82 protein-coding genes, 5 tRNA genes and 2 pseudogenes are annotated in these 90218 nt (G+C 53.4%); 68 read left to right on the forward strand and 21 right to left on the reverse strand.

The genetic code is table 11. The features are described from left to right. The first annotated feature begins 84 nt into the window (after window positions 1-84). Window positions 85-160 (forward strand) — tRNA-Trp (locus NAZ64_RS19955). A gap of 100 nt (window positions 161-260) precedes the next feature. Here NAZ64_RS19955 and hdfR read toward each other — a convergent pair. Further along, a complete protein-coding gene (hdfR, locus tag NAZ64_RS19960; protein ID WP_115400789.1) occupies window positions 261-1109 on the reverse strand; it encodes an HTH-type transcriptional regulator HdfR in 849 nt (282 codons plus the stop codon). Between the two features lie 106 nt (window positions 1110-1215). On the opposite strand from hdfR, the gene maoP reads away from it, so the two are divergent. Continuing rightward, a complete protein-coding gene (gene maoP, locus NAZ64_RS19965; RefSeq protein WP_000840996.1) occupies window positions 1216-1554 on the forward strand; it encodes a macrodomain Ori organization protein MaoP in 339 nt (112 codons plus the stop codon). Between the two features lie 24 nt (window positions 1555-1578). Here maoP and NAZ64_RS19970 read toward each other — a convergent pair whose 3' ends face one another. Beyond that, window positions 1579-3099: a YifB family Mg chelatase-like AAA ATPase gene (locus tag NAZ64_RS19970; protein ID WP_000050215.1), complete on the reverse strand. Its 1521-nt coding sequence runs from the start codon at window positions 3097-3099 to the stop codon at window positions 1579-1581. Between the two features lie 351 nt (window positions 3100-3450). Here NAZ64_RS19970 and ilvL point away from each other — a divergent pair, with 351 nt between their 5' ends. The 9 genes from ilvL to NAZ64_RS20015 all read left to right on the forward strand — a co-directional run bounded on the left by ilvL (window position 3451) and on the right by NAZ64_RS20015 (window position 11037). Next, window positions 3451-3549, forward strand: a complete 99-nt coding sequence (gene ilvL / locus NAZ64_RS19975; RefSeq protein ID WP_001311244.1) for an ilv operon leader peptide — start codon at window positions 3451-3453, stop codon at window positions 3547-3549. A gap of 86 nt (window positions 3550-3635) precedes the next feature. Continuing rightward, on the forward strand, window positions 3636-3686 hold the full coding sequence (gene ilvX, locus NAZ64_RS19980) for a peptide IlvX (RefSeq protein WP_192930503.1): 51 nt from the start codon (window positions 3636-3638) through the stop codon (window positions 3684-3686). A 2-nt stretch (window positions 3687-3688) separates the two neighbouring features. After that, complete coding sequence (ilvG, locus tag NAZ64_RS19985; protein ID WP_220569527.1) at window positions 3689-5335, forward strand: acetolactate synthase 2 catalytic subunit; 1647 nt, start codon at window positions 3689-3691, stop codon at window positions 5333-5335. Continuing rightward, the gene (gene ilvM / locus NAZ64_RS19990; RefSeq protein ID WP_000983260.1) at window positions 5332-5595 is read left to right on the forward strand and encodes an acetolactate synthase 2 small subunit; all 264 of its coding nucleotides are present in this window, start codon (window positions 5332-5334) and stop codon (window positions 5593-5595) included. Before ilvG ends, ilvM begins: the two co-directional genes overlap by 4 nt. Before the next feature lie 17 nt (window positions 5596-5612). Beyond that, a complete protein-coding gene (gene ilvE, locus NAZ64_RS19995) occupies window positions 5613-6542 on the forward strand; it encodes a branched-chain-amino-acid transaminase (protein WP_220569526.1) in 930 nt (309 codons plus the stop codon). A gap of 159 nt (window positions 6543-6701) precedes the next feature. Beyond that, on the forward strand, window positions 6702-8552 hold the full coding sequence (gene ilvD / locus NAZ64_RS20000; protein WP_220569525.1) for a dihydroxy-acid dehydratase: 1851 nt from the start codon (window positions 6702-6704) through the stop codon (window positions 8550-8552). A 2-nt stretch (window positions 8553-8554) separates the two neighbouring features. Next, the gene (gene ilvA, locus NAZ64_RS20005) at window positions 8555-10099 is read left to right on the forward strand and encodes a threonine ammonia-lyase, biosynthetic (protein ID WP_220569926.1); all 1545 of its coding nucleotides are present in this window, start codon (window positions 8555-8557) and stop codon (window positions 10097-10099) included. A 282-nt stretch (window positions 10100-10381) separates the two neighbouring features. Next, window positions 10382-10699 carry a type II toxin-antitoxin system RelE/ParE family toxin gene (locus NAZ64_RS20010; protein ID WP_220569524.1) on the forward strand — a complete coding sequence of 106 codons (318 nt, stop codon included), beginning with the start codon at window positions 10382-10384 and terminating at the stop codon, window positions 10697-10699. Beyond that, complete coding sequence (locus NAZ64_RS20015; RefSeq protein WP_220569523.1) at window positions 10696-11037, forward strand: helix-turn-helix domain-containing protein; 342 nt, start codon at window positions 10696-10698, stop codon at window positions 11035-11037. The genes NAZ64_RS20010 and NAZ64_RS20015 overlap by 4 nt, the downstream gene beginning before the upstream one ends. Window positions 11038-11039: 2 nt before the next feature. Here the strand turns inward: NAZ64_RS20015 and ilvY are convergent, their stop codons facing one another. After that, on the reverse strand, window positions 11040-11927 hold the full coding sequence (gene ilvY / locus NAZ64_RS20020) for an HTH-type transcriptional activator IlvY (RefSeq protein ID WP_000365798.1): 888 nt from the start codon (window positions 11925-11927) through the stop codon (window positions 11040-11042). A 164-nt stretch (window positions 11928-12091) separates the two neighbouring features. Here ilvY and ilvC point away from each other — a divergent pair, with 164 nt between their 5' ends. Then, window positions 12092-13567, forward strand: coding sequence for a ketol-acid reductoisomerase (ilvC, locus tag NAZ64_RS20025; protein ID WP_000024943.1), 1476 nt, complete (start codon window positions 12092-12094; stop codon window positions 13565-13567). 91 nt (window positions 13568-13658) lie between these two features. Here the strand turns inward: ilvC and ppiC are convergent, their stop codons facing one another. Continuing rightward, window positions 13659-13940: a peptidylprolyl isomerase PpiC gene (gene ppiC / locus NAZ64_RS20030; RefSeq protein WP_001096806.1), complete on the reverse strand. Its 282-nt coding sequence runs from the start codon at window positions 13938-13940 to the stop codon at window positions 13659-13661. 192 nt (window positions 13941-14132) lie between these two features. On the opposite strand from ppiC, the pseudogene NAZ64_RS20035 reads away from it, so the two are divergent. The 3 genes and pseudogenes from NAZ64_RS20035 to rep form a co-directional block, all read left to right on the forward strand. Then, window positions 14133-14288, forward strand: a pseudogene (locus NAZ64_RS20035) (Crp/Fnr family transcriptional regulator); the annotation flags it as partial. Next, window positions 14240-14364 (forward strand): annotated as a pseudogene (locus tag NAZ64_RS20040) (nicotinamide riboside transporter PnuC); the annotation flags it as partial. The pseudogenes NAZ64_RS20035 and NAZ64_RS20040, both read left to right, overlap by 49 nt. A gap of 99 nt (window positions 14365-14463) precedes the next feature. After that, complete coding sequence (rep, locus tag NAZ64_RS20045; protein WP_001238842.1) at window positions 14464-16488, forward strand: DNA helicase Rep; 2025 nt, start codon at window positions 14464-14466, stop codon at window positions 16486-16488. 39 nt (window positions 16489-16527) lie between these two features. Here the strand turns inward: rep and gppA are convergent, their stop codons facing one another. Further along, window positions 16528-18009 (reverse strand): guanosine-5'-triphosphate,3'-diphosphate diphosphatase, encoded by a 1482-nt coding sequence (gene gppA / locus NAZ64_RS20050; RefSeq protein WP_001089447.1) that lies wholly within the window; start codon window positions 18007-18009, stop codon window positions 16528-16530. 118 nt (window positions 18010-18127) lie between these two features. After that, window positions 18128-19393, reverse strand: a complete 1266-nt coding sequence (gene rhlB / locus NAZ64_RS20055; RefSeq protein WP_000047525.1) for an ATP-dependent RNA helicase RhlB — start codon at window positions 19391-19393, stop codon at window positions 18128-18130. A 143-nt stretch (window positions 19394-19536) separates the two neighbouring features. Between rhlB and trxA the strand changes: the two genes are divergently transcribed. The 20 genes from trxA (at window position 19537) to NAZ64_RS20155 (ending at window position 36707) form a co-directional block, all read left to right on the forward strand. Next, on the forward strand, window positions 19537-19866 hold the full coding sequence (trxA, locus tag NAZ64_RS20060) for a thioredoxin TrxA (RefSeq protein WP_001280776.1): 330 nt from the start codon (window positions 19537-19539) through the stop codon (window positions 19864-19866). Between the two features lie 247 nt (window positions 19867-20113). Beyond that, window positions 20114-20197: a rho operon leader peptide gene (locus NAZ64_RS20065; protein WP_134820045.1), complete on the forward strand. Its 84-nt coding sequence runs from the start codon at window positions 20114-20116 to the stop codon at window positions 20195-20197. An 87-nt stretch (window positions 20198-20284) separates the two neighbouring features. After that, a complete protein-coding gene (rho, locus tag NAZ64_RS20070) occupies window positions 20285-21544 on the forward strand; it encodes a transcription termination factor Rho (protein ID WP_001054532.1) in 1260 nt (419 codons plus the stop codon). A gap of 239 nt (window positions 21545-21783) precedes the next feature. After that, entirely contained in the window at window positions 21784-22887 is a 1104-nt protein-coding gene (gene wecA, locus NAZ64_RS20075; RefSeq protein ID WP_076935969.1) for a UDP-N-acetylglucosamine--undecaprenyl-phosphate N-acetylglucosaminephosphotransferase, read from the forward strand. 11 nt (window positions 22888-22898) lie between these two features. Continuing rightward, on the forward strand, window positions 22899-23945 hold the full coding sequence (wzzE, locus tag NAZ64_RS20080) for an ECA polysaccharide chain length modulation protein (protein WP_000193413.1): 1047 nt from the start codon (window positions 22899-22901) through the stop codon (window positions 23943-23945). A gap of 55 nt (window positions 23946-24000) precedes the next feature. Next, a complete protein-coding gene (gene wecB, locus NAZ64_RS20085) occupies window positions 24001-25131 on the forward strand; it encodes a non-hydrolyzing UDP-N-acetylglucosamine 2-epimerase (protein WP_000866682.1) in 1131 nt (376 codons plus the stop codon). Beyond that, window positions 25128-26390, forward strand: a complete 1263-nt coding sequence (gene wecC, locus NAZ64_RS20090; RefSeq protein ID WP_220569522.1) for a UDP-N-acetyl-D-mannosamine dehydrogenase — start codon at window positions 25128-25130, stop codon at window positions 26388-26390. Before wecB ends, wecC begins: the two co-directional genes overlap by 4 nt. Beyond that, entirely contained in the window at window positions 26390-27457 is a 1068-nt protein-coding gene (gene rffG / locus NAZ64_RS20095) for a dTDP-glucose 4,6-dehydratase (protein WP_000822143.1), read from the forward strand. The genes wecC and rffG overlap by 1 nt, the downstream gene beginning before the upstream one ends. Before the next feature lie 32 nt (window positions 27458-27489). After that, entirely contained in the window at window positions 27490-28371 is an 882-nt protein-coding gene (gene rfbA / locus NAZ64_RS20100) for a glucose-1-phosphate thymidylyltransferase RfbA (RefSeq protein ID WP_000676077.1), read from the forward strand. Beyond that, a complete protein-coding gene (gene rffC, locus NAZ64_RS20105) occupies window positions 28349-29026 on the forward strand; it encodes a dTDP-4-amino-4,6-dideoxy-D-galactose acyltransferase (protein WP_001145154.1) in 678 nt (225 codons plus the stop codon). Before rfbA ends, rffC begins: the two co-directional genes overlap by 23 nt. A gap of 4 nt (window positions 29027-29030) precedes the next feature. Further along, on the forward strand, window positions 29031-30161 hold the full coding sequence (rffA, locus tag NAZ64_RS20110; protein ID WP_000612080.1) for a dTDP-4-amino-4,6-dideoxygalactose transaminase: 1131 nt from the start codon (window positions 29031-29033) through the stop codon (window positions 30159-30161). 1 nt (window position 30162) lies between these two features. Further along, entirely contained in the window at window positions 30163-31413 is a 1251-nt protein-coding gene (gene wzxE, locus NAZ64_RS20115) for a lipid III flippase WzxE (RefSeq protein ID WP_000050299.1), read from the forward strand. After that, on the forward strand, window positions 31410-32489 hold the full coding sequence (locus NAZ64_RS20120; RefSeq protein WP_483641020.1) for a TDP-N-acetylfucosamine:lipid II N-acetylfucosaminyltransferase: 1080 nt from the start codon (window positions 31410-31412) through the stop codon (window positions 32487-32489). Before wzxE ends, NAZ64_RS20120 begins: the two co-directional genes overlap by 4 nt. Then, window positions 32486-33844, forward strand: coding sequence for an ECA oligosaccharide polymerase (wzyE, locus tag NAZ64_RS20125; protein WP_000055605.1), 1359 nt, complete (start codon window positions 32486-32488; stop codon window positions 33842-33844). The genes NAZ64_RS20120 and wzyE overlap by 4 nt, the downstream gene beginning before the upstream one ends. Next, window positions 33841-34581, forward strand: a complete 741-nt coding sequence (wecG, locus tag NAZ64_RS20130) for a lipopolysaccharide N-acetylmannosaminouronosyltransferase (RefSeq protein WP_000183621.1) — start codon at window positions 33841-33843, stop codon at window positions 34579-34581. The genes wzyE and wecG overlap by 4 nt, the downstream gene beginning before the upstream one ends. 205 nt (window positions 34582-34786) lie before the next feature. After that, entirely contained in the window at window positions 34787-36172 is a 1386-nt protein-coding gene (gene thrP / locus NAZ64_RS20135) for a bifunctional threonine/serine APC transporter ThrP (protein ID WP_000818378.1), read from the forward strand. A 102-nt stretch (window positions 36173-36274) separates the two neighbouring features. Further along, window positions 36275-36351: transfer RNA gene (locus NAZ64_RS20140), tRNA-Arg, on the forward strand. 54 nt (window positions 36352-36405) lie between these two features. Beyond that, window positions 36406-36481, forward strand: a tRNA-His gene (locus tag NAZ64_RS20145). Between the two features lie 20 nt (window positions 36482-36501). After that, window positions 36502-36588, forward strand: a tRNA-Leu gene (locus NAZ64_RS20150). A 42-nt stretch (window positions 36589-36630) separates the two neighbouring features. Continuing rightward, a tRNA-Pro gene (locus NAZ64_RS20155) sits at window positions 36631-36707 on the forward strand. A 581-nt stretch (window positions 36708-37288) separates the two neighbouring features. On the opposite strand, the gene hemY is transcribed toward NAZ64_RS20155, so the two are convergent. The 4 genes from hemY to hemC are packed head-to-tail and all read right to left on the reverse strand — an operon-like array spanning window position 37289 to window position 41357. Further along, window positions 37289-38485: a protoheme IX biogenesis protein HemY gene (gene hemY, locus NAZ64_RS20160; RefSeq protein ID WP_483641022.1), complete on the reverse strand. Its 1197-nt coding sequence runs from the start codon at window positions 38483-38485 to the stop codon at window positions 37289-37291. A gap of 2 nt (window positions 38486-38487) precedes the next feature. Then, entirely contained in the window at window positions 38488-39657 is a 1170-nt protein-coding gene (hemX, locus tag NAZ64_RS20165) for a uroporphyrinogen-III C-methyltransferase (RefSeq protein ID WP_000138961.1), read from the reverse strand. 21 nt (window positions 39658-39678) lie between these two features. Then, window positions 39679-40419 carry a uroporphyrinogen-III synthase gene (gene hemD, locus NAZ64_RS20170; RefSeq protein ID WP_000025494.1) on the reverse strand — a complete coding sequence of 247 codons (741 nt, stop codon included), beginning with the start codon at window positions 40417-40419 and terminating at the stop codon, window positions 39679-39681. Further along, entirely contained in the window at window positions 40416-41357 is a 942-nt protein-coding gene (gene hemC, locus NAZ64_RS20175; protein ID WP_001521319.1) for a hydroxymethylbilane synthase, read from the reverse strand. Before hemC ends, hemD begins: the two co-directional genes overlap by 4 nt. A gap of 376 nt (window positions 41358-41733) precedes the next feature. Between hemC and cyaA the strand changes: the two genes are divergently transcribed. Then, a complete protein-coding gene (cyaA, locus tag NAZ64_RS20180) occupies window positions 41734-44280 on the forward strand; it encodes a class I adenylate cyclase (RefSeq protein WP_000281719.1) in 2547 nt (848 codons plus the stop codon). A gap of 77 nt (window positions 44281-44357) precedes the next feature. Here the strand turns inward: cyaA and cyaY are convergent, their stop codons facing one another. The 3 genes from cyaY to NAZ64_RS20195 form a co-directional block, all read right to left on the reverse strand. Then, the gene (cyaY, locus tag NAZ64_RS20185) at window positions 44358-44678 is read right to left on the reverse strand and encodes an iron donor protein CyaY (protein WP_076935981.1); all 321 of its coding nucleotides are present in this window, start codon (window positions 44676-44678) and stop codon (window positions 44358-44360) included. Window positions 44679-44747: 69 nt separating this feature from the next. After that, window positions 44748-45137, reverse strand: a complete 390-nt coding sequence (locus NAZ64_RS20190) for a DUF3021 family protein (protein ID WP_111769644.1) — start codon at window positions 45135-45137, stop codon at window positions 44748-44750. Further along, window positions 45116-47128, reverse strand: a complete 2013-nt coding sequence (locus NAZ64_RS20195; RefSeq protein WP_220569521.1) for a hypothetical protein — start codon at window positions 47126-47128, stop codon at window positions 45116-45118. Before NAZ64_RS20195 ends, NAZ64_RS20190 begins: the two co-directional genes overlap by 22 nt. Before the next feature lie 185 nt (window positions 47129-47313). On the opposite strand from NAZ64_RS20195, the gene lptM reads away from it, so the two are divergent. From lptM to corA, 8 genes are all read left to right on the forward strand, one after another. Beyond that, window positions 47314-47517 (forward strand): LPS translocon maturation chaperone LptM, encoded by a 204-nt coding sequence (lptM, locus tag NAZ64_RS20200; RefSeq protein ID WP_000799903.1) that lies wholly within the window; start codon window positions 47314-47316, stop codon window positions 47515-47517. 36 nt (window positions 47518-47553) lie between these two features. Beyond that, window positions 47554-48378, forward strand: coding sequence for a diaminopimelate epimerase (dapF, locus tag NAZ64_RS20205; protein ID WP_001160671.1), 825 nt, complete (start codon window positions 47554-47556; stop codon window positions 48376-48378). Then, complete coding sequence (locus NAZ64_RS20210) at window positions 48375-49082, forward strand: DUF484 domain-containing protein (protein WP_061376690.1); 708 nt, start codon at window positions 48375-48377, stop codon at window positions 49080-49082. Before dapF ends, NAZ64_RS20210 begins: the two co-directional genes overlap by 4 nt. Continuing rightward, window positions 49079-49981 (forward strand): tyrosine recombinase XerC, encoded by a 903-nt coding sequence (gene xerC / locus NAZ64_RS20215; RefSeq protein ID WP_000132877.1) that lies wholly within the window; start codon window positions 49079-49081, stop codon window positions 49979-49981. The genes NAZ64_RS20210 and xerC overlap by 4 nt, the downstream gene beginning before the upstream one ends. Further along, a complete protein-coding gene (gene yigB / locus NAZ64_RS20220; protein ID WP_483641021.1) occupies window positions 49981-50697 on the forward strand; it encodes a 5-amino-6-(5-phospho-D-ribitylamino)uracil phosphatase YigB in 717 nt (238 codons plus the stop codon). The genes xerC and yigB overlap by 1 nt, the downstream gene beginning before the upstream one ends. A 135-nt stretch (window positions 50698-50832) precedes the next feature. Beyond that, the gene (uvrD, locus tag NAZ64_RS20225) at window positions 50833-52995 is read left to right on the forward strand and encodes a DNA helicase II (protein WP_000383436.1); all 2163 of its coding nucleotides are present in this window, start codon (window positions 50833-50835) and stop codon (window positions 52993-52995) included. Between the two features lie 259 nt (window positions 52996-53254). Next, complete coding sequence (ysgD, locus tag NAZ64_RS20230; RefSeq protein ID WP_213083418.1) at window positions 53255-53311, forward strand: YsgD/CorL family protein; 57 nt, start codon at window positions 53255-53257, stop codon at window positions 53309-53311. A gap of 155 nt (window positions 53312-53466) precedes the next feature. Further along, window positions 53467-54417 carry a magnesium/cobalt transporter CorA gene (gene corA, locus NAZ64_RS20235; protein WP_000947139.1) on the forward strand — a complete coding sequence of 317 codons (951 nt, stop codon included), beginning with the start codon at window positions 53467-53469 and terminating at the stop codon, window positions 54415-54417. A 73-nt stretch (window positions 54418-54490) separates the two neighbouring features. On the opposite strand, the gene rarD is transcribed toward corA, so the two are convergent. After that, a complete protein-coding gene (rarD, locus tag NAZ64_RS20240; RefSeq protein ID WP_000339079.1) occupies window positions 54491-55387 on the reverse strand; it encodes an EamA family transporter RarD in 897 nt (298 codons plus the stop codon). 43 nt (window positions 55388-55430) lie between these two features. Continuing rightward, a complete protein-coding gene (gene yigI, locus NAZ64_RS20245; RefSeq protein ID WP_001277136.1) occupies window positions 55431-55898 on the reverse strand; it encodes an acyl-CoA thioesterase YigI in 468 nt (155 codons plus the stop codon). Window positions 55899-56062: 164 nt separating this feature from the next. On the opposite strand from yigI, the gene pldA reads away from it, so the two are divergent. The 3 genes from pldA to rhtC all read left to right on the forward strand — a co-directional run bounded on the left by pldA (window position 56063) and on the right by rhtC (window position 59529). Continuing rightward, window positions 56063-56932, forward strand: a complete 870-nt coding sequence (gene pldA / locus NAZ64_RS20250) for a phospholipase A (protein ID WP_001201692.1) — start codon at window positions 56063-56065, stop codon at window positions 56930-56932. Window positions 56933-57015: 83 nt separating this feature from the next. Then, window positions 57016-58845: an ATP-dependent DNA helicase RecQ gene (gene recQ / locus NAZ64_RS20255; RefSeq protein ID WP_001518200.1), complete on the forward strand. Its 1830-nt coding sequence runs from the start codon at window positions 57016-57018 to the stop codon at window positions 58843-58845. A 63-nt stretch (window positions 58846-58908) separates the two neighbouring features. Then, window positions 58909-59529: a threonine export protein RhtC gene (gene rhtC / locus NAZ64_RS20260; RefSeq protein WP_000928812.1), complete on the forward strand. Its 621-nt coding sequence runs from the start codon at window positions 58909-58911 to the stop codon at window positions 59527-59529. A 39-nt stretch (window positions 59530-59568) separates the two neighbouring features. On the opposite strand, the gene rhtB is transcribed toward rhtC, so the two are convergent. Further along, on the reverse strand, window positions 59569-60189 hold the full coding sequence (rhtB, locus tag NAZ64_RS20265; RefSeq protein ID WP_000142520.1) for a homoserine/homoserine lactone efflux protein: 621 nt from the start codon (window positions 60187-60189) through the stop codon (window positions 59569-59571). Window positions 60190-60299: 110 nt separating this feature from the next. Between rhtB and pldB the strand changes: the two genes are divergently transcribed. The 3 genes from pldB (at window position 60300) to NAZ64_RS20280 (ending at window position 63112) form a co-directional block, all read left to right on the forward strand. Beyond that, entirely contained in the window at window positions 60300-61316 is a 1017-nt protein-coding gene (gene pldB / locus NAZ64_RS20270; protein WP_000487685.1) for a lysophospholipase L2, read from the forward strand. A 15-nt stretch (window positions 61317-61331) separates the two neighbouring features. Further along, the gene (gene yigL / locus NAZ64_RS20275) at window positions 61332-62132 is read left to right on the forward strand and encodes a sugar/pyridoxal phosphate phosphatase YigL (protein WP_023233069.1); all 801 of its coding nucleotides are present in this window, start codon (window positions 61332-61334) and stop codon (window positions 62130-62132) included. A gap of 80 nt (window positions 62133-62212) precedes the next feature. Continuing rightward, a complete protein-coding gene (locus tag NAZ64_RS20280) occupies window positions 62213-63112 on the forward strand; it encodes a carboxylate/amino acid/amine transporter (RefSeq protein WP_001196257.1) in 900 nt (299 codons plus the stop codon). Here the strand turns inward: NAZ64_RS20280 and metR are convergent. Beyond that, entirely contained in the window at window positions 63000-63953 is a 954-nt protein-coding gene (gene metR, locus NAZ64_RS20285; RefSeq protein WP_000569786.1) for an HTH-type transcriptional regulator MetR, read from the reverse strand. The genes NAZ64_RS20280 and metR overlap by 113 nt on opposite strands. Before the next feature lie 248 nt (window positions 63954-64201). On the opposite strand from metR, the gene metE reads away from it, so the two are divergent. Both metE and NAZ64_RS20295 read left to right on the forward strand, forming a co-directional pair. Then, window positions 64202-66466, forward strand: a complete 2265-nt coding sequence (gene metE, locus NAZ64_RS20290; protein WP_220569518.1) for a 5-methyltetrahydropteroyltriglutamate--homocysteine S-methyltransferase — start codon at window positions 64202-64204, stop codon at window positions 66464-66466. 334 nt (window positions 66467-66800) lie between these two features. Beyond that, complete coding sequence (locus tag NAZ64_RS20295) at window positions 66801-68144, forward strand: anaerobic sulfatase maturase (RefSeq protein ID WP_220569517.1); 1344 nt, start codon at window positions 66801-66803, stop codon at window positions 68142-68144. Window positions 68145-68223: 79 nt separating this feature from the next. Here the strand turns inward: NAZ64_RS20295 and NAZ64_RS20300 are convergent, their stop codons facing one another. After that, complete coding sequence (locus NAZ64_RS20300; RefSeq protein WP_000213959.1) at window positions 68224-69036, reverse strand: dienelactone hydrolase family protein; 813 nt, start codon at window positions 69034-69036, stop codon at window positions 68224-68226. Window positions 69037-69294: 258 nt separating this feature from the next. Here NAZ64_RS20300 and udp point away from each other — a divergent pair, with 258 nt between their 5' ends. The 9 genes from udp to tatD all read left to right on the forward strand — a co-directional run bounded on the left by udp (window position 69295) and on the right by tatD (window position 77347). Beyond that, on the forward strand, window positions 69295-70056 hold the full coding sequence (gene udp / locus NAZ64_RS20305; protein WP_000045169.1) for a uridine phosphorylase: 762 nt from the start codon (window positions 69295-69297) through the stop codon (window positions 70054-70056). Window positions 70057-70195: 139 nt separating this feature from the next. Further along, complete coding sequence (gene rmuC / locus NAZ64_RS20310; RefSeq protein WP_000355562.1) at window positions 70196-71626, forward strand: DNA recombination protein RmuC; 1431 nt, start codon at window positions 70196-70198, stop codon at window positions 71624-71626. A gap of 95 nt (window positions 71627-71721) precedes the next feature. Beyond that, on the forward strand, window positions 71722-72477 hold the full coding sequence (ubiE, locus tag NAZ64_RS20315; RefSeq protein ID WP_000229009.1) for a bifunctional demethylmenaquinone methyltransferase/2-methoxy-6-polyprenyl-1,4-benzoquinol methylase UbiE: 756 nt from the start codon (window positions 71722-71724) through the stop codon (window positions 72475-72477). Between the two features lie 9 nt (window positions 72478-72486). Next, window positions 72487-73092, forward strand: a complete 606-nt coding sequence (gene ubiJ, locus NAZ64_RS20320; protein WP_001116093.1) for a ubiquinone biosynthesis protein UbiJ — start codon at window positions 72487-72489, stop codon at window positions 73090-73092. Continuing rightward, window positions 73089-74729, forward strand: coding sequence for a ubiquinone biosynthesis regulatory protein kinase UbiB (ubiB, locus tag NAZ64_RS20325; RefSeq protein ID WP_000187559.1), 1641 nt, complete (start codon window positions 73089-73091; stop codon window positions 74727-74729). Before ubiJ ends, ubiB begins: the two co-directional genes overlap by 4 nt. Window positions 74730-74934: 205 nt before the next feature. After that, window positions 74935-75189 carry a Sec-independent protein translocase subunit TatA gene (gene tatA, locus NAZ64_RS20330; RefSeq protein WP_000508972.1) on the forward strand — a complete coding sequence of 85 codons (255 nt, stop codon included), beginning with the start codon at window positions 74935-74937 and terminating at the stop codon, window positions 75187-75189. 3 nt (window positions 75190-75192) lie between these two features. Next, window positions 75193-75741, forward strand: coding sequence for a Sec-independent protein translocase protein TatB (tatB, locus tag NAZ64_RS20335; protein WP_000459612.1), 549 nt, complete (start codon window positions 75193-75195; stop codon window positions 75739-75741). Window positions 75742-75743: 2 nt separating this feature from the next. After that, a complete protein-coding gene (tatC, locus tag NAZ64_RS20340) occupies window positions 75744-76523 on the forward strand; it encodes a Sec-independent protein translocase subunit TatC (RefSeq protein WP_000257554.1) in 780 nt (259 codons plus the stop codon). 41 nt (window positions 76524-76564) lie between these two features. Then, window positions 76565-77347 (forward strand): 3'-5' ssDNA/RNA exonuclease TatD, encoded by a 783-nt coding sequence (tatD, locus tag NAZ64_RS20345; RefSeq protein ID WP_000459642.1) that lies wholly within the window; start codon window positions 76565-76567, stop codon window positions 77345-77347. 7 nt (window positions 77348-77354) lie between these two features. Here tatD and rfaH read toward each other — a convergent pair whose 3' ends face one another. Beyond that, a complete protein-coding gene (gene rfaH, locus NAZ64_RS20350) occupies window positions 77355-77843 on the reverse strand; it encodes a transcription/translation regulatory transformer protein RfaH (RefSeq protein WP_001192410.1) in 489 nt (162 codons plus the stop codon). A gap of 185 nt (window positions 77844-78028) precedes the next feature. Between rfaH and ubiD the strand changes: the two genes are divergently transcribed. The 3 genes from ubiD (at window position 78029) to NAZ64_RS20365 (ending at window position 82371) form a co-directional block, all read left to right on the forward strand. Further along, window positions 78029-79507 (forward strand): 4-hydroxy-3-polyprenylbenzoate decarboxylase, encoded by a 1479-nt coding sequence (ubiD, locus tag NAZ64_RS20355; protein WP_000339764.1) that lies wholly within the window; start codon window positions 78029-78031, stop codon window positions 79505-79507. Window positions 79508-79592: 85 nt separating this feature from the next. Beyond that, window positions 79593-80294 carry an NAD(P)H-flavin reductase gene (fre, locus tag NAZ64_RS20360; protein ID WP_000209832.1) on the forward strand — a complete coding sequence of 234 codons (702 nt, stop codon included), beginning with the start codon at window positions 79593-79595 and terminating at the stop codon, window positions 80292-80294. A gap of 253 nt (window positions 80295-80547) precedes the next feature. Beyond that, entirely contained in the window at window positions 80548-82371 is a 1824-nt protein-coding gene (locus tag NAZ64_RS20365) for an aryl-sulfate sulfotransferase (protein WP_109390797.1), read from the forward strand. A 196-nt stretch (window positions 82372-82567) separates the two neighbouring features. Here NAZ64_RS20365 and fadA read toward each other — a convergent pair whose 3' ends face one another. Together fadA and fadB are read right to left on the reverse strand one after the other, a co-directional pair. After that, on the reverse strand, window positions 82568-83731 hold the full coding sequence (gene fadA / locus NAZ64_RS20370; protein WP_023205642.1) for an acetyl-CoA C-acyltransferase FadA: 1164 nt from the start codon (window positions 83729-83731) through the stop codon (window positions 82568-82570). A gap of 9 nt (window positions 83732-83740) precedes the next feature. Further along, window positions 83741-85930, reverse strand: a complete 2190-nt coding sequence (gene fadB / locus NAZ64_RS20375; RefSeq protein WP_023212420.1) for a fatty acid oxidation complex subunit alpha FadB — start codon at window positions 85928-85930, stop codon at window positions 83741-83743. Window positions 85931-86119: 189 nt separating this feature from the next. On the opposite strand from fadB, the gene pepQ reads away from it, so the two are divergent. From pepQ to hemG, 4 genes are read left to right on the forward strand one after another with little or no spacing between them, the layout of a single operon-like run. Next, window positions 86120-87451, forward strand: a complete 1332-nt coding sequence (gene pepQ / locus NAZ64_RS20380) for a Xaa-Pro dipeptidase (protein ID WP_000444529.1) — start codon at window positions 86120-86122, stop codon at window positions 87449-87451. Next, complete coding sequence (locus NAZ64_RS20385; protein ID WP_000378897.1) at window positions 87451-88065, forward strand: IMPACT family protein; 615 nt, start codon at window positions 87451-87453, stop codon at window positions 88063-88065. Before pepQ ends, NAZ64_RS20385 begins: the two co-directional genes overlap by 1 nt. A gap of 38 nt (window positions 88066-88103) precedes the next feature. Beyond that, a complete protein-coding gene (gene trkH, locus NAZ64_RS20390) occupies window positions 88104-89555 on the forward strand; it encodes a Trk system potassium transporter TrkH (RefSeq protein WP_000545688.1) in 1452 nt (483 codons plus the stop codon). A gap of 11 nt (window positions 89556-89566) precedes the next feature. Next, window positions 89567-90112 carry a menaquinone-dependent protoporphyrinogen IX dehydrogenase gene (gene hemG / locus NAZ64_RS20395; protein ID WP_000853983.1) on the forward strand — a complete coding sequence of 182 codons (546 nt, stop codon included), beginning with the start codon at window positions 89567-89569 and terminating at the stop codon, window positions 90110-90112. Window positions 90113-90218 lie beyond the last annotated feature (106 nt).

Below are 90218 nucleotides of genomic sequence, written 5' to 3' on the forward strand. Positions count from 1 at the left end.
GAGCGGTAGTTCAGTTGGTTAGAATACCTGCCTGTCACGCAGGGGGTCGCGGGTTCGAGTCCCGTCCGTTCCGCCACCCTAATTAGGGGCGTAGTTCAATTGGTAGAGCACCGGTCTCCAAAACCGGGTGTTGGGAGTTCGAGTCTCTCCGCCCCTGCCAGAAATAATCCTTAGCATCTGCTAAGGATTTTTTTTGCCTGAAATTACCTGATTATCTGATCAGGTAATCGTAAGTTCCCTTCTTTTTCTTTTCATCATTTTCATTGTTCATCCAGCACATCCGTTTTTAACAGATCGCAGATCAGCGAGTATTTATCGCTGTTTTGCAGCCAAATGGCGTATAGCGGCCGTGAAAGCGTTGCGCTGTCGGCAACGGTATGTAATCCGCCCTTTTCATTTGCCCAGTTTACAGGAAGCCAGCTACAGCCATTTAATGCGCTAAGCTGCTGCCGGGCGAGTTCGGCTGAGCTGGTTGTTAATACCGGCACTTCATCTGCTGCGATCAGCCCTGTTTCATGCTGTTGGAAGTCTGGTCCCCACTCCAGCCGCAGATAATTGAGTTCTGATTTCTTACGGACAGGGCTGCTGCAATATAACGCCAAAGTGAAGTGCCCTAACAGCTGACTGCTGAACTCATCCATTTTGGGCGCTTCGGTAGTAATGAGGAGATCAAGCTGGCGTTCATGAAGTTGCTTCACAAGCGATTGCCGTTGAGCGATTCTGGCTTCGAATTGCAGGCCGCTTTGCGGCTCCTGTAGTTGGTACAGTCGACCCAGCCAGGCGTTAAGCATACACTCCCATAAAGACGCGCTGGCGCCGATGGAAAACTCGTTATGACGTGAGGTATGCGCCACCTCTTTACGTGCCGCCTGCCACGTATTCATCAGCGTTTCCGCATACGGTAAAAGTTTTTCGCCAGCTGTGGTTAAACGGATATTGTTTCTGTGCCGCGTAAAAAGGTTTACGCCCAGTTGATTCTCCAGTTGCCTGATACGAAAGCTCACCGCGGATTGCGTCAGGTAAAGTGCTTCTGCGGCCCGCCCGAAATGGCGTGTCCGGCTAACTTCCAGGAAAGTTTTTAACAATTCCGTATCCACTGTGCTCTCCACAAAATTATTTGTCGTTATGATTTAAATGTTTTGTTTTACACTCTGTCAAGCGTAACTAATACTCCGCGCCATAAATAGCTCAGACAAAGAATTAGGAGCGTGCAGGATGGCGGAAAGCTTTACGACGACTAATCGATATTTTGACAATAAACATTATCCACGTGGATTCTCTCGTCACGGTGATTTCACGATTAAAGAGGCACAACTGCTTGAGCGTCATGGTCATGCCTTTAATGATCTGGATCTTGGCAAGCGTGAGCCTGTGACTGAAGAAGAGAAGCTATTTGTAGCGGTATGTCGCGGTGAACGCGAGCCGGTAACGGATGCAGAACGCGTCTGGTCCAAGTATATGACGCGTATCAAGCGTCCAAAACGCTTCCACACCTTGTCTGGCGGCAAGCCGCAAGTTGAAGGCGCGGAAGACTACACCGAAGCTGATGATTAATAAAAAGGGCGTAATGCCCTTTTTTTACGCCAGCAGCTTTTGCAAATGAATTAACAACCTGTCTATCGCCCGATAGCTTACCGCCTCCTGCAAATGCTGGCGCGAGATCTGGTCAGCCAGTTCTATGTCGGCAATGGTTCTGGCCACTTTTAGTAAACGCTGCCAGGCGCGAATGGATAACCCAAGATGCACCAGCGTGTCTTCAAGCCAGCGAGCGTCATCGTGATGCAAAACACAATATTTTTGGATTTCGCGACCCTCCAGACGCGCGTTTAACTTCTTCTGGCGTCGGTACTGCCGTTCATGGGCGGCGATGACCCGCTTTTTTACCGTAGCGCTGCTCTCACCCTTTGAGGCGTGTTGGCTAAGAATCCCGGGCGGAGGAAGCGGTATCTCAAGCGAAAGGTCAAAACGATCAAGAAACGGGCCTGACAACCGATTAAGGTAACGTAGTGTCTGTTCTGGCGTGCAGCGATTATGGTTTCCCTGATAATGTCCGGTCGGGCTGGGATTCATTGCGGCGATTAACTGGAACCTGGCAGGGTACGTTATTTTCGCTCTGGTACGGGATAAATGAATTTGACCGGATTCTATAGGTTCACGTAGCGCATCCAGTGTGCGTCGTTCAAATTCAGGCAATTCATCAAGGAACAAAATTCCATTGTGCGCCAGCGATATCTCTCCCGGTGCGGGTATTGCGCCGCCGCCGACCATAGCAGTAAGTGAGGCGCTATGATGAGGTGAGCGAAAGGGACGTTGCTGCCATCGTTTTTGTACCGTATCGGCATTAACCAGACTGAGGATCGCGGCGCTTTCCAACGCCTCTTCATTGCTTAATGGTGGAAGAATCCCGCTTAGTCGACTGGCCAGCATGGTTTTACCCGTACCCGGCGGGCCGATCAATAGCAGATTATGTCCCCCTGCCGCTGTAATCTCCAGGCCGCGTTTACCCTGCTCCTGACCGATCACATCGCGAAGATCGGCAGTTGCGGTAGGCGATGCCATATCCTGAGCTAAAGGTCTTTCCAGGGCGTGTTTCCCTTCCAGAAAGGCGCAGACGGTTTGTAGATGATCGGCGATAAAACATCCTTCTTTGCTGATAAGCCCAACCTCCGCCGCGTTCTCTGTTGCGACGATAATATTTCTGCCGGCCCTGATGGCTTCCGTTGCACTTGATATTGCGCCAGGAACGCCGCGTAATGCGCCTGTAAGCGCTAACTCACCCACCAGCTCATATGCCTCAAGATTCGACGCTGTAAGCTGCTCAGACGCGGCCAGAAGCGCAACAGCAATAGGCAGGTCATACCTTCCGCCCTCTTTCGGTAGATCGGCTGGAGCAAGGTTAATGGTTATTTTTTTAGCCGGAAATTCATATCCGCTATTAATAATCGCACTACGTACCCGGTCACGCGCCTCTTTTACCGTGGTTTCCGGTAGGCCAACCATGGTTAATCCCGGTAATCCATTACTGATATGCACCTCTATAGTGATAGGCGGCGCATTGACGCCAAGTGCGGCGCGAGTATGAACAATCGCCAGTGACATAATCCCTCCTGTTACGTGGATTATGCGGAATAGAAGAGAAAATCGAATTACTGACTTTTTGTTTTTTAGCGGCTGCTTCCTGAATTTTGGCGTCATTTTCAGGTAAAAAACATCAAACTGGAAGAGCGCTCGCAGAAGCGAAAAGAAGGAAAACAGGGTGTAGAGTGCGCCAAAAGGGGGAGGAAAACGTGAAAATTTTTCAGTTGCTAATTTTTCTTATAAAAAACAAAGCACTTTTAGGCATTCACCTGCATTATCTGAAACGTGGTTAAAAAAATATCTTGTGCTATTGGCAAAACCTATGGTAACTCTTTAGGTATTCCTTCGAACAAGATGCAAGAATAGACAAAAATGACAGCCCTTCTACGAGTGATTAGCCTGGTCGTGATTAGCGTGGTGGTGATTATTATCCCACCGTGCGGGGCTGCACTTGGACGAGGAAAGGCTTAGAAATCAAGCCTTAACGAACTAAGACCCCCGCACCGAAAGGTCCGGGGGTTTTTTTTGGCCTGAAAAACTTAAGCGAGGAGCAGAGCGTGAATAACAGCATAAAATTCTGTTTCTCAAGATTTACGACGGGGATGTAACTATGAACGGGGCACAGTGGGTGGTACATGCTTTGCGAGCGCAGGGGGTGAAAACCGTATTTGGTTATCCTGGCGGCGCAATTATGCCGGTTTACGACGCGTTGTATGACGGTGGTGTGGAGCATTTGTTGTGTCGACACGAGCAGGGTGCCGCAATGGCGGCAATCGGTTTTGCCCGTTCTACCGGCAAAACCGGTGTTTGTATCGCCACTTCCGGCCCTGGCGCCACTAACCTGATCACTGGCCTGGCGGATGCGTTGTTAGATTCGGTCCCCGTCGTCGCGATCACGGGTCAGGTTTCCGCCCCGTTCATCGGCACCGATGCGTTCCAGGAGGTGGATGTGTTAGGCCTGTCGCTGGCTTGTACCAAACACAGCTTCCTGGTGCAGTCGCTGGAAGAGTTGCCGCGCATCATGGCGGAGGCTTTTGAAGTCGCCAACGCTGGCCGTCCTGGCCCGGTTCTGGTGGATATCCCGAAAGATATCCAGTTAGCCAGCGGAGCGCTGGAGCCCTGGTTCACTACCGTTGCTAACGAAGCGACATTCCCGCAGGCTGATGTGGAACAGGCGCGCCAGATGCTGGAACAGGCGAAAAAACCCATGCTGTACGTCGGCGGTGGTGTTGGTATGGCGCAGGCGGTTCCGGCGCTGCGTAAATTTATCGCGGTAACGCAAATGCCAGTTACCTGCACGCTGAAAGGGCTGGGGGCTGTTGAAGCTGATTATCCGTACTATCTGGGCATGCTGGGAATGCACGGTACTAAAGCGGCTAATTTCGCGGTGCAAGAGTGTGATTTACTGATCGCCGTTGGTGCACGTTTTGATGACCGGGTGACCGGTAAGCTGAATACGTTTGCGCCGAACGCCAGCGTAATCCATATGGATATCGACCCGGCGGAAATGAACAAACTGCGTCAGGCACACGTCGCGTTGCAGGGCGATTTAAATTCGCTGTTGCCGGCATTACAGCAACCGCTGAAGATCGACGCATGGCGTCAGTCCTGTGCAGAGCTGCGCGCAGAACACGCCTGGCGCTATGACCATCCTGGCGAGACTATCTATGCGCCGTTGTTGTTGAAGCAATTGTCGGAACGCAAACCCGCAGACAGCGTGGTGACGACGGATGTGGGGCAGCATCAGATGTGGTCAGCCCAGCATATGACTTACACCCGCCCGGAGAACTTTATCACTTCCAGTGGTCTGGGGACGATGGGATTCGGCTTACCGGCGGCCGTTGGCGCGCAGGTAGCGCGACCGAATGATACCGTTATCTGTATCTCCGGTGACGGCTCTTTCATGATGAATGTTCAGGAGTTGGGCACCGTAAAACGCAAGCAGTTACCGTTGAAGATAGTCTTACTCGACAACCAGCGGTTAGGGATGGTTCGACAATGGCAGCAACTGTTTTTCCAGGAGCGATATAGCGAAACCACCCTGACCGATAACCCCGATTTCCTCATGCTGGCCAGCGCCTTCGGCATTCCAGGCCAGCACATTACTCGTAAAGACCAGGTTGAAGCGGCACTCGACACGATGTTGGCAAGCGAAGGGCCGTACCTGCTTCACGTCTCAATCGACGAACTTGAAAATGTCTGGCCGTTGGTGCCGCCTGGCGCCAGTAACTCTGAAATGCTGGAGAAATTATCATGATGCAACATCAGGTCAATGTATCGGCACGCTTTAATCCAGAAACCTTAGAACGTGTTTTACGCGTGGTACGCCATCGTGGTTTTCAGGTGTGCTCCATGAATATGGAAGCCGCGACCGATGCGCAGAATATAAATATTGAATTGACCGTTGCCAGTCCCCGGTCGGTCGACTTACTGTTTAGTCAGTTAAGTAAACTGGTAGATGTTGCGCATGTCGCAATCTGCCAGAGCGCTGCCACATCACAACAAATCCGCGCCTGAGCGCAAAAGGAAGAAAAATGACGACGAAAAAAGCTGATTACATTTGGTTCAATGGCGAGATGGTGCGCTGGGAAGACGCGAAGGTTCACGTAATGTCTCACGCGCTGCACTACGGTACGTCGGTATTTGAAGGGATTCGGTGCTACGACTCTCACAAAGGCCCGGTAGTGTTTCGTCATCGTGAACATATGCAGCGCCTGCGCGACTCAGCAAAAATTTATCGTTTTCCGGTTTCCCAGAGCATTGATGAGCTGATGGAAGCCTGCCGCGACGTAATTCGTAAAAATAATCTGACCAGCGCCTATATCCGTCCGTTGGTATTTGTCGGCGATGTCGGTATGGGCGTTAACCCGCCCCCGGGATACACCACTGACGTCATCATCGCCGCGTTCCCGTGGGGGGCATACCTGGGCGCCGAAGCGCTGGATCAGGGGATCGATGCGATGGTTTCTTCCTGGAATCGCGCTGCGCCGAACACCATTCCAACCGCCGCGAAAGCGGGCGGTAACTATCTTTCCTCACTGCTGGTGGGTAGCGAAGCGCGCCGCCACGGCTATCAGGAAGGCATCGCCCTGGATGTAAACGGCTATATCTCCGAAGGCGCAGGCGAAAACCTGTTTGAGGTAAAAGATGGCGTGCTGTTTACTCCGCCGTTTACCTCTTCCGCGCTGCCAGGCATTACTCGCGACGCGATCATCAAACTGGCGAAAGAGCTGGGTATTGAAGTGCGCGAGCAGGTGCTGTCCCGTGAATCGCTGTATCTGGCCGACGAAGTGTTTATGTCCGGAACCGCGGCAGAAATTACTCCGGTACGCAGCATTGATGGTATCCAGGTAGGTGAAGGCCGTTGCGGCCCTGTTACCAAGCGTATTCAACAAGCCTTCTTTGGTCTCTTCACTGGAGAAACCGAGGATAAATGGGGCTGGTTGGATCCGGTAAATTCATAATAAATAAAATTAATATTTTCCCAAAATAATTTGCGTCACAGGAAGGCGGCAACGCAGCGAATCCCCAAGGCTTACTGTAGTAAGTGACTGGGGTGAGTGAGGCAGCCAACGCACCTGTGGCGTGAAGTATGAAGGGAAAAGATGGGGAGTAAATAAAGCATGCCTAAGTACCGTTCCGCCACCACCACCCATGGTCGTAATATGGCGGGTGCCCGCGCGCTGTGGCGCGCCACCGGAATGACCGACAGTGATTTTGGCAAACCGATTATCGCCGTGGTGAACTCATTCACTCAATTTGTGCCGGGTCACGTTCATCTGCGCGATCTCGGTAAGCTGGTCGCCGAACAGATTGAAGCTTCCGGCGGTGTGGCGAAAGAGTTCAACACTATTGCCGTGGATGACGGGATCGCCATGGGGCACGGGGGTATGCTCTATTCACTGCCGTCGCGCGAGCTGATCGCCGACTCCGTGGAGTACATGGTGAACGCTCACTGCGCTGACGCGATGGTGTGTATCTCCAACTGCGACAAAATCACCCCAGGGATGCTCATGGCCTCGCTGCGCCTGAATATTCCGGTGATCTTTGTTTCCGGCGGACCGATGGAAGCCGGGAAAACCAAGCTTTCAGACAAAATTATCAAGCTGGATCTGGTTGATGCCATGATTCAGGGAGCGGACCCGAAAGTCTCTGACGATCAAAGTAACCAGGTGGAGCGCTCCGCCTGTCCAACCTGCGGCTCCTGCTCCGGCATGTTTACCGCTAACTCCATGAATTGCCTGACCGAAGCGCTGGGCCTGTCGCAGCCGGGCAACGGTTCGCTGCTGGCGACCCATGCTGACCGGAAGCAGTTGTTCCTCAATGCCGGTAAGCGGATTGTTGAACTGACTAAACGCTATTACGAGCAGGATGACGAAAGCGCACTGCCACGAAGCATTGCCAACAAGGCGGCGTTTGAGAATGCGATGACGCTGGATATTGCGATGGGCGGTTCGACCAATACCGTTCTGCATCTACTGGCGGCGGCGCAAGAAGCGGAAATCGACTTCACCATGAGTGATATCGACAAGCTGTCCCGCAAGGTGCCGCAGTTGTGTAAAGTGGCGCCAAGTACCCAGAAATACCATATGGAAGACGTTCACCGTGCCGGCGGTGTGCTGGGCATTTTAGGCGAGCTGGATCGCGCCGGGCTGCTGAACCGCAACGTGAAAAACGTATTAGGCCTGACGCTGCCACAAACGCTGGAACAGTACGACATCACGATTACGCAGGACGAAGCGGTTAAAAAAATGTTCCGTGCTGGCCCTGCCGGTATCCGTACTACCCAGGCGTTCTCGCAGGATTGTCGCTGGGATTCGCTGGATGACGACCGCGCAGCGGGTTGCATCCGCTCGCTGGAATATGCCTATAGCAAAGACGGCGGTTTGGCGGTGCTGTATGGCAACTTCGCCGAAAACGGCTGCATTGTGAAAACCGCAGGCGTGGATGACAGCATCCTTAAATTTACCGGCCCGGCTAAAGTGTATGAAAGCCAGGACGACGCGGTAGAGGCGATTCTCGGCGGCAAAGTAGTGGAAGGCGATGTAGTCGTGATCCGCTACGAAGGGCCGAAAGGCGGGCCGGGAATGCAGGAAATGCTCTATCCGACCAGTTTCCTGAAGTCGATGGGGCTGGGCAAAGCCTGCGCGCTCATCACTGATGGGCGTTTCTCCGGCGGGACTTCCGGTCTTTCCATCGGCCACGTCTCGCCGGAAGCGGCCAGCGGCGGCACTATTGCGTTGATTGAAGATGGCGACACTATTGCGATTGATATCCCAAACCGCAGCATTCAATTGCAGTTGAGCGAGGCTGAAATCGCCGCACGCCGCGAGGCGCAGGAAGCTCGCGGCGATAAAGCCTGGACGCCGAAAAATCGTCAGCGTCAGGTTTCGTTTGCCCTGCGTGCCTACGCCAGCCTGGCGACCAGCGCCGATAAAGGCGCGGTGCGCGATAAATCGAAACTGGGAGGTTGATGATGGCGGAATCTCAACCACTGTCAGTCGCGCCGGAAGGGGCGGAGTATCTGCGCGCGGTGCTACGCGCGCCAGTATACGAAGCGGCGCAGGTGACGCCGCTGCAAAAAATGGAAAAGCTCTCGTCACGTCTGGATAACGTTATTCTCGTCAAACGCGAAGACCGGCAGCCGGTACATAGCTTTAAGCTGCGCGGCGCTTACGCGATGATGGCCGGATTGACCGAAGAACAAAAAGCCCACGGCGTGATTACTGCGTCGGCGGGGAATCATGCACAGGGCGTGGCGTTCTCCTCCGCGCGGCTTGGCGTGAAGTCGCTGATTGTCATGCCAAAAGCAACGGCGGATATTAAAGTCGATGCGGTACGCGGTTTTGGCGGCGAAGTGCTGTTGCACGGCGCTAATTTTGATGAAGCGAAAGCGAAAGCTATTGAGCTGGCGCAGCAGCAGGGTTTTACCTGGGTGCCGCCGTTTGATCACCCAATGGTGATCGCCGGGCAGGGCACGCTGGCGCTGGAACTACTTCAGCAGGATTCGCATCTCGATCGTGTCTTTGTGCCGGTTGGCGGCGGCGGCCTGGCGGCGGGCGTAGCGGTACTGATCAAACAATTGATGCCGCAAATCAAAGTGATTGCCGTCGAAGCGGAGGATTCCGCCTGCCTGAAAGCGGCGTTGGAAGCCGGTCATCCAGTGGATCTCCCGCGCATTGGGTTATTTGCTGAAGGCGTGGCGGTAAAACGCATCGGCGACGAAACCTTCCGCCTGTGCCAGGAATATCTCGACGACATTATTACAGTCGATAGCGACGCTATCTGCGCGGCGATGAAAGATCTGTTTGAAGATGTGCGTGCGGTGGCGGAGCCGTCCGGCGCGCTGGCGCTGGCGGGGATGAAAAAATATATCGCCCAGCACAATATTCGCGGCGAACGCCTGGCGCACGTCCTTTCCGGCGCCAACGTCAACTTCCACGGCTTGCGCTATGTGTCTGAACGCTGCGAGCTGGGGGAACAGCGCGAAGCGCTACTGGCGGTGACCATTCCGGAAGAAAAAGGGAGCTTCCTCAAATTCTGCCAGTTGCTTGGCGGGCGTATGGTCACCGAATTTAACTACCGTTTTGCCGACGCGAAAAATGCCTGTATTTTTGTCGGCGTCCGCGTCAGTCAGGGGCTGGAGGAGCGAAAAGAGATTATCACCCAACTGTGCGACGGCGGTTATAGCGTAGTGGATCTCTCCGACGATGAAATGGCGAAGCTGCATGTGCGCTATATGGTCGGCGGACGCCCCTCCAAGCCATTACAGGAGCGTTTGTATAGTTTCGAATTTCCGGAGTCGCCCGGCGCGTTGCTCAAATTCCTGCATACGCTTGGCACGCACTGGAATATTTCGCTATTCCATTACCGCAGCCACGGTACCGATTATGGCCGCGTGCTGGCGGCGTTCGAGTTAGGCGATCATGAGCCGGATTTCGAAACCCGGCTGCATGAACTGGGCTATGAATGCCATGATGAGAGCAATAACCCGGCGTTCCGGTTCTTTCTGGCGGGTTAATTCAGCGTTTAGTTTTTCAGGCCCACAAAGTAAAGTGGGCCTGATATCCAGATATGATCTTCCCTCAGTTATTGGGCTTTTCTGCCAGTCCGGAGCATCCACTCATTTAATTTTGCGAGACGTTTTCCAGAAGGCGCCCAATCTGCTTGTGGTGAAACTCGGCTCACCATATCGTTAGTATCGCCATCACTCGCACCTGTTAAAAACAAAGTATAAAATTTTATACACAAGGATGTTATGTTACTCACCCGAGCTCTCTCCAATGAAAAAGAAATTCGATGAGTGGGATCTTCTCTGGAGGATCTCCTGGCTTTTCCCATAACGGTACGTAAAGCAGTCGGTTATCAGTTTCATAAAATTCAATATGGAATTGAACCGGATGACTGGAAACCGTTTTCAGAAATTGGGACTGGGGTAAATGAAATTCGGATTCGTGACAACAATGGTATCTATCGCGTTATGTATGTCGCTAAGTTTGAAGAAGCACTCTACGTTTTGCATAGTTTCCAAAAACAGACGCAACAAACCAGTCAGCACGATAAAAACATCGCCAGAACGCGTTATAACCGGCTGGTGCAACAACGGAGAAACAGCTTGTGATTGCCAAAACTGATAGTGATATTCGCCATGTGACGCCATCTGGCGGTAATGTTTTTGCTGATTTGGGGTTTGATAAGCAGGACGCAGAAAAGTTTTACGCTGATTCCCTGAGTGAAATCGAAAACACGTTAGCCATTAAAGAACAGCTCATGGAAGGAATTACCCTCTGGATTACGCGAAACCAGATGAAGCAAGCCGAGGTTGCTACAGTTTTGCATATATCCCGACCGCGCGTTTCTGATGTCGTCAACAAGAAATGCAGCAAATTCACCATTGATGCTCTGGTGAATATGCTTAGCCGTATTGGGAAGCCTGTTCGGGTAATGGTAGGGCCGTAAAACTAATTCGGTAAAATCTTCCAGAACGCATCAATTAGCGGCTCATGCAGCCGCTTTTTTTGCGCGCAGACGCCCAGTTCAAACGGCGTTTTTTCGTCGCTGCGCTCTAAAATCATCACCCGATTGCGCACCGGTTCCGGGCTGTTTTCCAGCACCACTTCCGGCAGCAGCGCCACGCCGCAGCCCAGCGCCACCATTGAGACCATCGCTTCATGACCGCCGACGGTGGCGTAAATCTGCGGATTGCTGATTTTATGGCGGCGAAACCACAGCTCAATGCGGCGGCGTACCGGCCCCTGATCGGCCATGATAAACGGCACCGTCGACCAGTCGGGCTTATCAACCGAAACCTGATTACGCACCGGGCAGGGCAGCGCCGGGGCGATCAGCACCACCGCCAGATTTTCCAGCATCGAAAACGCCACCGCGCCGGGCAGCGTTTCTGGTTTGCCGGCGATTGCCAGGTCCGCTTCTCCCGTTACCACCTTTTCCATCGCATCGGCAGCGTCTCCGGTCGTCAATTTGATTTCAACAGAAGGGTGTTCGGCGCGAAAACGGTCGAGGATCGGCGGCAGATGACTGTATGCCGCGGTCACTGAACAGAAGATATGGAGTTCGCCGGAAAGGGACGGCCCCTGCTGATCGAGGGTATGGCGCAACTGCTGATATTGCAAAAGTGTCTGTTGGGCAAACACTCGCAGCTCTTCACCCGCTTCGGTCAGCGTGACCGTGCGGTTATCACGCACAAACAGCGGCTGGCCGAGATCTTCTTCCAGCCGCTGAATCTGCCGGGAGAGCGTGGAGGGGCTGACGTGCATCGCCCGCGCGCTGCGGCCAAAGTGGCGGCTTTCCGCCAGATGCAGGAAGGTTTTTAGATCGCGTAAATCCACAGACAGACCTCCGGTTTTTGACGTTGCATAAACCGCAACATAACGTTGTGAATATATCAATTTCCGCAATAAATTTCCTGTTGTAATGTGGGTTCATTCGCACAGATAGCAATCTGTAAACCGAACAATAAGCGCGACAACACAACATCACGGAGTACACCATCATGGCTAACTACTTTAATACACTGAATCTGCGCCAGCAGCTGGCGCAGCTGGGTAAATGCCGCTTTATGGGCCGCGACGAATTCGCCGACGGCGCGAGCTACCTGCAGGGTAAAAAAGTGGTTATCGTCGGCTGTGGCGCTCAGGGTCTGAACCAGGGCCTGAACATGCGTGACTCCGGTCTGGATATTTCCTACGCCCTGCGTAAAGAAGCGATTGCTGAGAAGCGTGCTTCCTGGCGTAAAGCGACCGAAAACGGCTTCAAAGTAGGCACCTACGAAGAGCTGATCCCGCAGGCGGATCTGGTGGTTAACCTGACGCCGGACAAACAGCACTCCGACGTGGTGCGCTCCGTACAGCCGCTGATGAAAGACGGCGCGGCGCTGGGCTACTCCCACGGCTTCAATATCGTGGAAGTGGGCGAGCAGATCCGTAAAGACATCACCGTGGTGATGGTGGCGCCGAAGTGTCCGGGCACCGAAGTGCGCGAAGAGTACAAACGTGGTTTCGGCGTGCCGACGCTGATCGCGGTACACCCGGAAAACGACCCGAAAGGCGAAGGTATGGCGATTGCTAAAGCCTGGGCGGCGGCCACCGGTGGTCACCGTGCGGGCGTACTGGAATCTTCTTTCGTGGCAGAAGTGAAATCTGACCTGATGGGCGAGCAGACCATCCTGTGCGGTATGCTGCAGGCCGGTTCTCTGCTGTGCTTCGACAAGCTGGTGGCAGAAGGCACCGACCCGGCATACGCCGAAAAACTGATTCAGTTTGGCTGGGAAACCATCACCGAAGCGCTGAAGCAGGGCGGCATCACCCTGATGATGGACCGTCTGTCTAACCCGGCGAAACTGCGTGCTTACGCGCTGTCCGAACAGCTGAAAGAGATCATGGCGCCGTTGTTCCAGAAACACATGGATGACATCATCTCCGGCGAATTCTCTTCCGGCATGATGGCTGACTGGGCCAACGACGATAAGAAACTGCTGACCTGGCGTGAAGAGACCGGTAAAACCGCGTTCGAAACCGCGCCGCAGTTTGAGGGTAAAATCGGCGAGCAGGAGTACTTCGATAAAGGCGTGCTGATGATTGCGATGGTGAAAGCGGGCGTTGAGCTGGCGTTCGAAACCATGGTCGATTCCGGCATCATCGAAGAATCCGCTTACTACGAATCACTGCACGAACTGCCGCTGATCGCCAACACCATCGCCCGTAAGCGTCTGTACGAAATGAACGTGGTTATTTCCGATACCGCAGAATACGGTAACTACCTGTTCTCTTACGCTTGCGTACCGCTGCTGAAACCGTTTATGGCGGAATTGCAACCGGGCGATCTGGGTAGTGCTATCCCGGAAGGCGCGGTAGACAACGCACAGCTTCGCGACGTGAACGACGCGATTCGTAGTCATGCGATTGAGCAGGTAGGTAAGAAACTGCGCGGCTATATGACGGATATGAAGCGTATTGCGGTAGCGGGTTGATATACCTTGTCGGGTGGCGCTAGCGCTTACCCGACCTACAAAATCAAGCAGACGATGTAGGCCGGGTAAGGCGTAGCCGCTACCCGGCTTTTTATTTGCGATACAATACTTTAATGATGTGGTAACCGAACTGGGTATGCAGCGGGCCGGTTGGCTCCAGTACCGGGCAGGAAAAGACTACTTTATCGAATGCCGGAACCATCTGGCCCTGACGAAATTCGCCTAAATGACCGCCTTTTTTACCGGATGGGCAGATAGAATGCTTCTTCGCCAGCTTCTCAAAATCGCCGCCGTTTTTAATTTGCTCCAGAAGATCTAAAGCCAGTTTCTCTTCTTTTACAAGAATATGCAGTGCTGCTGCCATTTTTGCCATTATTGTGTTCTCACGTCGCAAAGATTGGCCGTCACTTTATCACTCCTGGACCGTCAGACATATACTCTTCGCCATTACAGGACAGATGTCCCGCCTGATTTAATGAACCGGGAGATAAGCGGCATTTTTAGCGAGCGTATTTCGGATGTGCGGGACGGCGGTCCTGTCCTTTCTGACAAGGGGCGAGATACCATGAACATAATGAAAAACGCAGAATTTCCAGACGACTGGCTTTTAGGGCTACGCCAGGTCGTACGCGACCCAGTGCTCTATGAATTACTCAAATACTGCCCGTTGGAAATCATGCAGTACAGGGCGTTTATGCGATGTCGCTTGAGTATGTTCTGCTGACGGGGATTCTTACAGTTGGATCAAGAGCGCACAGCGTAATGGCTATACGCCGCTTGCCGCCAGAGCCTGCTGATTGACCTTTTCCAGGCTGCCTGAAAAAGCAGCCTGGTCTTCTCTGGGCCTCGCTTTCTGCTACAATCCCTCCCCCGTTCGAAGATTGAGCACTATTCCCATGCGTTTAAATCCCGGCCAACAACACGCTGTCGAATTCGTCACCGGACCCTGCCTGGTGCTGGCAGGAGCGGGTTCAGGTAAAACTCGCGTAATTACCAATAAAATCGCCCACCTGATCCGCGGATGCGGCTATCAGGCCCGGCATATTGCGGCGGTGACGTTTACCAATAAAGCGGCGCGCGAAATGAAAGAACGCGTCGGGCAGACGCTCGGCCGTAAGGAAGCGCGCGGTTTGATGATCTCCACTTTTCATACGCTAGGGCTGGATATTATTAAGCGCGAGTACGCTGCGCTGGGGATGAAATCGAACTTTTCATTGTTTGACGATACCGACCAGGTCGCCTTGCTCAAAGAGCTGACCGAAGGCCTGATCGAAGACGACAAGGTTCTGTTGCAACAGCTGATCTCCACGATCTCCAACTGGAAAAACGATCTCAAAACGCCTGCGCAGGCAGCGGCCGGGGCGAAAGGTGAACGCGATCGTATTTTTGCCCACTGCTACGGGCTTTACGACGCCCATATGAAGGCATGTAACGTTCTCGATTTTGATGATTTGATTTTGCTGCCGACGCTGCTGCTGCAACGCAATGATGAGGTGCGCGAGCGCTGGCAGAATAAAATTCGTTATCTACTGGTGGATGAATATCAGGATACTAACACCAGCCAGTATGAGTTGGTTAAGCTGCTGGTCGGGCAACGCGCGCGTTTTACGGTCGTAGGCGATGACGATCAGTCTATCTACTCCTGGCGCGGGGCGCGTCCGCAAAACCTGGTGTTACTGAGCCAGGATTTTCCGGCGCTGCAGGTGATTAAGCTGGAGCAAAACTATCGTTCTTCGGGCCGCATCCTGAAAGCGGCGAATATTCTCATCGCCAATAATCCGCACGTCTTTGAAAAGCGCCTCTTTTCCGAGCTCGGTTACGGCGCGGAACTCAAAGTGTTAAGCGCAAACAATGAAGAGCATGAAGCTGAGCGCGTTACCGGCGAACTGATTGCCCATCACTTTGTGAACAAGACCCAGTACAAGGATTACGCCATTCTGTATCGCGGGAATCATCAGTCGCGGGTATTTGAAAAATTCCTCATGCAGAACCGCATTCCGTACAAAATTTCCGGCGGCACCTCATTCTTCTCCCGTCCGGAGATTAAAGACCTGCTGGCCTACCTGCGGGTGTTGACCAACCCGGATGATGACAGCGCTTTCCTGCGCATCGTGAATACGCCAAAACGCGAAATCGGTCCGGCCACTCTGCAAAAACTGGGTGAATGGGCAATGACGCGTAATAAAAGCCTGTTTACCGCCAGCTTTGATATGGGGCTTAGCCAAAAGCTGACCGGACGTGGTTACGATTCATTGACGCGTTTTACCCACTGGCTGGGGGAAATCCAGCGTCTGGCCGAACGCGAGCCTGTCGCCGCCGTGCGCGATCTCATCCACGGTATTGACTATGAATCCTGGTTGTACGAAACCTCGCCGAGCCCCAAAGCGGCGGAAATGCGTATGAAAAACGTTAACCAGCTCTTTAGCTGGATGACTGAGATGCTGGAAGGCAACGAACTCGATGAGCCGATGACGCTGACCCAGGTGGTTACACGCTTTACGCTGCGCGATATGATGGAGCGCGGCGAGAGCGAAGAAGAGCTGGATCAGGTACAGTTGATGACGCTTCATGCATCTAAAGGACTGGAGTTCCCGTATGTCTATATGGTGGGAATGGAAGAAGGATTTTTGCCGCATCAAAGCAGCATTGACGAAGATAACATTGAGGAAGAGCGTCGGCTGGCCTATGTCGGGATCACTCGCGCGCAGAAAGAGCTCACCTTTACATTATGTAAAGAGCGCCGTCAGTATGGGGAACTGGTGCGCCCGGAACCCAGTCGCTTCCTGTTAGAACTGCCGCAGGATGATTTAATCTGGGAGCAGGAGCGCAAAGTGGTAAGCGCTGAGGAGCGAATGCAAAAAGGGCAAAGTCACCTGGCTAATCTGAAAGCCATGATGGCGGCAAAGCGAGCGAAATCGTAGGCCGGATAAGCGAAGCGCCATCCGGCAATCAGACCACGGTTAGCGAACGTCCAGCGGCCAGTGTACATAGCTTTGCCACTGGCTTTCCTGATCAATCAACTCTTTACCCAGCGGGTGATGCGCCAGCCAGTCGCCAGGCAAGGTTAACGTCAGATTTTCATTTAGCGCCTGTAGCGTAATTTCTGGTACCAGATCGTCACGACGGCGACCGGCAAAAAGAATCGCCAGGCGCAGCAAACGGCATAGCTGTTCCGCAACACGGGGCGGTACCGCATTTTGCTGATGAAGCGAAGAGAGATCGACCGGATTGGTCTGATTCAGTAAGAGGGTGGCGAGCAACTTTTTCTGCGCGGGCGTATAGCCAGGCAGATCCAAATGGCGTACTAAATAGGCGGCATGATAGGGCGCCTGTTTAAAATCAACGCTCAGACCGATCTCATGCAACTGGCAAGCGCTAAGCAACAGTTCACGACTGATAGGCTCAATATGCCAGGCATTTTCTACCTGTTTGAGGAAGTTATCTGCCAGCTTCGCTACGCGGTTCGCCTGATCGGTATCGACGATAAACCGACGCTGAATGTTTCGCAGCGTGCGGCTGCGGATATCCTGATCTACCGCCAGATGCAACATCCCATACACCAGCCCTTCGCGTAACGCGCCGCCTGCCAGCGTCATGCTCTGGATGTTCAGCTCGGTAAATATCGCGATCAGAATAGCCAGCCCACTTGGGAAAACCAGCGCGCGTTCCAGCGTCAGGCCTTCGATTTCCAGTTCTTCCAGACGCCCGCACTGTATCGCGCGTTGTTTTAGCTGCTGCAGTTTGGCGAGCGTAATGCGCTCGTCCATCCCCTGCGCCATCATGATTTCCTGCAATGCCTGTACGGTGCCGGAGGCACCCACGCAGACCTTCCAGCCATGAAAACGCAGTTCATCGGCAACCGGACGCAGTACATCGCGCGCGGCCTTCTCCGCATCATCAAAGTTTTCTTGCGCCAGATTACGATCGCTAAAATAGCGTTCAAGCCACGTTACGCAGCCCATCGACAGGCTAAACAGCGACGTGGTTTGCGCGCCAGTGCCGGTAACCAGTTCAGTGCTGGCGCCGCCGATATCCACCACCAGCCGCTGATCTGCGCCGCCGGTGGTATGAGCGACCCCCTGATAAATCAGCCGCGCCTCTTCTTCGCCGCTGATAACCTGCACCGGACAACCAAGGATAGTCTGCGCTTTCGCGATAAATTCACCCGCATTGACGGCGAGACGCAATGTTGCGGTGGCAACCACGCGGATTTGCGGCTGCGGAATATCCTGCAAACGTTCAGCAAACAGGCGCAGACATTGCCAGCCGCGTTCCATCGCTTCAGCTGAAAGGTGGTTGTCGTTGTTCAGACCTGCGGCCAGACGCACCTTGCGTTTTATTCGGGTCAGCGTCTGGATGCTTCCCGCCGCCTCGCGCACGACCAGCATATGAAAACTATTGGAACCGAGATCAATAGCGGCATACAACGAGGTGGAATTCATACACTTCATCCTTCAACCTGTATCCGTGTTGGCTGCGTACTCTTCCTAAGCTCATCGGGATTTGTTTTCTTGCCGCCTTGATACAGGCTAAATGATTTTGTGTATGGCATAACTTTTCTTAACCTGAACGACGACGATTACGCGGAGCACCAGCGCGGCGCGGACCATTGCCAGGACGCGAACGCGTCAGACGCAACGGCTTGGGCAGATCGTTCATGAGCGCTTCTGGATTGTATTTGCTGACCGGAATCGAGTGGCCGATATAGCTCTCAATGGCGGGCAGATTCAGCGCATACTCTTCGCAAGCCAGGCTGATGGAATGACCGCTGGCGCCAGCGCGACCGGTACGACCGATACGGTGAACATAGTCTTCACAATCGTCTGGCAGATCGTAGTTAAAGACGTGCGTTACGGCGGGGATATGCAACCCGCGCGCCGCGACATCGGTCGCCACAAGAATATCCAGATCGCCGCGGGTGAACTCATCCAGAATCCGCAGGCGCTTTTTCTGCGCGACGTCACCGGTCAGCAGACCAACACGATGGCCATCTGCCGCCAGATGTCCCCAGATATCTTCGCAACGATGCTTGGTGTTGGCGAAAATAATGGCGCGATCCGGCCACTCTTCTTCGATCAGCGTTTGCAGTAAACGCATTTTCTCTTCATTAGAGGGGTAGAAAAGCTCTTCTTTAATGCGGTGGCCGGTCTTTTGCTCCGGTTCCACTTCAACATATTCGGCGTTGTTCATCTGTTCAAACGCCAGCTCGCGAACCCGATAAGACAGGGTGGCGGAGAACAACATGTTCAGACGCTGCGCAGCCGGCGGCATACGACGGAACAGCCAGCGGATATCTTTAATAAAGCCCAAATCGTACATGCGATCGGCTTCATCGAGTACGACGACCTGAATGGCGCCGAGGTTAATGTGATTTTGTTTGGCGTAGTCGATCAGTCGGCCCGTCGTACCAATAAGAATATCAACGCCGCTTTCCAGCACTTTAAGCTGCTTGTCGTAACCATCGCCGCCGTAAGCCAGGCCTAATTTTAAGCCTGTCGCTTGCGCCAACGGCTCCGCGTCTGCGTGAATTTGTACGGCTAATTCACGCGTCGGCGCCATGATCAGCGCGCGCGGCTGGTTCACCTTGCGATCGTCGATCGCGGGATGAGAAAGTAAATAATGAAACGTTGACGTCAGAAACGCCATCGTTTTCCCGGTACCGGTTTGCGCCTGCCCTGCAACGTCACGACCCGCCAGCGTTAGCGGAAGGGCCAGTGCCTGAATGGGCGTACAATTATAAAACCCTTTTTTTTCAAGGGCTTCAACCACCTGTGGGTGCAGGGCGAAGTCGGAAAACTTCTGTTCTGTTAAATGTGTTTTGCTCATAGTGTGGTAGAATATCAGCTTACTATTGCTTTACGAAAGCGTATCCGGTGAAATAAAGTCAACCTTTGTTGGCGAAGTTAACATCAGCACCTCGTTGGTTAATGCTACACCAACACGCCAGGCTTATTCCTGTGGAGTTATATATGAGCGATAAAATTATTCACCTGACTGACGACAGTTTTGACACGGATGTACTCAAAGCGGACGGGGCTATCCTCGTTGATTTCTGGGCAGAGTGGTGCGGGCCGTGTAAAATGATCGCTCCGATTCTGGATGAAATCGCTGACGAATATCAGGGCAAATTGACCGTTGCCAAACTGAACATTGACCAGAACCCAGGTACTGCGCCTAAATATGGCATCCGCGGTATTCCGACTCTGCTGCTGTTTAAAAACGGCGAAGTGGCGGCAACCAAAGTAGGCGCACTGTCTAAAGGTCAGTTGAAAGAGTTTCTCGACGCCAATCTGGCGTAATACCTTTTATACGTCGAATGACAAAGGCGCTGTATGGTCAGGCGTCTGTCATTCGACGAATGATTAAGGTATCAGGCAGTTTCGTGGCGTCTGTTGTCCTTACGTTATTCTTAAATTGTCAGGATCTCTGGACGCCCGGTCTGAGTCGTGCTAAGTTAGTATTGACTTCGAATTAAACATACCTTATTAAGTTTGAATCTGGTTTTATCCGTCACTTCCCGTTTTTTCTCGCACGAGAAGTGGAAAGATTCCTGGCTCTTCGCTCATTCCGTCTTGTCGTTTCAGTTCTGCGTACTTTCCTGTGACCAGACAGCGAACAGACATGAGTTGATAGCCGTAAACAGGCATGGATGACCCTGCCATACCATTCACAACATTAAGTTCGAGATTTACCCCAAGTTTAAGAACTCACACCATTATGAATCTTACCGAATTAAAGAATACGCCGGTTTCTGAGCTGATCACTCTCGGCGAAAGTATGGGGCTGGAAAACCTGGCCCGTATGCGCAAGCAGGACATTATTTTTGCCATCCTGAAGCAGCACGCAAAGAGTGGCGAAGATATCTTTGGCGACGGTGTGCTGGAGATATTGCAGGATGGATTTGGTTTCCTCCGTTCTGCAGACAGCTCCTACCTCGCCGGTCCTGATGATATCTACGTTTCCCCCAGCCAAATCCGCCGTTTCAACCTCCGCACTGGTGATACCATTTCTGGTAAGATTCGCCCGCCGAAAGAAGGTGAACGCTATTTTGCGCTGTTGAAAGTTAACGAAGTTAACTACGACAAACCGGAAAACGCCCGTAACAAAATCCTCTTTGAGAACTTAACCCCGCTGCACGCAAACTCTCGTCTGCGTATGGAGCGTGGTAACGGTTCTACCGAAGACTTAACGGCACGCGTTCTGGATCTGGCTTCGCCGATCGGTCGCGGCCAGCGCGGTCTGATTGTCGCGCCGCCGAAGGCGGGTAAAACCATGCTGCTGCAGAACATCGCGCAGAGCATCGCGTATAACCACCCGGACTGCGTGCTGATGGTGCTGCTGATTGACGAACGTCCGGAAGAAGTGACCGAGATGCAGCGTCTGGTGAAAGGCGAAGTGGTTGCGTCTACCTTTGACGAACCGGCATCCCGCCACGTTCAGGTTGCCGAAATGGTTATCGAGAAGGCGAAACGTCTGGTTGAACACAAGAAAGACGTTATCATCCTGCTCGACTCCATCACCCGTCTGGCGCGTGCCTACAACACCGTGGTGCCGGCGTCCGGTAAAGTACTGACCGGTGGTGTGGACGCTAACGCCCTGCATCGTCCGAAGCGTTTCTTCGGCGCGGCGCGTAACGTGGAAGAGGGCGGCAGCCTGACCATCATCGCGACGGCGCTGATCGATACCGGTTCCAAGATGGACGAAGTTATCTACGAAGAGTTTAAAGGCACCGGTAACATGGAGCTGCATCTCTCGCGTAAGATCGCTGAAAAACGTGTCTTCCCGGCTATCGACTACAACCGTTCCGGTACCCGTAAAGAAGAGCTGCTCACCACTCAGGAAGAGCTGCAGAAAATGTGGATCCTGCGTAAAATCATCCATCCGATGGGTGAAATTGACGCGATGGAATTCCTCATTAACAAACTGGCGATGACCAAAACTAATGACGACTTTTTCGAGATGATGAAGCGCTCATAACCTGGTCTTTACCTGAAAACGCCACGTTTTTACGTGGCGTTTTTGTTTTATATCTGTAATCTTAACGACACATTTACAAAACGATGATAAACCGGGTCGGGGCTTCGCCATCCATTCGTTATCGGTATCGTGTGGTTGATATTTAAACAATTCTGCCTGATTCAGAGCAGGGTTTCCCTTCTGAATAAAGGTCTTCATGGTTATACTTCTGGTACTAATTTTATCTGAGAGCACGCATTGTGAATTTACTGACCTTGAGTACTGATCTCATCAGTATTTTTTTATTCACGACACTGTTCCTGTTTTTTGCGCGTAAAGTCGCAAAAAAAATCGGTTTAGTGGATAAACCCAACTTTCGTAAACGCCACCAGGGGCTGATACCGTTGGTTGGAGGGATTTCGGTTTACGCAGGGATTTGCTTCACATTCGGAATCGTTGACCACTATATTCCTCATGCGTCGCTTTATCTTTCTTGTGCGGGCGTACTGGTTCTTATCGGTGCGCTGGACGACCGTTTTGATATCAGCGTGAAGATCCGTGCGACCATACAGGCCGCGATCGGTATCATTATGATGGTATTCGGTAAGCTCTATCTTAGCAGCCTCGGCTATATCTTTGGCTCCTGGGAGATGGTGCTCGGTCCCTTCGGCTATTTCCTTACTCTGTTTGCCGTATGGGCGGCGATCAACGCTTTCAATATGGTGGACGGTATTGACGGCCTGTTGGGCGGGCTATCCAGCGTCTCATTCGCGGCGATGGGGCTGATTTTATGGTTTGACGGTCAAACCAGCCTGGCAATATGGTGCTTCGCCATGATTGCCGCGATTCTGCCTTACATTATGCTTAATCTCGGTATTTTGGGGCGGCGTTATAAAGTCTTTATGGGCGATGCCGGTAGTACTCTGATTGGTTTTACCGTTATCTGGATCTTACTGGAAACGACGCAGGGGAAAACTCACCCTATCAGTCCGGTTACCGCGCTATGGATTATCGCTATCCCGCTGATGGATATGGTGGCGATTATGTATCGCCGTCTGCGTAAAGGAATGAGTCCCTTCTCACCTGATCGTCAGCATATTCACCATCTTATCATGCGCGCCGGATTTACCTCTCGTCAGGCGTTTGTACTGATTACGCTTGCCGCCGCCATTCTGGCGGGAGTCGGCGTAGCGGCAGAATATTCTCATTTTGTTCCTGAATGGGTTATGTTGGTGCTCTTTTTGCTAGCATTCTTCCTCTATGGCTACTGCATTAAGCGGGCCTGGAAGGTGGCGAGATTTATTAAGCGTGTGAAGCGTCGCCTGCGCAGACACCGTAAGAACCGGCCAAACTTAACCAAGTAAATGAGGATACGATGACACAACCATTACCGGGGGCACGCGCGGTGAGCGCTGAAAATGAACTGGATATTCGCGGGTTGTTTCGTACTTTATGGGCTGGCAAATTCTGGATTATCGGCATTGGCCTGCTATTTGCCCTTATCGCGTTAGCCTATACCTTTTTTGCTCGTCAGGAGTGGAGTGCGACGGCGATCACCGATCGCCCAACCGTAAATATGTTGGGCGGTTATTACTCCCAGCAGCAGTTTCTGCGCAACCTGGATATTAAGACCGATCCTGCTTCTTCCGATAAGCCCTCGGTGATGGATGAAGCGTATAAAGAGTTCATCATGCAACTTGCCTCCTGGGATACGCGTCGCGATTTCTGGTTACAGACGGACTATTACAAGCAGCGAATGGTCGGGAATAGCAAAGCTGATGCGGCGATGCTTGATGAACTTATCAATAACATACAGTTTACGCCCGGCGATTTTACACGCGCCATCAACGACAACGTGAAGCTGATTGCTGAAACTGCGCCGGACGCCAATAATCTGCTGCGTCAGTATGTCGCATTCGCCAGCCAGCGGGCGGCGAGCCATCTGAATGATGAATTAAAAGGCGCCTGGGCTGCGCGTACCGTGCAGATGAAAGCGCAGGTCAAACGGCAGGAAGAGGTTGCGAAAGCGATCTATTCACGTCGTGTAAACAGTATTGAGCAGGCGCTCAAAATTGCGGAACAACATAATATTTCTCGTAGCGCGACGGATGTCCCGGCGGATGAATTACCGGACTCAGAGCTTTTTTTACTCGGTCGCCCTATGTTGCAGGCGCGTCTTGAAAATCTGCAAGCGGTTGGCCCTGCGTTCGATTTGGACTACTTTCAAAATCGGGCAATGTTGAATACGCTTAATGTGGGGCCGACCCTGGACCCTCGTTTTCAGACCTATCGTTATTTGCGTACGCCGGAAGAACCGGTAAAACGTGATAGCCCACGCCGAGCCTTCCTGATGATTATGTGGGGTATCGTTGGGGCGCTAATCGGTGCGGGCGTTGCCTTAACCCGTCGCCGCACGATTTAGCAACACCTCTGCAGTAGGGGGCTGGGCCCCTACTGTCTATTCGAAGAGAATCGATGTGAAAGTACTGACTGTATTTGGTACACGACCGGAGGCCATTAAGATGGCGCCTCTGGTCCATGCGCTGGAAAAAGATCCTCATTTCGAGGCTAAAGTATGCGTTACTGCGCAGCATCGGGAGATGCTTGATCAGGTATTAACTCTTTTTTCTATTGTGCCTGATTACGATCTCAACATTATGCAGCCGGGACAGGGGTTGACGGAAATTACCTGCCGAATTCTGGAGGGATTAAAGCCGATCCTGGCAGATTTTAAACCTGATGTGGTGCTGGTTCATGGCGATACCACCACTACGATTGCTACCAGCCTGGCGGCTTTCTATCAACGAATTCCGGTAGGGCACGTAGAAGCCGGGTTGCGAACCGGCGATCTCTATTCCCCCTGGCCGGAAGAGGCAAACCGCACGCTGACCGGACATCTGGCGATGTACCACTTTGCGCCGACGGAAAACTCGCGGCAGAATCTGTTGCGGGAGAACATTCCGGATGAGCGCATTTTTGTCACTGGCAATACCGTTATTGACGCGCTGATCTGGGTACGCGATCGCGTTCTGGCGAGCGATACATTACAGGCTGAACTGGCCGAGCAGTATCCTTTCCTCAATGTGAATAAGAAGATGATTTTGGTGACCGGTCATCGGCGTGAAAGCTTTGGTCAGGGCTTTGAGCATATCTGCCAGGCGCTGGCAGAAATCGCCGCCGCGAACCAGAATGTGCAAATTGTCTATCCGGTGCATCTCAATCCCAACGTCAGCGAACCTGTCAACCGTATCCTCGGCCATGTTGAAAACGTGGTACTGATTGAGCCGCAGGACTACTTACCTTTTGTCTGGCTGATGAATCACGCCTGGCTCATTCTGACCGATTCCGGCGGTATTCAGGAAGAAGCGCCGTCATTAGGTAAGCCGGTATTGGTCATGCGTGAAACCACAGAGCGTCCGGAAGCCATTACCGCTGGTACGGTAAGACTGATCGGCACGGACTCCCGGCGCATTGTGGCGGAAGTTATGCGTCTGCTGCACGACGAAAATGAATATCAAACTATGAGCCGCGCCCATAATCCTTATGGTGACGGGCAATCATGCGCGCGCATTTTACAGGCGTTAAAAAGTTATCGGGTATCGTTATGAGTTTTACGACCATTTCTGTTATTGGGCTGGGGTATATCGGATTACCGACTGCGGCCGCTTTTGCTTCCCGCCAGAAGCAGGTTATCGGCGTGGATATCAACCAACATGCGGTAGACACCATAAATCGCGGTGAAATTCACATCGTGGAGCCGGCGTTGGGCAATGTGGTGAAGATGGCGGTGGAAGGCGGCTTTCTGCGTGCGACGACGACACCTGTCGAGGCCGATGCGTACCTGATTGCCGTGCCGACGCCATTCAAAGGCGATCACGACCCTGACATGGCCTATGTGGAAGCCGCGGCGAAATCCATTGCGCCGGTATTAAAAAAAGGGGCACTGGTGATTCTGGAATCAACATCGCCGGTCGGCGCAACGGAGCAAATGGCCGGCTGGCTGGCCGGGATGCGTCCGGATCTGACCTTTCCCCAGCAGACGGGCGAGCAGGCCGACGTGAATATCGCCTATTGTCCGGAGCGTGTGCTGCCGGGTCAGGTGATGGTGGAACTCATTAAAAATGACCGCGTGATTGGCGGTATGACGCCAGTATGTTCGGCTCGCGCCAGCGCGCTGTACAAAATTTTCCTTGAGGGCGAATGCGTTGTCACCAACTCGCGCACCGCAGAGATGTGCAAGCTGACGGAAAATAGCTTCCGTGATGTGAATATCGCCTTTGCGAATGAATTGTCGCTGATTTGCGCCGAACAGGGGATTAACGTCTGGGAATTGATCCGCCTGGCGAACCGCCATCCGCGCGTCAATATTTTGCAGCCGGGCCCAGGCGTTGGCGGGCACTGCATTGCGGTCGATCCGTGGTTTATTGTGGCGCAAAATCCGCAGCAGGCGAGACTGATTCGCACCGCGCGTGAAGTGAACGACGGCAAACCGCACTGGGTAGTCGATCAGGTAAAAGCCGCGGTCGCAGATTGCCTGGCGGCCACCGATAAACGCGCCAGCGAAGTGAAAATCGCCTGTTTTGGGCTGGCCTTTAAGCCGAATATCGACGATCTGCGCGAAAGCCCGGCGATGGGGATCGCGCAAAGTATCGCCCGCTGGCACAGCGGCGAAACCCTGGTCGTCGAACCGAATATCCATCAGTTGCCGAAAAAATTGGACGGACTTTGCACGCTGGCGAAACTGGACGCGGCGCTGGCCGCCGCCGATGTGCTGGTGATGCTGGTCGATCATGACGAATTTAAAGCGATTCCCGGCGATGCGGTTCATCAACGTTATGTGGTTGATACCAAAGGAGTCTGGCGCTGATGAAACGGATTCTGGTGACCGGCGGCGCAGGCTTTATCGGATCTGCGGTGGTGCGGCATATCATCCATGAAACGGCAGACGCGGTGGTGGTGGTGGATAAACTCACCTATGCGGGCAACCTGATGTCTCTGGCGTCGGTGGCGCAAAGCGACCGTTTCGCCTTTGAGAAGGTGGATATCTGCGATCGGGCATCACTGGAGCGAGTTTTCCAGCAGTACCAGCCCGATAGCGTGATGCACCTGGCGGCGGAAAGCCATGTAGACCGTTCCATCGACGGCCCGGCGGCGTTTATTGAAACGAATATCGTTGGTACTTACACCTTGCTGGAAGCCGCTCGCGCTTACTGGTCCGCGCTTGACGCGGACGCTAAAGCGGCGTTCCGCTTCCACCATATCTCCACCGATGAAGTGTATGGCGATCTGCATACTGCAGACGATTTCTTCACCGAAACCACGCCATATGCGCCAAGCAGTCCTTATTCCGCCTCCAAAGCCAGCAGCGACCATCTGGTACGCGCCTGGTTACGTACCTACGGTTTGCCTACGCTTGTCACCAACTGCTCTAATAACTACGGGCCCTACCATTTCCCGGAAAAACTGATCCCGCTGATGATTCTGAACGCGCTGGCGGGTAAACCATTGCCGGTCTATGGCAACGGCCAGCAAATTCGCGACTGGCTGTATGTGGAAGATCATGCCCGTGCGTTGTATCACGTGGTGACGAACGGCGCGGTGGGCGAAACGTATAATATCGGCGGTCATAACGAACGTAAAAATCTGGATGTGGTCAGGACGATTTGCGCTCTGCTGGAGGAACTGGCCCCGCAAAAACCGCAGGGTGTGGCGAATTATCACGATCTGATTACCTTCGTCGACGATCGACCCGGCCATGACTTACGTTATGCCATCGACGCGTCGAAAATCGCCCGCGAGCTGGGCTGGACGCCGCAGGAAACCTTCGAAAGCGGGATGCGAAAAACCGTTCAGTGGTATCTCGCCAATGAGGCCTGGTGGAAACCCGTGCAGGATGGCAGTTATCAGGGCGAACGCTTAGGACTGAAACGCTAAACGGCAGGTTCTTACTCCTGGAGGAGAAACGAATGAAAGGCATCATTCTGGCGGGAGGTTCCGGTACCCGGTTGCATCCCATTACGCGCGGCGTATCAAAGCAGCTTCTGCCCGTCTACGATAAACCGATGATTTACTATCCGTTATCGGTGCTAATGCTGGCGGGCATTCGTGAGATCTTGATCATCACCACGCCGGAGGATAAACGCGACTTTCAGCGTTTGCTGGGTGACGGCGCAGCGTTCGGTATCGATTTACACTATGCCGAACAGCCCAGTCCGGACGGGCTGGCGCAGGCCTTTATCATTGGCGAAACGTTCCTCAACGGTGAACCCTCATGCCTGGTATTGGGCGACAATATCTTTTTTGGTCAGGGTTTTAGCCCCAAACTCCGTCAGGTCGCGGCGCGTACCGAAGGCGCTACAGTATTTGGCTATCAGGTCATGGACCCGGAACGCTTTGGCGTCGTGGAGTTTGACGATGATTTTCGCGCGCTCTCGCTGGAAGAAAAGCCGAAACAGCCTAAATCTAACTGGGCGGTCACCGGCCTCTATTTCTATGACAGCAAGGTCGTCGAGTATGCGAAGCGCGTGAAACCGTCCGGGCGTGGCGAGCTGGAGATCACTTCTATCAACCAGATGTATCTGGAGGAAGGTAAGCTGACCGTTGAACTGCTGGGCCGCGGCTTCGCCTGGCTGGATACGGGCACCCACGACAGTCTGATTGAGGCGAGCACTTTTGTGCAGACGGTGGAAAAGCGCCAGGGCTTCAAAATTGCCTGTCTGGAGGAGATTGCCTGGCGCAACGGCTGGCTGGATGATGATGGTTTGAAACGCGCCGCCAGTCAGCTTGAAAAAACCGGCTATGGCCAATATTTACTGGAGTTGCTCCGTGCCCGTCCGCGCCAGTATTGAACCGTTACTCTGGGAAAATACGTTCTTTGGCGTGAATAGCGGCATTGTGCGTATCGATGCTTCAGCGCCCGAATTAACGCCAGAAGCGCTGCAGGCGTGGCAACGCGTGCAGGTAAAAGTGCCGGCTGAAAACATCGCCTGGCTGTCGGCGTTGCAATCGCTGGGATTCTCTTTGGTTGAAGGCGAAGTGGATTTTGCGTTGCCGGTAAAAGGGCATCGCGACCAGCATGGCGCGGAAATTGCACACCTTAAAGACATTCCTGCTTTGCGTCAGTTGGCCGGAGAGGCGTTTACGCAGAGTCGTTTTCGCGCGCCGTGGTATGCGCCCGACGCCAGCGCCCGTTTTTACGCCCAGTGGATTGAGAATGCGGTACGCGGCACGTTTGATCACCAATGCCTGGTGCTTCGCACAGAGACAGGCGCTATCCGCGGTTACGTCTCGCTGCGGGAATTGAATGATACCGACGCGCGCATTGGCCTGTTGGCCGGACGCGGCGCGGGAGCGGAACTTATGCAGGCGGCGATCTGTTGGGCGCAGAGTCGCGGCAAAGCAACATTGCGGGTGGCGACCCAGTTGGGCAACACCGCCGCGCTTAAACGTTACATACAAAGCGGTGCCAACATCGAAAGCACTGCGTACTGGTTATACAGGTGACAACATGATTCCTTTTAATGCGCCGCCGGTGGTGGGAACCGAACTCGAATACATGCAGTCTGCAATGAGCAGCGGCAAACTGTGCGGCGACGGCGGCTTTACGCGTCGTTGCCAGCAGTGGCTGGAGCAACATTTCGGCAGCGCGAAGGTGTTGCTGACGCCTTCCTGTACCGCGTCGCTGGAGATGGCGGCTCTGTTGTTGGATATTCAGCCCGGCGATGAAGTGATCATGCCGAGCTTTACGTTTGTCTCCACCGCTAACGCTTTTGTCCTGCGCGGCGCGAAAATTGTGTTTGTCGATATTCGTCCGGATACGATGAATATTGACGAAACGCTGATTGAGGCGGCAATTACTGATAAAACCCGCGCTATCGTGCCGGTACACTACGCTGGCGTCGCTTGTGAAATGGACGTCATCATGGCGCTGGCGGATAAGTATAATCTGTTCGTTGTCGAGGATGCCGCCCAGGGCGTGATGTCCACGTACAAAGGGCGCGCGTTAGGAACGATCGGTCACATCGGCTGTTTTAGCTTCCATGAAACCAAAAATTACACCGCTGGCGGCGAAGGCGGCGCGACGCTGATCAACGATCGTACGCTGATTGAACGCGCGGAGATCATCCGCGAAAAAGGCACCAACCGCAGCCAGTTCTTCCGTGGTCAGGTGGACAAATACACCTGGCGGGATATCGGCTCCAGTTATTTGATGTCCGATCTGCAGGCTGCCTACCTGTGGGCGCAACTGGAGGCCGCCGATCGTATCAATCAACAGCGTCTGTCGCTGTGGCAGACTTACTACGATGCGTTAACGCCGCTGGCGCGCGCCGGGCGTATCGAGCTGCCTTCTATTCCGGAAAACTGCGGGCATAATGCCCACATGTTTTACATCAAACTGCGGGATATCGCCGATCGCAGCGCGCTGATTAATTTCCTGAAAGAGGCGGAAATCATGGCGGTATTCCATTACATTCCGCTGCATGATTGTCCGGCGGGCGATAAATTTGGCGAGTTTATCGGGGACGATGTCTACACCACAAAAGAGAGCGAACGTTTGTTGCGTCTGCCGCTGTTTTATAACCTTGCGCCCGTCGATCAACGAACGGTGATTACTACCTTGCTAAATTATTTCTCCTGATATGTCGCTTGCTAAAGCCTCCCTGTGGACGGCGGTCAGTACGCTGGTAAAAATTGGCGCCGGACTGCTGGTGGTGAAACTACTGGCCGTCTCTTTTGGTCCGGCGGGCGTCGGACAAGCGAGTAACTTCCGCCAGATGATCACCGTGCTGGGCGTATTGGCTGGCGCCGGGATATTTAACGGCGTTACCAAACTCGTCGCACAACATCATGATAACCCGGCGCAGTTACGTACCGTGGTGGGAACCTCCTCCGCGATGGTATTGGGTTTCTCTACGCTGCTGGCGCTGGTCTTCCTGCTGGCGGCGGCGCCGATTAGCCAGGGACTGTTCGGTCATACGGACTATCAAGGGCTGGTGCGTCTGGTTGCGCTGGTACAAATGGGGATCGCCTGGGCGAACCTGCTGCTGGCGCTAATGAAGGGCTTTCGTGACGCGTCGGGTAATGCCTTATCGTTAATTGTCGGCAGCTTTTTGGGCGTTGCCGCCTGGTATCTCTGCTACCGTGTCGGCGGCTATGAAGGCGCTCTGCTTGGCCTGGCGCTGGTGCCGGCGCTGGTGGTAGTGCCAGCCGGTATGATACTGATTAAGCGCGGCACCGTCCCGCTACGCTATCTCAAGCCCTCCTGGGACAACGGTCTGGCAGGGCAGCTCAGTAAATTTACCCTGATGGCGCTGATTACCTCCGTTACGATGCCGGTCGCCTATGTGATGATGCGAAACCAACTGGCCGCGCACTATAGCTGGAGCGATGTCGGGATCTGGCAGGGCGTAAGCAGCATTTCTGATGCCTATCTGCAATTTATCACCGCCTCCTTCAGCGTTTACCTGTTACCCACGCTCTCACGCCTGACGGAAAAACAGGACATTACGCGTGAAGTGGTAAAAGCGCTGAAATTTGTTTTACCGGCGGTCGCGGCGGCGAGTTTTACCGTCTGGCTACTGCGCGATTTTGCTATCTGGCTGCTTTTTTCCGCCAAATTCACCGCGATGCGCGATCTGTTCGCCTGGCAGTTAGTGGGCGACGTGCTGAAAGTCGGCGCCTATGTTTTCGGTTATCTGGTGATTGCCAAAGCGTCGTTGCGATTTTACATTCTGGCTGAAATTAGCCAGTTCATTCTGTTAACGGCGTTCGCTCACTGGCTGATTCCCGCTCACGGCGCGCTGGGTGCGGCACAGGCTTATATGGCCACCTATATTGTCTATTTTTCATTTTGTTGTGGCGTATTTTTACTCTGGCGTAGGCGAGCATGACTGTACTGATTCACGTCCTGGGATCGGATATCCCTCACCATAACCACACCGTGTTGCGGTTTTTCAATGATACGCTGGCCGCCACAAGCGAGCACGCGCGTGAATTTATGGTTGCTGGCGAAGATAACGGCTTCACGGAAAGCTGCCCGGCGCTCTCGCTTCGTTTTTATGGCAGTAAGAAAGCGCTGGCGCAGGCGGTCATCGCCAAAGCGAAAGCAAATCGTCGACAGAGATTCTTCTTTCACGGTCAGTTCAACACCAGCCTGTGGCTGGCGCTGTTAAGCGGCGGTATTAAGCCAGCTCAGTTTTACTGGCATATCTGGGGCGCGGATCTCTACGAAGTGTCCCACGGGCTGAAATTCCGCCTTTTCTACCCGCTTCGTCGTATCGCGCAGGGACGAGTAGGGGGCGTATTCGCGACGCGCGGCGATCTCAGCTATTTTGCGCGCCAGCACCCGGGCGTACGCGGCGAGTTGCTCTATTTCCCGACGCGCATGGATCCTTCCCTGAACTCTATGGCAAAAGAGCGCCAACGTGCGGGGAAATTGACCATTTTAGTAGGGAACTCCGGCGATCGCAGTAACCAACATATTACGGCGTTACGGGCGGTGTATCAGCAGTTTGGCGATACGGTAAACGTGGTGGTGCCGATGGGCTATCCGGCCAATAACCAGGCCTATATTGATGAGGTTCGCCAGGCCGCTCTGGTGCTATTTAGCGCCGAAAATCTACAAATTCTTAGCGAAAAAATGGAATTTGATGCCTATCTTGCGCTGTTGCGCCAGTGCGACCTCGGTTATTTTATTTTTGCCCGCCAACAGGGGATCGGGACGTTGTGTCTGCTAATTCAGGCCGATATCCCGTGCGTACTGAACCGCGACAATCCTTTCTGGCAGGATATGGCGGAACAGCATCTGCCCGTCCTGTTTACCACGGACGATCTTGATGAGCAGGTCGTGCGCGAGGCGCAGCGTCAGCTCGCATCGGTAGATAAAAGCGGCATCACCTTCTTTAGCCCCAACTACCTGCAACCGTGGCATAATGCGTTGAGAATCGCCGCAGGAGAAGCCGAATGAGTTTAATGCAATTCAGCGGGCTGCTGGTGGTCTGGCTGCTCTCTACGCTGTTTATCGCCACGCTGACCTGGTTTGAATTTCGCCGCGTGCGTTTTAACTTCAACGTTTTCTTTTCGTTGCTGTTTTTGTTGACCTTCTTTTTTGGTTTTCCGCTAACCAGCGTGCTGGTATTTCGTTTCGACGTTGGCGTCGCGCCGCCGGAAATCTTATTGCAGGCTCTATTATCCGCCGCCTGTTTCTACGGCGTGTATTACGTGACCTATAAAACGCGTTTACGCAAACGCGTTGTGGATGTACCACGCAAGCCGCTATTTACCATGAACCGGGTGGAAACCCACCTTACCTGGGTGATCCTGATGGGCATCGCGCTGGTGAGCGTGGCGATTTTCTTTATGCATAACGGCTTTTTGCTGTTCCGGCTGCACTCCTACAGCCAGATCTTTTCCAGCGAAGTCTCCGGCGTGGCGTTAAAACGGTTCTTCTATTTCTTCATTCCGGCGATGCTGGTGGTCTATTTCCTGCGCCAGGACAGCAAAGCGTGGCTGTTTTTTCTGGTGAGCACCGTCGCGTTTGGCCTGTTGACCTACATGATTGTCGGCGGCACGCGCGCCAACATCATTATTGCGTTTGCTATCTTCCTGTTTATCGGCATTATTCGGGGCTGGATCAGCCTGTGGATGCTGGCAGCGGCGGGCGTGCTGGGGATTGTCGGTATGTTCTGGCTGGCGCTCAAACGCTACGGATTAAATGTGAGCGGCGATGAGGCGTTCTATACGTTTCTTTATCTGACGCGCGATACCTTTTCGCCGTGGGAGAATCTGGCGCTGCTGTTGCAAAATTACCACAATATCGATTTTCAGGGGCTGGCCCCTATCGTGCGTGATTTCTACGTCTTTATTCCCACCTGGTTATGGCCGGGACGACCCAGTATCGTGCTGAATTCTGCGAATTACTTCACCTGGGAAGTCCTGAACAACCATTCTGGCCTGGCGATATCGCCAACGCTTATCGGATCGCTGGTGGTCATGGGCGGGGCGCTGTTTATTCCGCTCGGCGCGATCGTCGTCGGGCTGATTATCAAATGGTTCGACTGGCTATATGAACTGGGTAACCGGGAGCCCAATCGCTATAAGGCGGCGATTCTGCACAGTTTCTGCTTTGGCGCCATCTTTAATATGATTGTGCTGGCGCGAGAAGGGCTGGATTCGTTTGTCTCGCGCGTGGTTTTCTTCCTGGTGGTTTTTGGCGCCAGCCTGCTGGTCGCTAAGCTTCTGTTCTGGTTATTTGATAGCGCCGGACTGATTCATAAACGTACAACTTCGCTCCCTCAGGCACAGGTGGAAGGAAAACTATGACTAACAATGCCGCTGCGCCCCTTTACTCGCTGCGTGGATTACCTCTGATTGGCTGGCGCGACATGTCACATGCGCTGAATTATCTGTTTGCCGATGGTCAACTGAAGCAAGGCACGTTGGTGGCGATCAACGCCGAAAAGCTGCTGACGGCGGAAGATAATCCGGAAGTCCGCGCGTTGATAGCGGCGGCGGAATTTAAATATGCCGATGGCATCAGCGTGGTGCGTTCAATACGTAAAAAATTTCCGCAGGCGCAGGTTTCTCGTGTGGCTGGCGCCGACCTTTGGGAAGCGTTAATGGCGCGCGCGGGGAAAGAAGGCACACCGGTATTTCTTGTCGGCGGCAAGCCTGAGGTGCTGGCGCAGACGGAAGCAAAACTGCGGACGCAGTGGAACGTCAATATTGTGGGTAGCCAGGACGGTTACTTTACGCCGGAGCAGCGTCAGGCGCTATTTGCGCGTATCCATGCCAGCGGCGCGAAAATTGTCACCGTCGCGATGGGATCGCCAAAACAGGAATTGCTCATGCGCGATTGTCGGGAAGTGCATCCCCATGCGTTATATATGGGGGTGGGCGGGACCTATGATGTGTTTACTGGTCACGTCAAACGCGCTCCAAAAATATGGCAGAACCTGGGACTGGAGTGGTTGTATCGTCTGCTTTCTCAACCGAGGCGTATTACCCGCCAGATGCGCCTGCTGCGCTATCTTCGCTGGCACTATACTGGCGATCTCTAATTCTCCCTTCTGATACCTGAGCAGCGGATTGTGCTTATGGCGCTGCTCATTTACAACATAATCGATGATTTATTACACAATAAATGCATTTTTTTAATGCTCCATTTGCCATTTGTCCAAATTTAAGAAAATATTCGCAACAATCGATGTACCCATAACAATAACCGGTACTACCGGAACCGTTGCAAACACGACATGAGGATTTATGGCAGAGAAAAAACCGGAGCTACAGCGTGGGCTGGAAGCTCGTCATATTGAATTGATTGCCCTCGGGGGCACCATCGGCGTCGGACTCTTTATGGGCGCCGCCAGTACGCTGAAATGGGCGGGGCCGTCAGTGCTGCTGGCGTATATCATCGCCGGATTGTTCGTCTTTTTCATCATGCGTTCGATGGGGGAGATGCTCTTTCTGGAACCTGTTACCGGCTCCTTTGCCGTGTACGCCCACCGGTATATGAGTCCTTTTTTTGGCTATCTTACCGCCTGGTCATACTGGTTTATGTGGATGGCGGTCGGGATCTCGGAAATTACCGCCATTGGGGTCTACGTCCAGTTCTGGTTTCCGGAGATGGCGCAGTGGATACCGGCGCTGATTGCCGTCGGACTGGTCGCGTTGGCGAATCTGGCTGCGGTGCGCCTGTATGGTGAAATCGAGTTCTGGTTTGCGATGATCAAAGTCACCACGATTATTGTGATGATCATCATCGGTCTGGGGGTGATTTTCTTCGGCTTTGGTAACGGCGGCCAGGCGATTGGCTTTGGTAATCTGACCGAGCATGGCGGCTTTTTTGCCGGCGGCTGGAAAGGCTTTCTGACCGCATTATGTATCGTGGTGGCCTCTTATCAGGGGGTTGAGTTGATCGGTATTACCGCCGGTGAAGCGAAGAATCCGCAGGTGACGTTGCGTAGCGCGGTGGGTAAAGTGCTGTGGCGTATCCTGATTTTTTATGTTGGCGCGATTTTCGTGATCGTCACCATTTTCCCGTGGAATGAGATTGGCAGCAACGGCAGTCCCTTTGTGCTCACCTTCGCGAAAATCGGCATCACCGCCGCGGCAGGCATTATCAACTTTGTCGTGCTGACGGCGGCGCTCTCCGGCTGTAACAGCGGAATGTATAGCTGTGGGCGTATGCTTTACGCGCTGGCGAAAAACCGTCAACTGCCGGCGGCAGTCGCGAAAGTCTCTCGCCACGGCGTGCCGGTCGCGGGCGTGGCGCTCTCTATTTTGATTTTGCTGGTAGGCTCTTGCCTGAACTACATCATCCCCAATCCGCAGCGCGTCTTTGTTTACGTTTATAGCGCCAGCGTACTGCCGGGGATGGTGCCGTGGTTTGTCATTCTGATTAGCCAACTGCGCTTTCGTCGGGCGCATAAAGAAGCGATTGCGGATCATCCTTTTCGTTCCATTATGTTCCCGTGGGCGAACTATTTGACGATGGCGTTTCTGGTTTGCGTTTTAATCGGCATGTACTTTAATGAAGATACGCGCATGTCGCTATTTGTCGGCGTCATCTTCCTGCTGGCCGTCACGCTGGTCTACAAAGTTTTCGGTCTGAATCGTCACGGAACCGCCCACAAGGTGGGGGAATAAGCGCCAAAATGCGCAAAGCATAACCAAACGCGCATTTTATTTAAAAAGGCACTGGACAGCGGGGTGTGAAGTCCGTATTATCCACCCCCGCAACGGCGCTAAGCGCCCGTAGCTCAGCTGGATAGAGCGCTGCCCTCCGGAGGCAGAGGTCTCAGGTTCGAATCCTGTCGGGCGTACCATTTATTTAGGTGCTTGAGCTGCGGTGGTTTAATACCGCGTAAAAAGTTTCAGTGGTGGCTATAGCTCAGTTGGTAGAGCCCTGGATTGTGATTCCAGTTGTCGTGGGTTCGAATCCCATTAGCCACCCCATTAATATAGAGTTGTGAAACGCGAAGGTGGCGGAATTGGTAGACGCGCTAGCTTCAGGTGTTAGTGTCCTTACGGACGTGGGGGTTCAAGTCCCCCCCCTCGCACCACGACTCAATGAATTGAACTAAAAATTCAAAAAAGCAGTATATCGGCGAGTAGCGCAGCTTGGTAGCGCAACTGGTTTGGGACCAGTGGGTCGGAGGTTCGAATCCTCTCTCGCCGACCAATTTTGAACCCCGCTTCGGCGGGGTTTTTTGTTTTCTGTTCATTTTCAACTACTTATCCCGCACGTGTTGCCATTATGGTTTATTGGCGATATCCCAGACTTTATTTGTCGCTATTCGGTGACGAATAATCTATTGATTTATAATCACTTTATAAAAAGCATCCTGTTCTGTCTCCGCCGGGCGACACGCTAAAACCTCGCCAGCAGCGGGGGGATGTCAATCGCGTGAATTCTCTACGTTTTTTTAACGCCTGCGCCTGTTTTTTAGCGGTGCAAAGATGGCACGTTATGTGCAATAATGTACGGGTAGATGCTCATTCCATCTCTTATGTTCGCCTTCTGGCCTCATAAACTCAGGAATGATGCAGAGCCGTTTACGGTGCTTATCGTCCACTGACAGATGTCGCTTACGCCTCATCAAACACCCTGGACACAACGTTGAGTGAAGCACCCCTTTATGTTGTCATACAGACCTGTTTTGACGCCTGCCCCTTAACCGGGCAGGCGTTTTTTTATGCATCCCGAATGATTTTGTGTAGGCGGTAGGCCCGGTAAGCGAAGCGCCACCGGGCAAGAGGGAATTACTGCGGGGGATTGTTCTGTAATGTCAGCATCAGGCCATCGCGCCGCATGGCGGCAGACTCTTCCGGTTGATGCAGTCGATCAAGCGCATCGGCAAGCCAGGCATAATCATACGCGTCCGGGCGTTGTTTCAGCGCGGCGCGGAAAGCCAGGGTCGCCTCCTGCCATTCACCGTGTTTCATTAGCGACTGGCCGAGTGTGCTCCATAACAGCGGGCGATCGCCTACCGTCTTGATTTGCTGGCGCAGCACTTTCTCCAGTTGTTCCGGATTATTGGTTCTGAGGCGAGGAATGGGCAGCACCAGCCGATCATCATACTGGCGTTTCAGACCGTCGATGATAATCTGCTGCGCCATATCATGATCGTCACATTCGATCAGATGCTCGGCCATTGCGACCTGCAGCGCCACCTGATGGCGGGTTTTACGGCTTTGGTTTTTCCACCAGGTGCGCAATCCTTCGCTGCCCTGCTCGGCGCGCGCCTGATCCATGAGTCCTATCCACGCCTGTTGTTCGAGCATGGCGCGATGCGCTTCATCGCCGACGTGCGCTTTCGCCATGGATGGGATGATATCCAGTAAAGAACTCCATGCGCTGGTGCGAATATAGGCCTGCTCCGCCAGACGCAGAACTTCCGGGTGACGCGGCGTGACCTCCAGCAGTTTGTCCACGCCGTGACGCGCCGCGTGATTTTCATTGCGCGCCAGCTGTAAGCGCACGCGCGTGATCTCGACCGGGATGGTGTCGTTCCCCGCCAGCTCTGCCGCACGTTCAAGGTGCTGATTAGCGCGTGCTTCATCGCCGCGCTGCTGCGCCGCTTCTGCCGCCAGCAGATAATTTACCACCGGTTGTTCAGCATGGTCGGCATTTTTTGACATCAGCTTTTCAACCTGCTGATAGTCGCCCTCCGCCAGTTTCAGCAGCGCTTGTTCGGTCTGCTTGCGGGCGCGACGGCGTTTACGGCCGGCAAACCAACCGCGGGTGTGCGCGCCGGTACGAAACAGACGGCGTAGCAACCACTCAATGGCGAATAGCACCACCATAGCGACGATGAGAATGATCGCCAGGCCGGTGACGCTGGTTTCAATGTTGTAGTTATCGGTCTGGATTAACACATAGCCCTGGTGACCGGCTATCATCGGGCCGACCACGATACCCGCGAGCAACAACACAAAGAGCAATAATACTTTTAGCATCATTATTCTCCTTGCGGCGCGGTTGCCGGAGCGTCTGTCTGCGTGGCAGGCGCTGCCGTAGAGACTGTCGGTTGCGCCAGCAGATTACGCACGCGGGTTTGCATCAGTTTTTCAAGAATCGCCTGGCTTTCCAGGGTTTCCGGCAGATCCATCGTGATATTTTGCTGGCTTAATTTATCGACCTCCTCCAGGAAGGCTTTTGTCGCGGCGTCGTCAGTATCGTAATAAGCGCGAACCCAGGTCGAAACGTTATCCAGCGCCTGACGGTATGTTTCTTCCTGATGGCGTGGCACGGCCTGCGCGGCGACTAACAGGCGGGAGCGAATATTTTCGCGTAAATAGACGTCCTGGTTGGGCGCCAACAGCGGTACGGCGGTATCATCGCGGCGGCGAATGGTAATAAAGCTGTCCATAAAGTTCTGCCAGCTTTTTTGCAGGTTAACGCGCCATTCGCTTAGCGAGCTGGACAGCTCGCTGCTGTCTGAATCCATCGGCGAACCATCGGTATCGTTATCCGCCAGACGCAGGTTATCGATTTGGTTAGAGAGCTGATTGAGTTTGAGAATAATGCCGTCGTAGTCGATCTGTGCAACGGATGACAGGCTGGCGATATCGTCAGTAATCGCGCGTCGTGCGGTAATCAGGCTGGGGTCATTCATGTCCGCCAGACTGGCGTCAGCGCTTTTGAGCAGCGCAGCGGCGGTAGTGACGTCCTGATCGCTCCACAGCTTGCGTCCGGCGAGTTTCACCAGGAAATCAGCCTGCGCCAGCAGCCAGGTTTTAGCATCGCTGCCGGAAATAGTGGCGACTTTTTGTTGTACTTCATCAAGCTGTTTCGCCAGCGCCGCCTGTTGGCGATTCGCGTCATCTAACTGCGCCGCTTGTTTTTTGATAATCCCTTCCAGCTCCGCTTTTTGGCTCTCCTGTGCCTTTTGCAAGGCGGTTAGTTGCGTCGCCAGCGCATCGCTGGTTTCCGTTTGCGCGGTTGCTTGCTGTTTCCCCCAGCCATAAAGCCCAATACCTGCCGCCAGGGCAATCGCAATCGCCACCGCGCTTAATACCAGCGCGGCGCCGTTCTTACTTTTTTTCTCGGTATTAACTGGCTGTGGCGTGGTTTCCACGCTCTCCCTGGTCTCATCAACCACGGCGGAGGATTTTTCTTGTTCCGTCATTATGGCATCCCATTATGAGAGTTATTGTAATGCGCGCAACAGCGCATCGTTGTCGGCGTTATCAGCGACCTTAATATCTTGCCAGCCCAGCTCCCGGGCGAGGTGCGCCAGACGTTCACTGACGACCAATAGCCGACAGCGTAGTAACCAGTGCTCACGATACCACTCGGGAGTCAGCGACCAGAGCCGTTGCAACATCTCGCCGCTGGTAACAACAAGCGTTGTTACGCCGCGAGTATGCCAGCGCATCGCTTCTTCCGCGCCATCGTAATGTTTCGCACATCGTTGATAACATTCACAAAAACTGACTTCGGCTCCGCGAGCTGTCAGGGTTTCGCCCAGCAGTTCGCGGCCGCCATTGCCACGCAAAATCAGCGCGCGTTTGCCCGCAATATTTTGTAATTCAGGTAATTGTAGCAAGGCTTCGCTGATTTCCCGATCCAATGGATAACGAATATCGAACCCGCTAACGGTATGAAGGGCGAGCGCCGTGGTGCGGCCAATCGCGAAATAGCGCGGCGACGCAGGCCAGTTTCGACCATCCCGCTGGAGCTGGGCGTGAGCAAAGGCGACGGCGTGCTGTGAAAGGGCAAAAACCAGATCGTTTTCCGTCAGAGTCGCCAGGCGGTCGGCCAGGGTGGGTAGCTCCCGACCGGCGACAAATTCAATCAGTGGAAAACTCCAGGCCACCTGCCCCAGTGCGCGCAGACGGCTCACTAACGCTTCCCCTGCGGGAGAGGGGCGGGTGATCAGAATACTCATGCGGGCGTCTCGCCGTTATAAACTTCCGTCAGAATCGCGCGCGCGCCGTTTTCCAGCAGTTCCTCTGCAAGCGAGATGCCCATTTGCTCCGCCTGCTCGGGAGAACCACGACGTTCGCCGCGCACCATCACCGAACCGTCCGGCGCGCCAACCAGCGCGCGTAGCCAAATTTCGCCGTTGATGATTTCTGCATAGCTGCCAATCGGCACCTGACACCCGCCTTCCAGGCGGGTGTTCATAGCGCGTTCCGCCGTTACGCGCAGCGCGGTTTGCGAGTGATTCAACGGTGCGAGCAGCGCCTGTGTTCGCGCGTCGTCAAGACGACACTCAATCCCGACGGCGCCCTGGCCTACGGCAGGAAGCGAAACGTCGGGCGGCAAGGCTGTGCGAATGCGCGACTCCAGACCTAAGCGTTTCAGACCGGCCACGGCCAGGATAATGGCGTCATAGTCGCCGTTGTCCAGCTTGCCGAGACGTGTGCCGACGTTGCCGCGCAACGAACGGATAATGAGGTCCGGACGGCGTTCCGCCAGTTGACACTGGCGACGCAAACTGGACGTCCCGACGATACTACCCGCGGGCAGATCGTCCAGACTGTGATATTTATTCGAGACAAACGCGTCGCGCGGATCTTCGCGCTCGCAAATGGTCACCAGACCGAGACCGTCCGGGAAGGCCACCGGAACGTCTTTCATAGAGTGCACGGCGATATCAGCGCGCTTTTCCAGCAGCGCGATTTCAAGCTCTTTAACAAACAGTCCCTTACCGCCCACTTTCGCCAGGGGAGTATCGAGAATCACGTCGCCGCGTGTGACCATCGGCACCAGTTCTACCGTCAGTCCCGGATGGGTTGCCATCAATGCGTCTTTGACATAATGTGCCTGCCAAAGCGCAAGGGGACTTTGGCGTGTGGCAATTCTTAAAACATTGTCTAACATGCTTGTTACCGTCATTATCAATCATTGACCATCCTAACATCCTTATAGAGAGTATGTTAGTTTTCCGGTCACCGTGAGTGAGAGGATAAGGCGCAGTGTCGTCAATGACAGTGAATAATGACGAGAAACCGCCAGCCCGTATTTAAGAATTTACACGCAGCGAACGGTGCTACACTTGTATGTAGCGCATCTTTCTTTACGGTCAATGAGCAAGGTGTTAAATTGATCACGTTTTAGACCATTTTTTCGTCGGTATTAGATAAAAATATGCAGGCGAGAAAGGGTAACGGTTATTTTTGACATACGGTTTATCCCGAATGGCGACGGTTAAGTACTGACCTGCACCATGACGGGTAGCAACATCAGGCGATACGTCTTGTACCTCTATATTGAGACTCTGAAACAGAGACTGGATGCCATAAATCAACTGCGTGTGGATCGCGCGCTTGCTGCCATGGGACCCGCTTTTCAGCAGGTTTACAGTCTTCTGCCGACATTATTGCACTATCACCATCCACTGATGCCGGGTTACCTTGATGGTAACGTTCCCAGCGGTATTTGCTTCTACACGCCTGATGAAACCCAACGCCACTATCTGAACGAACTTGAGCTGTACCGCGGTATGACGCCGCAGGACCCACCGAAGGGCGAGCTGCCGATTACCGGCGTTTACACTATGGGTAGCACCTCCTCGGTCGGGCAGAGCTGCTCGTCCGACCTGGATATCTGGGTGTGCCATCAGTCCTGGCTCGACGGCGAAGAGCGTCAGTTGCTGCAACGTAAGTGTAGCCTGCTGGAAAGCTGGGCCGCCTCGCTTGGCGTTGAGGTGAGCTTCTTCCTGATCGACGAGAACCGTTTCCGCCATAACGAAAGCGGCAGTCTGGGCGGGGAAGACTGTGGTTCTACGCAGCATATCCTGTTGCTTGATGAGTTTTATCGTACCGCTGTGCGCCTGGCCGGGAAGCGTATCCTGTGGAGTATGGTGCCGTGCGACGAAGAAGAGCATTACGACGACTATGTCATGACGCTCTACGCGCAGGGCGTATTAACGCCAAACGAATGGCTGGATCTGGGGGGCTTAAGCTCGCTCTCCGCCGAAGAGTACTTTGGCGCCAGCCTGTGGCAGCTATACAAGAGCATTGACTCGCCGTACAAAGCGGTGCTGAAAACGCTGCTGCTGGAAGCCTACTCATGGGAATATCCCAACCCACGTCTGCTGGCGAAAGATATTAAACAACGTCTGCATGACGGTGAAATCGTATCGTTTGGACTCGATCCCTACTGCATGATGCTGGAACGGGTCACTGAATACCTGACGGCGATTGAAGATCCGACGCGGCTGGATTTAGTCCGCCGCTGCTTTTACCTGAAAGTGTGCGAGAAATTAAGTCGCGAGCGTGCCTGCGTAGGCTGGCGTCGGGAAGTATTAAGCCAGTTAGTCAGCGAGTGGGGATGGGACGACGCGCGTCTGACCATGCTCGATAATCGCGCAAACTGGAAAATCGATCAGGTGCGCGAAGCCCACAACGAATTGCTCGACGCCATGATGCAGAGCTATCGTAATCTGATTCGCTTTGCGCGGCGCAACAACCTCAGCGTGAGTGCCAGCCCGCAGGATATCGGCGTACTGACGCGTAAGCTGTACGCCGCTTTTGAAGCGTTGCCGGGTAAAGTCACGCTGGTGAACCCGCAGATATCGCCGGATCTGTCCGAGCCGAATTTAACCTTTATCCATGTGCCGCCGGGACGCGCCAACCGTTCAGGCTGGTATCTCTACAACCGCGCGCCGAACATGGATTCCATCATCAGCCATCAGCCGCTGGAATATAACCGTTATCTTAATAAGCTGGTCGCGTGGGCGTGGTTCAACGGCCTGCTGACGTCGCGAACGCATCTGTTTATTAAGGGCAACGGTATTGTCGACCTGCCTAAGTTGCAGGAGATGGTCGCCGATGTTTCGCACCATTTCCCGCTGCGCTTGCCTGCTCCAACGCCGAAAGCGCTCTACAGCCCCTGTGAAATTCGCCATCTGGCGATTATCGTTAACCTCGAATATGACCCGACGGCGGCGTTTCGCAATAAAGTGGTCCATTTTGACTTCCGTAAGCTGGACGTTTTCAGCTTTGGCGAAGAGCAAAACTGTCTGATAGGCAGTATCGACTTGTTATATCGCAACTCGTGGAACGAAGTGCGTACTCTGCACTTTAACGGCGAGCAGGCGATGATCGAAGCGCTGAAAACGATTCTGGGGAAAATGCACCAGGATGCCGCGCCGCCGGATAGCGTGGAGGTGTTCTGCTACAGTCAGCATCTTCGCGGTCTGATTCGCACCCGCGTGCAGCAACTGGTCTCCGAATGTATCGAGCTACGTCTTTCCAGCACCCGTCAGGAGACCGGTCGATTCAAGGCGCTGCGGGTTTCCGGGCAGACGTGGGGACTATTCTTCGAACGCTTGAATGTCTCGGTGCAGAAGCTGGAGAACGCTATCGAATTCTACGGCGCGATTTCGCATAACAAGCTGCACGGGCTGTCGGTACAGGTGGAAACCAACCAGGTGAAATTGCCGTCAGTGGTGGATGGCTTCGCCAGCGAAGGGATTATCCAGTTCTTCTTTGAAGAAACGGGTGATGAGAAAGGCTTTAATATTTATATTCTGGATGAAAGTAACCGGGCGGAAGTGTATCACCACTGCGAAGGTAGCAAGGAAGAACTGGTGCGCGACGTCAGCCGCTTCTATTCGTCATCGCACGATCGCTTCACGTATGGCTCCAGTTTTATCAACTTTAACCTGCCGCAGTTCTACCAGATAGTGAAAACTGATGGCCGCGAGCAGGTGATCCCATTCCGTACGCAGCCTATCAACACCGTGCCGCCAGCAAACCAGGATCATGACGCGCCGCTATTGCAGCAGTATTTTTCCTGAGGATTTTTGCCCGGTGGCGGCTACACCTTACCGGGCCTACAGTAAGCCGGATAAGCAAAGCGCATCCGGCAAATAAATCAACGGAAGCTCACCTTTTCACCCGCCTGCTGCGTCGCCGCCTGTTCCAACAGATCCCAGAAGGTTTCGCCGCTGCGATCGCAAATCCACTCGTCGCCTTTCAGGTCAAAGTGATAGCCGCCCTGTTTGGTCGCCAGCCATACCTGATGCAGCGGCTCCTGACGGTTAATAATGATTTTACTGCCGTTCTCAAAGCTGAGGGTCAGCACGCCGCCGTTGATTTCGCAGTCGATATCGCTGTCGCCGTCCCAGTTATCGAGGTGTTCTTCAATGGTGAGCCACAGGGCGTCAGCCAGGCGATGAAATTCACTGTCGTTCATTGTTTTATCTCGCTATTGAGTGATATCGCCAGTATAAGGGGAAGCGTCAGCTTCTGGAACCGATACGAATTACCGTTGTGAGCGGTAAAGGATAAAACCCAGCGGTAGATAAATGACGATAAATAGCGCACTGGTGATAAGTATAACGGACGCATTAACCGGGAAATGGTTCAGAGCCGACAGCATTGCTACCATCAGCACGACGCAGCTGCCGCAAAGGAGAAAATGCAGCAGGATTAGGGGATAGCGTGGCTTTGCTTTGATATCCAAAAGAGCGCTCAGTAGACCGAGTACCGCGCTTATCGTCAGGACTCCGGCAGCTTCAACACCGTTTATCGTGCCGTGCATAATGCTTTCAATAATGACGTAAATGCATGAACCGATCCCCACGCCCCGAAGGGCGTTTTTCAAATGTTTATCCAAGCGCGCAAAACGGCTTAGCGGCGTGATTTTTGGCATTCCTGTGCCTGCGTTATGATGATGATGTCTTTATTGTTGGTGTACCTGACGTTCCTATTCAGAGTATGCGTCTTATCCGGGCAGGGGGATGCTGTTCGGTAAAGCTGGCTGCCAATCCACGTATAAACGTAGCGGTTGTCATACGCAAAACGCTCGGTGACTTTTAGCGGCCCATTGATGCTAAAGATCTGAATACCCTGACCTTGTTGGCTATCACGCATAAAATAGCCGTGCTCTTTTCCGGCGTTAATTTTCCGGTTCAGGAAGGGGGTTGCGCTATCCAGTTCCAGCGTTTCCAACTGGTCTTCGCCAAAAGGTGAGAGCCTCGCAATGTATAGCCGGTTCTTATATTGCGCGATGCGATCGTTAACCAGATGAAACTGACTCGGGTCAACGTTGGGAATGGTTTGCCAACGACCCCACTCGCCGTCAGGTGACAGAACCTTGCGCCAGCGAACCGCTGTTTTGCCGATGTCAAAGGTGCCATCGGTTTTAACATAGGCTGTTTTTACGGAAGGATCGCGCGGGATACCCGTGGCGATAAAAGAGCCATCCTCCATGAGAGCGCCATCTAACTGGGCTATGCGGTAATCCACCCAATAGCCGTATCCTGAGTACGCTGTTTGCCATTTCACGCGTAGAGCTTTGGGATTGGGCGTGGGATAGCGCCACAGTTGAGCGCCATCAAACGCGTAAACATAGCGATCGTCGCGCGCGTACCATTTTTTGTAATGTGGGCTGTCGCCCAGATGCGCTTCTGTCTCGCCCGGAACGTGATAGTCCATCAGAATAAGCGGGCCAGCCGACTCGAATACCTGCAATCCGTCTTCTTCCTTAAAGTCGGATCGCGTTTTAGTGAGTAAATAACCGTGATGCCGCCCGGCATTAAAACGCTTGTCTATTACCAGATTTGGGTTATCCAGCGTGACGACATCCAGTTGGTTTTCGCCGAATTCCGTTTTCCTGATGACATAAAGCCGATCCTGATACTGCGCCACCGCATTACTGAGCGGATGAAATTGTTCCGGGTCAAGGCCGGGGATTTCGGCAAATTTGCATTCCGGTCCTTTACGCCACAGCACGCGTTTTTCCTGCAGGTTGAACGCATCACAGTGTTTTTCAATTTGCATGTCCCAATCCAGGTTGTTCTGGTTGAGAACGTAACGGTGCAAGCCGTTTTTATCGCGCCAGGTCAATAGAGAACCGGGCATCCAGCGCACCACGGAAAAGGTATCCGGATCGGCATCCAATAGTTCGCCATTGAGCATTATTTTTGTACGCGTGCGGGCCAGCGTATCCCAGGGACCAAAGGGGACAGCGACACACGGATTAAATGTGGCGGAAAATTTACCGTGCTGATCCCAGGGCTTTTGCGCCAGAACGGTGAAACTGTCCGGGTCGCTCAGGCGATGCCCTTCGACATAAAGAAAGCGATCGTCGCGCAGCGTCAAGCCCATCAGGTCTGGTTTCCACTGGCTGCTGAATTCAACTTTGCGCAATGACTGTAAATTAACGCGGTTTTCGCCGCCGTTGTCATCCGTTCGTTTGCCTTCGTAATAGAGACTATTTTTATCAACACCGATTTTGCCAAAGGCGCGAAATGAGGCGACATCTACCGATGGCGTCCCCGGCGGATTACGCATGATTTTTCCACCGTACAGAATAACGCGTCCGTCGCTGTAGTAGGAAAAGTGCGGGAAGATAGCCTGTGCACCGGTATGAACGTGATCGGTCGTCAGGTCGGTGAGCGGTGGTTCCCTGTCCCACTCATCCTGAGTTGCCGGGTTAATCAATGAATTGGGTAACCGACGCAGGCGTTTGAAATTCACCTCCGGCAACGAAAGATTGTTCTCCTCTTCTGGCTGGAGATAAACCACGCCGCTGCCTTGCCGTTGATAAACATTGTGCGGAGATTCACTCAGCCGGCATCCCCAGGCGGGAGGCAGCAGAAGTGAAAGCGAAAAAAGGCAAAACAAATTACGATATTGCATAAGGTCATCCGGACGTGGTACGTAAACCTAAAGTGATTAGCAAAGCATGTTCCCTGATGTAAATGCGCAATAATCATGGCAACGCGCCGCTTTTCAGATTTTATAAAGAGCCCCTAAACGCTTGCTTTTACGCCTTCTCCTGCGATGATAGAAAATAGAAAGCATGAACTTACAGGCAATCCATAATGAAAAACGTGTTTAAGACACTCGCTGTACTTCTGACTCTGTTCAGCCTGACGGGCTGCGGTTTGAAAGGGCCGCTTTATTTCCCGCCAGCCGATAAAAATGCGCCGCCGCCGACGAAAAAAGTCGATTCGCAAACGCAGTCCACGATGCCCGATAAGAACGATCGCGCAACGGGAGATGGCCCGTCCCAGGTCAATTACTGAGGATAGTTTTCTGTCCCCGCGTGAACGGAGTGAATGATGCAATTCTCTAAAATGCATGGCCTTGGCAACGATTTTATGGTCGTCGACGCGGTAACGCAGAATGTCTTTTTTTCGCCGGAACTGATTCGTCGGCTATCCGACAGACACCTGGGCGTAGGGTTTGATCAGCTGCTGGTGGTTGAGCCGCCCTATGATCCTGAGTTGGACTTTCATTACCGCATCTTCAACGCCGACGGCAGTGAAGTCTCGCAGTGCGGCAATGGCGCGCGCTGTTTCGCGCGATTTGTTCGCCTGAAAGGGCTAACCAATAAACGCGACATTCGGGTCAGTACCGCGAATGGCCGGATGGTACTGAGCGTCACGGAAGATGAACTGGTGCGGGTGAATATGGGGGAGCCAAACTTTGAACCCGCGCAGGTGCCTTTTCGCGCCAACAAAGCGGAAAAGACGTATATTATGCGAGCGGCGGAACAGACCATACTGTGCGGCGTGGTTTCAATGGGCAATCCGCACTGTGTCATTCAGGTTGATAACGTCGACACGGCGGCCGTTGAAACGCTGGGGCCGGTTCTGGAAAGCCATGAGCGTTTTCCGGAACGCGCCAACATTGGTTTTATGCAGGTTGTAAGACGCGAGCATATCCGGCTGCGAGTCTATGAACGCGGCGCAGGGGAGACCCGCGCGTGCGGCAGCGGCGCGTGCGCTGCCGTTGCCGTGGGGATTCAGCAGGGGCTGCTGGCTGAAGAAGTACGCGTGGAATTACCGGGCGGTCGGCTGGATATCGCCTGGAAAGGTCCGGGTCATCCGTTATACATGACTGGTCCGGCGGCACATATCTACGACGGATTTATCCATTTATGAAGCAACCAGAGGAAGAACTACAGGAAACGCTCACGGAACTGGACGATCGAGCGGTCGTCGATTACCTGCGCCACCACCCTGAGTTTTTTATCCGTAACGCCCATGCCGTGGAAGCGATGCGTGTTCCACATCCCGTGCGGGGAACGGTTTCGCTCGTTGAGTGGCATATGGCCCGCGCGCGTAATCATATCAATGTGCTTGAAGAAAATATGACGCTGCTGATGGAACAGGCTCATGCCAATGAAAGCCTGTTTTATCGCTTGCTGCATCTGCAAAGCCGTCTGGTCGCCGCGGATAGTCTGGATGAGATGCTGGTGCGGTTTCACCGCTGGGCGCGCGATTTGGGGCTTGCCGGCGCGACGCTGCGTTTGTTCCCGGATCGGTGGCGTCTTGGCGCGCCATCGCGCTATACGCATCTGGCTTTAAACCGTCAGGCCTTTGAGCCGCTGCGTATTCAACGACTGGGACAGTCGCAGCATTATCTTGGCCCGCTAAACGGTCCGGAACTGCTGGTAGTCTTGCCGGAGGCGAAGGCAGTAGGCTCGGTAGCCATGTCGATGATGGGCAGCGATGGCGACCTCGGGGTGATTCTCTTCAGCAGCCGTGACCCGCACCACTATCAGCCGGAGCAGGGGACGCAGCTTTTACAGGAGATCGCGCTGATGCTGCCGGAGCTGCTGGAACGCTGGATTAAACGCGTATGACGGATGTCGCGCTTTCTCAGGATGTCTCGCGGTTCCTGCGCTATTTAGGCGTGGAGCGCCAGCTTAGCCCCATTACCCTGCAGAACTACCAGCGTCAGCTTGATGCCATTATCGCTTTAGCCGGAGAAACCGGGCTGAAAAGCTGGCAACAATGTGACGCTGCGATTGTGCGCAGTTTTGCGGTGCGCAGTCGGCGCAAAGGGCTTGGCCCTGCCAGTCTGGCGCTACGTCTCTCGGCATTGCGAAGCTTTTTTGACTGGTTAGTCAGTCAGGGCGAATTGAAAGCTAACCCGGCGAAGGGCGTCTCCGCCCCGAAAGCGCCGCGTCATCTGCCGAAAAATATTGATGTCGACGACGTTAACCGCCTGCTGGACATCGATCTTAACGATCCGCTCGCCGTACGTGACCGGGCGATGCTGGAGGTCATGTACGGCGCGGGACTGCGTTTATCCGAACTGGTTGGCCTGGATATAAAGCACCTCGATCTTGATACCGGCGAAGTGTGGGTAATGGGTAAAGGCAGCAAAGAGCGACGCCTGCCGATTGGCCGTAACGCGGTGACATGGATTGAGCACTGGCTGGATCTGCGCGGACTGTTCGCCAGCGATGAAGAGGCGTTATTCCTGTCGAAGCTCGGCAAGCGTATCTCCGCGCGCAATGTCCAAAAACGGTTCGCTGAATGGGGCATAAAGCAGGGGCTAAACAGCCACGTGCATCCACATAAGCTGCGCCATTCGTTTGCGACCCATATGCTGGAATCGAGCGGCGATCTGCGCGGCGTGCAAGAGCTGCTGGGTCATGCCAACCTTTCCACCACCCAAATTTATACTCATCTTGATTTTCAACATCTTGCTTCAGTGTACGACGCGGCGCATCCGCGCGCTAAACGGGGGAAATAATGCGTTTTTACCGGCCTTTGGGGCGTATTGCCGCGCTCACCTTTGACCTGGATGATACCCTTTATGATAACCGTCCGGTGATTTTGCGTACTGAGCAGGAAGCGCTCGCTTTTATGCAAAATTATCACCCGTCGCTACGTTCGTTTCAAAACGTCGATTTACAGCGGATACGGCAGGCGGTGCGTGAAGCGGAGCCGGAAATCTATCATGATGTTACCCGCTGGCGCCATCGTGCGATAGAGCAGGCCATGCGGGATGCGGGATTATCGGCGCAGGAGGCCATTGCCGGCGCGAATGCGGCGATGATGCATTTTGCCAAATGGCGCAGCCAGATTGAGGTTCCGCAGGCTACCCATGAGACGTTACAGCAGCTTGCGAAAAAATGGCCGCTGGTGGCGATCACTAACGGCAACGCCCAGCCGGAACTGTTTGGCCTCGGCGATTACTTTAAGTTTGTACTGCGCGCCGGCCCGGATGGACGTTCCAAGCCGTTTAGCGACATGTATTTCCTGGCGGCGGAAAAACTGCATGTGCCGATCGGCGAGATCCTGCATGTCGGCGACGATCTGACTACCGATGTGGCTGGCGCTATTCGCTGTGGGATGCAGGCCTGCTGGATTAAACCTGAAAATGCCGACCTGATGCGGACGCAGGGCAGCCGTTTACTGCCGCATATCGAAATTTCGCGGTTGGCATCTCTCACCTCGCTGATATAATCACCAGTAGTTCTGTATATATTCCCAGTTATTCTGGCGGATGGCGCTATGCTTATCCGCCCTACGATAAGTAGCCCCGGTAAGCGAAGCGCCACCGGGCGTTTTTAGTTTTCATGTTTTTACGCGGCGGTGCCAATGGACGTTTCTTACCTGCTCGACAGCCTTAATGATAAACAGCGCGAAGCGGTGGCCGCGCCACGTAGCAACATGCTGGTGTTGGCGGGCGCGGGAAGCGGGAAAACCCGCGTGCTGGTGCACCGTATCGCCTGGTTACTGAGCGTAGAAAACAACTCGCCATATTCCATCATGGCGGTGACCTTTACCAACAAAGCGGCGGCGGAAATGCGCCATCGTATTGGCCAGTTGATGGGGACCAGCCAGGGCGGAATGTGGGTAGGGACGTTCCACGGTCTGGCGCACCGCCTGCTGCGCGCGCATCATATGGACGCTAATTTGCCGCAGGATTTCCAGATTCTCGACAGCGAAGATCAGATGCGTTTGCTTAAACGCCTGATTAAGGCGATGAATCTTGATGAGAAGCAGTGGCCGCCGCGTCAGGCGATGTGGTACATCAATAGCCAGAAAGACGAAGGGCTACGCCCGCACCATATTCAAAGCTATGGCAACCCGGTGGAGCAGACCTGGCAGAAGGTGTATCAGGCCTATCAGGAAGCGTGCGATCGCGCTGGTCTGGTGGATTTCGCCGAGCTACTGCTGCGCGCTCATGAACTATGGCTGAACAAGCCGCACATCCTGCAACACTATCGCGAGCGGTTTACTAACATCCTGGTGGACGAATTCCAGGATACCAACAACATTCAGTACGCCTGGGTTCGTCTGCTGGCGGGCGACACTGGTAAGGTAATGATCGTTGGCGACGATGACCAGTCGATCTACGGCTGGCGCGGGGCCCAGGTAGAGAACATCCAGCGCTTCCTCAATGATTTCCCCGGCGCGCAGACCATTCGTCTGGAGCAGAATTACCGCTCGACCAGCAACATCCTTAGCGCGGCGAACGCTCTGATTGAGAATAACAACGGGCGTTTGGGTAAAAAGCTATGGACTGACGGCGTTGATGGCGAACCGATATCGCTGTACTGCGCTTTCAACGAACTGGATGAAGCGCGCTTTGTGGTTAACCGTATCAAAACCTGGCAGGACAACGGCGGCGCGCTTGCGCAATGCGCCATCCTTTATCGCAGCAACGCCCAGTCGCGCGTGCTGGAAGAAGCGTTATTACAGGCCAGTATGCCGTACCGGATTTACGGCGGTATGCGCTTCTTCGAACGCCAGGAGATCAAAGATGCGCTCTCTTATCTGCGTTTGATTGCCAATCGCAACGATGATGCCGCCTTTGAACGCGTGGTGAACACCCCGACGCGCGGCATCGGCGACCGCACGCTGGACGTGGTGCGCCAGACCTCGCGCGATCGCCAGCTAACATTGTGGCAAGCGTGCCGTGAATTGTTACAGGAAAAAGCCCTGGCCGGGCGTGCGGCCAGCGCGCTACAACGCTTTATGGAACTGATCGATGCCCTGGCGCAGGAAACCGCCGACATGCCGCTGCATGTGCAGACTGACCGGGTGATCAAAGATTCCGGCCTGCGCACCATGTATGAGCAAGAAAAAGGCGAGAAAGGCCAGACGCGCATCGAAAACTTAGAGGAACTGGTGACGGCGACGCGGCAGTTCAGCTACAACGACGAAGATGAAGATTTGATGCCGTTGCAGGCCTTCCTCTCTCACGCGGCGCTGGAAGCGGGCGAGGGGCAGGCGGATACCTGGCAGGATGCGGTACAGCTGATGACGTTGCACTCGGCCAAAGGCCTGGAGTTTCCACAGGTGTTTATCGTCGGCATGGAAGAGGGCATGTTCCCCAGCCAGATGTCGCTGGATGAGGGCGGGCGTTTGGAAGAGGAGCGTCGTCTGGCCTACGTCGGCGTTACCCGTGCCATGCAGAAGCTGACACTAACCTATGCCGAAACTCGCCGTCTGTACGGTAAAGAGGTCTACCATCGCCCGTCGCGTTTTATCGGCGAACTGCCGGAGGAGTGCGTGGAAGAGGTCCGTCTGCGCGCCACCGTCAGTCGTCCGGTGAGCCATCAACGAATGGGAACGCCGCTGGCGGAAAACGACACAGGCTACAAACTCGGCCAACGCGTGCGCCATGCGAAGTTCGGCGAGGGAACTATTGTCAACCTGGAGGGCAGCGGCGAGCATAGCCGGTTGCAGGTGGCTTTTCAGGGGCAAGGGATCAAATGGCTGGTTGCCGCGTATGCGAAGCTGGAAACGGTTTGACCGGCTCTCATATTGCCGGATGGCACCTCTTATCCGGCCTACGCGCTGGCTAACATTTTGATTTGTAGGCCGGATAAGGCGAAGCCGCCATCCGGCGATATAGTGATGTTAATATTCTGAAATCATAGATAAATACTCTCACTCTGCTAACCTTTCTGCATAAGGGGAAATTATTGCTTTTTCGCGTTTCGTTGCGTGTTGACGGCAAATTTTTGCTGGCGTAACATGCGCCCACGATTACGCTAAGAGGACATTCGCCTTGGACACACCCAGTAGATACTGGCTCATTATCCTGTTATCCAGGATCAACTCCTAAGGCTATCCCTTTTTGCTGATAGCCTTAGCGGTTGTCAGCGACCTTTCATTTTTTCCCGTCGCGTTGAGTCAGGCTGTTTAATGGTCTGAAACCCAATTTGTTTCTGTGTGCCCATCTGAACTGTCCGATATTTTTACGCATTGGGAGTCCCGGTCATGCTGAGCGCATTTCAACTGGAAAAAAACCGACTGACCCGGCTGGAAGTCGAGGAGTCACAAAGCCTGATTGATGCCGTATGGGTTGATTTGGTCGAACCGGACGACGACGAGCGATTGCGCGTACAATCTGAGCTGGGCCAGAGTCTGGCGACGCGTCCTGAACTGGAAGATATCGAAGCATCCGCGCGCTTCTTTGAAGACGAAGACGGATTGCATATCCACTCCTTCTTCTTCTTCGAAGATGCGGAAGATCATGCCGGTAACTCTACGGTGGCATTCACTATTCGCGATGGCCGTCTGTTTACGCTGCGTGAACGCGAACTGCCCGCCTTCCGTCTGTATCGTATGCGCGCCCGCAGCCAGGCGATGGTCGACGGTAATGCATACGAATTACTGCTCGATCTGTTCGAAACCAAAATTGAACAGTTAGCGGATGAAATCGAAAACATCTACAGCGATCTGGAAAAACTGAGCCGCGTCATTATGGAAGGGCATCAGGGCGATGAATACGACGAAGCGCTCTCCACGCTGGCGGAACTGGAAGATATCGGCTGGAAGGTACGCCTGTGTCTGATGGATACCCAGCGCGCGCTGAACTTCCTGGTGCGCAAGGCGCGCTTACCGGGCGGGCAGCTGGAGCAGGCGCGTGAGATCCTGCGCGATATCGAATCTCTGCTGCCGCACAATGAATCGCTGTTCCAGAAGGTGAACTTTCTGATGCAGGCGGCGATGGGTTTTATCAACATCGAGCAGAACCGCATTATCAAAATCTTCTCGGTGGTTTCCGTGGTGTTCCTGCCGCCGACGCTGGTCGCTTCCAGCTATGGGATGAACTTCGAGTTTATGCCGGAACTGAAGTGGAGCTTTGGTTATCCAGGCGCGATTATCTTTATGATTCTGGCGGGGCTTGCGCCGTATCTGTACTTTAAGCGCAAGAACTGGCTGTAATATTGTGCCTGGTGGCGCTACGCTTACCAGGCCTACAGGATCAGGCATTTACGTCGCCATCCGGCAAAAAACGCTACATTTTCATGCGCGGTCTGCGATGGGTATAGACAGCATCCATCACGAAAATCGCCAGCGCGACCCAGATAAACGCAAATGTCACCATCTTATCCGCGCCCGGCACTTCGCCATAAAACGTCACCGCCAGTAAAAACATCAGCGTTGGGCCGATATACTGAAAGAAGCCCAGTGTAGAAAGACGCAGACGCGTAGCCGCTCCGGTGAAGCACAGCAGCGGAATCGTAGTGACCACACCCGCCGCCATTAACAGCAAGTTCAACGATAGTGCGTTTTGCCCCATATGGCTGGTGGCGCTATCCGCAATGCCAAACAGATAAATTGCCGCGACCGGCAACAGCCATAGCGTTTCGACCAGCATACCCGTCTGCGCTTCAACGGCGATCTTCTTACGCACCAGGCCGTAAAACGCAAAACTAAACGCCAGCCCCAGCGCGATAATCGGCAGCGAGCCAAAGGTCCAGAGTTGCACCAGCACGCCGCACACCGCCAGAATCACCGCCAGCCACTGCATTCGACGGAAGCGTTCGCCAAGAAAAATCATCCCCAGCAAGATGTTAACCAGTGGATTAATGAAATAACCCAGGCTGGCCTCCAGCATATGGTGATTATTTACCGCCCAAATGAATAATAGCCAGTTACCGCCGACCAGTACGGCGGACAGGGCCAGCAGGAAAATCTTCTTTGGCGTTTTCAGTAAGCGCTTCACCTGTCGCCACTGCCGGCTGACGCTAAGCAGCGCCACCATAAAGAAAAATGACCAAATCACGCGGTGCGTCAGGATCTCATCTGCGGGAACGTAATAGATCAGCTTGAAATACGCGGGGGCGATCCCCCAAATAAAATAGGCGGCAAGAGCGAGTAATACGCCCTGCCGTGTTTGTTTTGCGTCCATCCGGAAAACTCGTATCTGAAGTGTAACAACACTTTACCTGCTTTTATCCCACCATATAAGTAGCGGTGGCGCTGGCGATGTACAGCTGATCTTCATTGTGTAATTCCACGCGGGCGACGGCCACTTTATTCCCTGCGCGCAGCAGGCTACTGGTGGCCGTAAAGCGGTTGCCTCTGCCCGGACGCAGGTAATCGACGCGCAGGTCAATCGTTCCCATCCGCGACAGGCGCTGGCGTAGTTCATCTTCGCTGATGGTTTCGTGGCGAGTTAGCGTGCTGCCGACGCATACCAGTCCGGCGGCGACATCCAGCGCAGAGGCGATCACGCCGCCGTGTAAAATGCTTTGCGCCCAGTTGCCGACCATCATCGGCTGGTTGTTAAAGGCCAGTTGGGCGAACGCTTTTTCATAGCGTTCCAGCTCCAGCCCTAACGCCCGATTAAACGGCATGTGGTAGACAAACATTTCACCCACTAATTTCAGAGCTTGTTCAGCGGTAAGTACAGCGGACATAGATTCCTGACACCTCATTGGTTAATGAAATGTTGATATTATGCTTCTTAATTGTTGTTTTCTACTTTAAGAAGGGATAACTAACGGCTATGTGTGTAAATATGTAAAAATGGTTGGCAGAGAATGATTCAAGCTGAAAATACTTCGTCAGGAGAACGTCAAGAATGCGGGCGATTTTGAGAGGGTTGTTGCCAGCCACGCTACTGCCATTAGCGGCATATGCACAAGAAGCTACGATAAAAGAGGTTCATGATGCGCCTGCAGTACGGGGAAGCATCATCGCTAACATGCTACAGGAGCATGATAACCCTTTTACGCTTTACCCTTATGACACGAACTACTTGATCTACACGAACACCAGCGATCTGAACAAAGAGGCCATAAGTACCTACAACTGGTCTGAAAACGCACGTAAAGATGAAGTGAAATTTCAGTTGAGCCTGGCGTTTCCGCTGTGGCGTGGAATACTGGGGCCGAACTCGGTACTGGGCGCTTCCTATACGCAGAAATCCTGGTGGCAGCTTTCCAACAGTAAAGAGTCTTCGCCGTTTCGCGAAACCAACTACGAACCGCAGCTTTTTCTTGGTTTTGCTACCGATTATCGCTTTGCCGGCTGGACGCTGCGTGACGTAGAGATGGGCTACAACCATGACTCTAACGGACGTTCGGACCCCACCTCGCGTAGCTGGAACCGTCTGTATACCCGTCTGATGGCCGAAAACGGTAACTGGCTGGTAGAGGTCAAACCGTGGTACGTGATTGGCAGTACCGACGATAATCCGGACATCACCAAATATATGGGTTATTACCAGCTTAAAATCGGTTATCACCTGGGCGAGGCGGTATTAAGCGCCAAAGGCCAGTACAACTGGAATACAGGCTACGGCGGCGCGGAAGTTGGATTAAGCTATCCGGTCACTAAACATGTCCGGCTTTATACCCAGGTGTACAGCGGCTATGGCGAATCGCTGATCGACTATAATTTTAATCAGACACGTGTCGGCGTCGGCGTGATGCTTAACGATATCTTCTGATTGGATCGTGTTTTAAACATTGCAGTTTCTCTCGCAGGCGCTGAAAATAGCGCCTGTTTTGATTTATGGTGAACGGGGTTAATGTGGCGCAGGCGGAAGTGTTGAATCTGGAATCAGGGGCCAAACAGGTTTTGCAGGAAACCTTTGGCTACCAACAGTTTCGCCCGGGCCAGGAAGCGATTATTGATACTGCGCTCTCCGGTCGCGACTGTCTGGTCGTCATGCCCACCGGCGGCGGCAAATCTCTGTGCTATCAAATCCCCGCGTTGTTGCTGGATGGATTGACCGTCGTCGTTTCGCCTCTGATCTCGTTGATGAAAGACCAGGTCGATCAGCTACTGGCGAACGGTGTGGCGGCGGCCTGTCTGAACTCCACTCAAAGCCGCGAGCAGCAGCTTGAGGTGATGGCGGGGTGCCGTACCGGACAGATTCGTCTGCTGTATATTGCGCCGGAACGCCTGATGCTGGACAACTTTCTTGATCATCTGGCGCACTGGAATCCGGTATTGCTGGCGGTGGATGAGGCGCACTGTATCTCGCAATGGGGGCATGATTTCCGTCCGGAATATGCGGCTCTCGGTCAGCTTCGCCAGCGTTTTCCCGCTTTGCCGTTCATGGCATTGACCGCCACCGCCGACGACACCACGCGCCAGGATATTATTCGTCTGCTTGGGCTTAACGATCCGTTAATCCAGATCAGTAGCTTTGACCGACCGAATATCCGCTACATGCTGATGGAGAAGTTTAAGCCGCTCGACCAGCTAATGCGCTATGTTCAGGAGCAACGCGGCAAATCGGGTATCATCTACTGTAACAGTCGGGCGAAAGTGGAAGATACCGCCGCGCGCTTGCAAAGTCGCGGCATTAGCGCGGCGGCCTATCATGCGGGGCTGGAAAACGCTATTCGCGCCGATGTGCAGGAAAAATTTCAGCGCGACGATCTGCAAATCGTGGTGGCGACCGTCGCTTTTGGAATGGGCATAAACAAACCTAACGTACGTTTCGTTGTGCATTTCGATATCCCGCGCAATATTGAATCCTACTATCAGGAAACGGGCCGCGCCGGGCGCGACGGACTGCCTGCGGAAGCCATGCTATTTTACGATCCGGCTGACATGGCCTGGCTACGTCGTTGTCTGGAAGAGAAACCAGCCGGACAGCTTCAGGATATTGAACGGCATAAACTGAATGCGATGGGCGCTTTTGCCGAAGCGCAAACCTGCCGACGCCTGGTATTGCTTAATTACTTTGGCGAAGGCCGACAAGAACCGTGCGGCAACTGCGATATCTGTCTTGATCCGCCCAAACAATATGATGGCTTAAACGATGCCCAGATTGCGCTTTCTACCATTGGTCGGGTTAACCAGCGTTTTGGCATGGGCTACGTTGTCGAGGTGATCCGCGGCGCGAATAACCAACGCATCCGCGATTTCGGTCATGACAAACTCAAGGTTTATGGCATGGGACGCGAAAAGAGCCATGAGCACTGGGTGAGCGTGATTCGCCAGCTCATTCATCTGGGGCTGGTAATGCAAAATATTGCGCAGCACTCCGCATTACAGTTGACGGATGCCGCGCGTCCGGTACTCCGTGGAGACGTTCCGCTAAAGCTTGCGGTGCCGCGCATCGTCGCCCTCAAACCCCGCGTGATGCAGAAATCGTTCGGCGGTAATTACGATCGCAAATTGTTCGCTAAGTTGCGCAAGCTGCGTAAAGCTATCGCTGATGAAGAGAATATCCCGCCGTATGTGGTCTTTAACGACGCCACGCTGATAGAAATGGCGGAACAGATGCCGGTTTCCGCCGGCGAGATGTTAAGCGTTAACGGGGTTGGGATGCGCAAACTGGAGCGCTTCGGGAAAGAATTCATGGCGCTCATCCGCGCGCATGTCGATGGTGATGACGAAGAGTAGTCAGCCCGGCAAAAAAGTGCCAGGATGGTGACTCACTGAACTATTTCCCCGCGAGCCATTTTTATGTTGATGCTATTTTTCACCGTGGCAATGGTGCACATCGTTGCGCTAATGAGCCCCGGCCCCGACTTTTTCTTCGTGTCTCAAACTGCCGTCAGCCGTTCGCGTAAAGAAGCGATGATGGGCGTACTGGGTATTACCTGCGGCGTGATGGTATGGGCGGGCGTGGCGCTGCTTGGCCTGCATCTCATCATCGAAAAAATGGCCTGGCTGCATACGATCATTATGGTAGGTGGCGGCCTGTACCTGTGCTGGATGGGCTATCAGATGCTGCACGGCGCGCTGAAAAAACAGGATGCGGCGGCGTCTTCTCCGCATATTGAACTGGCGCAGAGCGGGCGCAGCTTTCTCAAAGGGCTGTTGACCAATCTGTCGAATCCGAAAGCGATTATCTATTTTGGTTCCGTTTTTTCACTGTTTGTCGGCGATAACGTCGGCGCTGCGGCGCGCTGGGGTATTTTCGCGTTAATTACCCTGGAAACGCTGGCCTGGTTTACCGTAGTCGCCAGCCTGTTCGCGCTGCCGAAAATGCGCCGCGGCTATCAGCGTCTGGCGAAATGGATTGATGGCTTTGCCGGCGCTCTGTTTGCGGGCTTTGGTATTCACCTGATTATTTCGCGCTAATTTACTTCCGGGCCGGATAAACATCATCCGGCACGACTATCACGCGTGTCTTGCCGACGCCAGGAGCGCGCCTACCAGCATAAACAACGAGCCAAACGCTTTATTCAGCGCCTTCATCTGCTTTGGTCCTTTAATCCAGGCGGCAATGCGCTGCGCCAGCGTGGCGTAACCGGTCATCACAATCATATCCACCACAATCGTGGTGACGCCGAGAATGAGGTACTGCGCCAGTTGCGGTTGCTGCGGCATGATGAATTGCGGAAACAGGGCGGCAAGAAAGACAATGCTTTTGGGATTGGTTAGATTGACAAATATCGCCCGTTTGAACAGTCGACCCCGCGATTGCGTCTGGGCGAGGGTATGCAGATCGATAGCGCCTGCGGCGCGCCATTGCTGGATACCCAGCCAGATAAGATAAGCCGCGCCAGCCCATTTCAGAATTTCAAAAGCGATGAGCGAGCGCGAAAAGAGCGTACCCAGTCCGACGCCCACCAGTACGATATGTATCCCCAGCCCGGTCTGGAGTCCGGCGATAGAAGCCGCTGCGCCACGATATCCATGGTTGATAGACGTCGTCATGGTATTGATGGCGCCTGAACCCGGAGAAAGACTCAGCAGAGTTGAGGTCAGTAGATAGGCGAACCACCATTCAAAGGTCATGCGAAACTCCCTGGTTGTCTGTTTTTGTGCCACAATACGCTACTGCCGCTGTGTTGTGTCAGGCACGACGCAAAAAACGATTTTACCTGGTAAACGAGGCCGAAAACCCGATGTTTCAGCAGCAAAATGACTGGGAAACAAGAGAAAATGCGTTTGCCGCTTTTGCTATGGGGCCGCTGACCGATTTCTGGCGTCAGCGGGAAGAGGCGGAGTTTATCGGCGTGGGTAACATTCCGGTGCGCTTTGTCCGTTTTCGAAATGATTCCAACGATCGGACGATCGTCATTTGTCCTGGCCGCATTGAGAGTTATGTAAAATACGCTGAACTGGCGTATGACCTTTTTCATCTCGGTTTTGATATCTTCATCATCGACCACCGTGGTCAAGGGCGCTCCGGGCGGATGTTATCGGACCCGCATCGGGGTCATGTCGATCATTTTAACGATTATGTTGAGGACTTAGCGGCGTTCTGGCAGCAGGAAATTGAGCCGGGGCCGTGGCGTAAGCGTTATATCCTGGCGCACTCAATGGGGGGCGCGATAGCCACTCTGTTCCTGCAACGCCATCGTGTGCGGTGCGACGCTATTGCGCTCACCGCGCCGATGTTTGGTATTGTGATACGCTTGCCTTCCTTTATGGTGCGCCATATTCTCGACTGGGCCGAAGGGCACCAGCGTATCCGTGAAGATTACGCTATTGGTACCGGTCAGTGGCGGGCGTTGCCGTTTGGGATGAATGCGCTGACCCACAGCCGCCAGCGTTATCAGCGCAACTTACGATTTTATGCCGACGAGCCGCAGCTGCGCGTTGGCGGCCCCACCTGGCATTGGGTACGCGAAGGCATTCTGGCGGGTGAGCAGGTTCTGGCTGGGGCGAGCGATGACACGACGCCTACGCTACTGATTCAGGCGGAAGAAGAGCGGGTAGTGGATAACCGCACCCACGATCGTTTTTGTGAAATTCGCGCCGCGGCGGGATACCCTTGTGAAGGGGGAAAACCGCTGGTTATCAAAGGCGCGTACCATGAGATCCTTTTTGAAAAGGACGCCATGCGCTCAGTCGCGCTTAACGCCATTGTTGAATTTTTCAACAAGCCTAATTTATCCAGCGGAAATCGCTTTGCTTAGAGGTTAAATTTTATTATGTATCAGGTTGTTGCGTCTGATTTAGATGGCACGCTGCTCTCCCCCGACCATACGTTGTCCCCTTATGCCAAAGAGACTCTGAAGCTGTTGACCGCACGCGGCATCCATTTTGTCTTTGCCACTGGTCGTCATCATGTCGATGTAGGGCAAATCCGCGATAATCTTGAAATCAAGTCTTACATGATCACCTCCAACGGCGCGCGAGTGCACGATACCGACGGGAATTTGGTTTTTACGCATAATCTGGACAGCGACATTGCCAGAGACCTGTTCGGGGTGGTGAATGCGAACCCGGACATCGTGACTAACGTTTATCGCGACGACGAATGGTTTATGAATCGTCATCGCCCCGATGAAATGCGTTTTTTCAAAGAGGCGGTATTTAACTACTCGTTGTTTGAGCCTGCGCTGCTGGAGCCGGAGGGCGTCAGCAAAGTGTTTTTCACCAGCGACACTCATGAAAAGTTGTTGCCGCTGGAGCAGGCGATTAACGCGCGCTGGGGCGATCGGGTAAACGTGAGCTTCTCCACGCTAACCTGTCTGGAAGTGATGGCGGGCGGAGTGTCGAAAGGTCATGCGCTGGAAGCGGTCGCTCAGGCGATGGGGTACAGCCTGAAAGAGTGTATCGCCTTTGGCGACGGAATGAACGACGCTGAAATGCTCACGATGGCGGGCAAAGGCTGCATCATGGGCAATGCGCACCAGCGTCTGAAAGACCTGTATCCCGAACTTGAGGTGATCGGCATCAACGCGGATAACGCCGTGCCGCATTACCTGCGCGATCTTTTCTTACGCTGATGTGATTGTTTGTTAGTTGACCAGTTGTCAACTTCACTCTCCGCTACAATGGGTGTTCCCTGTTTTAAGAGACATCCATTGTGGCGCTACTCATCATTACCACTATCCTGTGGGCTTTCTCCTTTAGTCTATTTGGCGAGTATCTTGCCGGGCATGTCGATAGCTATTTCGCGGTGCTGATACGCGTTGGGCTGGCGGCGCTCGTTTTTCTGCCGTTTTTGCGTACTCGCGGGCACAACCTAAAAACCATCAGCCTGTATATGCTGGTGGGGGCGATGCAGCTTGGCATCATGTATATGTTGAGCTTCCATGCTTACCTCTACCTGACCGTATCCGAACTGCTGCTGTTTACCGTTCTGACGCCGCTCTATATCACGCTGATTTACGATGTGATGAGTCAGCGTCGTTTGCGCTGGGGCTATGCATTTAGCGCGTTGCTGGCGGTGATTGGTGCCGGGATTATTCGCTACGATCGCGTGACCGACCATTTTTGGGTCGGTTTGCTCCTGGTGCAGCTTTCTAATATCAGTTTCGCTATCGGAATGGTGGGGTATAAACGTCTGATGGAGACCCGTCCCATGCCGCAGCACAACGCCTTTGCATGGTTCTATCTGGGGGCGTTTTTGGTGGCGGCGGTGGCGTGGTCGCTGTTGGGGAACGCGCAAAAGCTGCCGGAAACCACGCTGCAATGGAGCATTCTGGTGTTTCTCGGCGTGGTGGCGTCCGGCATTGGCTACTTTATGTGGAACTATGGCGCTACCCAGGTAGACGCCGGGACGCTGGGTATCATGAATAATATGCATGTTCCCGCAGGACTACTGGTTAATCTTGCCATCTGGCATCAGCAGCCCCACTGGCCAAGCTTTATTACAGGCGCGGCTGTGATCCTGGCTTCGCTGTGGGTGCATCGAAAATGGGTCGCTCCGCGCTCCGCACAAACGGCAGATGATCGCAGGCGTGATCCCGCGTCGAGCGAATAAACGCCTCGGTCACCGCCTGACGCTGGTCGCCGTCGCGCACGGCGGCATACAGGCGGCTCCACAGACCATCGCCCAGGGTTTTGGTCACCACCAGACCCTGGCGCTCAACGCTTTCCACCACCCAGTGCGGCAGGGCGGCAATACCCATTCTGGCCGCCACCATCTGAATCAGCAGTAGCGTATTATCCACGCTTTTCAGCAGCGGACTGATACCCGCCGGTTGCAGGAAATGTCGCCAGACATCCAGTCGGCTGCGCTGCACCGGGTAAATCAACAGCGTTTCGCTGGCTAAATCTTCCGGCGTAATCTGCGTTTTGCTGGCCAGCGGATGGTCGGGCGCCAGCACCAGTCGGACTTCAAAATCAAACATCGGCGAATAATGCAGCCCGCTGCGCGGCAAAATATCCGACGTCATCACCAAATCCAGCTCGCCTTGTTGCAAGGCCGGTTGCGGATCAAAAGTGACGCCGGATGTGAAATCCATTTCTACCTGCGGCCAGCTTGCACGGAAGTTTTCCAGCGCCGGGGTCAGCCACTGAATACAGCTATGACATTCAATAGCGATGCGCAGACGAGTTTGCTGCGGTTCGTTGCACGCCTGCAGCGCACGGCTGATTTGCGGCAGCACCTGGTTTGCCAGTTGCAACAGAACTTCCCCCTGCGGCGTAAAGCGCAGCGGCTGGCTTTTACGCACGAACAGGCGGAAGCCAAGGCGTTGTTCCAGATCGCTGAACTGATGAGACAGAGCGGATTGAGTCTGGTGCAGCACCGCAGCAGCAGCAGCCAGCGATCCACTATTCCGCAATGCCTGGAGTGTTTTCAGATGTTTAATTTCGATCATGAAAGTCCTTCACTTCGCCATGAACAAATTGCGCTTGAGGAATATACAGTACCTTTACATTATGGATGTGTAAACATCCAGACGTCTAAAACTCGTCATATTTCGACTTGCAGATGCGTTGGCTTCCTTGCTTACCCCAGTCACTTACTTCAGTAAGCTCCTGGGGATGCGCTGTGTCGCCGCCTTCCTGCAAGCCGAACTATTTAGAGTTTTACTTTCAGATTCAATAAAATAAGAGAGGAAGTAAAATGACAATATTGACTCACACCCTCGGTTTTCCTCGCGTTGGCCTGCGTCGCGAGTTGAAAAAAGCGCAAGAGAGCTACTGGGGGGGGAACTCAACGCGTGAAGCGTTACTGGCGGTGGGGCGCGAACTGCGCGCGCGTCACTGGGAGCAGCAGAAACAAGCGGGTATTGACCTGTTACCGGTAGGCGACTTTGCCTGGTACGACCATGTTCTGACCACCAGCCTGCTGTTAGGCAATGTGCCGGCTCGTCATCAGAACAACGACGGTTCCGTGGACATCGACACTCTGTTCCGCATTGGCCGCGGTCGCGCGCCAACCGGCGAACCGGCGGCGGCAGCGGAAATGACCAAATGGTTTAATACTAACTATCACTACATAGTACCTGAGTTCAGCAAAGGCCAGCAGTTCAGACTCACCTGGACACAGTTGCTGGAGGAAGTGGACGAAGCGCTGGCGCTGGGGCATAAGATCAAACCCGTACTGCTGGGGCCTGTCACGTATCTGTGGCTGGGTAAAGTGAAAGGCGAGCCGTTTGACCGCCTGACGTTGCTGAAAGACATTTTGCCGGTGTATCAGCACGTGCTGGCTGAACTGGCAAAACGTGGTATTGAGTGGGTCCAAATTGATGAGCCAGCGCTGGTGCTGGAACTGCCGCAGGCGTGGCTGGATGCCTTCAAACCGGCTTACGACGCGCTCGCCGGCCAGGTGAAGCTGTTGCTGACGACCTATTTTGAAGGCGTGACGCCAAACCTGGACACTATTATCGCGCTACCGGTACAGGGGCTACATGTTGACCTCATTCATGGCAAAGATGATGTAGCGGAACTGCATCAACGTCTGCCGGTCGACTGGCTGCTCTCCGCAGGCTTGATTAACGGGCGTAATGTCTGGCGCGCCGATTTGACCGAAAAATACGCGCAGATTAATGCCATTGTGGGCAAACGCGCGCTGTGGGTAGCATCCTCCTGCTCTTTGCTGCACAGCCCGATCGATCTCAGCGTCGAAACGCGTCTGGATACGGAAGTTAAAAGCTGGTTTGCCTTTGCGCTGCAAAAATGCGGTGAACTGGCGTTGCTGCGCGATGCGCTGAACAGCGGCGAAACGGCGGCGCTTGAGGAATGGAGCGCACCGATTCAGGCTCGTCGTCACTCCCGTCGCGTACATAATGCCGCGGTAGAAAAACGCCTGGCGGCGATCACCGCGCAGGACAGCCAGCGTGAGAATCCGTATGAGGTGCGCGCTGAAGCGCAACGCGCCCGCTTTAAACTTCCCGCCTGGCCGACGACGACTATCGGTTCGTTTCCGCAAACCACGGAAATTCGCGGTCTGCGTCTGGACTTCAAAAAGGGCAACCTCGACGCGAACCACTACCGCACCGGCATCGCCGAACATATCAAACAGGCTATCATCGAGCAGGAGCGTTTAGGGCTGGATGTGCTGGTACACGGCGAAGCCGAGCGAAACGACATGGTGGAATACTTCGGCGAGCATCTGGACGGCTTCGTCTTTACCCAGAATGGTTGGGTGCAAAGCTATGGCTCCCGCTGTGTGAAACCGCCGGTAGTGATTGGCGATATCAGCCGTCCGGCACCGATTACCGTGGAGTGGGCGAGGTATGCCCAGTCGCTGACCGACAAGCCGGTAAAAGGGATGTTGACTGGCCCGGTGACTATTCTTTGCTGGTCATTCCCCCGCGAAGACGTGACCCGCGAAACGATTGCGAAACAGATTGCGCTGGCGCTGCGTGATGAAGTCGCGGATCTGGAGGCGGCGGGGATCGGGATTATTCAGATTGACGAACCGGCGCTGCGTGAAGGTTTACCATTGCGTCGCAGCGACTGGGACGCCTATCTGGAATGGGGTGTGGAAGCCTTCCGCATCAACGCGGCGGTGGCGAAGGATGAAACTCAGATCCACACCCACATGTGTTACTGCGAGTTCAACGACATTATGGATTCGATCGCCGCGCTGGATGCGGATGTGATCACCATTGAGACCTCCCGCTCGGATATGGAGTTGCTGGAGTCGTTCGAAGCGTTCGACTACCCGAACGAAATCGGGCCGGGCGTGTACGATATTCACTCGCCGAACGTGCCGAGCGTCGAGTGGATTGAAGCCCTGCTGAAGAAGGCGGCACAGCGTATTCCGGCACAACGCCTGTGGGTGAATCCGGACTGCGGTCTGAAAACTCGCGGTTGGCCAGAAACCCGCGCGGCGTTAGCGAACATGGTCAAAGCGGCGCACAATCTGCGTCAGGCGAAATAACCCATCCTGACCGCTGCGTTTATCCGGCAGCAATGCGGCGCTACCCTTTGACGGGTAGCGCCCGTGTCTGACCTGATTAACAGCGCCTCTTTCTTCTCATTTCCCTTTTTCTTATTTTCCGCGCTGTCTTTTTCAGGATCTGGCTATTTGGCGATCTTGATAATAAAAAGGTTCTCCGTATGAATAACAATCAGGCGGATAGCGTCCCCGGAAGCAGCGCGGCGGATTTTATTGCCTCGCAGATCGTTTTTCCTGTCATGATCGCCCAGCGCTCTCATAGCACAAAACGAGGTTTTCCATTCTGTTATGTTCCCTGGCGACGATAAACGTCGCATTGTCTCATGGCGCTGGTGAACCTTATTTTTTAACGGAGATGTCTGACATGGCGGTAGCAGGTTGTCACGTAATGGCCAAACCCGGCGGCGCGATCTGCAATATTGATTGCACATATTGCTTCTATCTTGAAAAAGAGGCGCTGTACCCGGAACGCAATAAAAACTGGCGGATGTCGGACGAGACGCTGGAACAGTTTATACGCCAGCATATTGCCGCGCAGAGTGGCGACCGTATTGACTTTGCCTGGCAGGGCGGCGAACCGACCATGATGGGGCTACCGTTTTTCCGTCGGGTTGTCGCATTATGTGAAAAGTACGGCGATGGGCGAAAAATCACTCATGCGTTGCAGACGAACGGCATCCTGGTGAATGACGAGTGGGCGCGCTTTTTCGCTGAACAGCATTTTCTCATCGGTCTCTCTATCGACGGCCCGGCGTCGTTACACAACCACTATCGGCTTAATCGCGCTGGAAAAGGAACTCATGAGCAGGTCGTCGCAGCAATGGCGCGGCTTAAAGCGCACCATGTCGACTTTAATACCTTAACCGTCGTGGGAAAACATAACGTCGGTCATGCAGCAGACGTCTACGAATTTCTTCTGGCGGCGGGATCGCGTTTTATTCAGTTTATCCCGCTGGTGGAGCGAATGAGCACCGATAACTCATCGGTACTTAATCTGGTGATGCCCGGCGAAAGCGCGGCGACGCTGGCGCCATGGACGGTACCGTCGTGGCAATATGGCGAATTTCTCAACCAGATCTTTGATATCTGGGTTCGTCGCGACGTAGACCGCGTCTATGTGCAGATGTTTGACGTGGCGTTAGCCGCCTGGACGGCGCAGCAGCCGATACTGTGTGTGCATTCCGAGACTTGTGGACATGCCTTCGCGTTGGAGTCGAACGGCGATCTCTACAACTGCGACCACTTTGTCTACCCGGAGCATCTGCTGGGGAATATCCACCAGCACAGCATCAAAACCTTAAATAATAGCGAGCGGGCTATTGCGTTTGGCGAGGCCAAGCGGGAGACCCTGACCGCCGATTGTCGTCGCTGTGACTACCGCTTTGCGTGTCATGGCGGCTGTCCGAAGCATCGCTTTGCCGTCTCGCCGTCCGGTCATCCTGCGCATAATTACTTGTGTGCGGGCTATAAGCATTTTTTCCAGCACGTTACGCCGTATATGAATGCCTGGCGGGAGCTGCTGGCGCAAGGCTATCCGATGGCATCGATCATGCGCTGGCTGGCGCAGGACGCGCGTAAAGACACAGGAGCCGTCAGTCGTAACCATCTCTGTCCCTGCGGCAGCGGCAAAAAATATAAAAAATGCTGTGGTAAAGCATAGCTAATGTGGCGATGACGCTTTGTTGAGCCTACACCGACTCCGGTCTCGTAGGCCCAACAAACATCGTAATGCGCTGTGGTTAGCCTTTTTTCCCACCGTACTGCGCGAACCATTCCAGCATTCTTTGCCAGCCGTCTTTCGCCGAGGCTTCGTGGTAGCCCGGACGATAATCGGCATTAAACGCGTGCCCTGCATCGGGATAGACCACGATTTCCGCCTTCGCATTAGCGGCGCGTAGCGCCTGACGCATGGTTTCCACGCTCTCCTGTGGAATACTGGTATCCTGCCCGCCGTATAAACCCAGTACCGGCGCGTTAAGATCGGTGGCAATGTCAACGGGATGCTTCGGCGAATTGAGTGACGTGTCGCCCACCAGCTTGCCGTACCACGCTACCGCCGCTTTTAACTGTGGGTTGTGCGCGGCGTATAGCCAGGTAATCCGGCCTCCCCAACAAAAACCGGTGATCATTAGCCGATGCGCATCCCCGCCGTTGCGCGAAGCCCAACTGGCGACGTGATCCAGGTCGGCAAGGACTTGCGAATCGGGTACTTTAGCCACCAGCCCGCTCAATAATGTGGGTATATCGGCGAAATCATTGGGGTCGCCTTCGCGGAAATAGAGCTCCGGCGCGATAGCGAGATAGCCTTCCAGCGCCAGTCGTCGGCAAATATCGCGAATGTGTTCATGTACGCCAAAAATTTCCTGTACCACAATGACCACAGGCAGCGCGCCGTCGCTCGCTTTTGGTCTGGCGTAATAGGCTGGCATATCGTCGCCCTGAGAGGGAATCGACGTTATCCCCGCGCTAATGGCCCCATCAGGCGTATGAATCATCGTAGGGGCAAGTGGGGAAGCTGCAGGTGCAAAGCCGGATGGATGTGTCGTTGTCATGGTATTCTCCGTACCCTTAAAAAATAGCGCAATCTTAACTATAGACAGTATGTAACAAACCACATTGCCTTAAAGCGGCTATCTTTTGTGCAATGCCTGGCGATATTGATTATTTATTGTGATGTGCATCACTTTTTAATGGTAAGCGAGTGCAATTGTTTTACGCCATAGTGATGGCTGTCACGAAAATATCTTTATGCCTTAGGTAAAGTGTCTCTTTGCTTCTTCTGACAAACCCGATTCACAGAGGAGTTTTATATGTCCAAGTCTGATGTTTTTCATCTCGGCCTCACCAAAAACGATTTACAAGGGGCCCAGCTCGCCATCGTCCCTGGCGATCCTGAGCGTGTGGAAAAGATCGCCGCGCTGATGGATAAGCCGGTTAAGCTGGCATCTCACCGCGAATTCACCTCCTGGCGCGCTGAGCTGGATGGCAAAGCAGTTATCGTTTGCTCTACCGGTATCGGCGGCCCGTCTACCTCTATTGCCGTGGAAGAACTGGCGCAACTGGGTATTCGTACCTTCTTGCGTATCGGCACCACGGGGGCTATTCAGCCGCACATCAACGTCGGCGACGTTCTGGTAACGACCGCATCCGTACGTCTGGATGGGGCGAGCCTGCATTTTGCGCCGATGGAATTCCCGGCGGTTGCCGACTTTGCCTGCACCACTGCGCTGGTTGAAGCCGCGAAATCGATTGGCGCCACGACTCACGTTGGCGTAACCGCCTCTTCCGACACTTTCTATCCGGGTCAGGAACGTTACGACACCTATTCTGGCCGCGTTGTGCGTCGCTTCAAAGGTTCTATGGAAGAGTGGCAGGCGATGGGCGTGATGAACTACGAAATGGAATCCGCTACGCTGTTAACCATGTGCGCAAGCCAGGGGTTACGCGCAGGTATGGTGGCGGGCGTTATCGTCAACCGTACCCAACAAGAGATTCCGAATGCGGAAACGATGAAACAAACTGAAAGCCACGCGGTGAAAATCGTCGTGGAAGCGGCCCGTCGTCTGCTGTAATTCTCCTCTCTTTTGCAAAGGCCGACGCGTTCGGCCTTTTCTTTTTGCGTGGCGCCTCGCAGGAAATCCCTTTTAAACTGGACGTTTATACAGCACAATTCTATTTTGTGCAGGACAGTGTGGTTCCAGGAGAGGTGTTGTGGATATTACTCTTATGATAAGCGCCGTCGTGGCGCTGGCGGCTGGGGCGGTGATTGGCTGGCTGGCGACGAAAGCGCACGCCGATCAAATCCGCGCCGATCTTATCGAAGAACGGCGTGAGCTGGATATCGAACTTAGCGCGGCCCGGCAGCAATTAGCGCAAGAAGCGCACTGGCGCAGTGAATGCGAGTTACTTAATAACGAACTGCGTAGCCTGCACAGTATTAATACCTCTCTGGAAGCCGATCTGCGTGAAGTCACGACCCGTCTGGAAGCGACTCAGCAACACGCGGAAGACAAAATCCGTCAGATGATCAACAGCGAACAGCGTTTAAGCGAGCAGTTTGAAAATCTGGCGAACCGTATCTTTGAACACAGTAATCGTCGCGTAGACGAACAAAACCGACAAAGCCTGAATAGCCTGCTGACGCCGCTGCGTGAGCAACTGGACGGTTTTCGCCGCCAGGTTCAGGAGAGTTTTGGCAAAGAAGCGCAGGAGCGGCATACGCTGGCGCACGAAATTCGTAATTTGCAGCAGCTTAACGCGCAAATGGCGCAGGAAGCGATCAACCTGACGCGCGCCCTGAAAGGGGACAATAAGGCGCAAGGAAACTGGGGCGAAGTTGTGCTGGCGCGGGTGCTGGAGGCATCCGGACTGCGTGAAGGCTACGAATACGAAACCCAGGTTAGTATTGAGAACGATGCGCGCTCGCGGATGCAGCCGGATGTCATCGTCCGCTTGCCGCAGGGCAAAGATGTGGTCATCGACGCTAAAATGACGTTGGTCGCCTACGAGCGTTACTTTAACGCTGAAGATGACTACACGCGCGAGGCCGCTTTACAAGAGCACATCGCCTCGGTGCGCAATCATATTCGCTTACTGGGGCGTAAAGACTACCAGCAGCTTCCCGGCCTCCGCTCGCTGGACTATGTTCTGATGTTTATCCCCGTAGAACCCGCTTTCCTGCTGGCGTTAGATAAACAGCCCGAACTGATAACCGAGGCGCTGAAAAATAACATTATGCTGGTAAGCCCCACGACGCTACTGGTGGCATTACGGACAATCGCCAACCTGTGGCGCTATGAACACCAGAGCCGCAATGCGCAGCACATCGCAGACAGAGCCAGTAAGCTTTACGATAAAATGCGGCTGTTCGTTGATGATATGTCAGCGATCGGTCAGAGTCTGGATAAAGCGCAGGATAACTACCGCCAGGCGATGAAAAAACTTGCGTCGGGGCGTGGCAACGTTTTGGCGCAGGCGGAGGCCTTCCGGGGGCTAGGCGTGGAAATCAAACGCGAGATTAATCCGGATTTAGCGGAACAGGCCGTTACGCAAGATGAAGAATATCGTTTACGATCGATCCCTGAAGGGCGGCAGGATGAACATTATCCCAATGATGAACGGGTGAAGCAGCAGTTAAGTTAACCCATACGGAGTAGTTTAGTCCTGGCGCAGAGTAGGGCAAATTGGCCCAATCTGTTACACTTCTTGAACATTTTTATCGATAAGCAGGCACTGAGATGGTGGAAGATTCACAAGAAACGACGCACTTTGGCTTTCAGACCGTCGCTAAAGAGCAGAAAGCTGACATGGTGGCCCACGTTTTTCATTCTGTGGCGTCAAAGTACGATGTGATGAATGATTTAATGTCATTTGGCATTCATCGTTTGTGGAAGCGCTTCACCATTGATTGCAGTGGCGTGCGTCGTGGACAAACCGTTCTCGATTTAGCGGGCGGGACGGGCGATCTTACCGCGAAATTTTCACGTATGGTCGGGGAAACTGGCAAAGTTATCCTGGCGGATATTAATGATTCTATGCTCAAAATGGGGCGTGAGAAGCTGCGTAATATCGGCGTGATCGGCAACGTAGAGTATGTGCAGGCGAATGCCGAAGCTCTGCCTTTCCCTGATAATACGTTTGATTGCATTACCATTTCGTTTGGTTTGCGCAATGTAACGGAAAAAGAAAAAGCGCTGCGGTCAATGTTCCGTGTGTTGAAACCCGGCGGACGTTTACTGGTGCTTGAATTTTCCAAGCCTATCATTGAGCCGCTGAGTAAAGCGTATGACGCCTATTCTTTCCATATTTTACCGCGTATTGGCTCGATGGTCGCGAACGATGCGGATAGCTATCGGTATCTCGCGGAATCCATCCGTATGCATCCCGATCAGGATACCTTAAAAGCCATGATGCAGGACGCCGGATTTGAGAGCGTGGATTATTACAATCTGACGGCGGGCGTTGTGGCATTGCACCGTGGTTATAAATTCTAGGAGGGTGGAATGCCTTTTAAACCCTTAGTGACCGCAGGAATTGAAGGTCTCCTCAATACGTTTCTGTATCGTTCGCCAGCGCTGAAATCAGCCAGAACGCGCTTACAGGGAAAAGTACTGTGTGTGAAACTAAAGGGATTTTCGACGCCATTAGTCCTGGTATTCAGCGAACGCCAGGTTGATGTGCTGGGGGCATGGGAAGGCGAAGCGGACTGTACGGTAATCACTCAAGCTAGCGTTTTGCCAAAACTACGCGATCGTCAGCAGTTGGCCGCGCTTATTCGCAGCGGCGAACTGGAAGTGCAGGGCGATATTCAGGTCGTGCAAAATTTTGTGGCGCTCGCCGATCTCGCCGAATTCGATCCTGCGGAGCTGTTGGCGCCATACACGGGTGATATTGCGGCGGAAAGTATCGGTAAGGTCGTGCGTGGCGGGGCTAAATTCCTGCGCCACGGGTTTCAACGCCAGCAGCGTTATGCCGCTGAAGCGATCACTGAAGAGTGGCGTATGGCGCCTGGCCCGCTGGAAGTCGCATGGTTTGCCGAAGAAACCGCGGCTGTTGAGCGCGCCGTAGATTCTCTGACCACACGGCTGGAAAAACTGGAGGCCAAATGACGCCAGGTGAAGTACGGCGCCTATATTTCATCATCCGCACGTTTCTAAGCTACGGCCTTGATGAACTCATCCCCCGAATGCGTCTTACACTGCCACTCCGATTATGGCGCTATTCGCTGTTCTGGATGCCAAACCGGCATAAAGATAAATTGCTGGGTGAACGATTAAGACTGGCGTTGCAAGAGCTGGGACCGGTCTGGATCAAATTTGGTCAGATGCTCTCCACGCGCCGTGACCTGTTCCCGCCGCAAATCGCCGATCAGCTCGCTTTGCTCCAGGATAAAGTCGCGCCATTCGATGGTCGGCTGGCGAAAGCCCAGATTGAAGAGGCGATGGGGGGGCTACCAGTCGAAGCCTGGTTTGACGACTTTGATATCCAGCCTTTAGCGTCGGCGTCAATCGCCCAGGTACATACCGCGCGATTGAAATCAAACGGTAAAGAAGTGGTTATTAAGGTCATTCGCCCGGATATTTTGCCGGTAATTCAGGCAGACCTGAAACTGATTTATCGCCTTGCTCGCTGGGTACCACGCCTGTTGCCGGATGGGCGTCGTCTGCGCCCGACGGAAGTGGTGCGTGAGTATGAGAAAACGCTGATCGATGAGCTGAATCTGCTGCGGGAATCGGCCAACGCGATTCAGTTACGCCGCAATTTTGAAAATAGTCCCATGCTGTATATCCCGGAGGTGTACTCCGATTACTGTAGCCAGAACATGATGGTGATGGAGCGGATATACGGCATTCCGGTTTCGGATGTGGCGGCGCTGGAAAAGAACGGCACCAACATGAAACTGCTGGCGGAACGCGGGGTTAAAGTTTTCTTCACCCAGGTTTTCCGCGACAGCTTTTTCCATGCGGACATGCATCCGGGAAATATTTTTGTCAGCCATGAACACCCTGAAAATCCGCAATATATCGGCATTGACTGCGGTATCGTCGGGTCGCTAAACAAAGAAGATAAGCGCTATCTGGCAGAAAACTTTATCGCGTTCTTTAATCGCGATTACCGAAAGGTGGCGGAGCTGCATGTCGATTCAGGCTGGGTTCCGCCAGATACCAACGTTGAAGATTTTGAGTTTGCCATCCGCACCGTCTGTGAACCTATCTTTGAAAAGCCGCTCGCGGAAATCTCGTTTGGTCATGTGTTGTTAAACCTTTTCAATACAGCGCGTCGATTTAACATGGAAGTCCAGCCGCAACTGGTGTTGTTGCAGAAAACATTATTGTATGTTGAAGGGGTTGGGCGGCAACTTTATCCTCAGCTTGATTTGTGGAAAACGGCGAAGCCGTTTCTTGAGTCCTGGATCAAAGATCAGGTGGGTATTCCGGCTCTCACGCGGGCTCTTAAAGAAAAAGCGCCGTTCTGGGTCGAAAAAATGCCAGAAATACCTGAACTGGTGTACGACAGTTTGCGCCAGGGCAAATATTTACAGCACAGTGTTGATAAGATTGCGCGCGAGTTACAGGTAAACCATGTGCGCCAAAGTCAGTCTCGTTATTTATTGGGAATTGGCGCAACGCTGTTACTGAGCGGGTCATTCTTACTCGTCAACCGCCCTGAATGGGGATTGATGCCTGGCTGGCTCATGGTCGGCGGCGTAGTTGTCTGGCTGGTTGGCTGGCGTAAAACTCGTTGAGATTTTTTATCGCTCAACGCCGGTTGTGTCACGCAGGTACATATTATCACTCGAGGCAGTACTCAGGCCGCAAGTCAATGTCGTCCCGGTCGTATGTAAAAGTATGTGAATAGGGCGGGTGAAAGCGGCTAACAAAGAGGCAGCGCGAAGGATAATGTGTATAATGCGGCCCTATTAATTCATCATCTATCACAGAGGAACATGTATGGGTGGTATCAGTATTTGGCAGTTGTTGATTGTTGCCGTTATCGTCGTACTGCTGTTCGGCACCAAAAAACTCGGTTCCATCGGTTCCGATCTTGGCGCGTCTATCAAAGGCTTTAAAAAGGCCATGAGCGATGATGATGCCAAACAGGATAAAACCAGTCAGGACGCTGATTTTACCGCTAAATCTATCGCGGATAAGCAAGGCGAAGCGAAAAAGGAAGACGCTAAAAGCCAAGATAAAGAGCAGGTATAATCCGTGTTTGATATCGGTTTTAGCGAACTGCTGTTAGTGTTCGTTATCGGCCTCATTGTGTTGGGGCCGCAACGATTGCCAGTAGCGGTAAAAACGGTAGCGGGCTGGATTCGCGCGTTGCGGTCCCTTGCGACAACGGTTCAGAATGAACTGACTCAGGAACTGAAACTTCAGGAGTTCCAGGACAGTCTGAAAAAAGTCGAAAAGGCGAGCCTGGAAAATCTGACTCCCGAACTGAAAGCATCTATGGATGAACTGCGTCAGGCGGCGGAGTCGATGAAACGCACCTACAGCGCTAACGATCCCGAACAAGCGAGCGATGAAGCGCATACCATCCATAATCCGGTGGTAAAAGGGAACGAAACGCAGCATGAGGGCGTCACCCCTGCCGCCGCTGAAACACAGGCGAGCGCGCCGGAACAAAAGCCGGAGCCCGTTAAAGCTAACGTGCCTGAGTCGACGGAAACCGCTTCCGTAGCCACGATAGACGCCGAGAAGAAATCCGCTGCGCCTGTTGTCGAATCTTCCCCCTCGTCGAGTGATAAACCGTAAACATGGCTGTAGAAGATACTCAACCGCTTATCACGCATCTGATCGAGTTGCGTAAGCGCCTGCTAAACTGCATCGTCGCAGTACTTCTGATTTTTCTGGCGTTAATTTATTTCGCCAATGATATTTATCATTTAGTCGCCGCACCGCTGATTAAACAGATGCCGCAAGGGGCGACAATGATTGCGACGGATGTGGCGTCGCCGTTTTTTACGCCTATCAAACTCACCTTCATGGTGTCTTTGATCTTATCCGCGCCTGTGATTTTGTACCAGGTTTGGGCCTTTATCGCCCCGGCGCTGTATAAGCATGAGCGTCGTCTGGTCGTACCGCTGCTGGTATCCAGCTCGCTGCTTTTCTACATTGGTATGGCCTTCGCCTATTTTGTCGTATTCCCTTTGGCCTTTGGTTTTCTCACGCATACGGCGCCGGAAGGGGTACAGGTTTCGACAGATATCGCCAGCTATCTTAGCTTTGTCATGGCGCTATTTATGGCCTTTGGCGTAGCCTTTGAGGTGCCGGTGGCGATTGTGTTGCTGTGCTGGATGGGCATCACCACGCCAGAAGATTTGCGTAAAAAACGGCCTTATATCCTGGTCGGGGCATTCATTGTGGGGATGCTGCTTACGCCGCCAGATGTTTTCTCGCAAACGTTGCTGGCGATACCGATGTACTGCCTGTTTGAAATTGGCGTTTTCTGCTCACGCTTTTATGTCGGTAAGCGACGGACGCGCGACGAAGATAACGAGGCCGAAACCGAAAAGGCCGAGCACACTGAAGACTAAACACAACCGCCCGCCAGGGCGGTTGTCATATGGGGGCAAGCATGTTTGATATTGGCGTTAATTTAACCAGTAGCCAGTTTGCAAAAGATCGTGATGATGTGGTCGCCCGTGCGTTTGCGGCGGGAGTAAAAGGTATGCTACTGACCGGAACGAACATCCATGAAAGTCAGCAGGCGTTAAAATTGGCGCGGCGCTACCCCCATTGTTGGTCGACGGCTGGCGTCCATCCCCATGACAGCAGTCAGTGGTCATCCGCGTCTGAAGACGCCATTATTGCGCTGGCGAACCAGCCGGAAGTCGTCGCTATCGGTGAGTGCGGGCTGGATTTCAATCGCAATTTTTCCACGCCGCAGGAGCAGGAGCGTGCCTTTCAGGCGCAGCTACAAATTGCCGCCGAATTGCAGATGCCAATCTTTATGCACTGCCGGGACGCGCATGAGCGATTTCTGGCATTGCTTGATCCCTGGCTGGATAGTCTTCCTGGTGCAATACTGCACTGCTTTACCGGTTCACGCCAGCAAATGCAGGCCTGTGTGGACAGAGGGCTCTATATCGGTATTACCGGGTGGGTTTGCGACGAACGACGCGGACTTGAGCTACGTGAACTCTTACCGTTTATTCCAGCGGAAAAGCTACTGATAGAAACCGACGCGCCGTATCTGTTGCCTCGCGATCTTACGCCGAAACCAACGTCACGACGCAACGAGCCCGCGTATCTGCCTCACATCCTGGAGCGCATTGCGCTATGGCGTGGTGAAGATCCGCAATGGTTAGCGGCGATGACAGATGCCAACGCCAGAACCTTATTTGAGGTTGTATTCTGAACGATCGCTAAATCTTGCGAAAACCGGTGTTTTTTACGCTCTGCTTCACTTCTTTATTGAGTAAATTAAGCAGTAACATCGAACGCGTTTCGCCATCCGGTTCGGTAAAAATCGCTTTCAGCCCTTCAAATGCGCCTTCCGTGATGATGACGCTATCGCCGGGATAGGGGGTTTCAGGATCGACAACGCCTTCGGGCTTGTAGATAGAAAGCTGATGAATAACGCTGGAAGGCACGATCGCAGGATGCGCGCCAAAGCGCACAAAATGGCTGACGCCGCGCGTGGCGTTGATTGTAGTGGTATGTATCACTTCCGGATCAAATTCAACGAACAGATAATTAGGAAAGAGCGGTTCGCTGACGGAGGTACGTTTTCCGCGTACCATTTTTTCCAGGGTGATCATCGGTGTCAGGCAACTTACCGCTTGTCTTTCGAGGTGTTCCTGAGCACGCTGAAGTTGCCCGCGTTTGCAGTACAGTAAATACCAGGATTGCATAATGACTCTTATCCGCTTGTTCGGGGCGCAAGCATAGCAAAAGCCATGCGCGAAGTTAATTATACACTTCATCCTTTAAGCCGTATCTGGATTAGCGTTGGTTGCCAGAGTTCACGCTAATTTAACAAAAATACAGCATCCCGATGATGAACGCCGTATAATGATGCGCTTACCAAGAGGCTACAATGGACGCCATGAAATATCACGATTTACGCGACTTCCTGACGCTACTTGAGCAGCAGGGGGAACTAAAACGCATCACGCTACCTGTGGATCCTCATCTGGAAATCACGGAAATCGCTGACCGCACGCTGCGTGCCGGTGGACCGGCGTTGCTGTTTGAAAATCCTAAAGGTTACGCCATGCCGGTGCTGTGCAACCTTTTTGGCACGCCAAAACGCGTGGCGATGGGCATGGGGCAGGATGATGTTTCCGCATTACGGGAAGTGGGTAAATTATTAGCGTTTCTGAAAGAACCTGAGCCGCCGAAAGGCTTTCGCGATCTGTTTGACAAGCTGCCGCAGTTTAAGCAAGTGCTGAATATGCCAACGAAACGGTTACGCGGCGCGCCTTGCCAGCAGAAAATCGCGTCTGGCGATGATGTCGATTTAACGCGTCTTCCAGTCATGACCTGTTGGCCGGACGACGCCGCGCCGCTGATTACCTGGGGACTGACGGTAACGCGTGGCCCGCACAAAGAACGGCAAAACCTGGGCATTTATCGTCAGCAGTTGATAGGTAAAAATAAGCTGATTATGCGCTGGCTGTCTCACCGCGGCGGCGCGCTGGATTTTCAGGAGTGGTTAGCCGCGCGTCCGGGTGAACGTTTCCCGGTCTCCGTCGCATTGGGCGCCGATCCGGCGACGATACTTGGCGCCGTGACTCCTGTTCCCGACACTCTGTCGGAGTATGCCTTTGCGGGCCTGCTGCGCGGCACGAAAACTGAAGTGGTTAAATGCCTTTCTAACGATCTGGAAGTGCCTGCCAGCGCCGAGATTATCCTTGAAGGTTACATTGAGCCGGGAGAGATGGCGCCGGAAGGACCGTATGGCGATCATACGGGCTATTATAATGAAGTGGATAGCTTTCCGGTCTTTACCGTCACGCATATTACGCAGCGTGAGGATGCCATCTATCACTCCACCTATACCGGGCGTCCGCCCGATGAGCCTGCGGTATTAGGGGTGGCGCTCAATGAAGTCTTCGTGCCTATTCTGCAAAAACAGTTTCCGGAAATCGTCGACTTTTATCTGCCGCCGGAAGGGTGTTCTTACCGCCTGGCGGTAGTGACGATGAAAAAGCAGTACGCTGGTCATGCGAAACGCGTCATGATGGGCGTCTGGTCGTTTTTGCGCCAGTTTATGTATACGAAATTTGTTATCGTTTGCGATGATGACGTTAACGCACGCGACTGGAATGATGTGATCTGGGCGATTACCACCCGTATGGACCCTGCGCGGGATACGGTGCTGGTTGAAAATACGCCGATTGACTACCTGGATTTTGCCTCGCCGGTCTCCGGGCTGGGTTCAAAAATGGGGCTGGATGCCACAAACAAATGGCCGGGCGAAACCCAACGCGAGTGGGGTCGTCCTATTGTTAAAGATCCTGAAGTTACCGCGCGTATTGATGCGATTTGGGATGAGCTGGCTATCTTTAAATAACTGAAAGCGGACATCGACATTTCAGGCTGCGGCGACTCGGCTTGAAAAATGTCGGTATTGACCCGACACCCGACAGAGGGAGCGCATGACAACCTTAAGCTGTAAAGTGACCTCGGTAGAAGCTATCACCGATACCGTATATCGGGTTCGTTTAGTGCCGGACGCGGCGTTTTCATTCCGCGCTGGTCAGTATTTGATGGTCGTAATGGACGAGCGTGACAAACGCCCGTTTTCGATGGCCTCAACGCCGGACGAGAAAGGGTTTATTGAATTACACATTGGCGCTTCCGAGCTCAATCTGTATGCGATGGCGGTCATGGATCGGATTCTGAAAGACCGGGAAATCGTCGTCGATATTCCGCATGGCGACGCCTGGCTACGTGACGATGAAGAGCGTCCGTTGATTCTGATCGCGGGCGGTACGGGCTTTTCTTATGTGCGCTCCATCCTGTTGACGGCGTTAGCGCGCAACCCGAACCGCGATGTTACCATTTACTGGGGTGGTCGCGAAGAAAAGCACCTCTATGATCTCTCTGAGCTGGAAGCACTCTCTGTTAACCATCCGAATTTGCGTATTGAACCTGTTGTCGAGCAGCCGGAAGAAGGCTGGCGTGGGCGTACAGGAACGGTACTTACGGCGGTATTGCAGGATTATGGTACGCTGGCGGGGCACGATATTTATATTGCCGGGCGTTTTGAGATGGCGAAAATCGCCCGCGATCTGTTCTGTCATGAGCGTAACGCGCGGGAAGATCGTCTGTTTGGCGATGCATTCGCATTTATTTAACTATTTTATGGGGCGCAGTAGCGTCCCTTTTTACGTTAGCCTACCTAAAAGTCCTCTTAAATATTAATTAATCGTCAACTATAAAACCTTATGATATTGAATATCTACAGGCTTTGTATTGCGTGTAATAAATTAAGTAATATCATGTCCTGAGGCTATCAATAAAAATAGTTAATTATATATGCTTCATTTATTCTTATAAAAGAAACATAAAATGGAAAGTTAGTTATTTATTTATAAGATGGAGAGTGTTATGAAATTTAAATATGCTTTAACTTCTCTCGCATTATCTGTTGCAATTTTGTCATCAGTACCTTCTACTGCTTTCGCCATCGGCGGCGCCAGCGGCGCTAAAGTGGACTATCAGGTCCAGGGAAAAATTGGCGAAGTTGTTATGAACCCCTATGATATCGCGCCGCTAACCGCCGTTATTCGTAATGGCGGTTACCAGTTACGTGACGTGCATGTACGGATTGTACCTAAAGAAAATGGCCAGGAGATCGCGTATAAAGTTAATAATAAATACCTTTTAACGTATGGCGGTATTCCCGTCTTTGGTCTTTACCCAGATTATGTCAATACCGTTGAAGTTGAATATACAAGAATCCAGGGTAGTAAAACCGAAAATATCAAAGAAAGCTATAAAATGTATGCACCGCCTGCCTATATTGAATCAGCGGGTACAAAAGAAGAACAATCAGCACTCTTTACTATCGATGTTAAAAAGGTTTCGCCAGAATTTAAAGATCGCTTGTATCTTTTGAATAATACGAAAGATAAGTCTGGAAATGGAACGCGTACTGTCTGGAACAACCCTACTGGTGGTGCATTAGAATGGAACTTCACTACAGCTAACGCTATTATCGACACCTCCGGTGATATTCGTTGGTTTATGAATCCAAGTTCAATTTATGATTTAAAGTCAATTTATCGTGCTGGCGTTATGATGGGCTTTAAACAAAACCAGGATGGCGCATTATCGTGGGGCTACGGTCAGCGTTATGTGAAATACGATATCATGGGGCGTGAAATCTTTAACCGCCGCCTGCCGGATAATTATAACGATTTTTCACACTCAATGGATAACGCGGCCAACGGTCACTACTTCCTGCGTGTAGCCAGCTCTAACTATAAACGTCCTGATGGAAAAAATGTTCGTACCGTGCGTGATGTGATTGCCGAAGTTGATCAGAACGGCGTGGTAGTGGATGAATGGCGTCTGTTTGATATCCTCGATCCTTATCGTGATGTGATAATGAAAACCCTCGATCAGGGCGCTGTGTGCCTGAATATCGACGCCAGCCAGTCCGGCCATACGTTGAGCGAAGAAGATCTGGCGGCGCTGGACTCCTCCGACAAATTCGGGGATATCGTGGGTAGTGGGGCTGGCCGCAACTGGGTGCATGTCAACAGCGTCGACTATGACAGTGAAGATGATTCCATCATCATCAGCTCCCGCCACCAGAGTGCGATTATCAAAATCGGCCGCGATAAGAAAGTGAAGTGGATACTGGGTACGCCTGCTGGCTGGAAAGCGCCATTTAATGCCGCAATTCTGACGCCAGTGGATAGCAAAGGCCAAAAAATTGCCTGCCAGGACAGTGGCTGCGAAGGTGACTTCGACTGGACATGGACGCAACATACGGCCTTTAAAATTGATAGTAAGAGTAAAGGCGATATCTTATATCTTTCCGCTTTCGACAATGGCGATGGCCGCGGCTTAGAACAGCCTGCTATGCAGAGTATGAAATACAGCCGCTCCGTGATTTACAAAATCGACCAGAAAAACAAGACAGTCCAACAGATCTGGCAATACGGTAAAGAGCGCGGGAACGAGTGGTTTAGCCCGGTAACCTCTATCACCGAGTACCAGACTGACAAGAATTCTGTGTTCGTGTATTCCGCAACAGCAGGTGGTGCGTTTGATTTGTCGGTAGGCGCATTTACCAGCTTGCCTAATCCGTATCTGGAAGAGTTCAAATGGGGAGAAAAAGAGCCTGTGGTCGAAATGCAAATACATGGTGCGCGTGGATATCAGGCTATGCCATTTAGCCTGACCAAAGCGCTTACTGAGTAGAGCGGGCCATACGGTGAAAAAACCCGCCCCTGACGGGCGGGAAAAACGGCAACTAAACTGTTTCCCGTCATAATTCGCGCAGCCTCTTTGTTGGCTGCCTTTGCTCACCCCGGGCACATAGTTATCTATGTTCCCGGGGATTCGCTCAGTTGCCGCTGCGCTGCAATGCGAGTTATTTAGGGGATATTATCTTTGATTAAACCCGCTCAAACACCGTGGCGATGCCCTGACCCAGACCAATACACATCGTCGCCAGACCAAACTGCGCGTCTTTGCGCTCCATCAGGTTGATAAGCGTGGTGCTGATACGTGCTCCGGAGCAGCCGAGCGGATGACCAAGCGCGATCGCGCCGCCGTTGAGGTTGATCTTCTCGTCTATCTGCTCTATCAATCCCAGATCCTTAATGCATGGCAGGATCTGTGCGGCAAACGCTTCGTTCATCTCAAACACATCGATATCGCTGGCCGACAGTCCCGCTTTTTTCAACGCCAGTTTTGACGCCGGAACCGGCCCGTAACCCATAATTGACGGATCACAACCAACCACTGCCATTGAACGAATACGGGCGCGAGGTTTCAGACCTAGCTCACGGGCACGACTTTCGCTCATTACCAGCATGGCGGCTGCGCCATCGGAAAGCGCGGATGAGGTGCCCGCCGTGACCGTGCCACTAACCGGATCAAATGCCGGACGCAGCGTTGATAGCGCTTCGACCGTGGTTTCCGGGCGGATCACTTCATCGTAGTTAAACTGCTTCAACACGCCGTCTGCATCATGACCGCCAGTCGGGATAATCTCCGTTTTGAATGCGCCAGACTGGGTGGCGGCCCAGGCGCGAGCGTGAGAACGCGCGGCGAACTGGTCCTGCATTTCCCGGCTAATGCCGTGCAGGCGGGAGAGCATTTCCGCCGTTAGCCCCATCATCCCTGCCGCTTTGGCGACGTTGCGACTCAGACCCGGGTGAAAATCCACACCGTGACTCATCGGCACGTGCCCCATATGCTCCACGCCGCCAACCAGACAAACCTGCGCATCGCCGGTCATGATCATTCGCGCTGCATCGTGTAACGCCTGCATCGAGGAACCACACAGACGGTTGACGGTGACCGCCGGTACCGAATGGGGAATTTCTGCCAGCAGCGCGGCGTTACGGGCAATGTTGAAGCCTTGCTCCAGCGTTTGTTGTACGCAGCCCCAGTAAATATCATCGAGAGTCGCCGCTGTAAGCGACGGATTACGCGCCAGCAGGCTACGCATTAAGTGGGCGGAGAGATCTTCTGCCCGCACGTTGCGAAACGCGCCGCCCTTCGAACGGCCCATCGGGGTGCGAATAGCATCGACAATGACAACCTGTTCCATTGTGACTCCTTAAGCCGTTTTCAGAGAACCAACCGGACGGGCTGGTTCAACCGGGGGATAATACGGTTCGTTATGGCGCGCTTTATTACGCAGCCCTTCCGGCACTTCATACAGCGGGCCGAGGTGTTGATACTGCTGCGCCATATCAAGATATTTCGCGCTGCCCTGTGTATCCAGCCAGCGGAATGCGCCGCCGTGGAACGGAGGGAAGCCCAGGCCGTAGACCAGCGCCATATCGGCTTCCGCCGGGCTTGCGATAATGCCTTCTTCCAGACAGCGAACCACTTCGTTAATCATCGGGATCATCATACGGGCGATTATCTCGTCGTCGCTGAAGTCGCGTTTCGGCTGGCTGACGCTTGCCAGCAGGTCATCCACCGCGGCATCTTCTTCTTTCTTCGGCTTACCCTTGTTGTCTTCTTTATAGCGCCAGAAGCCCAGACCGTTTTTTTGCCCAAAACGGCTGGCGTCAAACAATGCGTCGATCGCGTCGCGATACTCTTTCTGCATCCGTTGCGGGAAGCCTGCCGCCATTACCGCCTGCGCGTGATGCGCGGTATCAATGCCGACAACATCCAGCAGATAGGCCGGGCCCATCGGCCAGCCGAACTGTTTTTCCATCACTTTATCGACTTTGCGGAAATCCGCGCCGTCGCGCAGCAGTTGACTGAAACCGGCGAAATAGGGGAACAGCACGCGGTTAACAAAGAAGCCGGGGCAGTCGTTGACTACAATCGGCGTCTTGCCCATTTTGCTTGCCCAGGCGACGACTTTGGCAATGGTTTCGTCTGAACTCTTCTCACCGCGGATGATTTCAACCAGCGGCATCCGGTGTACCGGGTTGAAGAAGTGCATTCCGCAAAAGTTTTCCGGACGTTCCAGGGCGCTTGCCAGTTCGCCAATCGGGATGGTAGAGGTATTTGAGGCCAGCACGGTTTCCGGGCGCACTTTCTGCTCGGTTTCCGCCAGTACCGCTTTTTTGACTTTCGGATTTTCGACCACCGCTTCGACAACAACATCTACGCGATCGAAACCGGCATAATCGAGAGTCGGGTGGATGGTCGAAATGACGCCCGCCAGCTTCAGACCGTCGATCTTGCCGCGCTCCAGCTGTTTGTTCAGCAGCTTGGCCGCTTCGGTCATGCCGAGGTTCAACGATTTATCGTTGATATCTTTCATGATGACCGGTACGCCTTTCCAGGCCGACTGGTAAGCGATACCGCCGCCCATAATGCCCGCGCCCAGTACGGCTGCCTGTTTCGGCGTCTCAATATCTTTGGTCAGCTTTTTGGCTTTACCTTTTACATATTGATCGTTGAGGAAGATACCGACCAGCGCACGAGCCTCATTGGTATGCGCCAGCGGAACAAAGCTTTTATTTTCCAGATTCAGCGCTTCTTCACGACCAAAACGCGCGGCGGCTTCAATGGTTTTCACTGCGGTCATCGGCGCCGGATAATGTTTACCCGCCGTTTGTGCGACCATGCCTTTAGCGATGGTAAAGCTCATCGCTGCTTCAATCTTACTGAGTTTCAACGGTTCCAGTTTCGGCTGGCGTTTAGCTCTCCAGTCGAGATCGCCGGTAATGGCCTGGCGTAATACGGCTATTGCGCCGTCGATCAGCTTCTCTTGTTTCACCACGCCATCGACCAGACCGATTTTCAGCGCCTGTTCGGCGCCGATATCTTTCCCGGCGGCAATGATCTCCAGCGCGCTGTCCGCGCCCAGCATACGCGGCATTCGCACCGAGCCGCCAAAGCCCGGCATGATGCCCAGTTTAGTTTCCGGCAGGCCAATACGGAGGTCTGGCGTCGCCAGACGGTAATCGGTGGCCAGCACGCATTCGCACCCGCCGCCCAGCGCATAGCCGTTTACGGCGGCAAGGGTCGGTACGGGTAAATCTTCCAGACGGTTAAAGACGCTATTAGCGAAATGCAGCCATTGGCTTAACTGCTCTTCGGGGACGAGGAACAGTGAAAGAAATTCGGTGATGTCCGCGCCGACAATAAAGGCCGCTTTATTCGAGCGCAGCAGCAGCCCTTTTAAATCGTGTTGCTTTTCCAGCACCTCAAGCGCCTGGCCGAGGCTGGCGACGGTTGCGGTGTCGAGTTTATTGACCGAGCCTGGAGCATCGAACACCAGTTCGGCGATGCCATCTTCCAGCCAGTCGAGGTACAGGGTGTCGCCTTTATAAAGCATGTCAGTCTCCTGAATCCACAAGGTGATCTGGTCGTACCAGATGAAGCGAAGTGTGTATTTTGTGTTAATAAAATGCAAATAAATGATTAAAGAAATGCCGATGTGATCACGCTCGGCAGAGATCACGCTCTCGTGGGGCGATGTGCTAAGATGCGGGAACTTGAGGTCAAAAAAACAGAAGGGTAAAAAATGGAATCACTGGCCGCGCTCTATAAAAATCATATCGTTACCTTACAAGAACGGACGCGCGATGTTCTGGCGCGCTTTAAGCTGGATGCGTTACTTATTCACTCCGGCGAGCTATTCAACGTCTTTCTCGACGATCACCCTTATCCGTTTAAGGTCAATCCACAGTTTAAAGCGTGGGTGCCGGTAACTCAGGTTCCAAATTGCTGGCTGCTGGTCGATGGCGTCAACAAACCCAAATTGTGGTTTTATCTGCCGGTCGATTACTGGCATAACGTTGAACCGCTGCCAACGTCCTTCTGGACAGAAGAAGTCGAGGTCGTCGCCTTACCGAAAGCGGATGGCATCGGCAGCCAACTGCCTGCCGCGCGTGGCAATATCGGCTATATCGGCCCGGTTCCTGAGCGCGCGCTACAATTGGATATCGCTGCCAGCAACATCAACCCGAAAGGTGTTATCGACTATCTGCATTACTACCGCGCCTATAAAACGGATTATGAACTGGCCTGTATGCGCGAAGCGCAGAAAATGGCGGTGAGCGGTCATCGGGCGGCGGAAGAGGCCTTCCGTTCCGGCATGAGCGAGTTTGACATCAACCTGGCGTACCTGACCGCCACGGGACATCGCGATACTGATGTTCCGTACAGCAACATTGTGGCGCTGAACGAACATGCCGCCGTGCTGCATTACACGAAACTGGATCATCAGGCACCGTCTGAAATGCGCAGTTTCCTGCTGGATGCGGGCGCGGAATACAACGGCTACGCGGCGGATCTGACGCGAACCTGGTCGGCGAAAAGCGATAACGACTACGCCCACCTGGTGAAAGATGTTAACGACGAACAGTTGGCGCTGATCGCTACCATGAAGGCGGGCGTTAGCTATGTGGATTATCATATTCAGTTCCATCAGCGCATCGCGAAGCTGCTGCGTAAGCATCAAATCATTACCGACATGAGTGAAGAGGCGATGGTGGAAAATGATCTCACCGGGCCGTTTATGCCGCACGGTATTGGTCATCCGTTGGGTCTGCAGGTACACGATGTGGCCGGGTTTATGCAGGATGATTCCGGTACGCATCTCGCCGCGCCGTCCAAATACCCGTATCTGCGCTGCACGCGTGTGTTACAGCCGCGAATGGTGTTGACCATCGAACCGGGGATTTACTTCATCGAATCGCTGTTAGCGCCGTGGCGCGAAGGCCCGTTCAGCAAGCACTTCAACTGGCAGAAAATTGAAGCGCTCAAGCCTTTCGGCGGTATTCGCATTGAAGATAACGTGGTCATCCACGAAAACGGCGTGGAAAACATGACGCGGGATTTAAAACTGGCGTAATGGACAGTTGGTTAATCCCTGCAGCACCGGTCACCGTTGTTGAAGAGATCAAAAAAAGCCGCTTTATTACGCTATTGGCGCATACCGATGGCGTAGACGCGGCGAAAGCGTTTGTTGAGTCAGTCAGAGCTGAGCACCCTGATGCGCGCCACCATTGTGTGGCGTGGGTGGCGGGTGCGCCGGACGACTCACAGCAACTGGGCTTTTCAGACGACGGCGAACCGGCGGGAACGGCAGGCAAGCCGATGCTTGCGCAATTGATGGGCAGCGGCGTCGGAGAAATTACTGCCGTCGTCGTGCGCTACTATGGTGGTATTCTGCTGGGTACGGGCGGGCTGGTAAAAGCCTATGGCGGCGGTGTGAATCAGGCATTACGTCAGCTTGCCACACAACGCAAGACGCCATTAACCGAATATACTTTGCAGTGTGAGTACGGTCAGTTGGCCGGAATCGAAGCATTATTAGGACAGTTTGCCGGGAAGATCGTTTCCAGCGATTATCAGGCGTCTGTTCGGCTCAGGGTGGCGCTTCCTTTTGCTCATGTGAATGCATTTTCCACAAAACTGGCGGATTTTAGCCGTGGTTCATTGCAATTGTTAGCGATTGAAGAATAATCCCCACCTCATTTTTAAGAATAAAGGAAGCGGCAGAGATGCATTTTCGCGCCATTACCCGAATCGTTGGACTACTGGTTATCTTATTTTCGGGGACAATGATTCTCCCGGGACTGGTAGCGCTAATATATCGTGATGGCGCAGGAAGAGCGTTCACGCAGACCTTTTTTGTCGCGCTGGCGATCGGTTCCATACTGTGGTGGCCAAACCGTAGGGAAAAGGGCGAGCTGAAATCCCGCGAAGGATTTCTTATCGTGGTGCTGTTCTGGACCGTGCTGGGCAGCGTGGGTGCGCTGCCGTTTATTTTCTCGGAAAGCCCAAACCTCACCATTACCGATGCTTTTTTTGAATCGTTTTCCGGGTTAACCACCACGGGCGCCACTACGCTGGTGGGGCTGGATTCATTACCGCACGCCATTCTCTTTTATCGTCAGATGCTGCAATGGTTTGGGGGTATGGGGATCATTGTGCTGGCGGTGGCGATTCTCCCTATCCTCGGCGTCGGGGGGATGCAGCTCTATCGGGCAGAAATGCCGGGGCCGCTCAAAGATAACAAAATGCGCCCGCGTATTGCCGAGACGGCGAAAACGCTGTGGCTTATCTATGTTTTGCTAACGGTAGCCTGCGCGCTGGCGCTATGGTTTGCAGGGATGCCCGCGTTTGACGCTATCGGACACAGCTTCTCCACTATCGCTATCGGCGGCTTCTCAACGCATGACGCCAGCGTAGGCTATTTTGATAGTCCCACTATTAATACCATCATCGCTATTTTCCTGCTGATCTCCGGTTGTAACTATGGCCTGCATTTCTCTTTATTAAGCGGGCGTAGCCTGAAAGTATACTGGCGCGATCCGGAATTCCGCATGTTCATCGGCGTACAGTTGACGCTGGTGGTGATCTGCACGCTGGTACTGTGGTTCCATAATATTTACGACTCGGCGCTGACAACGCTAAATCAGGCATTCTTCCAGGTCGTGTCTATGGCGACAACGGCAGGGTTTACCACGGACAGCATTGCGCGCTGGCCGCTGTTTTTGCCCGTCTTGCTGCTATGTTCCGCGTTTATTGGCGGTTGCGCCGGGTCAACGGGCGGGGGGTTAAAGGTCATCCGTATTCTGTTGTTGTTTAAACAGGGGAACCGCGAACTCAAACGTCTGGTGCATCCGAATGCCGTTTACAGTATTAAGCTGGGGAACCGGGCGCTGCCAGAACGTATTCTGGAAGCCGTCTGGGGATTCTTTTCTGCCTACGCGCTGGTATTTATCGTCAGTATGCTGGCTATTATCGCTACAGGCGTAGATGATTTCTCGGCTTTCGCCTCGGTAGTGGCTACGCTTAATAACCTGGGACCGGGGCTGGGGGTGGTTGCTGATAACTTCGCCAGTATGAATCCGGTTGCGAAATGGATACTCATCGCCAACATGCTATTTGGTCGTCTGGAAGTATTCACTTTGCTGGTACTTTTTACCCCGACTTTCTGGCGTGAATAATGGAGTAACACGTGAAAACATTGATTCTTTTCTCTACCCGGGACGGACAAACGCGCGAAATTGCCTCTTATCTGGCTTCTGAACTCAAAGAGATGGGGATCTGGGCCGATGTCGTTAATCTGCATCGCGCAGAAGAGCCGGACTGGGATAGCTATGATCGCGTAGTGATTGGCGCGTCTATTCGTTATGGCCATTACCACAGCGCCTTTCAGGAGTTCGTTAAGAAATACGCCACGCGGTTGAACGGAATGCCGAGTGCCTTTTATTCCGTTAACCTGGTGGCGCGTAAAGCTGAAAAACGGACGCCGCAGACTAACAGCTACGCGCGTAAGTTTTTAATGAGCTCTCCGTGGCGACCTGACTACTGTGCCGTCATTGCAGGCGCGCTTCGCTATCCCCGCTATCGCTGGTATGACCGTCTGATGATCAAGCTTATTATGAAGATGTCGGGCGGCGAAACGGATACCAGTAAAGAGGTGGTGTACACCGACTGGGAGCAGGTTACGCACTTTGCCCGTGAAATAGCCCATTTAACCAACAAATCGTCGGCAAAATAAACGCAAAGAATAAAAAGTGCGCACTCAGAAAATTATTTTAAATTTCCTCTTGTCAGGCAGAAATAACTCCCTATAATGCGCCACCACTGACACGGAACAACGGCAC

Source organism: Salmonella sp. A1325 (assembly GCF_056991255.1).

Excerpts from the sequence above, each read along its gene's own strand:
- NAZ64_RS20210 (WP_061376690.1), top strand. The coding sequence starts at position 48,375 with ATGAAGCAACCAGAGGAAGAACTACAGGAAACGCTCACGGAACTGGAC.
- wzyE (WP_000055605.1), top strand. The coding sequence starts at position 32,486 with ATGAGTTTAATGCAATTCAGCGGGCTGCTGGTGGTCTGGCTGCTCTCT.
- tatD (WP_000459642.1), top strand. The coding sequence starts at position 76,565 with ATGTTTGATATTGGCGTTAATTTAACCAGTAGCCAGTTTGCAAAAGAT.
- udp (WP_000045169.1), top strand. The coding sequence starts at position 69,295 with ATGTCCAAGTCTGATGTTTTTCATCTCGGCCTCACCAAAAACGATTTA.
- uvrD (WP_000383436.1), top strand. The coding sequence starts at position 50,833 with ATGGACGTTTCTTACCTGCTCGACAGCCTTAATGATAAACAGCGCGAA.
- cyaY (WP_076935981.1), bottom strand. The coding sequence starts at position 44,678 with ATGAACGACAGTGAATTTCATCGCCTGGCTGACGCCCTGTGGCTCACC.
- trkH (WP_000545688.1), top strand. The coding sequence starts at position 88,104 with ATGCATTTTCGCGCCATTACCCGAATCGTTGGACTACTGGTTATCTTA.
- NAZ64_RS20365 (WP_109390797.1), top strand. The coding sequence starts at position 80,548 with ATGAAATTTAAATATGCTTTAACTTCTCTCGCATTATCTGTTGCAATT.
- wzzE (WP_000193413.1), top strand. The coding sequence starts at position 22,899 with ATGACACAACCATTACCGGGGGCACGCGCGGTGAGCGCTGAAAATGAA.
- wzxE (WP_000050299.1), top strand. The coding sequence starts at position 30,163 with ATGTCGCTTGCTAAAGCCTCCCTGTGGACGGCGGTCAGTACGCTGGTA.
- ubiE (WP_000229009.1), top strand. The coding sequence starts at position 71,722 with ATGGTGGAAGATTCACAAGAAACGACGCACTTTGGCTTTCAGACCGTC.
- ilvG (WP_220569527.1), top strand. The coding sequence starts at position 3,689 with ATGAACGGGGCACAGTGGGTGGTACATGCTTTGCGAGCGCAGGGGGTG.
- rhlB (WP_000047525.1), bottom strand. The coding sequence starts at position 19,393 with ATGAGCAAAACACATTTAACAGAACAGAAGTTTTCCGACTTCGCCCTG.
- NAZ64_RS20120 (WP_483641020.1), top strand. The coding sequence starts at position 31,410 with ATGACTGTACTGATTCACGTCCTGGGATCGGATATCCCTCACCATAAC.
- trxA (WP_001280776.1), top strand. The coding sequence starts at position 19,537 with ATGAGCGATAAAATTATTCACCTGACTGACGACAGTTTTGACACGGAT.
- fadA (WP_023205642.1), bottom strand. The coding sequence starts at position 83,731 with ATGGAACAGGTTGTCATTGTCGATGCTATTCGCACCCCGATGGGCCGT.
- ubiD (WP_000339764.1), top strand. The coding sequence starts at position 78,029 with ATGGACGCCATGAAATATCACGATTTACGCGACTTCCTGACGCTACTT.
- rffG (WP_000822143.1), top strand. The coding sequence starts at position 26,390 with ATGAAACGGATTCTGGTGACCGGCGGCGCAGGCTTTATCGGATCTGCG.
- ubiB (WP_000187559.1), top strand. The coding sequence starts at position 73,089 with ATGACGCCAGGTGAAGTACGGCGCCTATATTTCATCATCCGCACGTTT.
- lptM (WP_000799903.1), top strand. The coding sequence starts at position 47,314 with ATGAAAAACGTGTTTAAGACACTCGCTGTACTTCTGACTCTGTTCAGC.
- NAZ64_RS20195 (WP_220569521.1), bottom strand. The coding sequence starts at position 47,128 with ATGCAATATCGTAATTTGTTTTGCCTTTTTTCGCTTTCACTTCTGCTG.
- rarD (WP_000339079.1), bottom strand. The coding sequence starts at position 55,387 with ATGGACGCAAAACAAACACGGCAGGGCGTATTACTCGCTCTTGCCGCC.
- wecC (WP_220569522.1), top strand. The coding sequence starts at position 25,128 with ATGAGTTTTACGACCATTTCTGTTATTGGGCTGGGGTATATCGGATTA.
- dapF (WP_001160671.1), top strand. The coding sequence starts at position 47,554 with ATGCAATTCTCTAAAATGCATGGCCTTGGCAACGATTTTATGGTCGTC.
- rffA (WP_000612080.1), top strand. The coding sequence starts at position 29,031 with ATGATTCCTTTTAATGCGCCGCCGGTGGTGGGAACCGAACTCGAATAC.
- pldA (WP_001201692.1), top strand. The coding sequence starts at position 56,063 with ATGCGGGCGATTTTGAGAGGGTTGTTGCCAGCCACGCTACTGCCATTA.
- rhtB (WP_000142520.1), bottom strand. The coding sequence starts at position 60,189 with ATGACCTTTGAATGGTGGTTCGCCTATCTACTGACCTCAACTCTGCTG.
- ilvA (WP_220569926.1), top strand. The coding sequence starts at position 8,555 with ATGGCGGAATCTCAACCACTGTCAGTCGCGCCGGAAGGGGCGGAGTAT.
- maoP (WP_000840996.1), top strand. The coding sequence starts at position 1,216 with ATGGCGGAAAGCTTTACGACGACTAATCGATATTTTGACAATAAACAT.
- ilvM (WP_000983260.1), top strand. The coding sequence starts at position 5,332 with ATGATGCAACATCAGGTCAATGTATCGGCACGCTTTAATCCAGAAACC.
- hemD (WP_000025494.1), bottom strand. The coding sequence starts at position 40,419 with ATGAGTATTCTGATCACCCGCCCCTCTCCCGCAGGGGAAGCGTTAGTG.
- ubiJ (WP_001116093.1), top strand. The coding sequence starts at position 72,487 with ATGCCTTTTAAACCCTTAGTGACCGCAGGAATTGAAGGTCTCCTCAAT.
- ilvE (WP_220569526.1), top strand. The coding sequence starts at position 5,613 with ATGACGACGAAAAAAGCTGATTACATTTGGTTCAATGGCGAGATGGTG.
- NAZ64_RS19970 (WP_000050215.1), bottom strand. The coding sequence starts at position 3,099 with ATGTCACTGGCGATTGTTCATACTCGCGCCGCACTTGGCGTCAATGCG.
- NAZ64_RS20190 (WP_111769644.1), bottom strand. The coding sequence starts at position 45,137 with ATGCCAAAAATCACGCCGCTAAGCCGTTTTGCGCGCTTGGATAAACAT.
- thrP (WP_000818378.1), top strand. The coding sequence starts at position 34,787 with ATGGCAGAGAAAAAACCGGAGCTACAGCGTGGGCTGGAAGCTCGTCAT.
- rfbA (WP_000676077.1), top strand. The coding sequence starts at position 27,490 with ATGAAAGGCATCATTCTGGCGGGAGGTTCCGGTACCCGGTTGCATCCC.
- ilvD (WP_220569525.1), top strand. The coding sequence starts at position 6,702 with ATGCCTAAGTACCGTTCCGCCACCACCACCCATGGTCGTAATATGGCG.
- wecG (WP_000183621.1), top strand. The coding sequence starts at position 33,841 with ATGACTAACAATGCCGCTGCGCCCCTTTACTCGCTGCGTGGATTACCT.
- hemC (WP_001521319.1), bottom strand. The coding sequence starts at position 41,357 with ATGTTAGACAATGTTTTAAGAATTGCCACACGCCAAAGTCCCCTTGCG.
- hemX (WP_000138961.1), bottom strand. The coding sequence starts at position 39,657 with ATGACGGAACAAGAAAAATCCTCCGCCGTGGTTGATGAGACCAGGGAG.
- rfaH (WP_001192410.1), bottom strand. The coding sequence starts at position 77,843 with ATGCAATCCTGGTATTTACTGTACTGCAAACGCGGGCAACTTCAGCGT.
- rhtC (WP_000928812.1), top strand. The coding sequence starts at position 58,909 with ATGTTGATGCTATTTTTCACCGTGGCAATGGTGCACATCGTTGCGCTA.
- metE (WP_220569518.1), top strand. The coding sequence starts at position 64,202 with ATGACAATATTGACTCACACCCTCGGTTTTCCTCGCGTTGGCCTGCGT.
- yigL (WP_023233069.1), top strand. The coding sequence starts at position 61,332 with ATGTATCAGGTTGTTGCGTCTGATTTAGATGGCACGCTGCTCTCCCCC.
- hemY (WP_483641022.1), bottom strand. The coding sequence starts at position 38,485 with ATGCTAAAAGTATTATTGCTCTTTGTGTTGTTGCTCGCGGGTATCGTG.
- fadB (WP_023212420.1), bottom strand. The coding sequence starts at position 85,930 with ATGCTTTATAAAGGCGACACCCTGTACCTCGACTGGCTGGAAGATGGC.
- pepQ (WP_000444529.1), top strand. The coding sequence starts at position 86,120 with ATGGAATCACTGGCCGCGCTCTATAAAAATCATATCGTTACCTTACAA.
- corA (WP_000947139.1), top strand. The coding sequence starts at position 53,467 with ATGCTGAGCGCATTTCAACTGGAAAAAAACCGACTGACCCGGCTGGAA.
- NAZ64_RS20385 (WP_000378897.1), top strand. The coding sequence starts at position 87,451 with ATGGACAGTTGGTTAATCCCTGCAGCACCGGTCACCGTTGTTGAAGAG.
- tatA (WP_000508972.1), top strand. The coding sequence starts at position 74,935 with ATGGGTGGTATCAGTATTTGGCAGTTGTTGATTGTTGCCGTTATCGTC.
- fre (WP_000209832.1), top strand. The coding sequence starts at position 79,593 with ATGACAACCTTAAGCTGTAAAGTGACCTCGGTAGAAGCTATCACCGAT.
- ilvL (WP_001311244.1), top strand. The coding sequence starts at position 3,451 with ATGACAGCCCTTCTACGAGTGATTAGCCTGGTCGTGATTAGCGTGGTG.
- ilvC (WP_000024943.1), top strand. The coding sequence starts at position 12,092 with ATGGCTAACTACTTTAATACACTGAATCTGCGCCAGCAGCTGGCGCAG.
- yigB (WP_483641021.1), top strand. The coding sequence starts at position 49,981 with ATGCGTTTTTACCGGCCTTTGGGGCGTATTGCCGCGCTCACCTTTGAC.
- gppA (WP_001089447.1), bottom strand. The coding sequence starts at position 18,009 with ATGAATTCCACCTCGTTGTATGCCGCTATTGATCTCGGTTCCAATAGT.
- yigI (WP_001277136.1), bottom strand. The coding sequence starts at position 55,898 with ATGTCCGCTGTACTTACCGCTGAACAAGCTCTGAAATTAGTGGGTGAA.
- rep (WP_001238842.1), top strand. The coding sequence starts at position 14,464 with ATGCGTTTAAATCCCGGCCAACAACACGCTGTCGAATTCGTCACCGGA.
- pldB (WP_000487685.1), top strand. The coding sequence starts at position 60,300 with ATGTTTCAGCAGCAAAATGACTGGGAAACAAGAGAAAATGCGTTTGCC.
- metR (WP_000569786.1), bottom strand. The coding sequence starts at position 63,953 with ATGATCGAAATTAAACATCTGAAAACACTCCAGGCATTGCGGAATAGT.
- NAZ64_RS20300 (WP_000213959.1), bottom strand. The coding sequence starts at position 69,036 with ATGACAACGACACATCCATCCGGCTTTGCACCTGCAGCTTCCCCACTT.
- tatC (WP_000257554.1), top strand. The coding sequence starts at position 75,744 with ATGGCTGTAGAAGATACTCAACCGCTTATCACGCATCTGATCGAGTTG.
- ppiC (WP_001096806.1), bottom strand. The coding sequence starts at position 13,940 with ATGGCAAAAATGGCAGCAGCACTGCATATTCTTGTAAAAGAAGAGAAA.
- rho (WP_001054532.1), top strand. The coding sequence starts at position 20,285 with ATGAATCTTACCGAATTAAAGAATACGCCGGTTTCTGAGCTGATCACT.
- xerC (WP_000132877.1), top strand. The coding sequence starts at position 49,079 with ATGACGGATGTCGCGCTTTCTCAGGATGTCTCGCGGTTCCTGCGCTAT.